This is a genomic window from Fibrella forsythiae, assembly GCF_017353175.1.
Lineage (GTDB): Bacteria > Bacteroidota > Bacteroidia > Cytophagales > Spirosomataceae > Fibrella > Fibrella forsythiae.
In genome coordinates this window covers 1-115,343 of the sequence record NZ_JAFMYW010000002.1, presented here as the reverse complement: position 1 = coordinate 115,343, position 115,343 = coordinate 1, and the positions used below count along the sequence as shown (strand labels likewise).

At 52.9% G+C, this 115,343-nt stretch carries 75 protein-coding genes and 2 tRNA genes (1 of these 77 running past the window's edge); 22 read left to right on the top strand and 55 right to left on the bottom strand.

The window, feature by feature from the left end; translation table 11 throughout:
• A protein-coding gene (locus J2I46_RS06600) for an ABC transporter permease (protein WP_207328230.1) crosses the window boundary here: on the bottom strand, positions 1 to 1,261 show its 5' portion. 1,202 nt of this gene lie to the left of the window's left edge; only the first 1,261 of its 2,463 coding nucleotides appear in the window; the start codon lies at positions 1,259 to 1,261; the stop codon falls past the left edge of the window.
• Positions 1,262 to 1,645: 384 nt separating this feature from the next.
• Here J2I46_RS06600 and J2I46_RS06595 point away from each other — a divergent pair, with 384 nt between their 5' ends.
• The gene (locus J2I46_RS06595) at positions 1,646 to 2,446 is read left to right on the top strand and encodes an OstA-like protein (RefSeq protein ID WP_207328227.1); all 801 of its coding nucleotides are present in this window, start codon (positions 1,646 to 1,648) and stop codon (positions 2,444 to 2,446) included.
• Positions 2,447 to 2,466: 20 nt separating this feature from the next.
• The gene (locus J2I46_RS06590; protein ID WP_207328225.1) at positions 2,467 to 3,867 is read left to right on the top strand and encodes a tetratricopeptide repeat protein; all 1,401 of its coding nucleotides are present in this window, start codon (positions 2,467 to 2,469) and stop codon (positions 3,865 to 3,867) included.
• A 139-nt stretch (positions 3,868 to 4,006) separates the two neighbouring features.
• Here J2I46_RS06590 and J2I46_RS06585 read toward each other — a convergent pair whose 3' ends face one another.
• The 10 genes from J2I46_RS06585 to J2I46_RS06540 all read right to left on the bottom strand — a co-directional run bounded on the left by J2I46_RS06585 (position 4,007) and on the right by J2I46_RS06540 (position 22,776).
• Positions 4,007 to 4,300: a hypothetical protein gene (locus tag J2I46_RS06585; protein ID WP_207328223.1), complete on the bottom strand. Its 294-nt coding sequence runs from the start codon at positions 4,298 to 4,300 to the stop codon at positions 4,007 to 4,009.
• A gap of 98 nt (positions 4,301 to 4,398) precedes the next feature.
• Complete coding sequence (locus J2I46_RS06580; RefSeq protein WP_229379638.1) at positions 4,399 to 4,977, bottom strand: hypothetical protein; 579 nt, start codon at positions 4,975 to 4,977, stop codon at positions 4,399 to 4,401.
• Positions 4,978 to 4,988: 11 nt separating this feature from the next.
• Positions 4,989 to 5,354: a hypothetical protein gene (locus J2I46_RS06575; protein ID WP_207328221.1), complete on the bottom strand. Its 366-nt coding sequence runs from the start codon at positions 5,352 to 5,354 to the stop codon at positions 4,989 to 4,991.
• 14 nt (positions 5,355 to 5,368) lie between these two features.
• On the bottom strand, positions 5,369 to 7,786 hold the full coding sequence (locus J2I46_RS06570; protein ID WP_207328219.1) for an ABC transporter permease: 2,418 nt from the start codon (positions 7,784 to 7,786) through the stop codon (positions 5,369 to 5,371).
• Between the two features lie 76 nt (positions 7,787 to 7,862).
• A complete protein-coding gene (locus J2I46_RS06565; RefSeq protein WP_207328217.1) occupies positions 7,863 to 10,226 on the bottom strand; it encodes an ABC transporter permease in 2,364 nt (787 codons plus the stop codon).
• A 160-nt stretch (positions 10,227 to 10,386) separates the two neighbouring features.
• Positions 10,387 to 12,771, bottom strand: a complete 2,385-nt coding sequence (locus J2I46_RS06560; protein ID WP_207328215.1) for an ABC transporter permease — start codon at positions 12,769 to 12,771, stop codon at positions 10,387 to 10,389.
• A 98-nt stretch (positions 12,772 to 12,869) separates the two neighbouring features.
• Positions 12,870 to 15,296: an ABC transporter permease gene (locus J2I46_RS06555; protein ID WP_207328213.1), complete on the bottom strand. Its 2,427-nt coding sequence runs from the start codon at positions 15,294 to 15,296 to the stop codon at positions 12,870 to 12,872.
• 113 nt (positions 15,297 to 15,409) lie between these two features.
• On the bottom strand, positions 15,410 to 17,812 hold the full coding sequence (locus J2I46_RS06550) for an ABC transporter permease (protein ID WP_207328211.1): 2,403 nt from the start codon (positions 17,810 to 17,812) through the stop codon (positions 15,410 to 15,412).
• A 72-nt stretch (positions 17,813 to 17,884) separates the two neighbouring features.
• On the bottom strand, positions 17,885 to 20,269 hold the full coding sequence (locus J2I46_RS06545; RefSeq protein ID WP_207328209.1) for an ABC transporter permease: 2,385 nt from the start codon (positions 20,267 to 20,269) through the stop codon (positions 17,885 to 17,887).
• A 77-nt stretch (positions 20,270 to 20,346) separates the two neighbouring features.
• A complete protein-coding gene (locus J2I46_RS06540; protein WP_207328208.1) occupies positions 20,347 to 22,776 on the bottom strand; it encodes an ABC transporter permease in 2,430 nt (809 codons plus the stop codon).
• Between the two features lie 317 nt (positions 22,777 to 23,093).
• Between J2I46_RS06540 and J2I46_RS06535 the strand changes: the two genes are divergently transcribed.
• Both J2I46_RS06535 and J2I46_RS06530 read left to right on the top strand, forming a co-directional pair.
• Positions 23,094 to 23,942: an alpha/beta hydrolase gene (locus J2I46_RS06535; RefSeq protein ID WP_207328207.1), complete on the top strand. Its 849-nt coding sequence runs from the start codon at positions 23,094 to 23,096 to the stop codon at positions 23,940 to 23,942.
• A 111-nt stretch (positions 23,943 to 24,053) separates the two neighbouring features.
• A complete protein-coding gene (locus tag J2I46_RS06530; protein ID WP_207328205.1) occupies positions 24,054 to 25,277 on the top strand; it encodes an ABC transporter permease in 1,224 nt (407 codons plus the stop codon).
• Positions 25,278 to 25,408: 131 nt separating this feature from the next.
• Here the strand turns inward: J2I46_RS06530 and J2I46_RS06525 are convergent, their stop codons facing one another.
• The 6 genes from J2I46_RS06525 to J2I46_RS06500 form a co-directional block, all read right to left on the bottom strand.
• Positions 25,409 to 25,549: a hypothetical protein gene (locus J2I46_RS06525; RefSeq protein WP_207328204.1), complete on the bottom strand. Its 141-nt coding sequence runs from the start codon at positions 25,547 to 25,549 to the stop codon at positions 25,409 to 25,411.
• Positions 25,550 to 25,593: 44 nt separating this feature from the next.
• On the bottom strand, positions 25,594 to 27,966 hold the full coding sequence (locus tag J2I46_RS06520) for an ABC transporter permease (RefSeq protein WP_207328203.1): 2,373 nt from the start codon (positions 27,964 to 27,966) through the stop codon (positions 25,594 to 25,596).
• 264 nt (positions 27,967 to 28,230) lie between these two features.
• Positions 28,231 to 30,639, bottom strand: coding sequence for an ABC transporter permease (locus J2I46_RS06515; protein ID WP_207328200.1), 2,409 nt, complete (start codon positions 30,637 to 30,639; stop codon positions 28,231 to 28,233).
• Positions 30,640 to 30,753: 114 nt separating this feature from the next.
• Complete coding sequence (locus J2I46_RS06510) at positions 30,754 to 33,138, bottom strand: ABC transporter permease (protein ID WP_207328196.1); 2,385 nt, start codon at positions 33,136 to 33,138, stop codon at positions 30,754 to 30,756.
• 92 nt (positions 33,139 to 33,230) lie between these two features.
• Positions 33,231 to 33,857, bottom strand: a complete 627-nt coding sequence (locus J2I46_RS06505) for a GIN domain-containing protein (RefSeq protein ID WP_207328194.1) — start codon at positions 33,855 to 33,857, stop codon at positions 33,231 to 33,233.
• Positions 33,858 to 33,909: 52 nt separating this feature from the next.
• Positions 33,910 to 36,324: an FtsX-like permease family protein gene (locus J2I46_RS06500; RefSeq protein WP_207328192.1), complete on the bottom strand. Its 2,415-nt coding sequence runs from the start codon at positions 36,322 to 36,324 to the stop codon at positions 33,910 to 33,912.
• 262 nt (positions 36,325 to 36,586) lie between these two features.
• On the opposite strand from J2I46_RS06500, the gene ypfJ reads away from it, so the two are divergent.
• A complete protein-coding gene (gene ypfJ / locus J2I46_RS06495; RefSeq protein WP_207328190.1) occupies positions 36,587 to 37,444 on the top strand; it encodes a KPN_02809 family neutral zinc metallopeptidase in 858 nt (285 codons plus the stop codon).
• A gap of 111 nt (positions 37,445 to 37,555) precedes the next feature.
• Here the strand turns inward: ypfJ and lpdA are convergent, their stop codons facing one another.
• From lpdA to J2I46_RS06470, 5 genes are all read right to left on the bottom strand, one after another.
• On the bottom strand, positions 37,556 to 38,959 hold the full coding sequence (lpdA, locus tag J2I46_RS06490; RefSeq protein ID WP_207328188.1) for a dihydrolipoyl dehydrogenase: 1,404 nt from the start codon (positions 38,957 to 38,959) through the stop codon (positions 37,556 to 37,558).
• A 129-nt stretch (positions 38,960 to 39,088) separates the two neighbouring features.
• Complete coding sequence (locus J2I46_RS06485) at positions 39,089 to 39,286, bottom strand: DUF4177 domain-containing protein (RefSeq protein WP_207328186.1); 198 nt, start codon at positions 39,284 to 39,286, stop codon at positions 39,089 to 39,091.
• Positions 39,279 to 39,509, bottom strand: coding sequence for a DUF4177 domain-containing protein (locus tag J2I46_RS06480; RefSeq protein WP_207328184.1), 231 nt, complete (start codon positions 39,507 to 39,509; stop codon positions 39,279 to 39,281). The genes J2I46_RS06485 and J2I46_RS06480 overlap by 8 nt, the downstream gene beginning before the upstream one ends.
• A 119-nt stretch (positions 39,510 to 39,628) precedes the next feature.
• The gene (odhB, locus tag J2I46_RS06475; protein WP_207328182.1) at positions 39,629 to 41,281 is read right to left on the bottom strand and encodes a 2-oxoglutarate dehydrogenase complex dihydrolipoyllysine-residue succinyltransferase; all 1,653 of its coding nucleotides are present in this window, start codon (positions 41,279 to 41,281) and stop codon (positions 39,629 to 39,631) included.
• 106 nt (positions 41,282 to 41,387) lie between these two features.
• Positions 41,388 to 44,165 carry a 2-oxoglutarate dehydrogenase E1 component gene (locus J2I46_RS06470; RefSeq protein WP_207328180.1) on the bottom strand — a complete coding sequence of 926 codons (2,778 nt, stop codon included), beginning with the start codon at positions 44,163 to 44,165 and terminating at the stop codon, positions 41,388 to 41,390.
• Positions 44,166 to 44,490: 325 nt separating this feature from the next.
• Here J2I46_RS06470 and J2I46_RS06465 point away from each other — a divergent pair, with 325 nt between their 5' ends.
• The 3 genes from J2I46_RS06465 (at position 44,491) to J2I46_RS06455 (ending at position 46,659) form a co-directional block, all read left to right on the top strand.
• On the top strand, positions 44,491 to 44,823 hold the full coding sequence (locus J2I46_RS06465; RefSeq protein WP_207328179.1) for a PKD domain-containing protein: 333 nt from the start codon (positions 44,491 to 44,493) through the stop codon (positions 44,821 to 44,823).
• Positions 44,824 to 44,933: 110 nt separating this feature from the next.
• Positions 44,934 to 45,773 (top strand): hypothetical protein, encoded by an 840-nt coding sequence (locus tag J2I46_RS06460; protein WP_207328178.1) that lies wholly within the window; start codon positions 44,934 to 44,936, stop codon positions 45,771 to 45,773.
• A 7-nt stretch (positions 45,774 to 45,780) separates the two neighbouring features.
• Positions 45,781 to 46,659 carry a LamG-like jellyroll fold domain-containing protein gene (locus tag J2I46_RS06455; protein ID WP_207328177.1) on the top strand — a complete coding sequence of 293 codons (879 nt, stop codon included), beginning with the start codon at positions 45,781 to 45,783 and terminating at the stop codon, positions 46,657 to 46,659.
• A gap of 9 nt (positions 46,660 to 46,668) precedes the next feature.
• On the opposite strand, the gene J2I46_RS06450 is transcribed toward J2I46_RS06455, so the two are convergent.
• The 10 genes from J2I46_RS06450 to J2I46_RS06405 all read right to left on the bottom strand — a co-directional run bounded on the left by J2I46_RS06450 (position 46,669) and on the right by J2I46_RS06405 (position 61,931).
• The gene (locus J2I46_RS06450) at positions 46,669 to 47,958 is read right to left on the bottom strand and encodes a WG repeat-containing protein (protein WP_207328176.1); all 1,290 of its coding nucleotides are present in this window, start codon (positions 47,956 to 47,958) and stop codon (positions 46,669 to 46,671) included.
• Positions 47,959 to 48,030: 72 nt separating this feature from the next.
• A complete protein-coding gene (locus J2I46_RS06445; RefSeq protein ID WP_207328175.1) occupies positions 48,031 to 49,119 on the bottom strand; it encodes a glycoside hydrolase family 130 protein in 1,089 nt (362 codons plus the stop codon).
• 201 nt (positions 49,120 to 49,320) lie between these two features.
• Positions 49,321 to 50,832 carry a hypothetical protein gene (locus J2I46_RS06440; RefSeq protein ID WP_207328174.1) on the bottom strand — a complete coding sequence of 504 codons (1,512 nt, stop codon included), beginning with the start codon at positions 50,830 to 50,832 and terminating at the stop codon, positions 49,321 to 49,323.
• Between the two features lie 42 nt (positions 50,833 to 50,874).
• Positions 50,875 to 54,594, bottom strand: coding sequence for a hypothetical protein (locus tag J2I46_RS06435; RefSeq protein WP_207328173.1), 3,720 nt, complete (start codon positions 54,592 to 54,594; stop codon positions 50,875 to 50,877).
• Positions 54,595 to 54,707: 113 nt separating this feature from the next.
• Positions 54,708 to 56,186, bottom strand: coding sequence for an FtsZ/tubulin family protein (locus J2I46_RS06430; RefSeq protein ID WP_207328172.1), 1,479 nt, complete (start codon positions 56,184 to 56,186; stop codon positions 54,708 to 54,710).
• A gap of 111 nt (positions 56,187 to 56,297) precedes the next feature.
• A complete protein-coding gene (locus J2I46_RS06425) occupies positions 56,298 to 56,672 on the bottom strand; it encodes a hypothetical protein (protein ID WP_207328171.1) in 375 nt (124 codons plus the stop codon).
• A 99-nt stretch (positions 56,673 to 56,771) separates the two neighbouring features.
• The gene (locus J2I46_RS06420; protein WP_207328170.1) at positions 56,772 to 58,046 is read right to left on the bottom strand and encodes a hypothetical protein; all 1,275 of its coding nucleotides are present in this window, start codon (positions 58,044 to 58,046) and stop codon (positions 56,772 to 56,774) included.
• Positions 58,047 to 58,149: 103 nt separating this feature from the next.
• Complete coding sequence (locus J2I46_RS06415) at positions 58,150 to 58,761, bottom strand: hypothetical protein (RefSeq protein ID WP_207328169.1); 612 nt, start codon at positions 58,759 to 58,761, stop codon at positions 58,150 to 58,152.
• A gap of 110 nt (positions 58,762 to 58,871) precedes the next feature.
• On the bottom strand, positions 58,872 to 60,266 hold the full coding sequence (locus J2I46_RS06410) for an efflux RND transporter periplasmic adaptor subunit (RefSeq protein ID WP_207328168.1): 1,395 nt from the start codon (positions 60,264 to 60,266) through the stop codon (positions 58,872 to 58,874).
• Positions 60,267 to 60,374: 108 nt separating this feature from the next.
• Complete coding sequence (locus J2I46_RS06405; protein WP_229379637.1) at positions 60,375 to 61,931, bottom strand: TolC family protein; 1,557 nt, start codon at positions 61,929 to 61,931, stop codon at positions 60,375 to 60,377.
• 77 nt (positions 61,932 to 62,008) lie between these two features.
• Here J2I46_RS06405 and J2I46_RS06400 point away from each other — a divergent pair, with 77 nt between their 5' ends.
• Entirely contained in the window at positions 62,009 to 62,812 is an 804-nt protein-coding gene (locus tag J2I46_RS06400) for an aminotransferase class IV (protein ID WP_207328167.1), read from the top strand.
• 25 nt (positions 62,813 to 62,837) lie between these two features.
• Here J2I46_RS06400 and J2I46_RS06395 read toward each other — a convergent pair whose 3' ends face one another.
• Entirely contained in the window at positions 62,838 to 63,518 is a 681-nt protein-coding gene (locus J2I46_RS06395; RefSeq protein WP_207328166.1) for an ABC transporter ATP-binding protein, read from the bottom strand.
• 36 nt (positions 63,519 to 63,554) lie between these two features.
• Between J2I46_RS06395 and J2I46_RS06390 the strand changes: the two genes are divergently transcribed.
• Positions 63,555 to 64,004 carry a hypothetical protein gene (locus J2I46_RS06390; RefSeq protein ID WP_207328165.1) on the top strand — a complete coding sequence of 150 codons (450 nt, stop codon included), beginning with the start codon at positions 63,555 to 63,557 and terminating at the stop codon, positions 64,002 to 64,004.
• A gap of 226 nt (positions 64,005 to 64,230) precedes the next feature.
• On the opposite strand, the gene J2I46_RS06385 is transcribed toward J2I46_RS06390, so the two are convergent.
• Positions 64,231 to 65,304, bottom strand: coding sequence for a DUF4097 family beta strand repeat-containing protein (locus J2I46_RS06385; RefSeq protein ID WP_229379636.1), 1,074 nt, complete (start codon positions 65,302 to 65,304; stop codon positions 64,231 to 64,233).
• 221 nt (positions 65,305 to 65,525) lie between these two features.
• Here J2I46_RS06385 and J2I46_RS06380 point away from each other — a divergent pair, with 221 nt between their 5' ends.
• The 6 genes from J2I46_RS06380 to J2I46_RS06355 all read left to right on the top strand — a co-directional run bounded on the left by J2I46_RS06380 (position 65,526) and on the right by J2I46_RS06355 (position 70,240).
• The gene (locus J2I46_RS06380; RefSeq protein WP_207328164.1) at positions 65,526 to 66,350 is read left to right on the top strand and encodes a hypothetical protein; all 825 of its coding nucleotides are present in this window, start codon (positions 65,526 to 65,528) and stop codon (positions 66,348 to 66,350) included.
• Positions 66,351 to 66,538: 188 nt separating this feature from the next.
• Positions 66,539 to 66,614, top strand: a tRNA-Gly gene (locus J2I46_RS06375).
• 38 nt (positions 66,615 to 66,652) lie between these two features.
• A tRNA-Leu gene (locus J2I46_RS06370) sits at positions 66,653 to 66,737 on the top strand.
• A gap of 184 nt (positions 66,738 to 66,921) precedes the next feature.
• Positions 66,922 to 67,209, top strand: a complete 288-nt coding sequence (locus J2I46_RS33475; RefSeq protein ID WP_207328163.1) for an Arm DNA-binding domain-containing protein — start codon at positions 66,922 to 66,924, stop codon at positions 67,207 to 67,209.
• The gene (locus tag J2I46_RS06360; protein WP_229379635.1) at positions 67,116 to 67,439 is read left to right on the top strand and encodes a phage integrase SAM-like domain-containing protein; all 324 of its coding nucleotides are present in this window, start codon (positions 67,116 to 67,118) and stop codon (positions 67,437 to 67,439) included. The genes J2I46_RS33475 and J2I46_RS06360 overlap by 94 nt, the downstream gene beginning before the upstream one ends.
• Before the next feature lie 896 nt (positions 67,440 to 68,335).
• Positions 68,336 to 70,240 carry an ATP-binding protein gene (locus J2I46_RS06355; protein ID WP_207328161.1) on the top strand — a complete coding sequence of 635 codons (1,905 nt, stop codon included), beginning with the start codon at positions 68,336 to 68,338 and terminating at the stop codon, positions 70,238 to 70,240.
• A 92-nt stretch (positions 70,241 to 70,332) separates the two neighbouring features.
• Here the strand turns inward: J2I46_RS06355 and J2I46_RS06350 are convergent, their stop codons facing one another.
• Positions 70,333 to 70,950, bottom strand: coding sequence for a response regulator (locus J2I46_RS06350; protein WP_207328160.1), 618 nt, complete (start codon positions 70,948 to 70,950; stop codon positions 70,333 to 70,335).
• 834 nt (positions 70,951 to 71,784) lie between these two features.
• Here J2I46_RS06350 and J2I46_RS06345 point away from each other — a divergent pair.
• Positions 71,785 to 72,564: a LytR/AlgR family response regulator transcription factor gene (locus J2I46_RS06345; RefSeq protein WP_207328159.1), complete on the top strand. Its 780-nt coding sequence runs from the start codon at positions 71,785 to 71,787 to the stop codon at positions 72,562 to 72,564.
• 80 nt (positions 72,565 to 72,644) lie between these two features.
• On the opposite strand, the gene J2I46_RS06340 is transcribed toward J2I46_RS06345, so the two are convergent.
• From J2I46_RS06340 to J2I46_RS06270, 14 genes are all read right to left on the bottom strand, one after another.
• Positions 72,645 to 73,196, bottom strand: coding sequence for a hypothetical protein (locus J2I46_RS06340; protein WP_207328158.1), 552 nt, complete (start codon positions 73,194 to 73,196; stop codon positions 72,645 to 72,647).
• Positions 73,197 to 73,491: 295 nt separating this feature from the next.
• The gene (locus J2I46_RS06335) at positions 73,492 to 73,857 is read right to left on the bottom strand and encodes an EF-hand domain-containing protein (protein ID WP_207328157.1); all 366 of its coding nucleotides are present in this window, start codon (positions 73,855 to 73,857) and stop codon (positions 73,492 to 73,494) included.
• 434 nt (positions 73,858 to 74,291) lie between these two features.
• The gene (locus J2I46_RS06330; protein ID WP_207328156.1) at positions 74,292 to 76,238 is read right to left on the bottom strand and encodes a cellulose binding domain-containing protein; all 1,947 of its coding nucleotides are present in this window, start codon (positions 76,236 to 76,238) and stop codon (positions 74,292 to 74,294) included.
• Positions 76,239 to 76,299: 61 nt separating this feature from the next.
• Positions 76,300 to 77,061: a DUF8696 domain-containing protein gene (locus J2I46_RS06325; protein WP_207328155.1), complete on the bottom strand. Its 762-nt coding sequence runs from the start codon at positions 77,059 to 77,061 to the stop codon at positions 76,300 to 76,302.
• 147 nt (positions 77,062 to 77,208) lie between these two features.
• Entirely contained in the window at positions 77,209 to 78,948 is a 1,740-nt protein-coding gene (locus J2I46_RS33320) for a phage tail-like protein (RefSeq protein ID WP_310588995.1), read from the bottom strand.
• 366 nt (positions 78,949 to 79,314) lie between these two features.
• On the bottom strand, positions 79,315 to 80,985 hold the full coding sequence (locus J2I46_RS06310; protein WP_207328154.1) for a sensor histidine kinase: 1,671 nt from the start codon (positions 80,983 to 80,985) through the stop codon (positions 79,315 to 79,317).
• 13 nt (positions 80,986 to 80,998) lie between these two features.
• Positions 80,999 to 81,463: a hypothetical protein gene (locus J2I46_RS06305; protein ID WP_207328153.1), complete on the bottom strand. Its 465-nt coding sequence runs from the start codon at positions 81,461 to 81,463 to the stop codon at positions 80,999 to 81,001.
• A 69-nt stretch (positions 81,464 to 81,532) separates the two neighbouring features.
• A complete protein-coding gene (locus J2I46_RS06300; RefSeq protein ID WP_207328152.1) occupies positions 81,533 to 81,853 on the bottom strand; it encodes a hypothetical protein in 321 nt (106 codons plus the stop codon).
• 169 nt (positions 81,854 to 82,022) lie between these two features.
• Positions 82,023 to 84,167, bottom strand: coding sequence for a fibronectin type III domain-containing protein (locus J2I46_RS06295; RefSeq protein WP_207328151.1), 2,145 nt, complete (start codon positions 84,165 to 84,167; stop codon positions 82,023 to 82,025).
• Between the two features lie 8 nt (positions 84,168 to 84,175).
• Positions 84,176 to 91,075 carry a fibronectin type III domain-containing protein gene (locus tag J2I46_RS06290; protein ID WP_207328150.1) on the bottom strand — a complete coding sequence of 2,300 codons (6,900 nt, stop codon included), beginning with the start codon at positions 91,073 to 91,075 and terminating at the stop codon, positions 84,176 to 84,178.
• A gap of 11 nt (positions 91,076 to 91,086) precedes the next feature.
• The gene (locus J2I46_RS06285) at positions 91,087 to 92,820 is read right to left on the bottom strand and encodes a hypothetical protein (RefSeq protein ID WP_207328149.1); all 1,734 of its coding nucleotides are present in this window, start codon (positions 92,818 to 92,820) and stop codon (positions 91,087 to 91,089) included.
• Positions 92,821 to 92,853: 33 nt separating this feature from the next.
• A complete protein-coding gene (locus tag J2I46_RS06280) occupies positions 92,854 to 101,646 on the bottom strand; it encodes an immunoglobulin domain-containing protein (RefSeq protein ID WP_207328148.1) in 8,793 nt (2,930 codons plus the stop codon).
• A 326-nt stretch (positions 101,647 to 101,972) separates the two neighbouring features.
• Positions 101,973 to 103,202: a helix-turn-helix transcriptional regulator gene (locus tag J2I46_RS06275; protein ID WP_207328147.1), complete on the bottom strand. Its 1,230-nt coding sequence runs from the start codon at positions 103,200 to 103,202 to the stop codon at positions 101,973 to 101,975.
• A gap of 772 nt (positions 103,203 to 103,974) precedes the next feature.
• Positions 103,975 to 104,757, bottom strand: coding sequence for a hypothetical protein (locus tag J2I46_RS06270; RefSeq protein ID WP_207328146.1), 783 nt, complete (start codon positions 104,755 to 104,757; stop codon positions 103,975 to 103,977).
• Between the two features lie 353 nt (positions 104,758 to 105,110).
• On the opposite strand from J2I46_RS06270, the gene J2I46_RS06265 reads away from it, so the two are divergent.
• The 3 genes from J2I46_RS06265 to J2I46_RS06255 all read left to right on the top strand — a co-directional run bounded on the left by J2I46_RS06265 (position 105,111) and on the right by J2I46_RS06255 (position 107,344).
• A complete protein-coding gene (locus J2I46_RS06265) occupies positions 105,111 to 106,238 on the top strand; it encodes a hypothetical protein (protein ID WP_207328145.1) in 1,128 nt (375 codons plus the stop codon).
• A gap of 105 nt (positions 106,239 to 106,343) precedes the next feature.
• The gene (locus tag J2I46_RS06260) at positions 106,344 to 106,874 is read left to right on the top strand and encodes a hypothetical protein (RefSeq protein ID WP_207328144.1); all 531 of its coding nucleotides are present in this window, start codon (positions 106,344 to 106,346) and stop codon (positions 106,872 to 106,874) included.
• Positions 106,875 to 106,975: 101 nt separating this feature from the next.
• A complete protein-coding gene (locus J2I46_RS06255; RefSeq protein WP_207328143.1) occupies positions 106,976 to 107,344 on the top strand; it encodes a hypothetical protein in 369 nt (122 codons plus the stop codon).
• Between the two features lie 1,211 nt (positions 107,345 to 108,555).
• On the opposite strand, the gene J2I46_RS06250 is transcribed toward J2I46_RS06255, so the two are convergent.
• Together J2I46_RS06250 and tpiA are read right to left on the bottom strand one after the other, a co-directional pair.
• Complete coding sequence (locus J2I46_RS06250) at positions 108,556 to 109,062, bottom strand: cupin domain-containing protein (RefSeq protein WP_207328142.1); 507 nt, start codon at positions 109,060 to 109,062, stop codon at positions 108,556 to 108,558.
• A gap of 105 nt (positions 109,063 to 109,167) precedes the next feature.
• Complete coding sequence (tpiA, locus tag J2I46_RS06245; protein ID WP_207328141.1) at positions 109,168 to 109,929, bottom strand: triose-phosphate isomerase; 762 nt, start codon at positions 109,927 to 109,929, stop codon at positions 109,168 to 109,170.
• A gap of 162 nt (positions 109,930 to 110,091) precedes the next feature.
• Between tpiA and J2I46_RS06240 the strand changes: the two genes are divergently transcribed.
• A complete protein-coding gene (locus J2I46_RS06240) occupies positions 110,092 to 111,354 on the top strand; it encodes an aspartyl protease family protein (RefSeq protein WP_207328140.1) in 1,263 nt (420 codons plus the stop codon).
• A gap of 66 nt (positions 111,355 to 111,420) precedes the next feature.
• On the opposite strand, the gene rpmB is transcribed toward J2I46_RS06240, so the two are convergent.
• Entirely contained in the window at positions 111,421 to 111,660 is a 240-nt protein-coding gene (gene rpmB / locus J2I46_RS06235; protein WP_085410917.1) for a 50S ribosomal protein L28, read from the bottom strand.
• A 61-nt stretch (positions 111,661 to 111,721) separates the two neighbouring features.
• Positions 111,722 to 111,892, bottom strand: coding sequence for a C1orf53 family protein (locus J2I46_RS06230; protein ID WP_207328139.1), 171 nt, complete (start codon positions 111,890 to 111,892; stop codon positions 111,722 to 111,724).
• 111 nt (positions 111,893 to 112,003) lie between these two features.
• Here J2I46_RS06230 and rocD point away from each other — a divergent pair, with 111 nt between their 5' ends.
• Complete coding sequence (gene rocD, locus J2I46_RS06225; protein WP_207328138.1) at positions 112,004 to 113,251, top strand: ornithine--oxo-acid transaminase; 1,248 nt, start codon at positions 112,004 to 112,006, stop codon at positions 113,249 to 113,251.
• Between the two features lie 85 nt (positions 113,252 to 113,336).
• On the opposite strand, the gene J2I46_RS06220 is transcribed toward rocD, so the two are convergent.
• Together J2I46_RS06220 and J2I46_RS06215 are read right to left on the bottom strand one after the other, a co-directional pair.
• The gene (locus tag J2I46_RS06220; RefSeq protein ID WP_207328137.1) at positions 113,337 to 114,347 is read right to left on the bottom strand and encodes a M48 family metalloprotease; all 1,011 of its coding nucleotides are present in this window, start codon (positions 114,345 to 114,347) and stop codon (positions 113,337 to 113,339) included.
• Positions 114,348 to 114,571: 224 nt separating this feature from the next.
• On the bottom strand, positions 114,572 to 115,343 hold a 772-nt coding region (locus J2I46_RS06215), incomplete at its 5' end, for a PA14 domain-containing protein (RefSeq protein ID WP_262898008.1).

Sequence of the window (115,343 nt, the reverse complement as noted above, 5' to 3'; positions counted from 1 at the left end):
TTGCAGCCTGTAGGCGGGTAATGAGCCAGGCAGGGTACAGACCCGCCAATGCACTGACAAGCAAGAGTAAGGCAAGCAGAAACAAAACCAGTTGCCCTACATTCAGGTAGTCAATGGTGCCCTCGGGAATCTGGTCGTGGAATGACTGCATAAATAGGCCCGACAGTGGCCAGGCCACAAGCAACGCCAGCGCGGTAACCAGGGTTGTCTCGCCCAGAAACTGTGACATCAACGCGGCTCGACTGCTACCAAGCGCCTTTCGCACGCCAATCTCGCGGGCTCGTTGCGGCACCTGCGCCGTACTCAGATTCACGTAGTTGACCACCGCCAGTGTAAGCACAAACAGCGCCAGTCCCATCAGACTCAGCAGCCGTTTTTTGTCAGCCCGACCCTCATAATCAGGGTTGAAATGAATGTCGGCTAAAGGTTGGAAGACCACTTTCTGATTCATATCGCTGACACCCCATTTCCGAAACAGCGGGGCCGCATTGGCCCGTGTCAGCCGGGTTACCTGTTCGTTGAGGCTTGCCACCTTGACGTTGGGCTGCAACAGCACATACAGCCAGTTGTCGGAGTTGATGCTACCCCATTCTTCAGGGTCTGAATAGGTCTTGTCGCCCACCAGAGCGATAAATTCTTTTCCATCGAAATCAGTTGGGTACGTCAGGTCAGCAATAACGCCCGCCACAACGGTGCGGGTAGTGTCGTTGAATCCGTAGTACGTAAGTTGCTGCCCGATAGCCTGCCGGGGCGTTAGCCGGGGAAAATACTGCTGTACCCGGCTTTGGGTCAGCACCACCCTCCCCGGTTCGGTGAGGGCATTGGCCGGATCGCCAGCCAGCCAGGTGTAGGGCACAAGCTTAAAATAATCAGTGGTTGTTCGACAGACGTGGCCAACGGCGTCGATACGAACTGGCTTTGCGGTCGGTACGGCAGCGGCCACGTCAACCGATGATTCATACAGTTTCTGGAACGGCACGGTCAGCTCAACGCCTGCAGCTTTCGTTTGTATGGCACCTGCCAGCGGTTTGGGTACGCCTACATGGCCTGTCTCCTTTCCGTCGATGTCGAGGCGACTCACCACCCGATAGAGCCTGTCGCCGTTGGGGTGGTTCCGGTCGAAACTGAACTCGAAGCTAACGAGCTGAAAAATCACCCAGCAGGCGCTGAGCCCGATAGCGAGACCCAACACATTGAGGCTCGTGTAAAGCCGGTTTCGCCACAACTGACGGATGGCAAGCGTGAGGTAAGAACGGAGCATAACAAGGGGGGTTTCCTTTACCTTCGTCAAGGGTCATGCCACGGCCAAAAAACTGCTTTTCCGGGCAGCAAACGCCGTTTTTCTACAGGTACGTTGTCCGAAACTGGACAGATCTCCGTCCGAATCAGTACGGCGGTCAACGGGCTTCTCGAGGTTGCGGTACCAGGTTATTTGCGAAGCAATCTATCATACATTTCCCCGATCACCCCGACATTACGCCCGGTCACCTAAACTTTTTAGTCAGGTAAATACATCTAAGTAGCTACCATCCGAGTATGTAAACGATCCATGCATTGGCAGCAAAAGCTACCAGCCAACGCATGGCTGACGTATCTACTACACACCCATTAACTGGCTTATGGTGCTTCTGAAGCACTACTTAACATGCGTAACCCGTCTCTTTTCTTTGTTCTGACGTACCTGCCCATTACCGCACTAGCGCAACACCAATTGCCTCCCCCACCCCGCGCCGACCTCATCATACTGGATATGCAACCCGGCAGGCAGGTCGACATATCATCGGCACCGGGCATTCGGCGATACAGGGGGAACGTCAGGCTACGCCAACAGACTATGGTGCTCTTTTGCGACCGGGCCATTCACCAGCTGGCAACAAATACAGTTAGCGCCGCCGGTCATGTACTGCTTGTACAGAATGACTCGCTTACGGTAAAAGGCGATTCACTATTTTACGATGCACCAACCCAACAGGCAGTGCTGACCGGACACGTTTTACTGCAGAATGGCCGGTCGGTGCTGACAGCGTCGCAGCTTTATTACAATCTGCTGACCGGCACCGCCCAGTATACAGGCAAAGGGCGTTTGGCCAATGGCCGCAGTATTCTGACAGTTACCGACGGTTTCTACGACCTCCACACGAAACAGTTGGCTGCTGCCATGACCAGCAGGGAATTGCCCCGCAGCCACGTACCTGACCAGCCAGTTCCTGTGCAGGGAATTAGTGCCCGGATAGCCCCACAACAACCGGAAGCAGAAAGGCCGGTTCGCCTGACGATGAGCCCACAACCGAACAACATCGTAACAAAGCCGGAATCCGTAGGTACGTATAAACGGCAGGTACGTGTGTCAGAACGGCCACTCGAAACGGCAACTGGTGCCCGCGAACCAGCCCCCGACGAAAGCGATCTGGAGCATATCCTCAACCGCAAAAAACGCGCTTTTTAGCTTTACCAACCCATATCAACATGAGACGTATCCTCTTCTCCCTCCTCTTTATCGGCTCTACGCTGACTAGCTTTGCCCAACAAGCAAAGTCGCTCACACAGGCTATCCAATATGTTAAACTGGCTATCACACTGCGTGAAGTAGACAAGTCCGACGAGTCGATTGCGTTGTTGAAACGCGCTATGCCCGCCACAAAGAACAGTTTGTACTGGCAGGCGATTGCCAACGAAGTGATGGGACTTTCCTACAACGACCTGAACGATCATACCACGGCACTGCGCTATCTGGAATTGGCACGTACCCAGTATGCGAAACTCAAATATGTAGCCAGTGCCTGGGGCGTCAATGAGATCATTCGGAACATTTCGGGTAAGAACCTGTACGCCGGCATTCAGATTGGGGCGTCGGATATTAAACTGGCGATTTTCAAGACACAGTATGAAAGTGATTTTTACGAAAAAGACATTCGCTCGATCATCGATATTCCTGACGTTACGCTGGTAGCCGACGCCTCAAATTCGCTTCAGAAAGGACGTGTTGCCCTGAAAGAATGCCTGGACTCGATCCGGCGGTATAACATTCCCAATGAGCGGGTATTCATCGTGTTCAGCAGCGATGTTCGGAATGGAAAACCAATCGACAGGAACCGCCTCTACGACCAGTTGGCCGCGATATTGCCCAACGGCACCAACCTGCGCATCGACACCACCATCAGCGCCTCCCGGGAAGCTGAATTATTTACTATCGGCGCTATTCCACGCAAAGTATGGCCCACGACCTCGGCACTCAACATTGGTGGCAGCGGCGTAATGGGTGGTTATTTCGATACCAACAAGAAGTTTCATTACGTCAACTTCCCAACGGGCGTCAACACCCTGGTTGACCAGATTGACCCGAAACGGTCGTTGAGCATTGATGCATTCAAACGGGACGCCCAGCGAGCCGCGTCCGGACTGGCCGACAAGAACCTGACGCCCGATCTGCCAGGCATTCAACAGCGCCGGACGGTGGGCGTGGGCGGGGCCATTGCGCAGGCGGTGGTAACGTACCTGCACCCCGAAAAGGCCATGACCACGGCGGTTCCGATTAGCCAGGCCGACATTGCGCAGTTTAAGAACCTGGTGATGACGGATTTTTCAGCCCTGACAAAACCGAACCTGAACGAGATAGCTGACCCCACGATCCGCGATAAAGCCGCTCGGGAGATTGGCCAGATTCAGAATCAGCTGAATCAGAAGCAGCTGATCGCGGGCATTTTATTGCTGGAAGCAACAATGAACGGCTACAACAGCAAAGGAGGTCAGAAGCGTTTTGTCTTCATTCGCGACGCCGACATTGGCTGGGTAACGGGCAAATTCCTGGAAACGATCAACTACGAATACGAGTCGACTATTGCCAAAGGGTCGTTATACACGCGATAGGCACCGGATTTAGGTTTGATTCTACACACCGAACCCACTACTGTGAATTCAGCCGGTAGCGGGTTCGGTATTGTTGGTATAAGCTGCTTTGCCGTACTGGTCGCTGACGCGTCATCAGCAAAACATCAGGCAGCGCCATCTATGCCAACTGTCGCAGGCGGCGCTGCTTGATCAGGTCTTCGCGACGGACAAAAGTGATCGGCACAAACTCGTCGGTTGGTGCGCCGATGTAGTAGAGCGCCCAATCCTGATCGTAGCTGGCCAGCAATTGCTGAATGCACTCAACGCGATCGAATGTAGGCACCACACAGTCGCTCCAGTAAAATAGCTCGACGCGATAATGCAGGGCCTGTTTCTGCCCGTTGATGGTTACGTCAATCTCGATGTCCTGCTTGCCAGGTACGTTCGGAATAGGGATAGCGATGTGCGCCATGGTCGTAGAAGTTTAGTCAGTATAAAAGGGATTTATAAGGTTGTTGAGGCCGTTTTTTGTCATCCCGACGGAAGGAGGGGTGACAAAAAAACGGCCGTTCATTTGACAGTGATCACATTCTTCTCGCCAGCCTTGACCGTGAACGGCGTTTGCGTCTGTAGCACACCATTCTGCCAGTATTTCAGCTTGTAATCGCCGGGTTCGAGCGGGAGGTCAATGGGGAAGATGGAGGTCTTTTCTTTATCCGAATGCTGCGAACGGGAATACGCATAGCCAGTGCCTGAAATCTCAAGCTTCATCCGGTCGGTGCAGGACGGGCAAACCAGGCGGACCGTTTCAACGCCGGGTGCCAAACCGGGTGGTGTCGGCGCTGTCATTGCACCCGCTGGTGGCGTGGGTGGCGTGAGCAGCGCCTGGGGCGGCGGTGTACTGCTAAGGCCGAGCGAGTCGAGCACATGGTTTTTCAAGGCATCTTTCTGCGCTTTGGTCAGGCCCGCTACGTTGAATGTTCGGCTATAGCGAAGCTGTTCACCATCCGCCCGGTCGGCCTGTATCTGAATAGACAATGCATCTTTCCCATTGTCGTTGATTGACGTGTTAACGTTCCGATAGCTTGTCTGTTGGGCCATTGCCAACGTACCTGACAACAGTGCTAAAAGCGTGAATATCGTTTTCATAGTCAGTTGATTTAAAACCCCTTAACTGCACTCATCTGAGCCGCCCGTTGTGTCTGGTAAACGATAATTAACAGCGTCATCAGCAGCGCAATGACGCCCAGTGACAGAATAAGTAACCACCGTATTTCGTGGATCGATACAGGGATGTGCTGCGCCCGAAACGCCTGAAAAGTTAGCCATTCTTTTTGCAGCTGATTCATGCCCGACACATCAAACGACTGGTCAACATGCACGGGTTGCCCGTTCTGAATGCCATCAATGCGAATAGACAGCGTTTTCTCGTCATCCGAAATCTGTTTCCGAATCGAATTCGGCGCGTGCTGAGCCCTGCATACTACACTGAGGCAGAGCAAAAAGCCAATGAGAACGTACTTCATGTGTGAGTTTAGTTTTATTCCGATCGTAACGACGTCACCGGATTCATCAACGCTGCTTTGATCGACTGAAAACTTACTGTCAGCAGCGCTACAACCAGGGTCGTCACGCCCGAAAGGACAAAAATCCACCAGGGGATATCGATGCGGTAGGCGAAGTCGGCCAGCCAGTTGCTCATTCCTACCCAGGCCAGGGGCGAGGCAATCAGGATCGCAATAACCACGAGTTTCAGGAAGTCTTTCGAGAGCAACGACACGATGCTTCCCACACTGGCTCCCAGTACTTTCCGAATACCAATTTCCTTGGTGCGTTGCTGAATCGAAATCAGTGCAATGGAGAACAGGCCCATACACGACAGCAGAATGGCAATTCCAGCCGCCGCCGAGAAAATGGTGGACAGCCGTCGTTCTTTCCTGTACCAGCGATCGGTGTTTTCGTCAAGAAACGAACCGATAAATTCCTGCTTTGGCGCAACCGTTTTCCAGGCACGCTTGATAGTTTCCATGGCACCGGTCAGGTTCTGGGGGTTCACCCGAACCAGAATATACTGAATCGGCGCGGCTGCCTGCATTTGCAGCGCAATAGGCTTGGCTTCCTGATGCAGTGAATACAGGTTGAAGTCATTGACGACACCGACGATCTGATAGGTTTTATTATCAGGCTTGATGAACTTACCAACCGGATTCGCTTCGCCCAGGGCTTTAGCCATGCTCTGCGTAATCAGTACCGACGAGCTCGAATCGGTGCTGTAGGCCGGGCTGAAGTCTCGCCCCTGAAGGAGCTTGATTCCCATTGTTTTCAGGTAGTCGGTGTCGATCCGGAGCCAGTCGCAGGTAATGTCCCGTTTGCCGTAGAGGAAGCCGAACATCATCCGCGACGAACTTCCGTCCAGCCCCGCACCGATGTTGACGCCCGAACCCGATACGGCGGCAATGGCTGGCTGACTGGCCAGCCGGTCGCGCATGGCTTTCAGCGCTGTACTACCGTTCAACTCGTTACCAACCGGAATACTGACTACCTGTTCCTTGTCTAGGCCCATTGGCTTCTGCTGCAGGTAATTGATCTGCTGCCGAACAATCATCGTACAGACAATCAGCAGGCATGCAATCGTAAACTGCGTTATAATAAGCGAGTTACGAAGTACACCCGGTTTGCTCATGGTCACGTTGCCTTTCAACACCTCCACTGCGTTGAAACGTGTCATAAACCAGGAAGGGTACCCACCGGCGATCAGCGTAATCAGCAGGAAGCTCAGGCTCGTGAACAGCAGGACCGTCGGTTTCAGGAAATCGTTCAACGCCAGATAACTTCTAAAGAGTTTATTGAACGTGGGTAAGGTTAGATACGCCAGCCCCAGCCCGATCAGTAGCGCACCCGCGCACAGCAATACCGTTTCGCCCCATATCTGGCCAAACAACTGGAGACGTTGCGCGCCAAGCGATTTCCGAACGCCCACCTCCCGCGCCCGGGTAAGCGACTGGGCAATAGTCAGGTTAATGAAATTGATACAGGCAATGGCCAGAATAAACAGGCCGACCAGCAGCAGAGTATACACATACGCCCGGCTAATACCACTACCGTGGGTTGTAACGGTGTCGAAATGCAGATCGCGGATAGGCGCCAGCAGCAGGCTCCGCTGAAAGCCCAGCTCATTTTTCGGATACCCCTGCTCCTGCCGGTCTTTGATGTCTTTCGCAAAGTATTTATCCATAAACGCCTGCGCCCGGCGTTGCAGCATTTGCGGGTCTGTCCCGGCTTTTACCTGCACAAACACGTCATGATTTCCGTGATCCCACCGTGTTTTAAATTCTTGGTAATCGGCGGCATTGTCGCTGCGAATGATCGCGTCGAACTCAATCGATGAGTTTTTAGGCGCATCGTTCAACACGCCCGTCACCGTAAACTCCTGCCAGCGGTCGTTCATACGAAGCTGGAGCGGTTTACCGATCGGGTCTTCCTTGCCGAAAACATCGGCAGCCATGTTGGCGCTGATCACGATATCACTCAGGCTATTCATCGCCGTTTTAGCGCTGCCTTTCTGAAGCGGGAATGTGAACATGGTCAGAAAGTCCGGATCGGCCATCCTGACATCTTTGTTGTATGTCTGATCGTTGTGCCGTACGCTCGCACTCCGGTCAAACCAGCGCGTAACGCCTTCTATCTCCGGGAAATCGGCCTTGAGCGCAGGCGAAATCGGGTACGGCATGGTACTTCCCCGATCAACAGTTCCATCGCGATTGGTCGACAGAAAGTTCAGATGAAAGATGCGATCAGCATTTGTATGAAAATTATCGTACGATAGCTCGAAGGTGGCCGTCAGAAACAACAGCACACAAGTGCCGAAGGCTACGGATAGACCGATCGTGTTGATCAGCGTATAGGTACGGTTCTTCCAGAGTGTTCGGAAGGCGATTTTGAGATAGTTTTTTAGCATAGGGCTGGGGGCGCGGGGCTGGGGTAGCTGACGCGAGAACATTACTCCACGCCCTGAGCCCCAAGCCTTACGCATTTCATTCTGATCGTAAAGACATTACTGGATTAGCTAACGCTGCACGGTAGGTACGTAATCCGATGGTGAGACTACCGAGCAGTAGCAACACACCGACGCAGAGGCCCAGCGTTTCAAAGCCGATGGATACGTGGTAGGCAAACGAGAACAGGAAAGCGTAACCACTCAGGTAGCCCAGCGGCAGCGCAATGGCGGCGGCGATGACCAGGAGCTTGACAAAATCGCGCGATAATAGCCAGACCAGCTGGCTTACTTCGGCCCCCATCACTTTCCGCACACCAATCTCTTTCACGCGGGTTTGGGTGGTGTAGGTCACCATGCCCAGCAGCCCCAGACAGCCGATGGAAAAGGCCAGCCCGATGAGTAAGCCCATAAAGTCGGCATCGTCGGCGTGGGTGTGCCGGGCTTCCAGAAAGTCGTCGTACCACTGCCCTTCGAAGGGGTCGAAGGGCCGGAGCCGTTTCCATACCTGCTTCACCTCGGCCATAACTTTTTCTTCCGCACCCGCCGCTACGCTCAGCGTCACGTACCGAAACTGACTGGGTACGTTGTGTAAAAGCAAGGGTTTTACGGCTATGGCAAACGTGGTGAATCGAAAATCTTTCACGACGCCCACCACCTGTACATCGGTGCTGTCGTTGAGCCAAAGCACCTGACCAACCGCGTCGCGGGACGTACCCAGCCTGAAAGCCTTTACTGCCTCTTCGTTGATCAATACCTGCCGGCCGGTGGTATCGGCCACCGCGGCCGCCATATTCTGCCCGGCTACCAACGTCAGGCCCATGTTCGGCACAAACTGCTCACTAACCGACCAGACAAAAGCCGGTGACGTGTTCTGCCCGGTACGTGTTCGTTTAATTGTCTGATAGTTACCGTGCGAACCGAATAGTTCAGACGTAGCCGAGACACGTTCTATCCCCGACAGTCGGTTCAACTCGTTCATCAGGCGGGGCGCAGGTACGTCGTTGATCGGCACGTTCAGCATGCGTTCGCGCCGGAATCCGTAATCGCCCGTGGCCATGTAGTCCATCTGGCGCACCATCGTCAGCAGGCCGATCATGGCAACCAGCGAAACGACGAATTGAACGACGATCAGTGATTTGCGAAGCGACAGCCCGCGAATGATGCGTAACCCCGAGTGGCTGCGAAGTACCTGCGCCGGTTCAAAGCCCGACAACACCCGCGCCGGTACGATACCAGCCAGCAGGCCAGCCACGATGCTGAACAGGGCGAAGATGGCCCAGATTGTCCAGTCCCAGCGAACGCCGCCAATAAGCCATTGTTGCACAAACGCCATCGGTTTCACCAGTTCCAGCATCAGAAAGGCCAGACTCAGCGCCAGTAGCGACAGCACCACCGATTCGGCCATAAATTGCCCCAATAACTGCCAGCGAACCGCGCCGGACACTTTCCGGATACCTACTTCACGGGCGCGGCTCAGTGAACGGGCCAGCGTGAGATTCACGTAGTTGAAGGCGGCCAGCAACAAGGTGATCAAACCGATGCCAAACTCTGCGAGCAAACCGGGAACCTGGGGCTCGTAGGTGCCATACATCATCTCGCCCCGCGCCGGAGACAGTCGACTCAGTTGTTGGGTACGGAAGCTGTAGCCTTTTATGTCGGCAAAGCGAAGCCCACGGGTGGCCCGGCTCACCACCGAAGGCAGTACGATATCGAGCGCTTCGGCCGGTGTGCCGGGTTTCAGCATCACGTAGGTGTAGCCCGTATGATACTGCTGCCACTCGGAGACAGCAGCCCGATTTTTGACCCCGTATGAGGTAGCGGAAAATAGCAGGTCGAACACCAGATGCGACTTGGTTGGCAACTCGGCCAGTACGCCCGTAACGGTGAAGTTTCCCAATTCCTGATGCTGCAACGTCTGCCCGATGGGGTTGGCTGTACCAAAGAACTTCCGGGCCATCGCCTGCGTCAGCACAACGGTATTTGGCTCTGTGGCCGGGCGCCCCTGGGCGAGGGGGAAACTGAAAATGCGGAAGAAGCCGGGGTCAACGGCGAAGCCCATCGTAGACAGTCGCTTATGATTACCCAGAAACTCGTCATACGACCTGACCACGTAGGAAGCTTCGTCAATAAACCCATATTGTTGTTTCAACGTAGCCCCAAGCGGCTTAGGTGTGGTGGCAAACGGCGCTTTGTCATTAGTCAGCGAAACCACATCGGAAATGATCCGGTAGGTACGTTCGCGGCTCTGGTGGAACGCGTCATAGTCGAACGCACCTTTGATGTGTGCGATGGCCAGCATGCAGACGGTCAGCCCCGACGCCAGTCCGAAGACGTTGATGAACGAGAAGAGCTTGTGTTTCCACAAGTTGCGCAGGGCGATTTTGATGTAGTTCGTGAGCATAAGATTGGGGGGAAGGAGGAAAGGGAGAATGGGGGAAGGGAGGAAAGGGAGAATGGAGGAAAGGGAGGAAAGGGAGGAGGGAATTGCTTACGCTAGCTTTTGCCTCCCCCTCCTCCCCCTCCTCCCTTTACTCCCTTTCCTCCCTTTCCTCCCCATCTTTTCATTCCGTTCGTAAACTCTTCACCGGATTGGCCATGGCGGCTTTAACTGCCTGGAATACAACCGACATTAAGGCGATCGTTACCGCCAGCAGACCTGCCAGCGCGATGTACCACCACTGAATAGCCGTGTGATAGGCGAAGTAATTCAGCATTTTCCCGCCCAGCCACCAGCCAATCGGTGAGGCGATCAGGATGGCTAGGGCAACCAATTTCAGGAAGTCAGACGAGAGTAGGGTCGTGATGCTCAGGATCGATGCACCCAGCACTTTCCGAACGCCAATCTCCTTGGTGCGCCGTTTGGCCACGAGCGAAATGAGTCCGAAAATACCGGCGCAGGCAATCAGAATAGCCACGAGCGTAACAAAGCCAATCATACGCCAGATGTTATCAATCGCCTGGTAGTTTTTGGCCAGTTCGTCGCTGATGTAGACATACGACAGACTCCGACGAGCCGGGATTTTTTTAAACGCTGTTTCCAGCTCGCGGATCAGAGCGGGGGCTTTGGCCTGATCGGTCAGACGAACCGTCAGGAACCGGCTTAGGTTTTGGCGGCCGGGGTACCACTGCACCAGCGGCTCTACCTTGTCTTTCAGGCTGAGGTAGTGGTAATCTTTCGTGACGCCGATGACGGTATACACCTGTGTATTATTCTGCTGCCGGAGCCGCTTGCCCACTGCCGTTTTCCAACCAAACGCCCGCATTGCCGATTCATTGATGACTACGGCGTTGGTGGCCGAATCAGCGGGTGTGGCATCGGAGAAGTTGCGACCTTCGATCAGGGGAATCCGGTAGGTTTCGGTGTAGCCAACCGCACCCGACACGTGGCGGATATGCACTTTTCGGACTTCTTCACCTTCGGGGTAATAGCTGTTGAAATCGTTCCGATACCCAACCGGCGTTACCTCCGAACTGGTGAACGAAACGACGTTTGGATTCTGACTCAGCTTATCCAGAATGAGTCGCCCCTGCGACAGAGCAGCGGCCTCGTTGCGGTAGGCCAGATCCGTCTTGAACACGATCAGATTGGCCGTATCGTAACCAAGATCAGCCTGTTTCATGTACTGAATCTGCTCGCGCATGCCGATGGTGCCGAGCATAAAAATGATCGCCAGCGTAAACTGAAGCACAATCAGGCCATTCTGCCGCAAGCGCCCTTTCTGCGGACTGGCCGAGATCTTCCCCTTCACGGAGTCGGTCACATTCAGCCCCATCAGATACAGGGCCGGGTACGTCCCGGCTACGAGCGCTACGGCCAGCGCCACGCCCAGCACCGTCAGGATGGTTGGATAATCGTCGGCCAGCGTGATGTCGAGTTGCATCCGTCCATCGCGCATCTGGTTGAAGCCGGGAATCAGGTAATAATTGGCAAACAGCCACGACAACACCAGCGATATCAGCACAACCAGCCCCGACTCAACCCAGAACTGGTTCAGCACCAGTTGGCGGGTAGCTCCCACCACCTGCCGAACGGCTACCTCTTTGGCGCGGGGCAACGCCGACGCGGTATTCAGGTTGACCATATTGATACCGATGATGAGCAGCAGAAAGGCCGCAATGATCAGCGCCCCGTTGATCAGGCCCGAAAAAGACGGATTTTCAACGTGAATAAAGTCTTTATAGGCACCAAGTGCCAGGCGTTGGTTCTGGGCATCGGCGCTGAAATGACGCTTGACCAGTTGCGGTAGTTTGGCCTCCAACCGGGCTTTGTCGGTGCCGGTTTTCAGAATGATGAATACCGACGCAAACGTATTATACCAGTCGGCCCCGGCCCGAAAGTCCGGGTTATCCATCAGATTGGCAGCGGGCAACAATACTTCGAACTGCTGCGACGAATTCGACGGAATCTTGTCGAGTACACCCGTAACGGTATATGGCGTTTTATCGTCCAGGATAACGGTTTTTCCAACGGGTTCAACGTCGCCAAACAGGTTCTGCGCCACGTTTTCGCTCAGTACGATAGACTGCTTACTGTGCAGCGCCGTAGCCGGATTACCCGATTTGAGCGCGAAAGTGAACACGTCGAAAAAGGTAGAATCGACGTAAGCCGTCCGGTGCTGAACGCTCTTATCGCCATACTGGATCCAGGGTTGATTCCAGCCCTGGATATGCGTCCCAGTCTCAATTTCGGGGTAATCGCGCAGGAGTTGATCCAGCATGGGATACACCGTCTGGTTATATGTCTGCCCGTCGGCGTTGGTTGTCTGGATGTAATAGAGCCGGTCCAGCTTGGTGTGGAACTGGTCCCAGGTCAGGCATTTCTGGGCAAAGAGTACCAGCACCACCACACAGGCCAGGCCCACCGACAGGCCCAGCACGTTGATACCCGACAGCAGCCGATTCTGCCACAAATTCCGAAGCGCGATTTTAATGTAGTTCGTTAGCATGGGATTGGGGGAGAAGAAGGGGAGAATGGAGGAAAGGGAAGAGGGGGAAGGAAGGAAATTGCTGACGTTAGCTTTTGCCTGTCCCTTTCCTCCTCCTTTTACTCGCTTCTCAATGAGTTTACCGGATTCATCAGGGCAGCTTTGATGCTTTGGAAACTGACCGTCAGCAGGGCAATAGCGATGGCCGACAGACCAACAATAACAAATACCCAAGGGCTAATGTCGATACGGTGCGAATAGTTGGCCAACCAGGTTTGCATACCAAACCACGCCAGCGGCACAGCAATGAGCAGGGCGATCAGCACCAGCTTTACGAAATCGCGGGAGAGCAGCAGGACGATGCCGGGAATGGTGGCGCCCATCACTTTCCGAATGCCAATTTCCTTCGTTCGCTGCTCGATCATCAGCAGGGCTATGGCAAACAAACCGATGCACGACAGCAAGATGGCCACGCCCGACGCCAGGCTCAACACCTGCGACAACTGGGCTTCGTTCTCGTACCACTCGTCCACATTTTTATCCAAAAACGACCCCATGAATTCCGCTTGTGGGGCTACCTCTGTCCACACTTTTTTCAGCCTTTCCATTGACCCCGCCAGGCTTTGCGGGGCCATCCTGACAAAGACGTAGCGGATCGTCTCGGTATTCGATATATGCATGGTGATCGGGTTCGCCTTGTCGGACAGGGAGTAGAGCCGGAAATCGGGCACAACGCCGATGATCTGCGCTTTGGTGCCTGTTGTATCGCCATCATCGCCCAACAACGTACCTACGGGGTTGGCTACGCCCATCATCTTCGCCATGCTCTGCGTAATAATGACCCGATTCGTGGAATCGCTGGCATAGGCCCGGTCGAAATCTCGGCCGGCAATTGGTTTGATTTTCAGGGTTTTCAGGTAATCGAAATCAACCAGCAGCAGGTCGCTCGTGATGTCCCGGCCCTTGAACGTATAGCCAACTGTACTTCTGGAACTAACCCGGTCTTTACCTTTGCCCAGGTTGACGTCTGTTCCCGTAATGGCCAGCACCGTCGGGTCATTCGCCAGTTTATTTCGCAAGCGCTGCAATACCTGACGGCCGTTTACCTGCGTTCCCACCGGAATGCTGATCACCTGCTCTTTATCGAAACCGAGTGGTCCCTGCCGCAGGTAGCCAACCTGCTGAAACGCAATGACGGTACAGCAAACCAGCAGACAGGATAAGGCAAACTGGGTTACAATAAGCGCATTGCGCAGCACGCCCGGTCGCTTCGTCGATACGCTTCCTTTCAGTACCTCGATCGTGTTGAATTTCGCCATTTGCCAGGCCGGATACCCACCCGCAATCAGCGTAACAAGCAACACAACGAACAGCACAAGGCCGATGAAGCCCGGCTGCAACAGGTAATCGACTTTCAGTTTAGCGCCAAACTGGGCGTTGAAAGCCGGCATCAGCAGATACATCAGCATGGCCCCGAAGAGGAAGCCAATGACGCAGATGAGGCCCGACTCGCTCCAGATCTGAACGAACAGGCTACTCTTCAGCGCTCCCAGCGATTTCCGCACGCCCACCTCACGTGCCCGGGTAAACGACCGGGCAATGCTCAGGTTAATGAAATTGATTGAGGCAATCGCCAGAATGAAGAACGCCATGCCCAGCAGCACATAAATGATGGCAACGGGCGTTCCCCGGCTATCGCTCATCTCCCGGTTGAAATGCACGTTGGCGAGTTTCTGCAACCGAAGGGCAAACACATCGCCACGCGCATCAGGCCGTGCCTTTTTCTCCTTCAGCCCATCAATCTGACTGTGAAAATATTTCCGGGTAAACGGCTTCAACCGGCTTTCAAACGCCATCTGATCGACCTGCGCCGGGAGCTTGATAAAGACGGAATGGGAGTTATCCGTCCAGTTGTCTTTACCCTGCTGGTACATCGACGAGTTCTCGATCCGCACCAGCGCGTCGAAGTGAATCGACGAGTTGTCAGGTACGTCCTTCATCACACCCACCACAACGTAGTCTTTCTGACTGCCAATGCTACCGATTTTGAGGCGTTTCCCAACCGCGTCGGCTGTTCCGAATAAGTCCGTCGCCATGTTTTCGCTGATGACCACGTTGCTCAGCTCGCGCAGGGCTGTTTCCCGATTGCCAGCCAGCAGTGGAAACGAGAAGATATTCAGAAAATCAGGATCGGTGAAGTTGATCAGCTTATCAAAATACTTCCCGTTTACCTCAACCAGGCTCATCCGACCGGCTACGATGCGAGCAGCCTGTACATCGGGGAAATCGGCTTTGAGCGCCGTGGTCAGTGGCAACGGCATCGACCCGCTCCTGGTTGGATTCTCGGGATCATTGGCAAACAGGTACGTCTGGAATATCCGGTCACCATCTTCATGAAAGGAATCATAGGTCAGGTGCAGATAGGCCGTCAGCAGCAGAAAGACGGTGATGCAAAAAGCCACGCCAAGACCCAGCACGTTGATGGCGGCGTAACCCCGGCTACGCCAGAGCGTCCGGAAGGCAATTTTGAGATAGTTCTTAAGCATAATTTTGAGGAGTAAAGGAGGAAGGGGAGAACGGAGAAAAGGGATGCAGAGGAAACAAAAGCTAGCGGTAGCAGTACCCTTTCCTCCGTTCTCCCCTTCCTCCTTTACTCCCCTTATTCCGTTCGTAACGCTTTTACCGGATTCATCAACGCCGCTTTGATGGCCTGGAAGCTGACAGTCAGTAAGGCAATTGCTACCGACAACGTACCTGCGAGCGCGAACACCCACCACGCTACGTCGACCTTATAGACAAAGTCGTTCAACCAGGTGTTCATGGCCCACCAGGCCAGCGGCGAGGCAATGACAATAGCGATCAGTACCAGCTTGATGAAGTCACGGGAAAGCAAGGAAACGATACTGTATACACTGGCACCCAGCACTTTACGAACGCCAATCTCTTTCGTGCGCTGCGCCGTAGTGTAGGCCGACAGACCAAAAAGACCCAGACAACCCAGGAAAATAGAGAGAAAGGCAAAGACGCTGAACACCCGCCCCGTCCGCATTTCGCTGGCATACAGGTTGTCGAACTGCTCGTCCATAAACTGATACTCGAACGGCTGGTCGGGCAGCAGCGATTTCCAGGTACGTTCCAAAGAGGTTAGGCTATTGGCCATATCGCCGCCACCCAGCTTCACCAGCAACACGTTGCCACCACCTTCAGGAAACAGGACCATCGGCCCGATCTGCTGTTTCAGCGACGAGAAATGAAAATCGCCTACAACGGCCTTTACCTTCCCGGCCCGACCATTTACGTTCATTGCCTTGCCAATAGCCTGTTGCGGTGTCCAGCCCAACTCCTTCGCGCCCGATTCATTGAGCAGGAACCGGTAGCGATCCAGACTGTCGACACTGGCCTGAGCGGTGCGCTCTACATCGGCGATTGTTAGGTCTTCACCCGCTACGATGCGCAGGCCAGTGGCTTTCACAAATTCCTCATCGATGGGAAGACCCGTCACCATTTTCTGCTGTTTCTCGGTCATATCGGGCCGCCCCATACTGTAACCGCCACCCACAAACACCGGCGACTCGTAGGCCATCGATACCTGCTGCACGTCGCCGCTGCGCTTGAATTCGCTTTTCAGCGTCCGTAGTTTGTCGGCTACCTGCTGATTGGCGGGCAGCATAACCACTCGGTCGCGGTTGTAGCCAAGCTTTTTATGCTGAATGAAATCGAGCTGATTCCGAACCACCAGCGTGCTCACAATCAGGAAAGCGGTGATGGCGAACTGGCCCACGATCAACCCCCGTCGAAGGCTGCCACCGCCCGCCATCATCCGCCCCTGAAGCGCCCGCATCGGCTGGAAACGGGCCAGTATCCAGGCCGGATACCCGCCCGCCACCAGGGCCACCAGCAGACCAATCACCAATACGCCCGCCATCCAGGCCGGTGTAAGCCAATCGGCGGCGGTGAAATGCCGGTCAGACAATTGGTTGAACAGCGGTAACAGGAGCCACGCCAATGCAATACCCAACAGCAAGGCCGCGCCCGTCACGAGTACCGACTCACCCATGAACTGCCCGAAGAGTTGACTCCGTTCGGCACCCAGCACCTTCCGCACGCCCACTTCCTGCGCCCGTTCTACTGCCCGCGCCGTAGCCAGATTGATGTAGTTGACGCAGGCAATGAGCAGGATCAGCACCGAAATGATACCGAAAATATACACATAGGTCAGGTCGCCGTTTGGTTCAAACATACCTTCAACCGACGATCGGAGATGAACCTGCCGGATGGGCTCGAGTTTGTAGGTCAGGTAATCGCCCCCCGTCATACCCGTTTCGCCCGACTGCGATTTCATGAATGCCGGAATCTTCGCCTGCAACGCGGCAATGGCCTCGGGCGAGCGCAGCAGCAGGTACGTGCCGTAATTAGCCGACCACCACTCTTCCGTTTTCGACGCCCGCAACGTGGTGAAGGACGCAATCAAATCGTACTTGATCTGCGAATTAGCCGGGCTGTTGGCTACCACGCCTGTCACGGTCAGGTACTTGTCGGCAGGGCCACCCGTTTTCACTTGCAGCACCTTACCGATCGGATTGGCCGTGCCGAAATATTTGGCCGCCGTCGCTTCTGACAACACCACGAGGTTAGGCCCCGCCAGCGCCGTTTGCGGATTTCCTTTCACCAACGGAAACGAGAACATAGCAAACAGCGCCGAATCAGCGTATAGCAGGCGCTTTTCGTTGAATACTTGATCGCCTAGCCGGATTACACCCTGCCCGTTGATGAGCCGCACGCCGGCTTCGATTTCCGAGAACCGACGACCCAGTTCAGGTGCCACTTTGGTACCTGTTTGGGCCGCCGTGCCTACCTTTCCCTGGCTGCTATATTCCATCGTCACGCGCACGAGCCGGTCGGCGTTGGCGTGAAAGGCATCGTAGCTCAGTTCGTTGCGCAGATACGTAAACAGCAGCAGGCAGGAAGCCAGCCCAATAGCCAGCCCCAGCACATTGATGAGCGTATTGACCCGATTCCGAGCCAGATTCCGAAGGGCGATTTTGATGTAGTTGCGTAGCATAGTTTTGAGGAGGGAAGAGAAAAGGGAGGAGGGATAGCTAGAAGCGGGCATTGATGATGCCCGCTTCTCCTTTTACTCCGCTCTTAACGATTTCACTGGGTTCATCAACGCGGCTTTAATGCTTTGGTAGCTTACCGTGAGTAGTGTGATTGCAAGCGCCCCCGCACCTGAAGCCACGAAAATCCACCACGATATGTCGGTATGGTAGTCGTATTTGAGAAGCCAACGGCTAAGCGAGTAATGAGCAATAGGCGTGGCAATGGCAAACGCGACGAACACCAGCAACAGGAAATCTTTTGAAAGCAACCCCCATAGATTTAGCACGGTAGCACCAAGCACCTTGCGAACACCAATTTCTTTCGTGCGCTGTTCGGCTACAAACGAAGCTAGGCCAAACAGCCCCAGGCAGGAAATGAAAATGGCCAGCATCGCGAAGACCGTAGCCAGCTTGCCAATGCGTTCTTCGTCGCCAAACTTTTGGTTGTATTCCTGATCGACAAAGCGGTAATTAAACGGGGCCGAAGGCGCGTACTTCCTGAAAACAGCCTCAATTTTAGGTAAGGCTACCGACGGACTGGCCGAAGGAGCAATGCGGATCGTAAACAGATTGGCCCACGTATAATCAAGCATAAACACTGTGCGCATAGCCGGGTTATAGGGCGAATCCATCACCATATCGTTGATCACGCCAATCACTTTATATGGCTTGCCATCGGCTTTAACAACAGTGCCAACAGGGTCTTTCAGGCCCATAAACGTAGCGGCGGCCGCGTTGAGCACCATACCCAACGTGTCGGTGGCGAACTGCCGCGAAAAATCACGACCGGCTTTAAACTGCCAGCCCACCGTCTTTCCAAAGTCGTGCGAAACGGCTATGGTCCCGAAATTCCCCTGCACACTGGCGTCTTTCCCCGGCCATTCGTAGCCATTATTGATCACCCATACGCCGGTAGTCGGGCTCGACGATTGCGAAGCCTCCGCTACGGTCCCCGTTGCCAGCAATTCGGCCCGAACGGCCTCGTAGTGCCCCGCCAGTTCGCCCGTGGTGGTAGGTACGGTTATGAGGCCATTCTGGTTGTAGCCGAGTGGCCTGTTTTTAGCGTATTGAATTTGCCGAAACACGATCAGGGTGCCGATGATGAGCGTGACTGATACCGTGAACTGAACCACTACCAGCACCTTGCGCGGTAGGGCGGCAAACCGCCCCACCCGAAATGTACCCTTTAACACCTTGATCGGCTGAAACGACGACAGATAAAACGCCGGATAACTCCCCGCAACACCGCCTGTTAACAGACTGAACCCAAGGCCACACAGCCAGAACAAAGGCGATGCCCAGAGAATGCTCAGCTGTTTATCAGCAATCTGGTTGAAGGCGGGCAACATCAGTTGCACCAGCAGTACCGAGAGCACAAAGGCAATGGCAACCACCAACAGCGACTCACTGAAGAACTGGTTGATCAACTGCCCGCGCATGGAGCCCACCGCCTTACGAATGCCTACCTCGCGCGCCCGTTTTTCAGACCGTGCCGTACTCAGGTTCATAAAATTGATGCAGGCCAGCAGCAGCACAAACACACTGATAATGCCAAACAACCAAACGTAGTCGATCCGTCCGCCCGTGTTAACACCGTTTTTCCAACCGCTGTATAAATGCCATTTACGCATAGGGTGCAGAAAAACGGCGGGCTTGAATACCGCTTCTTCTTTGTGCACGTTTCGTAGCTTAACATCTCTAATTTTGGCCGATAGCTGCTCCATATCCACATTATCGGCAACTTGAGCGTAGGCCACATACATGTTGGCCCGCCACGGATTAGTTATTTTTTCAGGCCAGTTTTCGTCGTTGAAATACAGGTCCCAGGGCGCAATGAAATTCAGCTCCTTGAAGCTGGAATTGAACGGCAGATCGGTGTATACGCCCGTCACCTTCACATCGAACTTATTGTCGATTCTCATTACCTTCCCAATCGGGTCCGTCGCGCCGAAATAAGCCGTAGCCGCCGACTCCGACAGCATGATTGAGTTCGGGTCGGTAAGGCCCGAGCGGGTTCCTTTCTTCATGGTCAGCGTAAGCAGTTCCGACGCCTGCGGTTCCATATAGGCCCCATTTTTCGAGAACTTGTTGTCACCAGCCGATAGAATATGCCCATTGATCCAGGTGCCCATAACAACGTACCTAAAATCAGAGCCGTACGATTTTCGAAGCTCAGCACCTATCGGAAACGGGAGGGCGCCCTGCGTGCCTACCTCGCCATTGAAGGTTTGATGCTGCATCACCTGCGCAATGCGATCGTAGTTGGCAAACCCTTTGTTGAACGACAGTTCGTCCCACATCCATAGACCAATCAGCATGGCCACAGCCATACCAACCGCCAGCCCGCCGATGTTGATGAACGAGTAGACCTTGTTATTGACGATATTCCGCCAGGCAATTTTAAAATAGTTCTTGAGCATTGTTGTAGCACCGGAGCTCCAGCTCCGGTAGTTAGAAATATTCAACAACTACCGAAGCTGGAGCTTCGGCGCTACAGCTACTCCGATCGTAAACTCTTTACCGGGTCCATCAACGCGGCTTTTACACTTTGAAAACTCACCGTCAGCAGGGCCACGGCAACCGCTAACGTACCGGCGAGGGCGAAGACCCACCACTGAATATCGATCTTGTAGGCGAAGTCGGCCAGCCAATTGTTCATGGCCCACCAGGCAATGGGGCTGGCGAAGGCAATGGCAACCAGCACGGGTTTTAACACATCTTTCGAGAGTAGCCCAACCACGCTGGCGACGGTGGCGCCCAGCACTTTCCGCACGCCAATCTCCTTGCGGCGTTGCTCGGCGGTGAACATTGCTAGGCCAAACAGACCCAGACAGGCCACGAAGATGGTTAGCCCGGAAAACAGACCAAGAACGCGCCCCGTTTTTTGTTCGGCCAGGTACGTTTGCATCAGGCTCTCGTCCAGAAACGTGTAGCTGAACGGCACTTCAGGTTTGAACGCGTTCCATTGATTAGTCAGGCTGGCCAGTAACCCACTCACGTCTTTTGTTTTGGCCTTGATGATGATCGACCCTTCGCCTTTTCCGAGCACCATCAGCAACGGCGAAATGCGCTCATGAAACGACTTAAAATGAAAATCTTTCACCACGCCGATGACCCGGTACGTCATGCGGCTACCGTCATTCTCGGCATGCGTGATCGTATGACCCAAGGCATTACCTGCCCAACCATAGGCGCGGGCAGCGGTTTCGTTCAGGATCACACCCATCGAATCGGTTGGGAACTGCGGTGAGAAATTGCGACCAGCTACCATCTCCATGCCCATCGTCGGAATGTACCGGCTGTCGATATCATAGCGAAGGGTGGTGATCAATTGCGACGAGTTATTATCTGCGTATGAAATAAAATTATTGTTATTGGTTGGTCCAGCCGGTAAATAACCCGACACGCTCACATTGGCCACCCGCGAATCCTGCTCCACTTGCTGGCGGAAAACCGCTTCGTTTTTACCCAGCCGCCACGCGTCGCGCAGCACCAGCACCTGGTCTTTATCGTAGCCTAGTTTAGTGTTTTGAATGAAGTTGAGTTGCTGGTAAACTACCGTGGTGCCCACCATGAGCAGCGTAGCGATGAAGAATTGCAAGACAACCAGCCCGGACCGAACACCAATCCCCGACTTGCCCGACCAGCTAAGCGACGTACCTCCCTTCAAGACTGCGATGGGCTTGAACGACGACAGGAAAAACGCTGGATAACTACCCGCCAACAGCCCTACCAACGTACCCAGCAGTAGAATAGCCGGTACCAGCCAGGGCATTTTCAGCAGGTCCAGGCTCAGTTTTTTCCCGGTCAACCCATCGAAGAAGGGCAGGGCTGCGGCTACCAGGCCAAATGCCAACACCAGCGCAATGGCCGTCAACAGCAGTGATTCGGTCAGGAACTGACCCGTCAGGCTGGAACGGAGTGAACCCAATACTTTCCGAACACCAACCTCTTTTCCACGTTTCGACGCTCCGGCTGTGGATAAGTTCATAAAGTTGATGCAGGCGATCAGCAGCATAAACACGGCAATGGCACCGAAGATGTAGACATACTGACTATTTCCCCCCGGTTCCAGATCCTGCGTTGAATCTGAGTGAAGGTGTATGCTGGTTAGAGGGTTTAGGAATAGACCAATCTGATTGCCTTTTTGCAGGAATTCACTGAAACTCATGCTGAACGCTTTCTGTAACTGTGGGCCCATGTAGGTTGCCACCACCTTCGGTAGTTTCGCTTCCAGCTGCGTGTAGTCGTATCCCTTCGGCAACACCAGGTACGTATGGTATTCCGAGGTCATCATCGACGTGGAATTGGCATCGGGAACGCCAACCAGCGACGCAAAAAAGTCGCCGTGAAAATGCGAGTTCGTAGGCACGTCCTGCATTACACCCATCACAGTAAAAGTCGCGTTCCAGCTTTTCACCGTCAGCACCTTCCCGATTGGGTTTTCAGTACCGAAATATTTTTCCGCCGCCGACTGTGAGATAATCAGGGTGTTTGGCTCCGCCAGTGCCGTCTTGGCATTACCGGCAATGAGCGGTAGCGTAAAGACCTGGAAGAAATTCGGGTCGACATAGGCAAAGCGTTCGTTCGGAAATGATTTTTCGCCGTAGCTGATGAGCGACGGCCAGGCCGCACGCAAGCGAGTGGCAGCTTCCACTTCGGGGTAGTTTGCCTTCAGAATCTGCGCTACAGGCGGCATCACGTGTGCCTCGCGAATTTTCTGCCCATTGATCGACGCCCGGAACACTACCCGAACCATGCGGTCGGCCTTCTCATTGTAACGGTCGTAACTCAGTTCATCGAGAATAAACAGGCCAATGAGCAGACACGTACTCAACCCGATGGCCAGCCCAACGATGTTGATCGCCGAGAAGGCTTTATTACGGATCAGGTTCCGCCAGGCGATTTTAAGATGGTTCTGGAACATAGGATGCAGGCGCGTGCCATTAATTCACTAAGGCTTATCCAAATCCGATACCGCAATTTTAAACATTTGATAATCAGTTAATTAAAATCGATATTCTTTTTACACCTGTCCGCATTCGGACGTTTTGATTTATAAACGGACAGCAGCGCAGGTGCTGCGTCAGGCTGATTTATGGGTCAACCGGCAGGGCAGTTCTTGGGTACGTGGCAGCAAGGCGGAATTAATAATCCTTAAAAAGTGGTCGGTCATTAGAACGGTAGCGGCTCGTCGTTACTCACTGACTTATCCCGTTCAACACTTTACTTCTCTTGTCACGCATGATCGCACAACTCACCAAATTATCAGGCGTTTGCAGCCTGCTCTTCTTTATCGGATGTCAGTCGAATACGACCAACAAAGCGGCCTCTACCGCTAAACACGACAGCTTCGTTATTTTTTCTCCCGAGGTAAAAGACTCCTTTTCCATCCAGACGCAACTCCCTGTCGACTACAAAGACAACACGACCAAACGATATCCGGTCGTTGTTCTGCTGGATGCCAACTTTCATTTTCCGATGCTGGCGGCTAGTGTGCGGCAGTATGAAAAGGCGGGACTGTTACCGCCGCTTATTCTGGTAGGCGTTGGCTACAGATCACTCAACGACATGGATTCGCTTCGCACCAGAGATTACCTCTACCCGGCAGCTCTGCCATCGGATGAACTGACGACGACCGGCGGCGGCAAACAGTTCAGGCATTTCATAATCAGTACCTTATTACCAACTATCGATTCAACATTCCGAACCACTAAACAGAATCGGTCGCTGCTTGGTCACTCATTTGGTGGGTATTTTACGTTGTATTCGCTACTGGCTCAGACGACGGCTAGAACGGGAGCATTCAAAAACTTCATCGCAGCCAGCCCTTCTCTGTGGTATCACGATTTCTATTTAAATCAACTACTAGCAAAGCTAGCGTCGCCCGGTCGAATTGATTCGACACGCATTTTTATCTCAGTGGGTGGCGCTGAAGACTCGGTTTGGAGTATCAAACCAGTAAACGACCTGACCAAGAAGTTGAAAGCGAATAACGTACTGGTCGTAAAAGGGGGCGTATACAACCAGCTTGAGCACATGGATACGGGACAGTTAAGTTTTCTGAAAGGGCTTCAGGCATTTTATCGCTGAGTACACGTCGAAATCAGAAGTCACTCAGCCGCTTATCACATAGCCGTTGGCCATACGCCCAGTACGCTGCTATTTCGTGAAGCCTGCACGAAGCGTGGGCGCCATGCTCCCATGAAGAAGGTCCTTGTTTCGTTTGCCACCGCCCTGCAAAACATCCGCACTCGGTTTTTCCATACGGTGCTGTCGATTCTCGGTATTGTCATCGGCGTGGCAGCGCTGGTCGCCATTCTATCGCTGATCGATGGCATGGAACAGTACGCGCAGGAGCAGATTGCAAAAACGACATCGCTAAAAGCGATCATTGTGCAGTCGAACCCCTACAAAACAGTGAACGATGTGCAGGTACGTAAGGCCGATTATGCGCATTTCAACTACGGGTCGTTTCAGAAGATGCGGTCGTCGCTGACCAAACCCGCCACGGCATATCTGTATTGTCGACAGAATGGTGAGCTGACGCTGCAGGCATCAAACCGGAAAACGGGTTCCATTGTCACCGGGTTAAGTTTGCCCCTTCACCGCGATTTAACGCTCATCCATGGTCAGGCATTTACCGAAGCAGATCTGAACGCACTACGCCCGGTAGCCTTTATCAATCAGAAGCTGGCGAAGCAGTTGGTGGGTAAGCAACCCGAAAAAACGGCGATTGGCCAGCAGGTGACCTACAATGGGAAGCAACTAACGATCATTGGTATTTCGGCCGATAAAGACGCCAAAGTAGGGCAACTCCTGATGCCCATTACGCTACTCTCAGACAGCACGCTGAATGCCACGCCGCCCACGTGTGTGGTCGAAGCGGGTAGCGTGGAGGACGTACCTGCGTTAAAGAAGGAACTGGAAGGCTGGCTGAAAGCAAACACGAACGGCCAGGAGACAGATTTCACGATCATCACCAACGAACAGCGCGTCGATCAGGCCGCAAAAGGTTTTCTGCTATTCCGGCTCGTCATGGGCCTGATCGTCGGCATCTCGGTGCTGGTGGGTGGCATCGGTGTCATGAACGTGCTGCTCATTTCGGTCACCGAGCGTACGGTCGAAATTGGCGTTCGGAAAGCGCTGGGAGCCAAACGCCGCGATATTCTCTGGCAGTTCCTTTCCGAATCGATCACCATTTCTACGCTGGGTAGTTTACTGGGCCTAACGCTGGGCATTCTGAGTACGCTGGCGTTCATCCCCATTATCAAAGCCATCACTGATGTCCCCTTCCAGGCCGCCTACACATGGAATACGTTCGGCCTCATCATCGCCATCGCTATGCTGATTGGCATCCTCTTCGGCACATACCCAGCCATGCGCGCCGCCCGCCTCGACCCCGTCGAAGCCATCCGGCGCGAGTGAGAGGGAAAGGAGGAACGGAGGAGGGAGGAAAGCAGGAAGGGGAGTTGACGCGTTGGGATTGTTCTGTTGTCGGAGGGTTCTTATGCGAAGCTGTACCTCAAGCCCACTACCCTACTCCATTCGCAGGCTTTTCAGCGGGTTAGCCATCTCGGCTTCGGGTTCTGGAAACTGACCGTGCGCATAGCAACACCAATGGCGAACGTACCTGAGCGCGCAAACACCCACCCGTCGAGGTCAACTGTATAGGCGAAATCGCGTAACCAACCGGTCATGGCGTTACCCGTTGCTAGTCGGGGCCTGAAAGCGGGCGTATTGCTCACTCCACGTTTTTCAGCGACTCGGCCAGCCGGATTGTGGCGATTTTCCAACTTTGCCAGCCGACCGACATCACCGCAGTGAACAGCACCAGCGCGTTGGCCACCAGAAACGGCCCCGCCTCGATCCGCAACGCACTCGTAAACTGCTCAGTGGCTCGCAGCAACGCCGCAAAACCCGCCACGCAGAACGCATTGGCCAGCCCACTCGCCAGTAACAGCAGCAGCATAAATTCGCGGTTCACCAGCAACAGTACCTGCGCCACCGTAGCTCCCAGCACCTTCCTGACGCTCACCTCCTTCACACGCTGCACGAAATGCTGCGTGGCCAGTCCGTAAAGGCCCATGCAGGCGATGAGCAGGGCCAGCCCCGACAGGTAGCCGAAGCTTACGGCCATCGTTTCCACCGTTGAATTGAAGGAATCGAACACGTCTTTCTGGTAAAAATGCGATAGCGGTATGTGCGGAAATTTGGCTTTCCAGGTACGTTCCAGCGCCGCCACGACACGCGGGCCACTACCCGGCACAAACCGCACGAGCATATACTGATACCGCGCTGCTTCGGCCACCCGAAACAGGGCCGGGCGCATCGCTCCTGACCCCATCAGCTTCACATCGGCGAGCACACCCGCCACCGTTACAAGCTGACTATCAACCCGAATGGCCCGGCCAATGATCGGCTCTTTCAGGCCAAACGTGCGCACAAACGTTTCGTTGATAAGCACCGACTGCTTGTTTTCGGCGGGGCGTTGCGGGCTGAAAAACTGTCCTCTCGCCAGTTCCAGCCCCAGCGTTTGTACGTATTCGGGGCTGACATCGTATCGCATTGCCCACTTCTCGACGCCGCCCAGGGTTAGCTGCTGCGAATTCAGCGACTCGCCGACGTGGAATTCGGCGGCGGCCACCCCCTCAATAGCGGCATTCTGGAGGAGTTCATTTTTCAGGATTGTATACTGCGTGCTATCGGTGAGGCGCAGCACGAGCGAGGGCGAGGGGTCGTAACCCCAGTGGAGTCGCTGCCACTGCCTCCCCGCGTTAGACAGCACCACACCGATGATAACGGCTACGAACGCCAGCGCAAACTGCCCCACGAGCAAGGCCCGCCCCAATTTACGCTTGCTGCTAAACGTCAGCCTCCCGGCAAAGATCACGATGGGCCGAAACGACGACACGTATAGCGCCGGATAGCCCCCCGATGCCAGGGCCGTAAACAGCAGAATACCAACCAAAAACACCCAAATTGACTTATTTTGGTCGAAATTCATTGCAATGTCGAGCACCATAATCCGGTTGAAGAGGGGTACCAGAAACACCTGCGTGATGAGCAGCCCAAACCCCAGGGCGATGGCGCAGAGCAAGAGGTTTTCGGCCATAAACTGCCCAATGAGCTGTCTACGCGTGCCGCCCAGCACCTTCCGCATACCAATTTCCTTCAGCCGCCGCGACACGCTGCCCAGCGCAATATTGACGTAGTTGGCGCAAGACACAGCCATCATTACGAAGGCAATAGCCACAAACACTGCCGACGCATAGGGGTCGTTGGCTTCGGCGGGGCGACGGCGCACCTCGTAGGCGTTGGGCGCGGGGTGGCGCAGGTTGTCGAGCGTAAGCGACCGGATGGGGTTTTCTCGGTTTTTGGCATTGTAACGCGCTACATACCGGCTCATCTGTTTTGTAAGCGCGGCGACGTCGGTGGGTTGGTTCAGTTCTACAAACACGGCCTGGATGTGCGTGCTCCAGTCCTGGTTTTTCAGGGCGGTGTGGCTTGGGTGATAGCCCGTCAGGAAGTTGAAGCGGAAGCCGGTGTTGGTAGGGAACGCCTCGGCCACGCCCTGAATGGTAAATTGTTTGGCCTCGCGTGTACTTGTCACGAGGGTGAAAGGTTGCCCCACCGGCAGTTGGCCGGGAAAGTATTTTTCGGCCATTTCTGCACTGATGATGAGTGCACTGGGATCGCGCAACAGGACCGGAGTACCGTAGCGCAGGGGAAACGTGAAGGCGTCGAAGAAGTTGGTATCGGCGTAGGTAAGCTGCTCATCGACAATGGTCTCTTTATTGAACACCTGCACGCCCTCCCGCTCGACCCGCACGGTCTGTTTCACCTGCGGGCAGTCGGTTTTCAGGGCACTGGCCAGCAGCGCGGGTGCATCGCCGTAGGTACGTAGTTCGCCGTTCTCTTCGGTCGTGTATTCAACCATAAACAGGCGGTCGCCTTTGGCATGGAAATCATCGAGGGTGGAGAAGTTTTTGAGTATGAGGAAGGTTGTAATCGCGCAGGCCACCGCCACCGATAAACCCACCATGTTAATCGTCGAGGTTATTTTGTTGGCAAGTAAGTGCCGCCAGGCTAATAGAGCGTATGTTTTCAGCATCATAAAGTCGACGTACCTACTATAAGTCGTCGGTAGTATGTTATACAAGGTACGTACCAAAACATAAAAAGGTCGCTTCTAATACAGAAATGGCCTTTAGTTTCAGGTAGTTTGTCCAGTTTCGGACAGATGGTTGTCCGGTTTGATGGGCAGAGGCCGGTCTCTATTCAGTTCGTAAACTCTTCACCGGATTTGCCACGGAGGAAAGGGATTGCTTACGCGTCAACTCCGTTCTTCCCTTTCCTCCCCTTACTCCCTTTCCTCCCCTTACTCCGTTCTTAGTGCGTTTACCGGATTCATCAGGGCGGCTTTGATGCTCTGAAAGCTGACAGTGAGCATGGCGATGCCAATGGCTAACGTACCTGAGAGCGCGAACATCCACCAGTCGAGGTCAACTTTATAGGCGAAATCACGCAGCCAGTTGGTCATGGCGTACCAGGCAATGGGGCTGGCAATGACGATCGCAACCAGTACTGGCTTCAGGAAATCTTTCGATAACAACATCACAATGCTGCTTATGCTGGCACCCAGCACTTTGCGCACACCAATTTCTTTGGTGCGTGCTTCGGCCGTGAAGGTGGTGAGCCCAAACAGCCCCAGGCAGGAAACGAAGATCGAGAGGATGGAGAAGTATAGGATAATACGCCCCATGCGTTGTTCGGCCCGATACTGCGCATCCAGTTCCTGATCAACGAAACCGTAACTGATCGGAGTAGCTGGCTCTAGTTTTTTATACAGTGTCGTTATGCCCGCGATCGTCTGTGGTACAGCACCGGGCTTCGTTTTCACCAACAGATTAAAATACGGATTGTCGGGCCGAAACCGGAAGATGAACGGCTCTATCGCTACGCGCAGGGGCCTGAAATGAAAATCCTTCAGCACGCCCACCACAACACCCGACGGTCCCCAGAATTTCAGGCGTTTGCCAATAGCCTGCTCCGGCGTCCAGCCCATGCGTTTAGCGGCGGTTTCGTTCAGCATAAAGGCGCCCATTGTCCCTGAAGTGTCGGACGGAATACGCCATGAGAAATTCCGGCCCGCTGCCAGTTTCATACCCGTAGTAGCCACAAAATCAGGGTCTACATTCATGTTCGTGATCAGAAACTTATCATTTGGCTGCTGCCCTTCCCATTCAATATCGCCCTGATTGTTCATGTCGACCAGCGCGCCGGTTGTTGGCGTTGCGATGCTTACGCCAGGCAATTGCTGAACCGCCTGTTTAAAGGGCATGACCTTGTTGCTCAGTTCCCCTTTCAGGCGGACATACATCAGCTGCGACTGATCAAACCCAAGTTTCTTGTTTTGAACGAAGGCGAGTTGGCGGTAAATGACCACGCTGCCAATAACCAGCCCAACGGCCAGCGCAAACTGCCCCACCACCAGCGACTGCCGGAACACCCGACCCGACTGCACCGACAATGCCTGAGCGGCACCCGTACCTTTCAGTATCTGCGCCGGCCGGAACGACGACAGGTAGAAAGCAGGATATAGTCCTGTCAGCAGGCTAACCACGAGTGTAAGTCCAGCCAGTGCCAGCCAGAAATACGGTTCATCGAAAGGCAGTGCCAGCGTTTTGGCGGCCAGTTCGTTGAACAAGGGTAACAGCGTCTGCACCAGCAGCAGCGACATGGCCACCGCCAGGCAGGTCATCAGTAAGGCCTCGCCCAGAAACTGCATCACCAGCCAGGTACGTTGCGCGCCAATCGTTTTGCGAACACCCACTTCCCGTGCCCGTTGCGATGCTCGCGCCGTAGCCAGGTTGATGAAGTTGACTACGGCTATCAGAAGCAAAATCAGCCCGACCGCCAGAAAAATGCGGATATACAGCATGTCACTCCGCTGCCCCCAATCAGTATCAAAATCGAATTTTGATCTCAGATAACTATCACGCATTGGTTGTAGATAGAGCTTATCTTCAGTTGGTGTATAGCGATTCAGTTGCCCACCAAGCTTTTCCGAAAAACCGGCCAGATTCGACAGTTCGGCGGCTTCAGGCTTCAGTAACACGTAGGTGTGGTAGTTGTTGCTATTCCACTTCTGGCTCCATTTGTCCGTTTTCTCCAGCCATTTGTAAGGTAGCAACACATCAAACTGGATGCTGGAATGCGTTGGTGGCGTCTTGGCTACGCCACCAATGACAAACGGAGTTTCGTTATTGAACACCAGCGGTTGGCCCAAAACACCCTGCTTCGACCAGTTTTCGCCGAAAAGCCGCAACGCCATTGCTTCACTGATCACGACGTCATTCGGGGTTGTCAACGCTTTTTTTGCATTACCCGCCACCAGTGGAAAATCAAATAGCTTAAAGAATGACGTCTCTGTAATCAGCATCGATTCAGCCTCGACCGTTTGGGTGCCTCGACTCAACGTACCCCGCCACCGCCCGATTCGGGTTGCCTCTTCTACTTCCGGAAAATCAGCAGTCAGTGTTGGCGCCAGCGGACCAGGCGTTACGGCCACGTTGTATACGCCGTCGGCCTGTTTTTGGTGCGACACAACCCGATAGATCCGGGCGAGCTTACTATGAAACTTGTCGTAGTGAAGCTCGTCAATAATGTAAAGGCCAATGGCGATGCAACAGGCAAGCCCCAGGGCTAACCCAATGATGTTGGTCCCTGAATAGACCTTGCTCTTCCACAAGTTGCGAAAGGCAATTTTGATGTAGTTCTGAAGCATGATCGTGATGTAGCACCGAACCGGTCTGCCGCTACGGCTTCAGCTTCGGTAGTTAGGCATTATCAACAACTACCGAAGCTGGAGCCGCAGCGGCGGACCATTCCGGTACTGCCGTCACTCTGTTCGCAAACTCTTCACCGGGTTCATCAACGCGGCTTTGATGCTCTGGAAACTCACCGTTACCAGGGCGACCGTCAAGGCTAACGTACCTGACAGCACGAAGCCCCACCATTCAATAGCAGTCTTATAGGCAAAGCCCGCCAGCCATTGAGTCATGGCATACCAGGCCAGTGGCGTGGCAATGACAATGGCAATCAGGACCAGTTTCAGGAAGTCTTTCGAAAGCAATGTGACAATACTGGTTACGCTGGCGCCCAGCACTTTGCGCACACCAATCTCTTTCGTGCGCACATCGGCAGCGTAGGCAGCCAATCCGAACAGGCCAAGGCAGGAGATCAGAATAGCCAGGACCGTTAACGTCAGCAGTATCTGCCCCTGCTTCTGTTCGGCTTTGTACTGTTGCGAGAAATTCTCGTCCAGAAAATGGAAGCTTACTTCGGCGCTGGGATCAAATTTCCGGTATACCGATTTGATGTATGCCAAAGCCTCGGCCGTTTTGGCGGGTTGAATCCTGACATACAGGTTATCTTGTTCCGACGGGGCAGGCATCTGCAATACCAGCGGCTCAATCTTATGCTGGAGCGAATACGTATGAAAATCCTTCACGACGCCCACAACCTGCGCTTCAACGGTTTGGTCTTTCCCCAGAAAATACCAGACACGCTTACCGATCGGCCGCTGCCAGCCCATCTTTTTCACCAGTGATTCGTTTACCAGCACTGCTCCCATCCGGTCACTGACAGCGTCGGTAAAGTGGCGGCCTTTGAGCAATTTGGCCTGTAACGTACCCAGGTAATCGGCATCCACTGAAAAGGTTTGCACCACCTGCGTACTGGTTGGCTTCACACCGTTCTGTTCGAAGAACATGGCGTTGGTACCGATATTATTATTGCCAATCGGGTTGCTGGCAGCGGCAACCTGTTCAATCAGCGGACTTTTGGTCAACTCTGCTTTCAGCGCCCGAATCTGGGTACGTACCGCATCGCCATCCAGGTGAAACGTTAGCACCTGATCTTTGTTGAAGCCCAGGTTCTTGTGCGCCACGAAGTTCATCTGCCGATAAATCACCCACGAGCAACTGATCAGCGCTACGGCCGCTACAAACTGGAAGACAACCAGTGCCTGCTGGAATTGGCCATTGGTTGAGTGGGGCGCCAGCCGCCCTTTCAGCGCCGTCACCGGCCGAAAGCCAGATAAAAGCAGGGCGGGATACAAACCGCTTGCCAGCCCAAGCAACACCGTAAAGGCGATCAGCGCCGCAGCCGTCGTGAGCAGCCCGTATTCACCAATAAACAGAGTTTTACCTGCCAATTCGTTAAACAGTGGCAGGAAAAGATTGGCCAGCAGTATGCCCATGCCACCAGCCAGAAAAGCCATGATCATCGATTCGGTCAGAAATTGGCTGATGAGCTGCCCACGGCGTGATCCAACGGCTTTTCTGACGCCCACCTCCCGCGTACGGGCAATGGCCCGAACAGTGTACAGATTAACGTAATTGATGCCCGCAATCAGCAGAATCAGGAAGGCAACAACGGCGAAGGTGTAGATGGTGCTGAGTGTCCCGTTCGGACTGATTTCATAGTCGAGATGCGACTGCAAGTGAATAGACGTCAGCGGTTGAAGCTCCATCCGGTAGGTCACCTGGCCCATTTCTTTTCTGATGTATTTCTCGAAAAAGCCGGGGAGTTTGGCCTCAAGCGATTTTGGGTCCGTGCTCTTGGTCAACAGCAGGTACGTATACAGCTCGAAGTTCTGCCAGCCATTGGTGTAATTAGCTGGCAGCGACCGAAGCGCGCTGAATTGCAGATGAGAGGTAGCAGGTACGTTGTCAATAACGCCCGTAACCCGGTTGGGAAAGTGATTTGAGAACTCGACCGTTTGTCCAACGGCTTTATCCACGCTGCCAAACAGCTTTTCGGCCAGGCTTTTCGTAATAACGATGCACTGAGGCTGCGCCAACGCCGTTGCCGGATCACCGTACAGAAACGGAAACGAGAACACGTCGAACATCGACTGATCGGCGAACATGATGTCGCCAATGTTCATTTTCTTGTCTTTGTAGGTGATCTGTCCCCCACCCTCGGGCTGAATCCTGACCACGTTTTCAACTTCCGGGTAGTCGTTCTTCAGTGCTGCCGCGTACGGGGCCGAGGTAGGCGCCAACTGGAGGCTACCACCCGGCCAGTTGGCATAATGGACTACGCGCACGATCCGGTCGGCATTGGTATGAAACCGGTCGTAGCTAAGCTCATGGATGATGTACAGGCTCATGAGCCCAACAGCCGCTATGCCGACACCCATGCCGACTATGTTCAGCGCACTAAACCGGCGATGTTTCCACAAGTTTCGGAGCGCGATTTTAATATAGTTCTGTAGCATGGCTGTAGCGCCGAAATTGGAGCTTCGGCAGTTAGGAACTTCTCTTTACTACCGAAGCTGGAGCCGCAGCGGCGGACCATTTCGGCGATACATTAATTCGCAATGTTGATTACGGTGGCATTGGCTTTTCTTACCTCGTTCACATCGTTGGCGTTGACCCGAATAGTAGCGTTGGCATGGGTCATCACATTGGCAGTCTTTGTTAGCAGGCCTTCGGCGTCAACATGTCCATTGGCTACGCTGGCCAGCTCCAAGGTTCTAACCCGACCCTGTAGCTGTACATTGCCGTTACCTCCATTGACGAACGCAAACGACTCGCCACGCAGGCCATGAACAGCTACGTCGCTATTTGACCCGTGCCTGAATCGTTTTAGTTCGGGTGTTCGTATCACGACGTCGATGCTGGATTTACTGACCCAGAACGGCTTGTCGTTCAGGTCTTTGAAAGCTAGCCTGAGCGTACCATTTTTCTCCTCGATCTGCAACAACGGCCGTAAATTTTCATCGATACTGATTGTTATCGACGATTCAGTTGCGCCAGCTTCCACAACAACCCTGGCCGGAAACTGCTCGATCTCGATTCCGTCGAATGGTCGTACGGTTTTCGTCTCCCGAATGAGGCGGCCGTTACCCCGTAGTTCCTTGGAAGCAGCATACTTATCCTGCGCGTAACTGCCGAGCGGCAACAGCATCACCAGGGTGATCAATATCGTTTTCATAATTTTTCCTGAAGTAGGAGCCTGGGGCGGCATATTTGCCCCAACCCCTCTGCTATTCACTTCGTAAACTCTTCACCGGATTCACCAGCGCGGCTTTGATGCTCTGGTAGCTCACCGTCAGTACGGCCACAACGACCGTTGCCAGCAGGGCAATCACAAAAATGGCTGGTCCGAAATTGATGCGGTATTGAAAGGATTCAAGCCACTGGTTCATCACCCACCAGGCGGCCGGGGCAGCCAGCAGGAAAGCGAACGCGATGAGCCGGACAAATTCCTGATTGAACAGCCACAGAATACTGGCCACACTGGCTCCCAGCACTTTACGAACGCCAATCTCTTTCGTGCGTTGCGATACCATAAACAGCACCAGTCCGTATAGACCCATACAGCCAATCAGCAGGGCCACGGCGGCAAAGAAATTGACCAGTCGCCCCATGGTCTGCTCTTCCTGGTACCGTTCTTCGATCTGATCGTCCACAAACTGATGATCAAAATAACTCTCCGGATACACCCGATTATACGCCGTCTCCAGCTGACTGATCACACGCTGGTAATTGCCTGTTTGCAGTTGCAGGTTGGCCCCGTGATAGTTCTTCGCCGACGTGCTGAAAAACGACGGACCGATGGCACTTTTCAAATCACTCTGGTTGAAGTCTTTCAGTACGCCCACAATCGGCATAGAAGGGCTTCCCCCTTTATGAATATACTTACCCAACACCTGCTCTGGTTTGCTAAAACCCAGTTTGCGTACCATCGCTTCATTCACCAGGGCCTCGCGCATCGTGTCGGATGGGTTCAGGTTACGGCCAGCCACCAGTTTCAGACCGAATAGAGGCACGTATTTATCATCAATCCAGGCTTGCTGGGGCCCAAATTTTTCTTCTTCAGCCCGCGTATCGAACCGAATAGTGGTCTGACTCACCCAACCCGACTGAGGCGGGCCACTCATGGAATAGCTGAACCCAGTCACGTCGGGCATAGCCGTTGCCAGATTACGGAACGTGGCCATTTTGCTCAGGTCCTGTTCAGGCGTAGACGGTAGCCTGATCGTTAGCATGGCATTCTGTTTAAAGCCGAGGTCTTTATTCTGTACGTAGTTCAACTGACTCGCTACCACAACCAACCCGATGACGAGCATCTGCGAGATGGCGAACTGCGTTACCACCAGCCCACGGCGTACGGTGAAGCCGCCTGCCTGCCGGGTTGTGATCTTGCCCGCCAGCGCCACGACCGGCCGGAACCCCGCCAGCACCAACGCCGGATACAGGCCTGCCAGCAGAATAACCCCTCCCATCAGCAAGGCCACCCAGCCTAGTACCGACGGAGTGAAATAGAACGTAAACCGAAAGGCGCCGTGCAGGTACGTTTGCGCCAGTGACAGTCCGTAGCTAAAAACCCCAATGGCTACCATCATCGCCAGCAGAACGATCAGTGCCGTTTCGCCCATAAACTGGCCAAGCAATTGGTTACGCGTGCTACCCATTACCTTCCGCACACCCACTTCCCGCGCCCTATTCATGGCCTGCGCCGTGGCCAGGTTCACGAAGTTGATGCACGCCGTGATGACCAGAAACAGCCCAATGACAAACAGGGATAAAATCAGATTTTTGCTAACTCCATAAAAGTCGGTATCAAAGTGTAGCTCACTTAGGGGCGTAAGCGGGTAACGGGTATTTTTGACGTTATTTGGGTTATGCTTTTTCAGAAATGCGGGTAAATCGCGGTTCCAGTTGGCGGGGGTGTACGTATCATTAAGCGTCACGAAGCAGTGCGTGCTACTGTTTGTATTGGTAAAACTCTCATTGAACGGACGGCCGAAAAAGTCTTTGAGCGAGGCACGCGACCCAATCAGTTCATACGGGTAATCGGTATTGTCTGCGTAGTCGGTAAAAACCCCGACCACCCGCGCTGAGGTGCGACCATCCAGTTTCAGTATGCGGCCTAAGGCGTTTGTAGTGCCGAAATACTTGATGGCTGATTTTGCACTAAGCACCAACGTACCTGGCTGGCTTAGATCGGCTGGTCCCCCGGCAACCCAGTTATAATCGAAAATCTGAAAATAAGCTGGCTCTGTGAAGGCACCCTTTGCCTCGGCCTCCTTGAATTTTTTATCCAGAGTAGACGTACCTGCAGTCGTAGCGGCCGGTACAATGACCATAGGGCCCTCCCACTCTTCAATCATAGCCAGGTGCTCAATCTCGGGGTGGTCTGTTTTCAGGGCCTGCCCAAACGTCTCGGGTACACCGGGCGTAACGAAATCACCATCGGGCGTTTTAAACGCTGAGGTAAGCTGATAAATCCGGTCGTACTTTGTGTGATGGGTATCGGTGCGAAAGTGGTAACGTACCAGCGCGAAGAGCAACAGCGCACAACCGATTCCCAGGCCAAGACCCGTTACGTTGATCAGGGCATACAGGCGGTTGCGACGAAGTGTCCGGAAGGCGATGGTGAAGTAAGACTGGAGCATAAAAGATATCGAGCGTCAGGTATAAGTAGCATTCAGCAGCTATGATCAGCCAATAAGTCAACAGCCGTGCCACACCGCAAAAAAGGCTGTCTGAAGGCATATATGGCCTTTTTACAGATGATCTATGTCCGATAATGGACAGATATCTGTCCGGTGTCACGACAACTTTTCGAAACCAGATTAAACATTTTACCCGTAGAAAAGGTAAGCTTGCAGTGTTAAACAGAAATGAACACACTACCCTATTTCAAAACTTGATACTATGCGCTGGTTAGGTGGACGCGAAAGCGATAACGTAGAAGACCGCCGGGGTGGCGGCGGAGGAGGCATGGTCGTTGGCGGTGGCATTGGCACCGTCGTGATCGCACTGGTGATTTATCTCCTTGGTGGCGACCCATCACAAATCCTTAACAGCGGCGGCGACGGGCAGGCGGTTTCGCAGCAGGCACCATCAGGCCCTCAGCCCGACGATGCAGCTGCCCTGTTTTCACGCCGTGTATTGACGTACACAGAAAACATCTGGACTGAAGTGATGGCTAAGGAAGGGCAACAATACCGTAAGCCGGTGCTTGTTCTTTTCCGCGGCCAGACGCAATCGGGTTGTGGGATGGCATCAGCAGCGTCCGGCCCTTTCTATTGCCCTGGCGATAAAAAGCTGTATATCGATTTGTCGTTCTACGACGAATTAAAACAGCGGTTCGATGCCCCCGGCGATTTTGCAATGGCCTATGTTATTGCCCACGAAATTGGGCATAGCATTCAGGATCAATGGGGCATTCTTTCCAAGGTGCATCAGGCGCAGGAACGAATGAGCGAAGCAGATGCCAATCGTTTGTCTGTACGCCTCGAACTTCAGGCTGATTTTCTGGCCGGTGTGTGGGCACACTATGCTCAGCAAATGAAGGTGCTGGAACCAGGCGACGTGGAAGAAGCACTGAAAGCCGCTAGTGCCATCGGCGACGACAACATTCAGAAAGCCACGCAGGGGTACGTTACCCCCGAAGGCTTCACCCACGGAACAGCCGCCCAACGGGCCTACTGGTTCAAAAAAGGGTTTGAAACCGGCGATATCAACCAGGGCGACACCTTCAACAGCCGCGAAGACGCGAGGTTGCAATAGAGGAGGAAAGGGAAGAGAGGGAAGAAAGGGATTGCTTACGCCGATGTATTTGCGCTGGCGTAAGCAATCCCTCTCTTCCCTTTCCTCCCTTTATTCCCTTTCCTCCTTCTCTTACATATTTATCGCCCGGTTGTCCGTTGCGGCGAGGCAGGCTTCTTTGAAAGCTTCCGTGTAGGTTGGGTGTGCATGCGACATCCGGCTAACGTCTTCGGCCGAGGCGCGGAATTCCATGGCAACAACAGCTTCGCCAACGATATCAGCGGCGCGTGGACCAATGATGTGTACGCCCAGAATTTCGTCAGTCTCTTTGTGAGCCAGTACCTTCACCAGGCCATCAACGTCCATCGACGCACGGGCACGGCCCAGCGCTTTAAACGGGAACGTACCCAGCTTATACGGAATACCTTTCTCTTTCACTTCTTCTTCCGTGTACCCAACGGCGGCTACTTCCGGCCAGGTGTATACCACGTTCGGAATGAGGCGGTAGTGAATGTGCGGCTTCTGACCGGCAACGGTTTCAGCAATGAACACACCTTCCTCTTCTGCCTTGTGCGCCAGCATAGCGCCCCGGATCACATCACCGAGTGCATAGATATGCGGCACCTTTGTGCGCAGGTGTTCGTCTACCTCGATCTTACCCCGCTGATCAGCAGATAAGCCGGCTGCTTCCAGATTCAGGCCATCGGTGTAGGGCCTGCGGCCTACCGATACCAGGCAATAATCGCCGGTCAGAGTCATCTGCTCACCCTTTGGCGTATCGATGCTGACCACAACCTCATCACCCGTGTTTTCTACCTTGGTCACTTTATGCTTGAAGTAAAAATCGGCACCAAGCTTCTTCACCGACTTCTGCAGTTCCTTACCCATCGTTTTATCCATGGTCGGGATCATCGAATCGGCAAACTCGATGAACGATACTTTAGCACCCAGCCGCGCATACACTGATCCCAACTCAGCCCCAATGACACCCGCGCCGATAATGATCAGGTGCTTTGGAATCTCAGGTAGTTTTAACGCTTCTGTGCTGGTAATAACCCGCTTTTTGTCAAGGGGCATTGATGGGAACGACATGGGTTTTGAGCCCGTTGCGATCACGATGTTTTTACCCGTGATCGTTTCGTCGGCGCTACCATCTGTCTTGGCAACCTTTACCGTATTGGCATCTACAAACGAACCAACACCATAAAATGTGTCGATCTTGTTCTTCTTCATCAGATACACGATGCCCTTGGTGGTCTGATCAACCACGTCCTGTTTACGGGCAATCATCTGCGGCAGGTCTACGGCCAGGTGATCCAGCTTGATACCGTGCTCAGCGAAGGTATGGCTGGCGTTGAAATAATGCTCCGACGAGTCGAGCAGCGCTTTTGATGGAATACAGCCAACGTTGAGGCAGGTTCCGCCCAACGTAGCGTATTTTTCGATGATGGCCGTTTTCAGCCCTAATTGTGCGCACCGAATAGCGCCCGTATAGCCGCCCGGCCCAGAGCCGATGACGATTACGTCGTATTGCATAGTATAGGTTTTATTAACTCGTCAACAGGTATCGTGAGCAGATAAACTGGTTCTGCTCTGTTAGTACATAACAGTAAGGAGTAACTTTTAGTGGCATCTACCCATCCGGCAAACTATTGTTGCTATCACCTACTCCTTCGGCCGTTTGAACACGACTACGATAATGGATGTGGCGGCTCCGCTGTCGAAAAGGCCGATACTCTTCGATTCGATCGACTCCATACCGACCAATTCCCAGCCCAACTCACCGAACTCGTTTAATTGCTGATGGAAGTCATTCAGTGCGCTGATACGCAAATCGAAGGAAAGGTATTCCCACTTAGTCATTGCTGTAAAATCGTTTGAAGAAGTAGAGCAGTTCAATTCCTACCGAACTGTTGCCAAGCTGTACACAGTTGACCAGTTCCCAGTCCTGTTCGCCCTGTTCGTTCAGAATATCTTCCACCACTTCGGAAGGAATCATTGGACTTTCGGCAGCATCGTCGTTGCGAAACATCGACTGTGACTGCGCCATCACCTTCGTTTTGAGTGTTTTATATTCCCAGGGCATGATGTGAAAAAAGTTTCAGGTTTCAAGTTTCAGGTTTCAAGTGGCGCTGCTAGTCTACCATCTAGTTGATAAGCAGCGTCACTTGAAACCTGAAACTTGAAACCTGAAACTCCCTTTGTTTAAACTTCCAGTAAAATTCGTGTTGGGTCTTCGAGGAGCTGCTTCACGCGCACCAGGAAACTGACCGATTCTTTGCCATCGATGATGCGGTGGTCGTAGCTGAGAGCCACGTACATGATCGGACGGATAACAATTTCGCCGTTTACCACTACCGGCCGCTCAACGATGTTGTGCATGCCCAGGATAGCCGATTGCGGCGCATTGATAATAGGTGTCGACAGCATAGAGCCGAACGTACCGCCGTTGGTGATCGTGAACGTACCACCCTGCATCTGCTCAATGGTCAGTTTGTTATCACGAGCCAAACCGGCCAGTCGAACGATTTCTTTCTCGATCTGCGAGAAGCTCATCTGCTCGGCATTCCGGATAACGGGCACTACCAGACCGCGATCCGATGAAACGGCGATTGAAATATCGCAGTAATCGTTAAACAGGATTTGGTCACCGTCAATCATGGCATTCACTGCCGGGAATTCACGCAGGGCCATGCAAATAGCTTTGGTGAAAAACGACATGAAACCGAGACCAACCGCGTGCTTGTCTTTGAATTTGTCTTTGTATTTACCACGCAGGTCCATGATTGGCTTCATGTCCACCTCGTTGAAGGTGGTCAGCATAGCCGTTTCATTTTTCACAGCCACCAACCGACGGGCAATCGTTTTCCGCAGCGACGTCATTTTTTCACGACGTTGCGTACGTGCGCCGGGAGCTGGGGCCTGGGGCGCGGGGCTTGGAGCCGCCGCTGGCTTCGCTGCTGCAGGAACTGGTGCAGGCGCAGCAGGAGCTTGTGGTGCAGGGGCTGGCGCTGGGCTGGCCTTCATCGCATCTTCTTTCGTGATCCGTCCTTCTACGCCCGAACCCTGAACCTGTGATGCCTCAACACCTTTTTCGGCCAGAATTTTGGCCGCCGCTGGCGATGGGAAATTAGCCGCGTAGCTAGCCGATCCGTTGGCGCTTCCGTTCTGAGCAGCAGCAGGCTGGGCGGCTGGAGCTGGTGAAGCCGGCGCCGCCGTTGATGCTCCAGCACCTACCTCGATGCGGGCGATGGTAGCACCGATAGCCAGCGTATCACCGGCCTGGGCTACAATGCGTAATGTACCTGCCACTTCGGCGGGTAATTCAAATGTGGCTTTGTCAGACTCAAGTTCGCAAAGCGTTTCGTCCATGGCGACTGTATCACCATCCTGTTTATTCCAGGCGGCAATGGTCACTTCGGTGATCGACTCGCCAACCGACGGAATTTTCACCTCAACGGTGCTAGCCGACGCCGGGGCCGAAGGAGCAGCGGCTGGCTCAGCACGGTCCGACGTCTCGGCGGCCAGTACGGCGGGCGTTGGCTCAGGAGCTGGTGTTTCAGCTTTGGGTGCTTCAGCAGGTTGTTGCGCCGGGGCCGCCGGAGCCGCACCGCCCGATGCACCAGCAGCTTCGATCGTGCAGATGGTTGCCCCGATGGGAAGCACATCACCGGCCTGTGCCATTATGTGTAGGGTTCCTTCCGCTTCAGCAGGCAATTCAAATGATGCTTTGTCGGAATCGAGCGTGCACAGCACTTCATCGAGTTTCACTACATCGCCTTCTTTTTTCAACCATTCTCCCACCGTGACTTCGGTGATGGATTCACCCACAGCGGGGACTTTTACTTCGATAGCCATTTTTTCAGTTTCAAGTTTCAGGTTTCAAGTTTCAAGTCTGGCTCACAAGCAACTCCTGCCACTGGCAGAGCCACTTGAAACCTGATACCTGAAACTTGAAACTCCTTTATTCAAATGCTTTCTGAACCAGTGCAGCTTGTTCCTGCGTATGAAGCTTGGCGAAGCCGGTAGCGGGCGACGATGCCGACTCACGACCAACGTACCTGAGCGCCTGCGCCCCGGTGAACTTCTCCCGGAACCGACGAAGCATGAACGAGAAACAACCCATATTCTCGGGTTCCTCCTGCACCCACACAATCTCTGGCTTCTTGTATTTCGCCAGTTCAGCGTCAAGCTGTTTCATTGGCAACGGATACAATTGTTCCATCCGAACAATAGCAACATCGTCGCGCTTGTCAGCTTGCTGCTTCTCCAGCAAATCGTAATACACCTTGCCCGTGCAAAGTAATACACGCTTCACCTTTTTCGGGTCGGCAAACGAATCGCCAATTACTTCGCGGAACGTACCTGTAGCCAGTTCGTCGAGCGGCGAGATTGCCTGCGGGTGACGCAGCAACGACTTCGGCGACATGATGATCAATGGCTTGCGGAACTCCCAGGCCAACTGCCGACGCAACGCGTGGAAGATATTGGCTGGCGTGGTGATGTTGGCCACCACAATGTTGTTCTCGGCACATAGTTGCAGGTAGCGCTCTGGCCGGGCATTTGAGTGTTCAGGTCCCTGCCCTTCGTAGCCGTGTGGCAGTTGCATTACCAGGCTATTCTGAATTCCCCATTTCGATTCGCCCGCCGTTACAAACTGGTCAATGATAACCTGCGCGCCGTTGGCAAAATCGCCAAACTGAGCTTCCCAGATTACCAGCGCATGCGGAGCAGCCATCGCGTAGCCATACTCAAAGCCCAGTACACCAAACTCAGACAACAACGAGTTGTAGATCTGAATCGGCATCTGCCCTTCCTGAACGTGGTTTACCGGCGTGTATAGCTGGTTGTTTGTCGAGTCGTGCAGAACGGCGTGGCGGTGCGAGAACGTACCCCGCTGCACATCCTGACCGCTCAGGCGAACGACCTTATTCTCAAGCAGGATTGAGCCATAAGCCATCTGTTCAGCTACTGACCAGTTCACCGTTTTGGTATCGAAAACCATCTTCTGGCGATCGGCCAGCAGTTTATCGATCTGCTTCAGGGGTTTGAACCCTTCGGGAACCGTAGCCAGCGCTTTGCCAATTTTCTCCAACGTTTCCATCGGCACACCCGTCTGGGGGGACTGATCGAAATCGGCGGGTTCGGCGTAGCGCAGTTCGGCCCATTGCTGATCCAGACGAAGCGGCTTGTAGGGCAGGCCCGGCTTTTGCTTCACCTGATCGAGACGGTCCTGCAGAATCTTCTTAAACTCGGCGTCCATGCTTGCCGCCAGCGCAGCATCCACATCACCGCGCTCGATCAACAGTTTGCTGTAAATCTCGCGGGGGTTATTGTGTTTTTCAATCAACGAGTACATCGTTGGCTGCGTAAACTTCGGCTCGTCTGATTCATTATGGCCATACCGACGGTAGCAGACCATGTCGATAAACACATCACGCTTAAACATCTCGCGGAATTCCACGGCCAGTTTTGCGCAGAAGATCACCGCCTCCGGATCATCACCGTTGACGTGGAAAATCGGTGCGTCGATAATCTTGGCTACGTCTGAACAGTAGATCGACGAACGGGCATCGTCGAAGTCGGTGGTGAAACCGACCTGATTGTTGATCACAAAGTGCAGTGTACCGCCGGTTTGGTAACCGGGCAGTTTTGCCATTTGCGTTACTTCATACACTACACCCTGACCAGCCACGGCGGCGTCGCCATGAATCAGGATCGGCATGATTTTGGCAAAATCGCCTTTATACTCCTCATCGGCCTGAGCCCGCACGAAGCCTTCCACCACGGGATTCACCGCTTCAAGGTGCGACGGGTTCGGCGCTAGTTTCACGCTGATTTCTTTACCGTTCGGCGTTTTGGTCAGGCTGGTATAGCCGAGGTGATATTTAACGTCACCGTCGCCATGGACCTGCGTAGGTACGCTACCCTCAAAACCGTCGAAGATCGATTCGTATGATTTACCCAGAATGTTGGTCAGCACATTCAACCGTCCGCGGTGGGCCATCCCAATCATTACTTCCTCAACGCCCATGTCGGCCGCGCGGCTGATGATAGCATCGAGCGCAGCAATGGTCGTTTCACCACCTTCCAGCGAAAAACGCTTCTGACCGAGGTATTTGGTATGCAGGAAGTTCTCGAAGATCGATGCTTCGTTGAGCTTCTCCAGAATCCGCTTTTTCTCGTCGGGAGTTGGGCTGAAAGTCAGCGCCTCTTTCTCGATTTTATTTCGCAGCCAGTTTTTTACATCGATTTCGCGGATGTACATATACTCGAAGCCAATACGGCCCGCGTAGATGGTTTCCAGCGATTCCATGATCTTGCGAAGGGTGGCCGCACCAATGCCCAGCAGGTTGCCCGACTCGAACACGGTGTCGAGATCGGCATCCGTCAGCGCGTAGTCGGCCAGGCTAAGGCGGGGGTTCCGATCTTTCCGGGGACCAATCGGGTTTGTTTTCGATAACAGGTGCCCTCTCGACCGGTAGGCCTTGATCAGGCTGGCTACCGATACCTCTTTCTCACTGTGTTTGGCATCAACGGGGGCTTGCTGCGTAGCGCCAGTAGCGGTGGCTCCGTTTCCGTTAGCTGAATTTCCATTTTCGCCATAGGCAAGCGAAAAGTCAAATCCTTTAAAAAACTGCTGCCAACTGGTATCTACCGACGCGGGGTCTTGCTTATACGACTGATAAAGCTGGTCGATATAAGCCGCGTCAGAGTTGGCTACATATGAATACTGATCCATGATTGGTTTCAACGCACTGTTTGGCCGACAAAGGTAAGGTAAACCCTACGAACGGGGGTGAAAACTTCCTGATTTTATCCTATTTAGCGATCAAATGACCGACTATCGCACTAACTGACTTTCAGGTTACCTGATCGCCGACAATAATCCCGCCACTAAAGATCGGATAAGGAGCAAAATCTTATTTTCTAACACAATAATCATGGCGTAATAGTTGTGGGAAATACAGTATATGGTGCCAACCTGCACGCTCCACCGGAAGTTTACGTACTGACCAGGTATATTCTTTCGTTATTGATGTACTTTGCTGCGCATCCAAATCTGTATGAAAATCGTCTTTATGCTCCTGCTCTCGGTCTTACTCGGTGGCTGCGAGCCGTTTACTCTTGATCGCATAGACTTCAGTAATTGCGTAAAACCAACAGCCACCGTGGGAGCCACCATTACAAAATTGCAGGCGACCCTTTTTGTTGATAAATCAACCGGCGATGTAAATACTGTGACCTGGACTTTTGGCGACGGGCGCGGGCTGCCCCAAACAGGGAATCGGGTATCCTACACCTACGATCGAGCCGGTAGTTACACCGTTACAATGGCCCTGACCAACCGTTGCAATCAGACATACACCGCCACCCGAACGATCACGGTAGCCAACTAAATCTGTCAATTGCACCAATTTGGGAGTTGCTGACCTTTCGTTTTCAGTTGTGGCACAGGCCAGGTAACGGCAACGCAGCAGATAACTACCTACGCTATTATCCTTCAGGTATGACCTTTTCTCTACACTCTATTTATCTTATCCTGCTATTACTAAGCGCTTCACTTACCGGAAAGGCGCAGGGACGGGTCAGTAATGTTCGTATGCGGGCAATTGACCAGCAATCGATCGAGGTATTTTATGATCTGCGCAACAGCGTGCCAACCGATTCAATTTATGTGCGGCTCCAACGCCGGGATGGCAAGCTGGTTGCTCCTGATCTGGGCAGTGTTAGCGGTGATCTGGGCACAAATCGGATCGACGGGCGCGACCAGCGGATTGTCTGGAATCTTCGCCGGAATGGCTTATTGCTTCGGGAGGAAGTTCGGGCGGTGGTCTTGTTGAAACAAGGCGGGTTACTCACACAAACAGCCCAGAACCCAACGGAAATAGCCCCACCCCTGCCCGACTCAGCGGCGTTGGTGCCCGAAAAACCGTATCGGGGGCCAGCCTGGGCGCTTCTTTCCCTGCTGGCTCCGGGCGTAGGGAATATATTCGTGCAAACCCCTGAGCCGCGGGTTGGGCTACGGCCATTGGTAACGGTTGCCGCCTACGGACTACTTATCTATGGTGCCGGCCAACAGGGCGAAGCCAATCAGGCCTACACTGATTATGTAAGTGCAGGCAATGAAGCGGCAGCCGAACCGTTTTACCAAAAAGCTAATTCGGCCAACCAGCGCTACTACATAGCAACCCGCGCCGCCGCTGCCATCTGGGTTACCGATATCACACTCACTCTTCTGCGGGGCCTACGAAATCAGCGCGACGAAAAACGAGCTGTTCAGCCTCTTTCTTATCACCTGAATCTACAAGCCAATACGCCTGTTGCTGTATTCAGGTATACATTCTAACTGACCCATGCGTTATTTACTCCTATATAGCTTTCTGCTACTGCCCGCTTTTGTCATTGGTCAAACCCAGAAAGCACCCGTTACGTCGTCGGCCAGTGACTGGGTAACGCTGACGATCACAGGAACAGACACCGTGGCTACTTCTACGGCAAAAACGAAGTCGGCGAAACCAACGCGGTCTAAACCAGCCGTTAGCACGGCAACAGATAGCAAAACCAGTTTGGCAGCAGCAGGCGCAAAAACACCCGCCAAAAAATCTGCCGCAACAGCCACCCCAACCCGATCAGCCACTGCATTGGCGACCAATAAATCTGCCGCCTCACGCGCGTTTCTGGAAACGTTTGCCGACAATCATAACGGATGGCTAACGGGTAAGCGAAACGGCTTTGATCTGGAAATTGCGAAAGACAGCTACTACATCCGAAAACAGAAAACGGACAGTAACCGCCCCGGCCGAAGCTACATTAAACTTCCGGACGACCTGAACCTCAATAAGTCGGATACGTTTACGGTAAGTGTTGAAATGGTTATCCCTCCCAACGTTGAGCCAGACGGCGGCCTGCTTATCGGCGTAAAAGATACCAGTAATTATTGCCAGTTCCGGGTGATAGGCACGTCGAAAGTAGCGCTCTACACACGTGTAAATGGCACTGCACAAGCCAATTACATGGTGGGTAAGCCTACTGCGGCCAAGGTAACTATCTCGCCTACGCGAAATACACTGACGGTTCGCCGCACGGGCAACGAACTGCACTTTTACATCAACGGCAGGGAGGTTGAAGACAGCCCCCACCCTTACCGACCCTTTAAAGGAAACGGCGTTGGCTTCATCAGTTTCGCCGAAGCCGTCAAATACCAGTACCTGACGGTTCAGTTGGGTAAGTAAAGGCAGTGATCATTGCCTGATGCGATCGCCCTGCCGGTCAAGATCGTAACTGTTACCGTTGATCGTAACACGGGCCCGGCCGTTTTTATACACCTCGATTGCGTCGTAAACGGGCAGAATCATCCATTTACCTTTGCGCCATAGTCCCCACTGGCCGTCTTTTCGGGCGGGGCGCTCGCCATACTGACCAACGTCGTCAAGGAGTTCGTCATACGGCTCGTTTCGGGGTGAAACAGGTTTTTGCGATGAGGCTTCAGAATCGGCAGCCCGATCAATCGAGGGTTTGCTTTTCAGCTTTCGCTTGCGCCTCGGCTGAGTACGTTCCCGCGTCTGATCGTCAGTCTGTTCAGTATTCACCTGTTCCGTTTTTGGCTGATTTGCATCTTCGTCGGGTGCGGCCCCGTTGCTCTTCACCAATATGATAACGAAGCCAATCAGGCCACCGGCAATAAGCAATGCCACCAGAAAATCGCGCCAGCCTGATGAGGGTTTAGGCGTAAGGGGCGCCTGGGGCAAAGGGGGCAGCGGGGCGGTTGTTGGAGCAGACCGGGCGGGTTCAGGTACGTTGACCGGTTGAGCTGGTCGATTCCACCAGACAAGGTGGCGCCAGTCAGTTGACGTGAGTTTTTCGCGAAGTGTACTGCCTCGCGGATCTTTTTCGGAGGCATAAAAATTTTCGGTGAGATAGGCCAGAACGGCATCAGCCAGTGCTTTCTCATCGTAATTGATCGCCCGAAACAGCGCCCGAATGGCCGGGGCTGGTATATGCTCTTTGTAATCATCGAGAATATCGCGGACCTTCTGCTTCATCGTATCCGCCGTTTCAACCAACGTACCTGGCTGCCCACCGTCTGGAACAGGCAACAGAGACGTACCTGCGCCCATCACGTCAGACATGGTAGCTACAGACGACGTACCTGCACCAGACGCAGGCGTCACGTCTTCTTCCATGATATCGGGAATCTGGGCCATCAGGCGGGGTACCCATTGATCAATCACGAAAGTGCGCGACAGGCCCAGCCGTTCAGCATCCAGCGCAAAGCCGCCAATCTGCACATCAGATAACCGTTTCTGATTATCAACGGCTACTTTCCGAATGAGCGCCTGCAGATCGAGAATCTTCCCGAACTGAGAATTCAATGACCGGGTAACGTCATCGACCAGCCGCAGAAAGTCTGGAATACCCAGTTCGGTGGCTTCAGCAGGTAGGCCTGTACGGGTCCACTGCCAGTCGGCTACGTTACCCTCGTGGAGTACTAATTCATTCTTGATCCGTTCACGGAGTTCGTCGAGAGACATGGAAACAAAGACAGACTGGGTCGATTTTGGATGTGAATGTACAAGAAGGAACTGCTGAAAAAACAGATGTGGTTATTGAGGGGCTGTAGCCACCCCGATTTTAGAGTCGGCGGTACCGTAGTACAAAAACCAGCGCCCTTTGAACGACACCATACCTTCCAGAAACACAACCTGATTCACCTGCCCCTGCGTTTCATAAGGCTGGTCTGGTTTGATAAAATAGGATGCTGTTCGGTCGAGTAATTTCGCCGGGTCATGTTTATCAAACAGGAGCTGACCACCCGTATACGCATGTTCAGGCAAAGATGGATCGCCCTGCTTGTTGTTCATCCCATTGTAAATGAGCACAATGCCGGCGGACGTCAGTAAGGCAAACGGGCCGGGCTCTATCAGGCGGGCATCGTGTTTCCCCAGTCTCGACTGAGCCACGGCCCGGAAGCCACCCGGAGCAGCACCTCCCAGTGGTGTCCAGTGCAGCAAGTCGGGCGAGGTAGCAATACGCAGGTCAGGCTGATCACCCCAGTACATCCAGTATAACCCGTTTATTTTCTGAGCGACCATCCTGCTTCCTCGCTGGCGGCATACGATCGCGCCTGATTTCGACCAGCCATTCCGATACATTTCCTGCCCAAACGCCAGCCCTTGCTTTTGCCAGGTGAGCAGGTCTTTCGACGTAGCTACGCATAACCGCGCTTTGTCGCCGTCGTAGGTCGTGTACGTCATTACATATACGCCGTTTGAGCTTTCTACTATACGCGGGTCTTCGCAACCACCCTCCCATTCATATAGCTTCATGGCATCGTTTTCGGGATAGAAAACGGGCGTTGGCCTACGGGTGAAATGAATACCATCAGCGCTGACCGCCAAGCCAAGCCGCGATGTGCCATTGAACTTCCCCACGGTATCTTCAGCACGATACAGCATGTATACGTTCCCGTTTCGAACCACCGCCGCCGGGTTAAATACGTCCTTCTCTTCCCACCGCACCGTATCCTGACGAACCGGACAAAAGAACGTCGTTCCCGCTTGAGCGTCCAGAATCGGGTTCGCGGCATTCTGCTTCCGGAAGGGCCCAATCATCCACGGCTTTTCCAGTGTCGACTGGGCCAATACCCCAAACGGCACGATAAACAGCAGTAAAAAAGAAATGTATCGTTTCATGAAAACAGTTAGCAGTGGCAAAGATTTTAAAGCCGGGAGCACAGGTCACAGAGGCGACACACCCGGTGATCATAAGTTTCCCAGTTTGAACAGCAAACGGCGATTATTAATACGGCAACGAAATGAAGGCCCGAAGTTGCAGGAAGGTTTGTTACCCTCAACGCCTTCGAGCCTTCAGACTGGTTGACTTCTTAAAAGAGTTTATACAAATCCGATGCGCGCCTTTTCCGTGATCTGCCATTTGTCACCCTGCAGCGTTAGTTGGCCAGGTGCAACCGTTTGGATACGGCTGTTGGGACCGCCGGGCTGATTTTCGTACAGACAGGCATCGCTCAGATACGAGTAAGGATCGCTCATGGCCAGTTGCTGCGATTCGGGCGATTGGCTAACGCGGAACGTGGCGGTAACGGGGTTGGTCAGATCAATTTCATACACTGTACCTCGTTCAGCGATTTCCAGCAAACCGGCCACACTAAATCCATTGCCAAGGTCGGCTGTGCGGGCAAATAATTTTGTGGGCGGAGCAGATGGCGCGGGCGCAGGCGGTACAGCAGGCGATCCGGCATTTCCGGTATCTACCACGCCCGGCTGCTGCGATGATACCGGGAACGTACCTGAACCGCCCAACTGAGAGGGCGGTGGTGGAACAACGGGCGTAGTACGAAGCCCCCCCCCTTGCGACTGACCAGGGAACGTACCTGAACCGCTCGCCTGAGCAGGCTGCGCAGGAACAGATGGCTGTGTTGGAATTACCGGGTTAGCCGGATTACCATAACCAGTACGGGGCTGATTCCCTCCTTGCACAGGCATAGGGCCACGATCGGCAGGCGCGTCTGGACGACGCGGCGGTTCGGTCTGCGGCATCATGCCCCGATCAGCCGGGCCGCGATCGACTATAGGCTGAGTAGGCGACGGCCCTCGTTCAACAGGGCGGTTGGCCGGGCCAGCGGGTGCCGAGCCAACCAGTCTCTTTTCGGCGATCGTCAGGCGGTTGGCCAGTTCAGCCACCGTGTTACTGAGGCGGGTATTTTCGTCCTGTAAGCCAGCCAAGCGGGCATCTTCTTTATCTGAAGCAGTAGTGCCAGGGCCCCGCTGCCGCATCAATAGCAGGTAGCCCAGACCCAGCAGATTAAGCAGCGATAGCCAGAATGCCCACGTACCCAGCGACATTCCTGATGAAGCGGTGGTCTGTTCAGCCGATTCAGCAGTCGTTTCGCCTTCCTGCGACGCAGCGGCCTGTTCACTTACTGCTTTGTCGGGATCGGCCCCGCCCGCCAGCGCGGTCATTTTTGTCTGATACGCGGCAAATGAAGCCAGCTGAGTTCGGTGAACACGTTCGGTACCATTTGTTACACGCTTTAGCACGTAGCGACGCAGGCTGTCGAGTACGGCTCCTTCGCTGCTGAACGCATCGGCGGCAAACTCGTCATTCAGCATCATGCTATGCTTCTTGATGTCGTTAACCAGGCCATCTGCCTTTTTCAGATTATTAGCCTTAATAAAATCAGCCAGGTCACCGTAGGTCGTACAACCATCGCAAGCTGGCTTTTTAACGGTTCCGAATGTTTTCTGGTCTGTTGCCAGAAACTCAAGCGTAGCCTTGGCCATGCCAAACGTGCTGGTTTCGATACCCGTTGGCTCAGCGGCCGGTGCCGTTTGCGCCTTGGCCACAACAGAAAGTACCAGGAATAGAGCGATTGATGGGATTTTCATAGAGGTTAAGGGATTTTATCCCCCCTGCAGGGGGGATAAAGCTCAGGAGGCAATTTGCTTCGACAATTCGTACAAGGCATGCTTGAGTGGCAGGAAAAAGTACGTTTCCGATACGGCCTGATTAGGCTCCTGCTCCAGGCCGGTGCGAGCCAGCATGTAGCTATCGTATAACGCGCCACTCCGGGTTACGTCTGGACCAACCAAAAATGACAGGTACTGCTCGGGCGTTTGAATGTTGTGTTCGCTGAGGAAATACGCCACGTCCCGATCGGTAAGTGTCTTTTCCAGGAATGTTTTCACGTTAGTCAGTACCGAGTCGTGGAAAGCCCGGTCGCCGCTCACCTCACCAATTTTCGTCCGGCGATATTCGAACGGTGCGTTGATCACGTTCGAGGTAGCGGGCGGAGGAGTTGACCCATAACCAGACTGACTTTGCATCGGCGATCCCGGGTACGTTCCCCAGGTTGAAACAGGGGCTCCGAAACCAGTTGATTCCTGCGTAGGTGCCGCCTCGGCCGGCGATGGTAACGACTTCTGCTCAACAGGCGCATTACCCCAGTAGCAGGTTGTCTGCCGGCTGTTGTACTTGTCTTTTTCCATTGAGCTGGCGTTTTCGAAGAGCACTGCTCCGTTGGCCGTTGTCTCTTTCGGGTTTTCGCTCAGCACCACCTCAAAATCGGGCGGAACGGGTAGCGTGGTATAAGCCCGGAAAAGCATCTTCGTGAACTCGATCAGTCGCCGCGATGAGCCCAGCATTTTCAGATACTGGCTTCCCCGGCCCGTGAAGGTCAGGTAACGCGGCAAGCCCATCTGGTTCGCCTCGATCAGCTGCACCAGATGGTACACAATGGCCGAATAATGCAGGAACAGCACGATCCGCAACGCAGGTCGACCATCCACAATTGACTGCGTAAACTTGTAATGCGCATCATTACGGAACAGCAGGCTGACGATATCTTCGGCGCTCAGGTCATTATTGGCCAGGAACGTATCCAGAATCTGATCTTCCGGAGCCGGGGCCTGCGTCAGCGTCCGACGGTATTGCAGGTAGTTCAGGATGAAGCCGTTATCCTTCATGTGTGATGGATGCCCCTGCTGATTCAGGCCGCCGCCCCAGATATCGTACCCCGCAAACCGGAACGATGTATTCAGGTACTTATTCTGCTGCTTCATAAACAGCATGATATCAGCCGTACCACCACCAATATCTACGTTCACTGCGTCAGCAAAGGACTTTACGCCTTTTGTCACCAGGAAGAAGTGCGGCGCCAGCGATTCGGGAATCGGGTTTGGCCGGAAAAACTGTGTGGTTTTGAACACCCGACGGAACGCATTTTCCCACTCGGCAACCAGTTTATCCTCCGTATCGGCCTGCATACTGGTTGGGGCGAGCCACGTGATCTTAGTGTCGGTCAGATTACCCTGATTGAGCAGAATCTTGTTTCGCATCATCAACAGCAGTGTTTCGAAGAACGCCCGAACACGCGGCCGGTTCATCGGATCGCCGGGTTGGTTCTCGAATAGCCATTTCAGGTTCGTTACGTACCGGTTAACGCCCGTACTGCCATCTTCGAGGTCAATGTTGAACCCTAAATTGATCTTACTGAACAGGTTATCGCCGCTATCCGACGATCCGGTTTTCTCATACACCGTTGTCCGCAGGGGAAACGAGAAGGGCGAACCGTACTGACTTCCTACAATAGCCGGCATGAACTCGCGACGAATAAACCGCTCCATTTCGGGCAGGCTGCCATAGCTAACTGGTAAGCGATACCGGGCGTATGGCGTTTGAGCCTCATACCCATCATACGGCTTATTGAGCGTTACCATCTGTAGCTCATCGGCGTCGAGATTTACTTTATCGTCACTGATCGTCAGCGTTTTCGGGTCAGCATTACCGAGGTTCGTGTCTACGTAAGCTACGTGCGTGTTCGACGTACCGAAGTCGATGGCAAACGTAAACGGCTTGTAGCCCCGCTCGCTGATGATCGTGAATGTAGGCAACACCAGGCCGCGATAGGGTACGCCGTTGCGCTGTAGCTGTACTTCCATCAGGTCAAATGCCTGTGGTACTTTGTAATAATACGAAGCAGCCTGCGTCGGCCCCGATTTTGGCGTACGATGGTCGGGCGCTGGTACTACCAGCGGCTGATTATTTACCACCTGCGCAAACTGGAAGAACCGCACCGACCGACCAGCGTGGAAATTCGCGTCGTCTTTGCTGGCATCCAGCAGCATCACGTTATACTCATTCAACGCCTGCAATTGCGCGTCGGGCACGGTGATTTTATAGAACGGGAAACAGGCCAGGCCCGCCCGGAACTCGATCATAGTGTCGGGGTTGCCCAGATTGTACTCCTTACGGAACATCACCGTTCGGTTATTCTTCACCGGAATACTCAGCGACGCAATGATAACGCGCTCCATGCCCCGGTCTTCGGTCCGAAGGGTAAGCTGCTTGGCCAGATCCTCCATACGGAAGAAGCTAAAATACTCTTTCCGAACCGGTAACAGAAACTCCATATCGCCGGGTGTACCGGTGAAGAACCGTCCACTGTTGAGCTTATACGGCATCCTGATCAGAAAATCCTCCAGGAAATCGTCGGTCGTGACGAACGGGTATTTTACGTTATCAACACCCGGCAGGAAGCGCTCCGACAGCAGGAAACCACCGCCCAGATCGCGTTGCCGCATGATCACCGTATTGCTGTTCCAGTTCGTATTCTTCACGTACCGGCCGGCCACGTCCATACGCGAGGCCAGAGCCAGCGGTTTGCGTACGCCGGTAGCGGCACCATTGCTGGTTTCGCGGGTGTAGTAGTCTACCGTTGGCACCATCAGGAAATCGGAGCTCTCTTCGATGTCGTTCAACACATCGTCTTCGCGAACGCGATACAGCGGCATCCCCGGCAGTACCTGAAGCACCGACGTACTTTCGCCACGTACCTGAATTGGTTCGAAGTTGCTCAGCGTGACGCCCGCCGTCACGGGTGGCACCACGGCACTATCGAAGAATACACGGTAGAGATATTCCTTGAAACCGCCCGGCGGCATCAGGTTGTTGTACTGCTCATACCAGCGGCGCAGGTACGTAGTAAACCCTTCATCACGGGCACTCAGCGGCACATAATCGTTCTGGAACAGGGTCCGGCCCGTGCTGCTTTTTGGCGGATCGATAAATTTATTCTGGCGCTCCTGTTCCCAGTTGGGCGTAGTAAACACCAGCGTCAGCGGCGATGTACCGCCCAGCAACGCCCCTTTGTAATAAATCAGCGTTGTGGTCTGAACAGAGGCCAATTCATTCCGAAAATCGAGTTCCAGCGCTTTGGCCAGCACCTGATGCGGATGCCGCGCCAGGCCCATAGCACCGCCGCCCCCCGTTGCCGACGCCAGCTTACCCAGCCGTTCGCTCCGGTTCCAGAGTTTGTAGGTCAGATCATCGGAGTTACCTGCCTGAAACAACAGTTCGAGCAGGTCGAGCGTATGGGACACCAGCACATGGTACATGCTCAACTCAGCGGGCTGGAGGTTGTTCTTCACCATCCGGAACGCCGTATCGAACAGGTACAATCGGGCAAACGGCGACGGGATAGACGTACCTGCCTTGGCCGCCGATCCCGCAGCGCCACCAGCGGCAGCAGTCAGCGTATCGGGAATATGTTCAATGCGGTTGCCCGTCAGGCCCGCCGGACTGCCCGTCCAGCCGTTATGATTCTGCTGGCTAACATTCGGGTCGGTATCTATGCGAAGGATGTGAGGCATCTTTTTCAGTTTACTGTTTGCCGTTTACTGTTTTCAGTTGCTCCGTTATCACCCGAAACGTGCATGATGCAACGCAACAGAAAACGGCAAACTGCAAACAGTAAACTGTGTTTTTACGCGTCGGCCAGCTGACGATTCAGCGGGCCTAGTTTTTCAATACTCTTATCGGCAATCTCCATCAGAAGTTGCATGAAGCGGGCTTCATTGGTAGGGTAAGCGGCCTTCAGGCTGTTTTGCGCTTTACCTGCCGCTTCCTGCAGAAAGCCTTCACTAATGCCTTTGCTGAAGAAACTTGTCTCAATTCGTTTCGACCGGATCAGGCCATTAAAATCGCTATCCAGATCAAACGGGGCAAAGCTGCGGTCATTCACGGCCAATTCGCGAAGCCACGTTTTGTAGGCATTGATGAAGTTATCAAGCGAGGTATAGAACGTACCTGAACGCAGCGTTTGCGGCAGGCTCAATTCTTTGGAAAAGGCTTCGCCGAGGTTATTCGGCACAAAATCGGTATAGAATTTAGCCGCGTAGGTAAACCGAACCAGTGGCTCTAACAGATTCTGATAGGTTACATCGCCAAAGTGCGCCAGATCAAGGCTACGGTCATTGCGGCGCAGGCCATATTCGAGGTAGCGTTTATCACTGCTGAACTCACCAGGGCCACGACGGGCAAAATCGAGCACAGCTTCGGCAGCCAGCATCTCTACCACATGAGCGTTGTTGGCCTGCTTGGCCCCACCCTCCACGTTCGGATATAGTTTGGCACCGGGGCGGTCGCCAATGTAATACAGCGCGTCGAGGTCGATCTGACTCTGATAGTACGACAAGGCCGCTTTCGTTTTCGACAGGAAACGGTTTTGATCAATAGCGCTCTGGCTATTTTCTTCCAGCGCAAAATAGGGCATCACCGTAACGGCACCTTTTTTGGCGTTGCGAATCGGCATTTTCTGACTAGGGTGTTGCAACAGCTTCACCAGTTGTGGAAAACCTGCCGAACCCGTTCCGCCGAAGATAGAGCTGATCACGAAGATCCGGTCGGTCTGGTCATTGAATGCGCTGATGAAGTACTTGTACACCGGCGAATCTTCTAGCGCATTGAATACCACACTACCGATGTTCGGATTACCTTTAAAGCCAACCGAGAGGTTCAGCTTTAGCTCTGCGTTGGTTGGTTTCGCGGAATTATCGTACAGCAGTTTCAGGAATTCACGGTCAATTTCCTCCATACTGCTCACGTTCAGAAATTCTTCGAACGTACCCTGATGGTCGGTCAGTTTGGGCAGCACTGAATCACCGATCTGTTGCTGGGCATTCTCGGCCTGCAACGTACCCAGCGGCTGTAGTGATGTGCCGAAAAATGGCCGTTTCCCATTACGATCCTGCGGCCCATTCGGGTAGCCGACCGTTCGTAGGCTGCGGTACAGTTCTACCAGCCGTAGTGCGCGTTCGGTGTCGCCGTTCTGCATATCCATATCCAGCAGAATCGGGATAATCGTCAGATCATTGGGTACGTTGGCACCCGAAGCCAGCAACATCGTTAGTGACCGCAACACACGGGCACCCGTACCACCAATACCAAAAAGGAAGAGTTTCATAAAAATATGTTGGTCTGTCCTCTGTCTTCCGTCTTCTGTTTCCCTGCTAATGAAACTGGTCGTTACTCGGCAGAGCAACAGAAGACGGAAGACAGGAGACAGACCAACTGTTTAGAATGGCGTTCTCTTGGCGAAGATGGATGCGTTCTTCAACGCCAGGGAAAACAGAAAAAACAAGACAGCCGCCAGCAACACATTGACCCCGCCGAAGCCAGTCATGTACGAATCGGCATCATCGGCACCAGTGCGGTCTTTAGCATACCAGACAGCATAGGCATAGGCAAAGATTAACGTACCTACAAGGGCAATGGCCCAGTGAAGTATACGATGAAACACGGGTTTCCAACGCCCAAGCGCCACATAAAAGACTACAGCTACGCCAAGAACCACAAGCAGGGTCATGGTACCAACCGGCGTAAAGATTTCGTCAACGTAGATCGGGTCGTTATTCTGACCAAGGAAGAGTTCGTAGATGGATGTGAACATGGAAAGGAATTAAGAGTGAAGAGTGAAGAATTAAGAGTTGCTCCGCTTAAGTAGCCTCTCGCCTGCCAGCAAAGCAACTCTTAATTCTTCACTCTTCACTTATTTAGACAGTTTAATACTCATTGAGGCGAATTCGTTGCCGTTTGTCTGATACGCTTCACGGACGCCGGTCATCAGGTGTTCGAGCGCGAAGGTTTTATTTCGTCTTCCCTCAGCCGACCGATCATCCATCGTAGACCAGTCAATGTACCAGGAATCAAACCGAACGGGGAGTTTCAGGGTCATCGTGGCTTCGTCGGCAAACAAAGTAGAAACGCGGAAGGTAAGCACGTGCGTATTCTGGCTTAGTAGTTTTTGTTCCCGATCGCTCATACGGCCCGTTTCAACGGCGGCTTTACGCTGCACTTTCACCAATTTGATTTCGCCATTATCCACGGCTGTAGCCAGGTTTTTTTGCAGGTATGCCTCGGCTTGTGCATAGTCGGGCAGACCAGCCAGATTCAGGCCAATGGCAAATTCGATGGGCTTGGCTTTTCGGCCCATCTCAATGTTGATCAGGTTGTTACGCTCGGCCCGCCACTCGCCACTTTTGTTCAGGCCAAAGAACAGGTCATACTGTTTTAACGCACCCGCCGCACCGAAGTCAAGCCGCTTGGCCGGCGTGGTCGACAGGCTTTCCAGCAATTGCTGCGTGAATGGCCCGATCAGGCTTTGTTTGCCGATGATCCAAACGTAGAACGGTCTGGCTTCGCCCTTCAACGCCTGTTTCTGATTCTGATAGGTATAGTATGTGCCATTAAACGGCGACGTATAGGCCAGTACGGTAGCGCCAATACCCTGCTTATTGAAGGTGGCAAACTGGTCATAAATGCTGTTCTTCAACGTGCTTGATGCATCGTTGCGGTTTACCTCCGGATTGCGCTTGATGTCGGCATCGGGAAACGACAGAATACAATCTGAGACAAAGACAGCTACGTTGTTGCCCTTTGCCTTCTCGCCTACCTGTTTGAAAATTTGGTGCAATTCTGAGCTTTTGCCCGTTGCCAGCGGCGTGGTCGCCATCTGCGCAACAAAGGTGTTTATATCACCGCTAACCGGCTCTGGTTTGCCCGAAATCGTGTAGAGCGAGACCGGCTTAATCTGATTGGCCTTCGTGACTACATCGGCTACTACGTCTTTGAAAGTGGTGCCGCCTTTCAGATAACCACCCATACTGGCCGATGTTTCCAGAAAAAAATGGATGTTGCCAATCGACTCTGCTTTTGTCGGTGCCGTTACCTCATCTTTAGTTGCCCGCTTCTTCCCGCCGCCGCAAGACGTAACAGTTAGAGCAATCAGCAAAAAAAACAGAGAATTTCGTGTGTGTAAGGTCATGGGTACGTATTTATGGTCAACAGGTCAGTAGTCAACGTTGGGTTGGCTACGCATATTCTTTACAGATAGCACAACGTTGACGACCGACCCTTGCAGGTTGAACTCATTTAGAGCGATAAGGTAAGATGTAAACGGCAAAACCTAGTGTTAGCAGCGCGTAGGCATACCAACCGGTCGCATCATCAGCCTCGAAACCATCGAATGTTTGGCCAACGTAGGCGAACAGAGAAGACCAGACGACGAGCCAGAAGGTCCAGCGAATTCGGCGGCGGCTTCCGGCTGAACTCATGAAGAAAACGGCTTCGAGTACCAGCAATATCGAGGCAGTCATACCAAATATTGATTCGAGCAGGCGGGGGTTTGGGCTGGCATACCCGCTCTGTTCACCACCCGACAACATCAACAGGATCAATGCGCCGATGGCCAGTACGGCCCCGATCCAGCCAATGTTCCGTCCTGAACGTACCTGAGTGGCTACCGGCGCGCTGGCAGGCTGCATAGTGGGTCGCTGTGGCGGGCGTATCGGCAGGCTGGCATCCTGTTGGCTACCGCCGGTATCAACCAGCACGCCGTTTCGTAGAGCCACAGGCTGACCGGCGGCAACGCGTCCCTGACTAACCACTTCATCGAGCCGGAAATACTGCACTTGCCCTGCCTCGGTCCTGAGTAAACCACATTGAGTGAGAGGGTCGTAATGAATAATGGTACCGTGCATAAAAAAAGTTTACGGTTTGCCGTTTACAGTTTTTTGTTACGCTGCCTCGGCACATCTCGCTAAATTAGCAACGCAACAGAAGACTGTAAACGGCAAACAGTAAACTGCTTTTATTCGTCCTCCTTCTTCGCTTTTTGCTTATTCGGATCGCGCTTAGTGACTAGATCGCCCGGTTTTAACTTTTTGGAAACCGCCAGAAAAGGACCCGAAATTACCTGATCACCGGGTTTCAGGCCAGACACAATCTCAATATTCTCGAAATCACTGATGCCCGTTTTCACTTCACGTTGAGCAGCCTTCCCGTTTTCTGAAACGAAGACAATTTCTTTGATTGCCGCTTTCTTGGCCGTGGCTTTGGTATCGTTGGCGGCATTATTGTCTGATGGCTTCACATCCACAATCTTTGTGCTGTCGGCACGGGTGGTCACAGCGGCGATGGGCACCGCCAACACGCCTGATTTACGGTCGGTAATGACTTCGACGGAAGCCGTCATCCCCGGCTTGAACGGAAACCCTTTGCTACCCAGTTTCTGCGACAGATCAGTGTACGAACTGTTCAGAATCTTGATTTTAACTTCGAACTCGGTCACGGCATCGGTTGATATAGCCGATGAAGCGCCCGAACTGCCAGCCAGCCCGTTGGCCGTGTTAGCTACTTCTGTAACAATACCCTTGAATTTCTTTCCCGCCGTTGTGTATGAGTCTACCTCAATATCGGCAGTATCGCCCAGCGTTACGCGGACGATATCGTTTTCATTCACGTTGACACGTACCTCCATGTTGTTGAGGTTGGCCAGACGCATAATTTCTGTACCGGCCATCTGCGACGTACCTACTACGCGTTCCCCCTGTTCAACGTTCAGCTTCGAAACCGTACCATTAACAGGCGAATAAATGGTGGTTTTTCGCAGGTTCTCTTTAGCATCGCGCAGGCTGGCCTGGGCACTCTGAATGCTGAACTGCGCCGCCCGAACGTTGGCTTTCTGCGCTTCGATATCCTGTCTGGCCACGTTATAGTTAGCCTCTGACGTTTCGAAGTCAGCTTGAGAGATTACTTTATCGGCCAGCAATTTCCGGCTCCGTTCATAATCCGCTTTGGTGCGAATCAGCCGGGCTTCGGCCTGCAGCACGCCCGCTTTCGATTGTTCCAGTTGCGCTTTGCTCTGATTCACGGTAGCTTCAGCGCGAGCCGAAAACGATTCATAGTTATCAGGGCGAATACGGCACAAGAGCTGCCCCGCTTTGACGGGATCGCCTTCTTTCACATACATGGCAATGATTTCTCCCGACACGTCCGGGCTGATTTTTACCTCAATTTCAGGCTGCACCCGGCCCGACGCGCTCACCCGTTCGATGATGTCGGTTCGTTGCGCAGTGGCAAAATCAACGTCGGTAGTGGCTGGCTTCCCGATAATTCCGGCTTGTTTGGCGGCTACCAGACCACCCACTAACAAAACGGCTGCGATGCCCAGTATCCACCAGAGGCGGTTCGATTTATTTTTCATGTGAAGGAAGGGTCGTAAGTGCCCGGTCGGAAAAAGTCGTAAGTCGCGTTGCTCTTGAACCGACACTGCGCATCTGCAGCACGGCTTATGACCCGGCACTTACAACTTTTAGTCAAAAGTGAGTGGCTTGTTCTGGTAAAAGTCTAAGATCTTGGTGCGGAAAACGTAATCGTATTTAGCCTGCACCAGACTGGCGCGGGCCCGGTCGAGGTTGCCTTTTGCCACGTTGTAATCCGTTGAGTTCAGCGCACCGGCATTGAACCGGCTTTCTGACGCCTGGAAAGCACGAGCCAGTTGCGCCACCTGTGCTGCCGTGGCCCGGTACCGGTTCGACGACGCTTTCAGGTTAGTGTATGCCGTTTCGATAGTCTGCCGGAGTTGCAACCGTGTATTCGCTGCCGCAACCTCTGAATTCTGCTGTTGCAACGAGGCGCTCAGAATACGTGTGCGGGCTTGAGAGCGGTTGAAGATCGGAATTTGCAACTGTAAGTTTACCGACCGGTTCAGGTTGTTGCCCAGTTGCTCGCCAAAGGTGTAATTCTCGCCGCGGTAGTTGGGATTCACGATGGTTATCGTCTGCGGGATGCCATTAAACAGAATGGTTTGATCTACCTGCGTTGTCCCATCAGCAATCAGTTTCTGCCGACCTACGTTCGAGTAAAGCGTATTCACGTTCCCATTCAATGTCAGGCTAGGCAGCAGGTTAGCACGAGCTACCTGTACACCAACAGCATCGCTACGTACCCGGAGGTCGGCCGCTTTAATGTCGGGCACAAACTCCTGAGCGATGTCATATACCTGCTGCGTCGTTGCGTTGTAAGGGTCGAGTGTTGGGTCGGGAACGGTGATCGGCTGCACATCGAACCCGTTGGTAGTTGGCCCGCCCGCAGGTACGTTCATGGCCTGCAACAAAGCCAGTTTAGCCAGGTCAATATTATTCTGAGCGTTCACGATGGCCAGTTCATCATTGGCAATCTGCGCCCGGATGTCGAACAGGTTGGCCTCTGGCAATGATCCGGCGTTGACGAGTCGTTGCGTACGATCCAGTTGTGCCTGCGATACCTCTACCTGGCGTTGTGCCACCACCAGTTGCTCCTGGCCCGTCAGCACGTTCAGGTAATTCTGCACGACGGTCAGCGTCACGTTGTTTTCCGTGGCCTTCACCGACGCTTCGTTCGACTGGCGAAGTAAATCATTCTGCCGAATCGTATTCTGCAACAGACCGCCATTATAGACCGTCACCTGAGCCGTTGCCTGAAAGTTATTCGAGAGCACTCCCTGATCAACGAAAGCGTTGGTAGCCGGGTTGATGTTCCGGCCTGAGTTGTACCCCTGGCTCAGAAAAGCGCCCACGTTGGGTAGTCGGTTCAGCCGCGCCTGCCGGAGCTGCGCTTCAGAATTTTGCAGTTGTAACTGGCTTTGGCGAATTGTCAGGTTATTAGCCAGCGCGATATCAATGCATTGTTGCAGCCCCAGCCGTTGCGGAACAGCCTGCCCTGTACCGGGAGCAACGGTTGGTTGAGTTGGCGCGGGCGTTGTTGCAGCGGGCGGTCCTCCTACTGTTGTCTGGGCCAAACCTGTTGTTGACAGGCCAACTGACAGAAGACAAGCGGCCAATCCGCCAGACAGGCCCATGCGTATGACGGGCAATCGAAACATAATCATGAGCAGTTAGATAGGTCAATGTTACACGCTTACTTTTGGCACGACCACCGATTTGGGATAAACGGTGGAAAATCGCCATGAATCTGGTTTATAACTCGGATATACTTCCAGAGGCTACATTTAGCCTCCCCCCCACCGACCGGGCTTTTCAGTACGGCGATGGCCTGTTTGAGACAATTCGGTATGAAGCTGGTAAGGTCTTGTTCTGGCCCGACCATTATGAGCGGCTCAGGCACGGAATGGAAGCGCTCTATCTGAACGTACCTGACGGTTTCAGCACCCAGCGACTCCACGACCTCATTCTCGCACTGATTCAGCAAAACGAGCTGAATCGCGGGCCGGTCCGCATCAAGCTACAGGTATGGCGGCAACCTGGTGGTCTGTACACGCCAGCTACCCATGCTGCCAACTGGCTATTGACCACGAAACCGGGTCAGCCATTTTCGCTTACGGATAAGCCTCGGCTGGGCATCTTTCGCGATATTCGTCTCTCGCCTTCGCGTCTGTCAGTGTTTAAAACGCTTAATGCGCTGCCCTACGTGATGGCAGGTCTGTACCGACAGCAGCACGATTTCGACGACGTTATACTGCTGGATACGAATGGGCATCTGGCCGAGTGTATAGCGTCGAACCTGTTCTGGCTGAAAGGTCATCAGTTATATACGCCATCGCTCGAATCGGGTTGCATCAACGGCATTATCCGGCGTCAGTTACTACGTACCTGGCCCGTACAGGAAGGCTTATTTCAGCCTGACGTACTGGAATCGGCCGACGTAGTTTTCTGCACCAACGTGAGCGGCATACAAACCTTGCTGGGTACGTTGCCTGAGCACCTGACAGCAACTTTACGCAGATTAGCTGATGGTACGCAGAATCTTTAACCAATACGCGTACCATCAAGCCTACTCAAACTGATGCGGGTTCTGCTTCCAGCCAGCCATCTTTCAGGCGAAGCACGCGGGTACCGTATTCAGCATTTGCTTCTGAGTGCGTTACCTGCACAATCGTGACTCCGTCTTTCTGGTTAAGTTCCCGGAACAATTCCATGATCTCAGCGGCCTGCGCTGAATGGAGGTTACCCGTTGGTTCGTCGGCGAAGATCACTTTTGGTTGCGCTACAATGGCCCGCGCAATACCGACCAGTTGCTGCTGCCCGCCTGATAGCTGACTGGGGAACAAATCTTTTTTCGCCACAATGTTGAAGCGGTCCAGCACATCGGCTACGCGGCTTTTTCGTTCGTTACTCGGTACGCCTTTGTACAGCAATGGCGTTTCAATGTTTTCGTAAACGGTCAGTTCATCAATGAGGTGGTAGGCCTGGAAGACAAAGCCAATGTGACTGCGGTGCAGTTCAGTGCGTCGCTTCTCCGACAATTTCTGAACGGGCTCATCCAGAAAACGGTATTCCCCCTCCGAAGGCTCTTCCAGCATACCCAGAATATGGAGCAGGGTACTCTTACCCGAACCGCTCGGCCCCATAATCGAAACAAACTCGCCTGCTTCGATAGTCAGGTTGATAGTACGGAGTACGTAGGTACGTCCGAACCCCGCCGGATAGTACTTTGACACGTTCGAGAGCTGAATCATAATTGGTTATATTTGACAAGGTTAAACGCTAAGATTATGTATTATCCAAAGTTCGATGGTCCGCTCTTTTTGAATGATGACATGGGTACCTACGCCCCCCGGGTGCATCAGCGTATCCTCTCTAAGCTTGACTCAGGTTTAAGATGGCTTTTCGAGAAAGAGAAAAAGATCAATTTGGAGCCATTACCAGAAACAATGGTTAACGAAGACGAAACCAGCCCTACACCTGATCTTGTCCTTGTTGATCCGGACACAGAACTTATTCGTGTCGTGATCGAGATTTGCCACACAGTAGGACTGAAAGGCGATATACGAAAGGTTGTGAATTTGTTAGACAACAATTTATATGATATTCAGGAAGGATTCATTTATGATTACAAGACCGGCAAATGGTATCGTTACAAAGCCAACACCGGCGGACTGGTCGAAGAATCATCCTGGTCTGACGTACTAGTGTTAGACCTAAACGCATTTCTCCTTCCCTAACATACCCCTCAACACGAGGTCAATCGCCGTGCCATTGCACAGAAAAGGCCCAAATCGCTCGATTTGGGCCTTTTCTACTTTCTCTATCGTCCGCAATCGGACAGCAGGCGGACAGAAAAAAGATTTTGGATTGAGGATCTCAGATTTCGAATTGGTTGCTTACGCACGGGTTTGCCTTAGCGTAAGCAACCAATCCGAAATCCGAGATCCCCAATCCAAAATCCCATTAGTTTTGATTCACGTAGACGCTGCCTGAGTTGGCGGTAAGGCGAACGGGAATACCTCCGCCATTCATTTTACCAACGATCCGGTCTTTTTCAGCTGATCCGTTGAAGTTGGTCAGCGGTGCGCTCACCCGATTCCCACTCAGGTCAAGGTCCATCCCTTTGTTCATTGGCATGTTTACCCGCACGCTACCGGCCGATGTTTCCAGCTTCACGAATTTGTCAACGCGGCTCATGGCTACTTCTACGCTACCAGCGCTAGTCTCGGCGTCGATGCTGCCAGCCATGCTCCGGATTCGAATGCTACCGCCCGACGTACTGGTGACCAACTCACCGTCGATACCATCGCCGTTGATGCTACCGCCCGATGTTTTCGCTTTGATCACTCCATTCAGGCCAGTAAGCCGGATACTACCGCCCGACGTATTCAGATTGATCGTGCCATCTGAATTAGCGGCGTCAATACTACCGCCTGACGTTTCCAGATCGATCTGGTTATGGCAATCGGTTAGTTTGATACTCCCCCCCGATGTATTGCCTTCGATATCACCTTTCAGATCAGCCAGCTGAATGCTACCTCCCGAGGTATTGAACCGTTGCTGACCAGCCAGATGGCTCATTTTAATGCTACCGCCCGACGTGCTGATATTGGTTGTTATGGTGCGGGGTGTATAAAATTTAAAGCTGATACTCAGCCCTTTCTTCCAGTTCCAGTTGCCATTTTTCTGCTTGGCCGTCGCTACTAGCGTGTTCCCCTCCTGCCGGATCACGATATCGTAATTGGCCAGGCGTTCTTCGATCTCATCCTTACTGAGTTCGTCTTTACCGTTCCAGTTGTTTGAGTGCACATACATTTCTACGCGCGCCTCAGATCCACTGCCACCTTCAACCAGCAAACTTCCGCCCGATGTTTGCGACCGTAAAGCACTGATTCCTTTGAAGGTCTGCGTTTTATAAGGTGTTTCATCCAAACTATTGATCTGGATAGTTGCCTTCTCAGTCGAGAATGCTGTCATCGTTAACATGGCGGTAACAACCAGCGCCGAAGCGAGCAGGGTAGCAGATGCAGTTTTCATAAAGTAGTACCGGTTATAACTGAGTTTCACAAGAGATGCATATTAAGCTACCGACGTTGCACAGGTACGTTCAGCAGCATAGTTCTTCCTGCAAGCATTATTATGCCAAACTAATATACTCTTAACTATCAACATGTTAAGCATAAAGCTAAAGTCCGAAAACGGACAATTACTTTTCACACCGGACAACGTCTATAGGGTTCAAAACTTCGCCATACACTATGAGCTATTCGATCAGCAAAACCTTTCGCCACAGAGCATTCTGTTTCTTCGGGCTGCTTTCACTTGCCACAACCCCACTATTTGCGCAGAAAAGCGATACAGTGGCCATACGTACATCAGTTAACCAGAGAGGTCTGGTTATTGGTCTGAACGCTGGCCTTAATCAGTTATATGGGGATTTGTCGAGTGCCAATGTTCGTCCCACCGTTGGACTTCTGATAGCGTATCCGCTTGGCCATGTTGTGAGCCTGAACCTCCTGGGCGATCTGGGTACGTTAAGTGCTCAGCAAGCGTCGTTCTATAATTCAATTGCCAAAGTATGGTATGCGCAGGCTGCTTTTGGAGGTTCTGTAAACCTCACAAACCTATTTCGGTCAAAAAGCCAGCGTACAACTTCATCAGCGCAAAATAGCCTTTCCGTCTATCTGGCGGCGGGGCTTATCTCGTTCAATGCCACAGCCTACTCACTGACTACTGACCAGGTGCAGCGGTACACAAATGGCGCGGGCAGTCACAGAACCAAATCAGACAACATAACGGCAGTCGGCAGCGCAGGAGTTACCACTACACACGAGATAGTGATCCCTATTGGCCTTCGATATAACCGACAGTTGAGCAAAGCTGTAACCCTATACGGCGACTTACGGTACAATTTCTTCAGCACCGACAAACTCGATGCAACGGTTGACAATGACAACACAACCCTGAGTACGCCTAACGGAGGCTATATATATGGTAAACTCAACGATAACAACAGCCGAGATTCGTGGGCATCACTATCAGTCGGGCTAGCTTATCAAGTTGGCAGGAACCGCAGGCAGTAGCTACCGCCTACCCGGAAGGGATTAATATCTGTCATTTTTTATGGCGGTTAACTACTTCACAATGAATTGCTTCACCGTCTGTATAATTTTTTTGCCTTATTTTTTTCGGCCATACCCTTGACAGCATGCCCTCAATAGACTACTTTTGCATCATCAAATCACAGATAGCTATCTGGATCAGATAAAACGCGAAAGTAGCTCAGCTGGTAGAGCGCGACCTTGCCAAGGTCGAGGTCGCGGGTTCGAACCCCGTCTTTCGCTCCACGAAAAAAGCACCTTTAAACGGTGCTTTTTTCGTAAACGCCGGGATGGTGGAATCGGTAGACACGCCGGACTTAAAATCCTGTGGGCCTCAAGCCCGTGCGGGTTCGACTCCCGCTCCTGGTACAAGATCCTCTAACAAGGGTTAACAAAACACTAACAAAAGCGCTGATATTCAGCGCTTTTGTTGTTTTAGCCCATTTCTACTTTCCCTTACTTGGATGTTGGTTTGCGTTATTTTGTTACTCTATCTATTCTATCGTCTGTATATCCACAAATGGAATACAAAGGCAAGTCAGGGCAATAGGATATGACGATCAAGCTCAAAAAGAAACCATTGTCGACAGGTAAGCTTAGCCTTTACCTCGACAGTTGGGATGGTGAGCAGAGACAGTATGAGTTTCTAAAACTCTACCTATATCCGCGCCCTAAAGATCCTTTAGAGAAAGAGCATAATAGCTCACGCTCAAGACCGCAGAGAACATTCGGGCTAAGCGTGAGCTATTGGCCGCCTCCGATGACAACGGCATTACCCCCGCTTTTAAAAATAAGGGTAACTTCTATGAGTATTTTGAAACTTACATCAAAGGATACTTGAAGAAAGACGTACGTATGTTCGGGGACTCTCTTAAATACCTAAAAGAGTACGCCCAAACAGATTATCTGGCCACTAAAGCCGTTACCGAGCAGTTTTGTAAAGGTTTCAGGGAGTTCATGGATAATCACCCTAACCTCAATGGGGAAACGCCTTATGACTTCTCCGCCAAATTCAAGAAGGTAATCGAACAGGCAGTTCGCGATAAGTTATTCATCGTTAGCCCTGCTTAGGACGTTCAGAACAAGCGTGTAGATAAAGTAGTAGCTAAAGATATCTTGACCATTGAAGAGCTTCAACTACTTGCAAAAACGCATTGTGGCAATGATACCGTAAAGCGGGCCTTTCTCTTTGCCTGTAATACGGGCTTACGGTGGTGCGATATGAAGGTGTTGCAATGGCGGCACGTTCACGGTGGGGCTATACAGTTGACACAACAGAAGACAGGTAAGCCGGTAATTATCAACCTCAACCCAACAGCTCTGCGGCTTATAGGGATGCCTGGTAAAGGTGAAGAACTCATTTTTTACAAGCCCATTTACGACCTATTACGGTTTGTATGTCAGTGTATGTCAAACTACTTTTCAGGCCATACAAGCAGCGAAATCGCTCTTTCTCTGCTGAACCTACGAACTTATTGTTGATCGATCTGTCGAGGTGAAAACAGTGGCTAACGCCAACATTTGGTGTAAAACTCCAGATTTAGGTACGAACTCTTAGTAGCCAGACATACATTAGTAGCCCCTCTTTGAGTCATTGCAAAACACTAAATTACTATCAGTCAATTGATTAGCCATTTTGACAATTTATGCGCTATGATTGGCCTCTCTGGAGGACATATTACTATCCAATTTCTAAATGATATAAGATGAAATACAATGTATGTCAAACGCCTCAAATCGACTTGTATTCGCTTGCCGACGCTTAGGCAATTTCCATCTCTAGGTAGGAATTAACACACCCCCGAGCGGCTGGGACTATTGCCCGCCGCCCCTCCTTATCTCCCCGGGGGGTGTTTTCAGGGTAGGCTTATATGAAGTTTTATAATGAGGACTTAAGAACCTCTTTCTTCATGCTAATCGTCCTACTTTAATCAACTATTATTGTAAGTATTATAGTATCCGTATCTATGCCCAAGTTTAGTTTGACGTTAGGCCTTAGCCTGTATGGAATTGGACTGGTTGTGTTAACGCTGCTGGACGTTTTTTCCGCTTCACCGCTAATTAACCCAAATGGATTTGGTTACCGCCTAACTGATACGTTTAGGGAGACATCGCTCAACAACCGCGTGTCGTTTGCTCTGGCGTTTCATCTGATACCCGGCGAATCGCTTCCACGTTTGACGGGTCGTATCAGGCAATCGTTTACACCGAACAGGAACGTACATGCTATTTCTTACGGGCATTCGTCCGTCGTGCCCGAAGGCTGGGTCTACCTCAGACTCGAAAACTCATCAAACACGTCGAAGGAAGTCGTTTTGTCAATGCCGCAGCATCGTTGCTCGCGGGCAACGCTATTTCTGGAACGGAATAACCGGCTCGATTCGATCGCTACCCTGCTCAATGACACCCCGCTCGCCGATCGGTTTTTTCTCAGTTATCGGCATGCCTTTCCCCTTACGCTTGTACCGGGGCAGCCGGTGGGCGTACTGCTCCGAACAAACGCTTACGTAGGCTTCCATGAGTTTGATCTGAAACTAAGCAGTCGGCGCGTTTTTCTGGAGGATACGCTCGGCGACATAGTCCGGGAGTGGCTGGTGATGATTTTCTGCCTGATCATCGGGATTATCTCGCTAATCATTGGCTTTACTACACCCAGCCAACTCATGAGTACGTTCGGCTTCATGATGGTCATGATTACACTACAGGTCGCCTTTTTCTATGGTTACCTGGGTCCATTACCCTATCCCAAATGGACTTCCTTTAGCAGTATTACAATCGGGACGAACATCAAACTATTGCTAGACAGTGCTGTTCAACTGTTTGTCTATCAGGCGATCAAGCCCGCCATCCGGGAAATCCGCTGGTACAAACCAGTTATGAGAACTTTAATTGGAATATGGCTGGCCTGCATCCTGCTGCATATGCTCCCCCCCCAATTCTACCCCCTTTTTAACGTTCCTGTGAACCGAATCATGACCAGTGCGAGCCTGATTAATCTGATCTGGATTGGCTATTTCAGCCTGGTCGCCTACCGGCGGGCGGGCATTGTGTATATCGGTCTGTTTTTCTTAATGCTCATTGGCGACGTAGTGGTAAAGCAATTGAGTGAACTGATTCAGGGAAATCAACTATTACTGCTGAAGTATCCAGCTCAACACCCGCTGCTGCTGATTGCTATGCTTACGTACCTGATCGCATCTCAGTTTCGACGAGAACTGGTGACCAAACAACGCCTGCAGAAACAGGTGTCTACCACCCAGCAGAACATGGATACCCTGCGGCGGGAAGAGATCGAGCGGATTGGCCGCGATCTGCACGATCAGGTTGGCAACACGCTAGCTTCGGCATTGGGTTATATTACAGGCAAACAGACCGATTCGGACAAACCACGCGAACTCATCCGCCACGCCATTACAGAACTGCGTTTCCTGAGCCATAACCTCGTAAAAGACGACGCCCGGCCCCTGACCGAAAAGGTGGATACGCTGGTAAACCGGTTCAATGATTTCTCGCCCGTCCAGTTCGTTTTTCAGGATTATACCGAAAAAAAAGCCAACTGTTTGCCCCAGCTTCAGCAACAAAGCGTCTACAGTATTCTGCAGGAACTGCTTACCAACACGGTCCGGCATTCGGGTGCCAGCGTAGCCTATGTGCAGTTTTTCTGCGACGAGCAAACCATTGACATATCTGTGGAAGACGATGGTGTTGGCTTTGATTTAGCCACTGCCCAAAACACTGGCATTGGTCTCCAAAATATGTATAAACGGGCTGAACTTGCCCAGATTAACCTCCGTTTCGACCCGGTGACCTCAGGCACGAGCGTTTTCCTGGGCATTCCTCGTGATGTATACGCAACCAACATTCACGATTGATAGTCAGCATTGTTGGCGCACGATGCCTTCTTCTGAGTAACTCGCCCCATTTATAGGTGAGTAGATAGGTAGTTGACAGCCGAGACTACCTGCTAAAGCGTTTCCAGAAAATCGTAGTATTCCTTTTTGGTTGTAAATGGTAGCTTATGCGTGATATTCTTCCGGTGTGTCTGAACGGTGTAGTAGCTCAGACTCAAATCGGCCGCAATCTGTTCGGAGGTTAGCCCCCGCTTTACCAGTTTCAGAATTTCCACCTCCCGCTTTGTCAGGCCGTAAATGAACCGGACCGTGTCTTTGGCAGGCGGGGCTAAACTGGGGGCAGAATCTGTTTCAATTACCATTTGTCCCTCCATCACCCGCCGCAGCAATAGGAGTAAACGTTCGGCAGCGACGGTCTTGGCTATGTAACCGTTGATTTTCAACGCATTGAAGAGAACAATCTCCTTCTTTTCAGCATACATGCTGATAATCACGATTTTGCAGGCAGTGGGTAGCTGCTTTAACTGCTCAACCACCGCACGCCCGTCGTAATGAGGCATGTTAACATCAACCAGTACTAAGTCAGGGGCCAGACGTAAGCAGGCATCAAGGGCAAGGCGACTGTCATAAACCTGCTCAACCACCACAAAGTCCATTGAGTCGCGCAGGACCAGACTCAGACCGTCGTTGAAGAGCCGGTGATCGTCAATCAGAATGGTTCGGGTTGGCATAGCTGAGTGTGAGTGATAAAGTATTTTTCCGCAACGTACCTATCAGCGTGAGGTGGACACCTATTCGTGGTTGGCAGTAGTGGCCCTGGCTCACCGTATCAGGGTGCGGGCTAAGCACAGCACGTTGCAGTATCGAGAACAACACGTATCTGAATTGGTTGGCATTACGCCATATCTCAAGGTATGCCTTCCATAAAGGTACATGGACCAAATGTCTACATAGTATGGCATCTGAGTACGAGTTGCTCGTCAGCGCTACCACCAAGTCAATATTCGACGTTATATACAGGAAAAGTATATTGATATATACATATTTACTCATAATTTATTACAAACGTCAATTCGTCTCAATGAGAAATCTCGTAAGTATACTCAAGTTTGAGAAAGCAGTATTGCTATGTGTAACCCCTAACTCGTAAACAGAACTACATTTACAATTCTCGAAAAAAGTACCAAACAAGTTAAAAGATACCTTGCACGAGGTATTTCTTTTATGTCTACGGAAGATGTGCTTTGCAGGATGACAACTGACCCAGAAGCGCCCCACCTCCAGCTGCTCTATCTGATGAGGCTAACGCTGATTAGCAACCTGCTGCTAGTCAACTCTAGACCCACCAACTGTGTCGCCCCCATGTGATCATTCATCTGTTGGAGCACAAACAGTCCATCAGCGATACGTATTCGTACAACTCCCTGTGTAAGAAGTGACTGATTCTGCATAACACCTGATAATCCCCTGCCAACTAATAGTAGCATGAGCATCATTCCGCGGCTGCGGAACTAACGTTGGTCACCTGTTTAAACCACTTTCCATCACTGCCCCTTTGCCGGATCATGGTTGAGAAATTAACACTATTCATCGTCGAAGACGAAGTATTGATCGCTGAGAATTTAAAATTTACGCTCGAAGATCTAGGATTCGCCGTTAATGGAATGGCCTGCAATGTCGAGCAGGCAGCGGATTTCCTTACTAATCATCGACCCGATTTAGTATTACTCGACATTAATTTAGGCACTAAATCAACCGTCAACAATGGGTTGGCGCTGGCTCAGCGATTAAGTCAGGACCAAATTCCATTTATCTTCCTGACGGCATATGCCGACCGTGATACGATCATGCAGGCCACTCAGTTGCGGCCCAGCGGCTATCTGATTAAACCGGTTAACGCCTCCACACTATTTGCTGCCATCCAGACAGCTATCCAAAACCAAGCCCCCGCCAGTAAGGCAGGGGCCGATAAGCTGCCAGGTATGGAGGAGCCCGATTACTTTTTCGTCAAAGTAGGAAAACGCAACCTGAAGTTATACTGGCAAGATGTGTACTGTCTTGAAGCCACCAAAAATTATGTGCAGATCCATGTCGTCGGCACTCCCGTCACGTATACTGTACGCGGCACGTTGCAGTCTGTGATGCAACAAGTAATACCCATGGCTCTTCAGCCCGCTTTTCAGCAGTTTAACCGCAGTACGGCCGTGAACGTGCAACACATAACTCGCTACGACAGTGAGGCTATCTATTGCCAGCACGTTCGTATCAGTAACACGCGCCTATCTCCCAAAGAGCTTCAGGTAATGATGGCCGGTATAAGACCCCAGGCGCCACCTGCCAGTTGAACATATCGCCAAGTTGACGTCAACAAAAAAAGCATTGCCGTCCCACTAAATGGGCCTGTCTGGGGCAACGTACCTGCTATTTAGCAAATCACCTTTTCGGGCTGGTTTTCGGGGCGCGACGGCTTAAAGGTTTTGGTCAGCCAATAGTTCAGCATGATGCATTTCAGGGCCAGCCGGTTTATGTCATCGCGGGCGGGGTCGTCGGCGGGTAGGGCCTGGGCCACTTCGGCTACTGTATCGCGTAGGCTAATGAAATCAGCAGGAGCGCCCTGACCGAAGATCTGCCGATAAAGCTGATAAATGTTGGCACGCAGTTGTACCATATCGCGCACCGTTTGCACCGCCTGCGATGGCAGCATGGTCTGAGCCTCTACGTTTCGCAATAGCTGACAGCGGAAGCTAGAGCAGATATGCAGTCTGGGCTGGTCGTATATGGTACAGCACCCGGCGAAGTAGGCGCATGGCTGTTTGAAATAATCGCCGGTATCATACTGAACGTAGTGCTGTTCAAGTTTGGGCGGCAGGTTGACCCGCTCGCCCGGCTGTAGGGTAGCGTGACTAAACAGGGTGCCGTCGCAGCAGAAACCACACTGCACACAAATTTCTTGCTCCTGTTTCGGGCTCTCCTGCATGGTATACTAATGGGGGGAATTGTTTACGTGAAAGGAGCAGATGGGTTCGCTGGCCGGGTCTACCAATAAGTCAACTCAGACACAGAGAGTCATTTTTCCTACAATCGCCGGATCACCATACGAGGAACAACGGCGCATGGTGATCCGATAGCAGGCTATACATTATTTCATATGTTTTAGCGCTTCTTCGATGAGCCTCTCAAACTCATTAAACTCCATCAAACCGCTACTATTGGCGTCAAACATCTTAATCAACTGTCCTGCTTGCTCTTCAGTGACCATTATCTTGTACTCTTTATCGATATCTTTCGCTAGTTTTTTTAGCGTCTATCTCTAGAGCTTTGATGCCTCCTTTGCTTAACACTTGCAGTATCTCAGTAGCTGCTATTTGCCCACTCTTATCCACATCAAAGACATCGAATGCGCTCTTTATCTGGGCAGCAGAAGGTTTTACTGAACGCGCCTGTGCATTGTTGAAACTGCTGTTGATACCGATATTGTCCGGTGTTGCTAAATAGTTGACAACCGTGCTTACTAACTCATCCGAATTTGCATCGGTATCGGTGACAGTCACCGCAGGCTCTACCTTGTCAGTAGTCTGACAGGCCGTAAAGGTTAATGCCATTGCCGCAGCAACAACGGGGAGTACATTCTTTTTCATGGAACTTGATCGGTTAACCTGTTAGTGAGTACTCTTTTGAGTACCCTGATTGGTAGCTCTAACCCAGATCAAAAACGGAACGAGTCACACACCCCATTTCTGACTGCGGTATGATCAAAACTATCTATTTCGTTTTGATCCTTAATACGTCATCCAGCATGTTGAGTGCGAACCGTAAGTTTTTTGAGTGCGAACGCCGTTTTGGGAGCTGACACGTGCGCTTGTGCGGTGGGCAACGGCCAGCGAAAGCGCGTATCCCTGATCCAATTCCACGTCATAAACAGCTTCAGGGCTTTCATACACAGCCGGGTGTTTGCTACTAACGGTAGACACCCGGCTGTGTATGAAAACCCTGATGACCAACAGATTAAATAGTACCAACCAGTTTCCGACCGTGTTAAACGGCTCAGGCTGTCGGGTCGTTGTGTACGTACCTACCTAGCCTTCAGGACTTTCACCACTCGGCTCTGAGTGGGCGTACTAACCTGGAGCAACAGGATACCCGCATCCGAGCGACTCACGTCCAGCCCCTGGCGCTCCTCGACTCCGGCTGCCGCTACCTGCCGCTCGCAGATCAGCCGCCCATTCAGGTCACTCACCATCAGACGCAGGGGTTGACCCCCGGCGCCTGATATGTCGACCAATACCTGATTGTCAGTAATAGGATTGCCCAGTAGCCGTACCTTGAATTCGGGGCCCGGCTCTACGCTGGCTTCGCTAAGGGCTATCCGACTCTTTGAAGTCGACGCTGGTTCTGTGCCCCACACCCGATCGCCAGCCACAAAGACGACGACCTGCCGGTTGGAGCTCGACTCCGAGGGAAACTCCTGGTAGGAATAATCATTGGCCTGGTTGAAGCGGCTATAATCGGCTTTGCTGATGCGGTAGCGGATCTGACCCGTACTGGCTCCGGGCGCTAACTGACCTGCATTCACAAAACTTAGCTCCAGGTACGTGTCGGCATTGGCCAGCGGTGGGTTGATGCGCACGATCCGGGTACGTACGTTGGCTTGTCCCACCTGAGCGTAGTCCAGTTCCACGTTCAGCGGGGCACTGCCCTCGGCCGTGAAATAATAGCGAACCGTCAGGTCGCGGTAATTGACGGGCACCGTGCCCTCGTTTCGAACCTCCAGGTACGTGCTGACCTGATTGGCGGAGGCCCCATTCTTGCTTTCGGTCAAGGCCCGTAAAGCGCGCAGCTGAGTGGTCGATCCGGGTTCTACCCCCGCAATAAGCGCCCCGTTGTAGTAGGCCGTAATGCGCGGATTGCCCACCAGCTGGTCGCGCACGAGGGCGTACGAATAGTCATCCCGCTCGTTGAGACCTGAGTAGTCGCTCTTGGCGAAATAGCTCTGGATCGCTCCCGAACTGGCCCCGGGAGCCAGATTGCCTGCCGCCGGGGTGAAGCTGTATTCCACATACCCGCTGGCTCCCTGTTGGGCTGGTATCAACGGCACGTAGCGTAGGCGTACGTTCTGGTTACCCAGTTGCGCGTAGTTGATCGACAGGTTGCTCAGGGCAGCGGCTCCCTCCACGGTGAGGTAATAGCGCAGGGTCAGATTCGCCAGCGGTAAGGCCGTAGATCCCTGATTTTGCAGGACGATCAGGGGCTGGATCGCGTTGTTATCGACGTAATTATCTACATCCCGATGCAGCACCGTCAGCCCGTAGGTATCCATGGACACCAGTACGTTCACCTCCTGTGCGGGCGTCACCTGACTGTAGGCACTGTTGGTGGTGGTGAGCAGGCAGCGGTAAAAGATACGTGCGTCTACGTAAGCCGTGTAGGTGGCCATGGTAGCGCCCGCCACGTTACTCCACTGGGTATTGTCGGTCGACATCTGCCACTGGTAACGCATCGAACTACCCGATACGTTGGTCGACAGGGTGGTGTTGAAGGGGGCGTTACCGGTTGTAGCCGTAGCCCTGGTCACCAAGCCCTGCACCGTGCCGGTCAGGATGCCATTATTGACCAGGTTGGCGGCCGGAAACTGGTCGGTGCGCAGATACAACTGCCCGTTGGCGTTCAGAGCAGCGTTGGCCAACAGCGTAGCCTGATTGGTCACCGAGAGCAGGCTGTTGAGCGTACTGCTGCCTACGCTGTGGCCAAAGCGGATGTTAGCGACGGTGGCCGTACCCCCACCGCCGTAGGTCGTGGGGCCGGTGGCCGATAGCTGACCGGCGACAAGGCTCAGCGAGCCGTTGTTGGTCAGGGCACCGCCCCCGTACACGAGCTGGGCAGTTCCGGTACCAACCACACGGGCGTTGGCCCCGATGCGCAGCGTGGGCTGGGCCAGTGCGTTGCTAAAGGCCAGCAAAAGCAGAGCGGCCAGGACCGGGTACCGCTGACAGACTATCGATGGGAAAGATTGATGGAACATATGAGATTGAGACTAACGAGAGACGTTGACAAGATGGATGACTGGTAGGCGTAGAAACGAACTACCGCACTCTGACGGCCGTGATCTGAAGACACGCACAGACCGTGGAAGGCCCGGTATAGGCTAGAAACACCCCCGGACTGGGCTGGTCATAGCTGCTGTTGGCGGTTGTCAGCCGGGCGCGGTAATAAACCGGCGCGGCTACGCTGGCCGTATAGGTGGCGGCGGTGGCTCCGGCTACATCGGCCCAGGTATTGTTATCGGGCGACGACTGCCATTGATACTGCATCACCCCGCCGCTGACGTTGGCCGACAATTGGCTGCTATACGCCGTGCTGCCGGTTTGCACACTGGCGTTCGTTACCAATCCCTGCACAGTGCCGGTCAGCACACCGTCGTTGACCAGATTGGCCCCGGCAAACTGGTCGGTGCGCAGATACAACTGGCCGTTAGCGTTGAGGGCGGTGTTGGCCGCAAGCGTGGCCTGATTGGTCACCGAGAGAAGGCTGTTGAGCGTGCTGCTGCCGGTGGCGTGGCTAAACAACACGTTGCCCACGGTAGCCGTACCCGCTCCGCTGTAGGTAGTGGGACCGTTGAATTGCAGCGGCCCCACGGCCATGCTCAGCGAGCCGTTATTGGTCAGCGCCCCGCCCCCGTACACGAGTTGGGCGGCCCCTGTGCCGACCACGTGGGTGTTAGCCCCGATGTTTAGGATAGACTGGGCCAGTGCGCTGCCGACTGTGGCCAGTAACAGTACCGACAGCGCAACGGCCCGGCTGCGCATAGACTGGCCGGAAGCCGGTGGAAGTAGATGATTGTTCATACTTACACTTGGGAGATGAGCGAAAAATGGCCTGGGGTTGGCTCAGGTACGTTGCCGGGACTGGTTGAGTAGTCTAACAGCAACGTACCTGAGCCGAAAAGCATGGGCAAACCCACGCCCCCCTTACCGTTTGATGCGACGAGTCAGTTAATTCAGCTTCACTAACCGGAAATAGCACGAGGCATCGCCGTTTAGGTCCGCTCCTACAACAGTGGACGTAGCTGCCGCCCGCACGGTAAGCGTATTGCCTGCACTGAGCACAATCGTGCGCTGCAACGTACCCCTTCCTTTACGTGGGGATTGTAATACTGGGCTATTGACTACTCCTATCCCATACAAATTATTGGCACTGGTCGCTCCTCCCCCGTTTACTTCAATCATAGGATAGGTGCCAACAATATTACTGGTCAATTGCACATCTACTAAGTACAAACCGGCTCCGTTGGCCCCCACCGTGTAGGTAGCCGTTGAACTGTTCCAACTGCCGGTGTTGGATGGAGGCGAAACCACTGTGTTCTCGAAGGGAACGGTACTAGGGGCGGTAATGCTATCCGATAGGGGCTGAGTTGTCGCCGCGTTCTTTTGCACATGAAGGACCAACGATGCGCCACCGCCACTGCTGGGCGTTGTCCACTGCGTGTTGTAGTTGGTGCCGTCCACTTTGGTCAGGACTTGCCCGACGGTGCCGCCCGTAGGTACGCCCTGTCCGGCGGGGCCTTGCGGGCCGGTTGCACCGGTGGGTCCCTGTTGGCCTTGTAAGCCTTGCGCCCCTGCCGGGCCAGTAGCTCCAGCTGGACCTGTAGCTCCCGTTGGGCCAGCTGGCCCGGTTAGTCCAATGGGTCCTGTTGCTCCGGCAGGGCCTGTTGCTCCTGTTAAGCCGGTATCCCCTTTATCGCCCTTTGTACCCTGTGCTCCAGTTGGGCCAATGGGGCCCGTCGCTCCTGCGGGGCCAGCAGCCCCCGTTGCACCAGTAGGACCAGCTGGGCCAGTCAAACCGATGGGGCCAGTAGCACCGGCCGGGCCACTGGCTCCGGTTAAACCCGTATCGCCTTTATCCCCTTTGGGTCCAATAGCTCCTGTCGCACCAGCTGCTCCGGCCGGGCCAGTGGGTCCGCTTGCGCCAGTTAAACCCACGTCCCCTTTCTCACCTTTTGCACCTGCCGGGCCAGTCGCTCCGGTTAAGCCAGTATCACCCTTATCGCCTTTAATTCCCTGCGCGCCGGTTGGTCCCGTTGCGCCAGCATCGCCTTTTGGTCCGGCTGTCCCGGTGGGCCCAGCCGGCCCGGTTAAACCTATCGGGCCGGTCGCGCCAGCAGGTCCGGTCGCACCGGTGTCCCCCTTATCGCCTTTGTCTCCTTTTGCAGCCGCAGTCCCCGCAGGACCCTGCGGGCCTATGGGACCGGTCGCTCCGACATCACCTTTGTCACCTTTGGGTCCCGACGCTCCAGTGGGGCCAGCAAGACCTTGGGGGCCAATGGGTCCGGTTGCTCCGGCAATCCCGGCATCGCCTTTTGGTCCTGATGCGCCGGCCGGGCCGGTAGCGCCCACGTCGCCTTTATCGCCTTTCGGCCCCTGTGGGCCAGTTGTTCCCGCCGCACTCAGTGAGGTCCAGGCAGTACCGTTGTAGAAATAGAAACCGGCCGTGCCGTCAGTCTGATACACGAGCAAGCCCGTGGCGGGGCTACCAATGAGGCCCCGTTGTTGGGCCGTCATGCGGGGTACGAGTACCCCCTGAGTCGTGCTTTTAACGTCGAGCAGGGCCGAGCCGTCAGCCGTTGACCCATCGGTGTTGATACCTACCGAACCGGTCTGGGCCTGAGCGGTGGTGAGCGCCAGTAGCAGGGCAGCACTGGTATACAGAGACGTGAGTAGAGATTTAATACGCATACAATAGGTTGATAAAATGACAATATGTTGAACCATTGATATATCAAAAGTGAGTCCATCAGCCAGCATTGCCAATTACCACGGGGGATTTTGAGTGCGAATCGGGGGCTTTTTGAGTGCGAACGCACCTTTTGACTCAGCGTAACGAGCCTTTGCCAGATAAATCAGGGAAAACAGCAACCGGAAACGGCATGCCAAACCTGCTCTAGTCCATAGCCTATAGCTGAAACCAGGCCCCGACGCAGCGGACCAGGTGTCAGCTATAGGCTAGGTACCCAGGGCGTTAGCGACAGAATACCCATGCTCACACGTTCGGTCACGTAGATGCAATCAAGGCTGGCCGGTAGTAGATCGTACTACAATAATTCAGGCTATACCCGGTAGCAGCAACCGGTAATGGTAGGGGCTTTGTGTTGGGTACGTCAGGGTGCCGTTTAGCTGACGGCACAACAGCCTGACAATGTCCATACCCAGATTAGGCTGAGGCACATTCGCTGTTTTACCACCCGTGTCGGTGTATTCGATACATGTCCCACTCACCTGCCGATACAACGATATTCGGATATGCAGCACGTTATCTACCGGTAACGCGTACTTCATGGAATTGGTGATCCACTCGGTCAGGATCAGGGCCAGTGGCAGGTATTGAATCCTATCCAGAGCAACCAGGTCAACGTCGAGTTGCGTCACCACCGGCTTCTCGTAGCAGTGCACTACCGTCTCAACCATCGTAGCAATGTACCGATTCAGGTCCAGAGGAGCGTCTTCCTGCGAAAGCTGGCTGTTCAGGGCTGCAATGGCTTCTACCCGGAGCCGCGCCTGCCGAAGCTGGGCCACCACTTCGGGTTGCCTACTTTTCCGCTCCTGCATCTGAAGCAGACTGTAGATCATGTGTAGGTTGTTCTTGACCCGGTGCTGAATCTCTTTATTCAGCAGATGAACCTGCTCAATACGGTCGTCGAGTTGCCGATTTGCTGCCCCTAACGCAATAGACTGCACCCGGTACGCCTGATTGCGATGGTAGAGGTACCCACTCAGCCCTGAAATGACCGTCAGAAGCCCAGCCAGGATCCAGAGCAACCGCTCCCGATTCCGTTTGAGTACCGCCTCGTAAACAAGCTTGTTTTTTTCTCTAGCTACTTCGCTATTCACCAGGGCGCGCTGCATCTGGCTGACACTTTCGTTCTGGTTTAACCGCTTGTCGAGTTGCCGCTCGATCTGGCTGTACCGGTAGGCATCTTCATAGCGGCCTTGTGCCCCTGTCAGGCTAGCCAGATTAGCCCCATAGTACAAGCTATCCATCAGGTTCTTGCTTCGGTTGAACACCTGCTCCAGCGAGTCAACGTAGGGAGAGTTGAGCCGCTTTTGACCAAACACATCAATTCGGCTGCGGGTGAGGTAGTAGTGGTCTGTATAATTGTACGTATCCGGGTCGTTCCGGATCCAGGTACGTCGGGTAAGTTGGCTCAGAATCTGCTCGGCAAGTGAGTAAGCCCGCACCTCCGTGGCAATCAGGGCCATTTCGGGAATAAAATTGAAGCTATGAAGGTGGGCCGTGTCTTCATGCTTCAGTTCGTTCAGTATGTCGGTCAGCACCGCCGTTGCACGGGTACTGTCACGTACCTTGTCGTAGGCATGGGCCAGCAGTTGCTTGTAATAGAAATACTGATATCGTTTTTCGGTCAATGGCTTGTAGAGAGCCACTGACTGCTGAAAATAGTGAATGGTCTGTTGGGGATCTTTATTCCAGGCATCGTACACCCTGGCCCGCGCCGACACAGCCCGGGCCTGCATCAGCCGATCGCCCCAGCGGTTGGCAATCAGCTGGGCACTATCCACATAAGGTATACTAGCCGAAAAAGAGGCATAGCCCTGCTTTATCGCGTACACCGAGTCGCCGGCTCTAATAATCCGAACCTGAAGCAGGCTATCAGCCCGGTAGAGGGTCTGCCTGGTCTGACCTGACTTTGGTTGAGACTGGCAACTCAGCAAGCTGCCTAACAAAAACAAACCAGCAATCCACCGGTAATTAGTCATGCGTGTGGGTTGCCTAATGGAGCTCTTTCGTTAATCGGCCTTCGAAGAGCACCTTTCCCTTCGCATTGGCCAACGTGTATATGCTTTTCCAGTGATAAAGCGTGAGCGTGTCCAGTATCCAGCTACCGACGTTTTCTCCATGCATCTCAGGCAGCAGCCGACCAACCCCGTCGCCAGGTAGAAAGACCTCCGCCCTGCCATCTTTGCCAGACGTGGCAAAGAGCACATAAGCAGCCGTGTTTGGGGCACTCCCCTGCGATTCCATGCGGATCCCGGTTTCAGCTAGGCGAACACACTTTTTCTGTACTGCCGACCAAAAATAGCCCGCTGAGCCTTTACACCCCCGCTGGTCTGCGCCTGAACCAACCTTCGTCAGCAGGCTGGCCTTGCTGGGCATACCCTTGGTTGTATCTGTGTCGGAAGAGCAAGCTCCGGCAATGTAAATTAGCAGAACAAGTACTTGACTGAATCTCGGCATGGTGGTAGAAGTTAACTAACAATTCTCTTGGGCAATCGGGCATGAGGTATATTAACCCAACCGGTTGGGTTAGTTCTCCGCTACCTGTTGTTCACAGTAGGCAATCAGCGAATGAAGTGGTGCACTGAATAAGTGCGCGTCCGCATCGTCGCAGGTTAATAGCATCTTTTTGACTACCTGATCTGAGTAAACGCCCGTGAGCATAGCCAGGCTGACTGGCTCACCTCGCTCCCAGCGTGTTCGTAATTCGACCAGATAATTCAACACCGTTTTGAGGTGAGCTGTAGAGTCATCTCCTGCAAGTAGATCGCCGGGTAGGTTACTGGTATTAGGGGTATTCCCGGAGCATGCGTTGATGATGCCCCCTTGCCCCCACGAACGATTTCTCATGACGGGTAAGTGTTAAACGGTTTGTTGAACGATTGGGTGAACTAAAAAATGCCTCGTACAGAGCTACCTCGCTCGTCAGAGTTGGATAGTGGTTGTCGCTGATGAAGGCGAGATGCCACTTGTATTCAGGATCAACCAGACAGGCCGCTATCTATTGGCCAAATATCGCTTACCTGACAGCCTCGCGGTAGATAGACCGAGTGGTTCGTATCGCCGATTCTTGCCGATTTGTGCTAAGGGCCTGTACGGCATACACGTACGTTTTACCCGGCTTGGCGCTTCGATCGTCAAACTCAAAAACGCCATTACTAACAGTACCGACGGCGATGAAGGCAGTCATTGCCGGTTCCCGGCGCATCACTCGATAGCTCGCAATACCCGTCGGTTCAACGGCAGGCCACGACACCCGAACGCTGCCAGACATGTTTTTTACCGTCAGATCATCGATCGAAGCCAAGGCACCGGATACTGGTCGGCCATATACGCTCGCTGGCATCGAAAAAGTGCCCCGTTCACCCGTTAGTCCCACCGAGGTAACCCTGTACACGTAGGTTACGCCAAGCGAAAACGTCGTATCAGTAAAGTTGGGTTGATTGAGCGTGCCTGCGTGAAGTGACTTAAAACTCGTATCAGGGTCATTTTCGCGTTTGCGCTGCAGTTCGTACCCCCGGATATAGTCGTCGTTCAACCGCAGATCGGTCCAGCTTAGAAATGCGTCGCTGTTGATAATCTCGCTGCTGATGAGTTTGGGCGACGAAAAATCGACCTTCGCGTAACGCGCCGTGGGGCGGTAGTTCACATACTCAGATAGCGCACTGGTGTCTTGCTTGAGGTTGATAGTCTGCACGGCGTAGGAATACATAACGCGGGGCGACAGGTAATTAGCGGAGTCGATATACTGATTGTTTTTTACAGGCAGACCAATAGGGTTCATATCCGACGGCGACTGCCCGCGATACACAATAAACGCAAAGCGCGATTTGTCATCGGCAGCATCCCAGCTTAGTACGGGTAAGCGCCCGGTGGTATCTACGCGCAGGTTGAACGGGGGCGTTGGCCGACGGAACTGGGTACACGATTGGGCGGTGGTGGCGGGCATCTCCTGCCGCAGGTCCTGAAAAGGCACAAACAGAGGCCGTATGGCGTAGGTGAATATTTCTCCCGCGGGGTACACGTCAGGGTCAGTAAAGTCAATTGCATCAACGGGCAAAATACCCAGCACTTTCGGAGCAGTATTGGCCGAAGACCGCGATAGTTCGATACCTGAGTAGTACGGTTTTCTGGACAGCTTTTTCCACCACAGATAAATCGCGTTGGTGGTATCGCGGCTATTGAGTCCGTAAATGTATTCGACCTGACTGTTGGTTACGGCCACACCCCGCGCCGTGATGGTATCACCTAGGTTACCGGCATAATCTTCGGCAATGAGCCGGGTTTCAACTACATCTTCCGGCTTGCAGGCCACCCTGGCGGTCGTGTAAAACTGTCCGCTGCTGTCGGCCGACGCCGTGTAGCGTTCCAGAAAGCGCCAGCGGGCATCGTCGTTGAGACGGTAATACACGGCGAAACGGGTGTTGAGCGCGCCTGAGGGAAAGGCCGTGAACACATCGAGGCGTTGAGGAGCTAAGTCCCTTGCTTCGGCAAACGAACTAACATTGATCGATGATTGATCGACGGGTATAAACTGCTGCGGATACACCACATTCCACGTGAACCGTACGGCACTGTCGGTGGCAGAAACGCGAGTCAGTGCGGGTTTCACCTTGCCAATCTCGGGATTGGGCCGGTACAGCACGCCCCGACGATCTACCTCAGATTCGGCACCGGCTTTGTTGACCCGGATGATCTGGTAGCCGTAGAAACCACCCAGTTTCACATCGGTGTCGAGCAGGGTTTCGCCTAGTGCACGGGAGAAGTCGATATCGGTGGCCGATAGCAACTGCCGAACCGAAGCGTGTGCACGGTCGGTCAGAAACGTATCGACCTGGGCGCGAGCCACAAAACCAAACGTGCGCAAAAACTGACGGTACTTGTCCGGGCCAAGTGCAGCTTCGAACTGCACCGCCGACCGTACGGGCCGCAACGTGCCGATGAGCCGTCCCTTGTCATTATCAGCGCCTTTTTCGGTCCGCCGAACCTGGAATGCATTGGCCTGGGCATACAGGTCATTGGTATCGGCCGACGTGATCTGCACATGAACGCCACCGGGTCCGGGGTAGGTCATCAGATGGTAAACTGGCTCCGGTTTCGATTGCGCCCGCAAACCCGTTGTCAGCAGCAGCAATACAAAGCACTTGATTATCCTGTTTGTCATGATTTTACTTATTTGAGCAGTCTCCAGCCATTGTTTTCGCCTCTGGCCCGATAAGCCCCACCAAATGAACCGCTTACGCACACTTTCACCCGCGTGGTTAATTTATCGAGCCGCCACCAGCCGTATTGCTTCCAGACCCGTCTGGTTTCTTTACAGAAGCCCCAACTTCGCCTGACGCATTCTTCATCTTCATACCATTCGCGTTCTACCTTGTAGTCATTACATTGTATATGCGCGCTGTTGTCACGCCAAATCTGTAATTCGCCCCGTGCCTGAGCCGCAAGGTTCCAGCCGATGTCGTTTCGGTAACCCCCGTCGAGCATCAGACCCAGCCCCAGCTTGCCGTTGAGGGCAAACGACATCACCGATACCCGGCCTTCTGCCTCGAACATAGCCCGGCCCAGGATTTGGAAATTGCCAGACCGAAAGTTGACGCCCATATCGACTCCGCTCCGCAATACCGCTTCAACATTGGCCTCCACAAGGTTCAGTCCCAAAACTGATACCCGGTCCGACCATTTGAACTCACGCGCCAGGTCCATCTTCAGAAATAACCCCGTGGCCGTCGTATTGTCGTACCCGATCAGATAGGCAGGTATTTTACTAACGTACCCAGCAAGTTCGATAGGCATACCATCGGCTACGCTGGCCGTGGTCTTGAATAAAATGGGCAAGCCAAACAACCCATTGGCAATGCCGCCCAGGGCGTCAACCCGTACGTTGGCCCCCACAAAAATCCCGAGCGACTTATCGGCAATGACCAACGCGTTAACCTCGGCCTTCGCATCTTTCGACACCTCGATCTCGCAGTTCAGCTTGGCTATCAGCCGGGTCCGGCAAAAGTCCAGTTCCACCTGCACCGCGCATTGCTTATCGCCGTTGATCCATTGCTCAGCAGAGCCTTTGATTACCGGCAACGCACCACAGGTATTACCGTTGAACTCCACAAGCACCCTGATATCTTTATAGGTACAGAGTTTAGGTTCGGCTACGGTCAGCGTGGGCGTGGCCGAACCGACGAAGAACACCTTGTATTTATTATCCTGAGTATTGAGGTCGAAGCCCCCTCCCATCGAAATCCAGGTGATGGGCCCCATTGGCACAGTGGTCGACACCTGAAGCCCCGCTCCTAGTTCCAGCTGATTATTGGGCAGGCTGTAGTACTTGAAGTTAGCGGCAAAGCGTTTAGAGACGGTCTCCATATCTACGGCCCCTTCAAAGCCATACTTTTTGGGATCGGTCGCCACCTTTACCTTACCATACAGCTTAAACGCCGGGGCTTCGAGCCTGAGCATGATTTCGTTCATGCTGAGTTCCCAGCCTTTCCCGAAATCACCGATCAGTAACGACACATCAGAGTCGAACGTCAACCCTTTGGCATCACTGCTGGCCAATTCAATACCACCAGCAAAGCCAAAGGCGATAGACGCATTGGCATCTTCCTTAAGGATTTTGTCAGCCAGTTCTTTCACCGTCAGCTTGTCGGCCGAGGTGTTGCCGCGGGCTTCCTGCTCGTTCTTGCCGAATACCCCGGTGCGAACGCGCTTGCCATCTTTATCGAGCACATCATTGCCTACCGAATCTTTCTTGATCTGGGTGTTGGCATTATTGAACTTGCTGGTTTCGTTGGCTTTGCTCACCTCCCCTTCGCTCATAGCGAGCAGGTCGTTGAGTTCCGATTTTTTGACAGCATCGGGACTTCCGTTGGGGTTTTTACCGGCGCGGGTAAACACCAGCCGACGAACGTTGATCTTAACGAAGCCCTCACCAAGTTCGATAGGTTTGGGCTTGGCCGACACCAGCCATTTGCCGGTGGTAGACCAGACAAACTTTTGCAGATCAAAGGGGAAGACCTTTTTCATCAGCCCACCCGATTCGGCATCGGCTGTATTTGAGGCTGCGGTGGTGGCACTTTTTGACTGTGCCGTTTGGGCAACTTTGTCAGCAGCAGCTTTTGCTACCTCTTCCGCTTTTTTGTCAGCAATGGCTTTTTCTTCCCGAGCAACTTTTCTTTCGGCTTCGCTTAGCAGGCGGCCGTACTGATTGGTGCTGTCAGTGCGGGCTGTCTGAAAGGCGGAGTCATCGTACTCGACTTTGAGTGAGGCTTCCAGTTCGTAGCTTTTGTCTTTGAGGTTCGGTTTCAGCGCGAGCGCCTTTTTGCCGGAGGCCACAAACTTGATGTTTTTGACCCGAAACCCTTTCTCGGGCAGAGACAGCTCCATCGACGGGTAGAACCGGCCATCAACCACTGTCAGCGCCAACGAGTTTACATCAACGTAATTGTCTTTATCGGTAGAGATGCGCCCCCCAATGCCGTAGCCCTTGAAGTTGTTGAGAATCTGTACTGATTTCCATTCCATCAGGAACGCGTACGAGGCATTACCACCAACGGCCAGTTCGTGGATGTTTTTCTTTTCATTACGGACGAAGGTGGCCTGTTTCAGCAGAAAATCTTTGCCCACGTCGATCTTGTCTATTTCCAGCTTGAAATTGTCGGCATTCATGAACGGAATCTGGGGCAGCGTAAGCGCGCCCTTCATGCTCATTCCTGATTTTTTGAGGACTGCGCTCGTTCGTTCAATATTGATGTACAGCCCCGATAGCGTACCTACCGACGATTTACCCGCCACCGGCGCATTGCCCAACGGAAACTTCACGTAGTTAGAATCAAGCTCGACCTTCGAGGCATCTTTGGCCGCCGCGTCGGCCTGGGCGCGGGCTGTGGAAGCTGTAGACTCGGCTCTGGCCGCGGTATTCAGCGCACTCATCAGGCCCGCTTGCTTCACCGTCCGCGTAAGCGACGATTTGGTGTTGGCCATGTCGGCAACGGCAGCATTAGACGCCGTTTTGGCAGTCGAGGCAGCCGTTTCAGCAGTGGTGGCCTTTGTGTTGGCGGCCGTTGCACTGGCAGCGGCATTACGGCTTTGTCGTTTCGAATCGCCGTTTATAAACTCGATCTCATACTCATCATCCACCTTCATATCCTCCAGGTTCTGGGTGGCGAAGGCCAGCAGATAGGGTTCCTTGTCGGGGGCTTTAGCTTTATCGTCGTTCTTTTTCGTGGCTTTACCGTCTTTCTTGCCTTTGTTTTTCTTGGCTTCCTCAACATCTACCGCGTCGGTGGTGTTGAACTTGCCAAAGGCTGCTTTTTTCTCGGCTGCTTTCCGGGTCAGTTCCATCTTACCGAAGTCGAAACCAAAAAGCTGGTTTTGTGTAAGCTGGAAAGTAGATCCGCCAATTTTACCCTGGCCGGGTTTGCCCACAATGTGTTGCAACCGAATAAACGGTTCGCCGGCCGGGTTTCCTTCCACCTTTACCGGCGCAAAGCCAAAGAGCAATGCATCGAACTCCGTATCGACCAGGTTGACCTGACTCAGCACCGGTACCGCGTTGGTTTTGTCTTTCAGGTCAGAATTGACCACAATATCTTTAAAGTTCAGGGTCAGCTCTTTATCCTTGGTAACCTCGAACAGTTTGCTACCCTCTTTGTTGCTTTTGAGCCAGTCGTGCATCAGCAATTGGCCGGAGATTTTATACGTGTTGCCCCCGGCTCCGCTGTTACGGATGGCTTTCTCAATTTTGACGTTGAAGCCCAGCAGCTTAGTGAAGTTGGGAACGGCCCGCTCGCGCCGCAACATAAAGCCTCGCTTAAACGCCAGCCGGTCGGGGGTGCCTGCGGTGGCTTTTCGGAGAGCTGTGGAGTCGGGAGAGTTGAATGCTTCGATGTCTTTGGTACTCACACTCACCTGGGCGTCGTTGTAAGCCAGCACCAGCGTGTCCTTCGCCGGTTTGCCGTTTTTCTGGATAGTCCGGTAGCTGGTCTGCACCGGGCGTGAGAACTTAAGCGTATTTTCTGTTTCCGATTCTACCAGGATACGGAAGAAGCCGTTGGCGTTAGTTTCGGCTTCGCCCACGCCTTCGTTCTCTACTTTTACGCCGCCGATGGGCCTCAGCCTGCTGAGGGTGGCTTCGGCAGGTTTGAGCAGACTGTCGGCCTCCGTATGCAGGCCCTCTACAAACAGCGTGCTGTCGAGCACTACCCCGGCAATGTACTGCGCGGGTTTGAGCCGTACCCGGAACGTGTAGACGGTATCGCGGTTATGAGGCTTCTCCGGCAGTTTCACCGTCACGGTTTTTTCCGTGTATAATTCCTTCGCGCCTGGTGGGTTGGCAAAGGCGATGGTCAGCTCGGTTTTGTTTGTTTTACCCCGGTAGCCAGGTTCTTTATTCGATTGTACCTCCTGGCCGTTGACAGTAATGGGTACGTCGAAGTACGTAATTCCCGATAACGAGTCGCTCAGGTTGCGCATACCCAGTGCGTTGCGCTTGTCCTGTCCTTTGAAAACAAGTACCCGAAATTGTTTTATCGCCCCGTCGAGCTTGATATTCAGCCGTTCATAGCGCTCCGGGTCTTTGGTTTTCAAAGCAAATGAGTCAATTGGCATCTTCACCGTGACATAGTCATCGGCGCGGATCGAGACGGTGCCTTTGTCTTTTTTAAGGTTTTTCAGGGCACCTTCGCTGAGGCTAAATGTAAACGAACCATCGGCGCTGGTTTTGGTACTGAGGCTCCCCAGCGTCACGACTGCTGCCTCGATTGGCTTTTGCGTGTTGTTTATCACGCTGCCTGTCACCTTCACCTCACGTAGCGTCAGCAGGAAGTTTTGCTCCAGACTGTACCCTTCGTAGGTAGGACGTTCCCGCACGCTTACTGTATGGTCGAGTGGGTCAATGGCGGCCACATAAAACGACTCCCGCACAGGGACCGAGGCTGGGATAATGGCCTCATACACCCCGTTTTTGTCTGTTTTATAGGGTTGGTTAAGCACCTCCACCGTCACATTAGCAACAGGATTCTGCGCTGTACCCCGAGCCACCACACCCCGGATACGTCGTTGGGCGGCAGCGTACCTAAACTGGTCGGCTACCGTCATGGTCTGTCCGGCTTCCACGGCTTCTACCCCCGTGATGGGAAAAAACTGTGTATCCCCCCCCCGCTCTTTCACCCCCATCACCAATTGATCGTTGTATAGGTGGTTGGTAAAGAGGCGCGGCTGCACCTTGTTGGGGCCAAAGGTGGCTACTTCCAGGTATGTGTCGTTGTTGTAACGCACCTCGCGGCGGTTGGCTGCGTTGCCTTCTTCGCGTAGGTAGGGGTTGGCTTCCACGACCGACCTGAGCCGGTACAGGGCCACCTCCTCAACAAATGGGAGGGGTATATTTGGCTGCACAATCAGCGTAGGCGCGTACCGGAACGTGTTGGCAATCAGCACCATATCTGTAGCCTTTATCGTCCCTACCAGACTGGCAGGCAGGCGCAACGGCGCGAAAGCTTCACCGAAGGCGTTATTTTTGAACCGGGCGTGGAGGTACAGATTCCGGGCGTTGCGCAGCAGTTTAATGTTGGCGCCCTTAAACTCGTACTCGCCCTGCGCGTTGGTCGACACCGTTTCAATCAGTTGGTACTGACCTCGTTTTTGCCCGAAGGTAGCCGCGTCAACCACGGCGTCGCCCGTGTTGTAAAGGCTGATGACGGCATCTTTTAAGGTAAACTGCCGACTACCGGCGCGTGGGTCCGTTAAGGGTTGCCGGGTGAGTCGCCTGGAGGCCGGGAGATTGCCGGCGCTAATCAGGTTTCCGGGCTGAGTGAACGCTTCTTCGCTAGCGGCATACGCCCAGGTCAGCGTCCCTTTCACCGAAAAATCAGTTTGTTTGGTCGCCACCGCCGATACGGCAAGCGGTACCACCACCGATGTAGTCCGCTGCCCGTCGCCCCCCGCTGCCGATACCCGTGCTTCATAGGCTTTGGTCGGGTCGAGGCCGTTGAAGGCAAAGCTGTTGTAGAGCCCCGTTGCCTGCGGATTAATCGTGGTACTACGCCATGGCCCATTTTGACCTTTTTCCCGAATCTCGACCACAAACGACTGGTGATTTGCTTCTCCTTTCCAGTTCAGATTGGCTTCATTGGGATTACCATCATTCCACGCTAGCCGTAGATTGGAGGGGGGAAGCAGCGGAGTACCATAGCTGAAGTGCTGAATTTCAGAGAACCCGTTGTTCCGAAATACGCCTACGTCTTCGCGGCCGCGTTTGGCAATAGCCTCTACCCGGTAGGCATAGGTACGTCCGGGAACCAGGGGCGGCATGGTGGGGTCGTAGACCAGCGTGGTGGCGCGGGTACGGGTTTTGTAGTAGGCCGGCTGGGCCAGAAAGAGGTTCTGCACGTTCCCGGCAAACCCGCCGTTGATCATCAGATCGGTGATGGTGAATTCATACTCCACGTCGCTCACGTTCGTATGGCGCGGCGACCACTGGAAAACGATGTTCTGCGGCAGGGTCGGCACCATCGTGACGGCGTTCTGCGGCATGACCCAGACGGGAGGCTCGTTGATGGTGATCCAGACAGGATTGGCCCACTGCACACCCGAAATAGGCCGATTGGTGGCAAAATCAATAATTTCAACGCCAAACCGGAATGCCCCTTCGCTAAAGGGTCGGGCATACTGCGCGGCGCTGACTTTCAGGTTGTACTGCTTGAAATAATTGGCTACCTGCTCGGCGGGGAGGTTGTACACCTGCCCGAAACTAAGCGTCAGCGGGGGTTCACCCTGCACCAGATCGGTACTCTGAATCTGAAACCCCTGCCCTTCGATGTAGATGCGAATACGGAAGGGCCGTGTGGCGATAGACCGGTCGTTTTGCTGCACCTGAATAGACAGGTTAGTCTGCGACGGGTTGCTGAAATCGGCCAGATAAACCGGATAGGGCGGCAATTGGGTAAATCGGGCTACCACCGGGTAAAACTCCTGCGCCTGCGCGGGAACGTACCCAAGCAGCAACAGCAACGTACCCAGCCCGGTCAGTACCCACTGACGTAGTTGACAAGAAAAAGTATGTAAAGTTGGCATAGGGCGGGTCATTAAAACGAGAAGTTATAGCCAACGTTACCGCTGACGTAGGTAGCAGGCTGGGTGCTGACCACTGCTGTGATGAAATTGAAGGCATGGTGCTGTCCCACCCGCATATTAGCCAGCAGCTGGGCGTTGATGGCCAGTGAATTACCTGATCCTTCAGGGGTTACCAGGCTGGTATTCACGTTCAGCGCCGACAGGTTCAGCGTCGTGTTGAGGGTTTCCAGAAAAGTTTTCTGCAGGCCAAAAGTGGGGCCAATACCCTGGATGGTTCCGGTAGGCAACGCATTGCGGAAATACGACAGCGAGGCATTCAACGAGGCTTTCTGTGGCATAAAACCCATTGAGTACGTCAGGCTGGCGTTCAGAATCCGGGTTTTGCTGTCTGCGTCGGTGATGTTGGCCCGCGCACTTTGCGACCCTACGTAGGTGGCCACGAAGCTGAGCTGCGATGAGCGGGTGTCGGTTTTCGTCAGCACTTTGTTGGCATTATAACCAATGGTCTGCGACACCAGCGAGTAAGCCAGCGTGTCGATGATCTGTCCCGGCACCCGCACCAGCCGCGAGTAGGTGTCGTTCAGGAAGCGGTACGATTGAAAATTGGAGTAATTGATGCCCATCGTAAAGCCTTCCTGCAACTGGGCACTGGCTACCAGCGACCCTACGAACCGCCGCTGTTTGTTTGCTTTTTGCTTCTTGATGTCGTCTTCCTGCAAGCCCACGTTACCGCTCAGTTGCAATTTACCGCCGCGCAATGTCTGGCTGACATTGAGTGTGTAGTTGGCCAGATCATTGACAAAATAATAGCCGCCCAGCGTGGTGTAGTTGGGGTCGATGCGCTCGTAACCCGCGCCCACGATGGTCTTCGTTTTGGCGATGTTGTAATTGGCTCCCACCTTAAGTGCGTTGTATGACTCGGAAGTAGCGTTACCCCGCACAAACACGCCCGCCAGCGACCGCATCGGAACCCGTTCGTAATTGGGCGACTGGTCTTTGGTAACCACACTGTTGGCGTATTCGGCGTTGATTTGCAGGGCGTGGAAAAGCGTGGTACCGAAGTTCAGGCTAACCACCATGTTGTCTTTGGGCGTCACTACCTGGTTCATGAACCGGCGTTGGGTATCCGGAATCGTGGTAGGGTCATCCTTGGCGTTGAACAACGTCAGGCCCACCAGGTAGTTGCCGGGGTTATACCCTACTTTCAGGCCGTAGCCCATCCGGCGAAAGGTGGGGCCGGTGGTGGTAGTGTCAGTAAACTGGGCCTGCAAGAGCCGCCCGGCCATAGCCTGCACGTTCCACTTACCGGGCGTTGCTTCTACCCCCGCGCCTACAAACTGATGGCCGTTGAGGGTATACGGCGAAAACGTCATGTAATTGGTACCAATGTGCGCCGTCACCCATTTGTAGGTCGGGTGAAGACTGAGCTGATTGAACGAATATCCCTGCGAGAGCGCCAGCCGCCGGTTCGAATAGTTGAACGTGAGCGGCACGTTGATGGTCCCGAAGAAATTCAGATTCAGGTTTCCTGATAGAAAATAATTGAGAGGCCCCTCAGCGTTGGGCAGGCCCGCGTTGAAGATAGTGTTGGCCCCCAGCCCCCCGGATACCACCAGGGGTTTGGCTTTACCGATGGAACCGAGGTCTACCGATTGCGCCAGCACCGACTGACCCATCGGGCAGTTACTCAGTACCAGGCCGAGCAGCAGGCCCAGCCCATTGCGAAAATGACGTAGTTGTTGCATTAAACGAACCGATTAAATGAGCGTGATGGGCGATTATCGGGTAACCAGAATTTGTTTGGTGATGCGGACGGTAGCGGTCTGCACCGTCAGGATGTAAAGTCCGTCGGTGACCGTACCAGGCAAGCTGATCGTCAGCAGATTAGAACCATGCTTACTGTATTCCTGGCCGAAGACGCGCTGATGGCCGGTAATGGGTTGCACGGTCACCGAAAAATCCTCGTCGGCCGGGTTAGCAATGGCCAGTTGCAGGGTAGTGCCTACAGTTGGATTGCTCATCACCGTCACCTCGATCGGCGCTACATTCATCGGACGAGGAAAGCCGTTATCGTCGAGGTTAGCTTTAATGTCGATGGCCTTAGTCAGGCGATAGTCGCAATTATCGACCGTGGCTATTTCGGTGACGCTGAACGTACCTACCTGCGCAAAACTGAACTTGGCCTGATAGGTATCCTGACTGACGATGGTGCCCCCCGGTACTTCCCAGCGAATACTGGTCGGAGCAGGGCTGGTCAGGTCAATCGCCACGACTGATTTTCCGGCCACCGCCTCACTGGGCATCGTGAAGAGCTGATTGACCGTAGAGAACTGCCTGACGAGTATTGTTCCCTGCCCACCGCAACTATTTTCGTCGAGCACCGTGATCTGATACGTACCTACGCCACTGGCCTGAATGGTTGCTCCGGTCTGAGTGGTGCTGTTGGGCAGTGTCCAGACGAAGGTTTTGCCCCAGGTTAGCGAAGCCGCGCTCAACTCGAACGGTTTCGACGGGCACACCTCCTGAGTAGCCGGCAGGCCCAGTACGCGGGGTGCGGGGGCTGTCAGTGACACAACGGCTGAGGTGATAATGCACCCTTTGGCATCCTGAATGGTCAGGGCCGTTTCGCCAGTGCCGCACACGCTGAAGGCCGTTGGCGTGGTAGCCGACAGGTTCCGCCAGCTATACTGGTAGGGTGCATTACCGCCCTGCACCGTCGAGATCAACGTACCGTCGCAGCGGCCAAAGCAGGTTGGCGCAGTGTAAGCGATGCTGGTATTGAACGCCGTTGCGTTGTCGGGCACGATGGCTTCGGTGGTGGCTACGCATCCCGACGCATCCGTCACGGTGAATGTTTGCCGCCCGCCTGGTAATTTGGTCACCGTGTTGCCAGGGATCGCGTTGCCGTTCCAGGTGATGCGGTAAGGTGCTCGTCCGCCTTCGGTTTGCAGCGTCACCTCGCCCAGCGGCAGGTTGGTGCAGTAATTGGGCAGTATCTGGCTGACGGTCGTTTTCAGCAGGGCAGGCTCGGTCAATGACACGGTTGCGGAGGTCGAAATGCCGTTTGCATCGGTTATGATGGCCTCATACGTACCTGGAGCCAGGCTCGAGACGGTGAGTCCTCCGCCAATGGTCGTGGTCGTACCCTGTCTGCGCCAGCCGATTCGGTAAGCTGGGGTTGTGGTAAACGTTACCCCGCCTGTTACCGATACCGTCGCGGTTCCGTCGTTACGGCCAAAGCACGAGATCGGTGTTGTGGTGATCGTTGCCACCAGTCGAGGGGGAGCCACCAGGGTTTGAGTCTGTGCTTGTTCACATCCGTTTTTGTCTCTGACTACGGCCCGGTAAACGCCACCACCCACGGGCGACAAGCGACTGATGAGGCTCGTAGCGGTGACCGTTGTCTGTACTGGCGTGGTCAACTCGGCTCCACTGGCATCGTACCAGCGCACCGTGTATGGCCCCGTCCCACCCAATGCATTTATCTCGACGCTACCGTCTTTCGAATCAGCCGAGAGAGGTTGCTTCACCAGACTAGTCAGCACCGTCAGGGCCGTAGGTTGGTTGATTGTTACCGCTGTAGCCGCCAGCACCTCGCAATTGCGGGCATCGGTAATCCGAATGGTATACGTACCCTGATCCAGGTTGGTCAGCGTTTGGGTAGCTCCGGCAGAGAAAGCGACGGGAGTACCACCGTTCACGCTGTAGATATATCCCCCGTAGTCACTGCGGGCGTTCAAGACCAATCGGCCATCTTTTCGCCCGTTACAGGTTACGTCGGTGGCGACAACACTGCCAGAAGGCTGAGTAGGTTGCGTGATCCCCTGACTACCAGCGACCGTACATCCGATCCGGTCGGTAATGGTAAAGGCATACGTGCCCGCCGTCAAATTTCCAATCGTTGAACTGGTCAAACCGGCCGGATTAGTCCAGCGCACGACGTAAGGCGCTCCTGCGGCACCAGCGGGGTTTATTGTCACTGCCCCGTTGTTGCCCGCAAAACACGTCACGTTCTGCACGGCCGCTGTAAAGGCGACGGGCGATAATTGAATGACCTGAACGGCGTTGCTCCGTGGTTGAAGGGCACACCCCTGATTGGCGCAGGAAGCGGTATACGTACCTGTCTCTCCGGTAGTTAATGTATTTCCTGACCCGACAGCATTGCCATCACGGAACCAGGTGACTGTGCCGGTGCAACCATTCGCCGTCAGGGTGGTCTGCTGGCCAACGCACATTCCATCAGGTTTGTTGGAGGTGATCGTCGGCGTCTCAATCCGAATAATGGCCAGCGTTGCTTCGGTAGAAGTAACCGTGCCGCATGGACCGATCAGCTCGACCCGATAGGTATCATTCTGGTTGGCCAGCGTGGCTGTCAGCGTGTAGGTTGGATCGGTAGTGTTCAGCAACTGCCCATTCCGGTACCAGCGGTAGCCCGTAATGGTACCGGTTGCCGAAGGGGTAAACGTGACGGGGCTACCCTCACAGATCGTTTGCGAAACAAGTGGTGTTGTGACCTGGATAGGTACGTTAACCACCAGCATAGCCCCGGCACTGGTAAGACGTTCATTTCCGCAAGTGGCTGCTCCCGTCAATGCTACCTGATACGTTCCTGCATCGCCCGGCTGAATGGCTGCTATGGTATAAGTAGCGGCCGTGGCCCCGGCAATATCGACGCCGTTGCGTTGCCATTGGTAGCTGGTGATGGCACCGCTGGCCGTTACCGAGAATATATAGGCCTCACCTACGCATCTGGCGGCTCCAACGGGCTGGGCGGTGAACACCGGTTTGGCGTTAACCGTCAGTTCCACGCCAATGCTGGTCACCGTACCACAGGCGCCCTGCACGTCTACCCTGTATTGCTCATTATTATTGGCGCTACTGACGGTCAGCTGGTAACTAGCTGAGGTTGCGCCTGAAATAGCGGTTCCGTTACGATACCACTGATACCCCGTAATGGAGCCGTTGGCCTGCACAGCGAACGTTGCACTACTTCCTTCACAAACCGTAGTTGCCTGAGGTTGGGCACTGATCGTTACCGGCGTATTAACCACCAGAACGACCTCACTACTGACCAGTGATTCGTTATTACAGGTCGCGGCTCCGCCAACCCGTACCCGATACACACCGGCGTTGGCTGTCTGTAAATTGGTCAGCACCAGGTTAGCCGAAGTCGCTCCGGCAATATCTACACCATCGCGTTGCCACTGATATGTGCCGATGGACGTACCTGTGACAGTAAAGGTATACCCCTCACCTAAGCATTTGATTGACCCAACGGGCTGAGCCGTAATGACAGGCTTTGCATTGACACCCAAACCCACTTCACTGCTGATCGCTGTGCCACAACTACCGATCACATCGACCTTGAATTTGTCGTTGTTATTAGCGGTGCTGGTCAGCAACTGGTAGCTGGATGAAGTTGCCCCTGAAATAGCCGTACCGTTGCGGTACCATTGATACCCCGTAATGGTGCCAGTGGCTTGTACGCTAAACGTAGCATTGCTGCCTTCGCAAACTGTAGTTGCCTGAGGTTGGGCACTGATCGTTACCGGCGTGTTGACCACTAGAACAGCTTCGTTACTGACCAGTAATTCGTTGTTACAGGTTGCGGCTCCTGTGATGCGTACCCGATACGTACCTGCATTTGCGATCTGTATCGCACCTATCACCAGATTGGCTGAGGTCGCTCCGGCAATATCTACACCGTCTTTTTGCCATTGATATGTACCGATGGAAGTACCTGTGACGACGAAGGTATATCCCTCACCCACACACTTGACAGACCCCACCGGCTGAGCCGTGATAACTGGCTTGGCATTAATGCCCAAAGCGATTTCATTACTAATGATGGTACCACAGCTTCCAATTACGTCGACCTTAAATTTATCGTCGTTGTTAGCTGGGCTGGTTAGCAATTGGTAGCTGGCTGAGGTCGCTCCGTTGATGGCAGAGCCGTTACGGTACCACTGGTAACCAGTGATGGTCCCAGACGCCTGAACTGTAAACGTAGCATTACTGCCTTCGCAAACTGTAGTTCCTTGAGGTTGAGCACTGATTGTTACCGGCGTGTTGATGACCAGGGTGACTTCGTTACTGACCAGTGATGCAGCATTACAAGTCGCGGCTCCGCTAACCCGTACCCGATACGTACCGGCGTTGGCTGTCTGTAAATTGGTCAACACCAGATTGGCCGAGGTAGCTCCGACAATATCAGCGCCGTCTTTCTGCCATTGATACGCCCCGGGGTCGCCTGCTGTAACGGCAAACGTATACGCCTCACCCACACACTTGATCGCCCCTACTGGTTGGGCCGTGATGGTGGGCTTCCTGTTCACTCTCAGGCTCACTTCAGTACTGGTGACCGTTCCGCATGGGCCCTGCACATCGACCTTGTACGTATTGTTATCGTCAGTTACGGCGGTAGTCAACTGATAGCTAGCCGACGTAGCCCCGTTTATAGCCGCACCATTACGGTACCACTGATAGCCCGTGATTGTACCGCTAGCTTGAATTGAGAACGTTGCCAGGCTGCCTTCGCAACCTGCGGTAGCAACAGGCTGGCTACTGATGGTAACAGGAGTGTTCATCTGCAATACCACCTGATTGCTCAAAAGAGACTTCCCGGCACAGGTGGCGGCTCCGCTCAAACGCACCCGGTAGCTGCCTGCGCTGGCTAGAGAAAGGGGGTTAAGTAGCAGCTCGGCCGAGGTAGCCCCCACAATGTCATTCCCATCTTTTTGCCACTGGTACGAACCCACGTTTGTTCCTGAAACAGAAAGGGTGTACCCCTCTCCCACGCACTTAGTGGCTCCAGTAGGCTGAGCCGTGATCAGGGGCTTGGCATTCACGCTCAGCGTCACTTCAGTGCTGGTCAGGTTGCCGCAAGCCCCCTGCACCTCCACCTTATACTTGTCGTTATGGTTGATGAGGCTACTAGTCAATGGATAGCTGGCGCTGGTAGCCCCCGCGATGGCTGTGCCGTTGCGATACCACTGATAGCCATTAATAGTCCCGATAGCCTGCACCGTAAACGTAGCATCACCTCCCTCGCAGACTGTAACAGCCTGAGGTTGAGCAGTGATGGCAACCGGTGTATTGACCACCAGTACCGCCGCATTGGTGTGTAGCTGGGTGGCATTACAACTGCCCGATCCGGTCACAACCAGAACATAACTACCCGGATCGCAGGTGGCGCACAGATCGGTCAGCGTTAGCCGAGCGGTTGTCGCCCCGCTAATGTTACCCGCTTCATCGGCCAGAACAGTTCCATCTTTCTGCCATTGGTAGGTAGCGTCGCCAGTAACGGTTGCCGTAAAGCTGTAATTGTCACCTACGCACCGGGTGGCCCCCACAGGCTGGAGCGCGATGACAGGTTTGGCGCTGACAGTCAGTGTCACCTGATTGCTGGTAAGAGTGCCACAGGGGCCAATTATGTCTACTTTGTATTGTTCGTCGTTATTGGCGATGCTGGTCGTCAGTTGGTAGCTGGCGCTAGTGGCTCCATTAATGGCTGTGCCATTACGGTACCATTGGTAGCCTGTAATGCTGCCCGTAGCCTGTACGGAGAACGTAGCGTTACTCCCTTCGCAAACCTGCTGGACGGTGGGTTGTGTGGTAATTGTTACCGGGGTGTTGATCGTCAGCGTAACGGCATTGCTGACAGCCAATTCACTGTTACAAGTCGCAGCTCCGGTAACCCGCACCCGATACGTACCCGCGTTACTAGTCTGTAAATTGGTCAGCACCAGATTGGCTGAAGTCACCCCGGCAATATCAACGCCGTCTTTCTGCCATTGATATGATCCGATAGACGTACCTGCAACGGTGAAGGTATAGGCCTCGCCCACGCACTTGGTAGCCCCCACCGGTTGAGCCGTAATGACGGGCTTGGCGTTGACGCCCAGGGCCACTTCATTGCTGGTCACCGTGCCACAGCTACCGACCACGTCGACCTTAAATCTGTCATTGTTATTGGCGTTACTGGTTGTCAGTTGGTAGCTGGCAGCCGTTGCCCCTGAAATAGCCGTGCCATTCCGGTACCACTGGTAGCTATTGATGATCCCAGAAGCCTGAACTGTAAACGTTGCCGTACTCCCCTCGCAAACAGTAGTTCCCTTAGGTTGAGCACTGATCGTTACCAGTGTGTTGATGACGAGAACAGCCTCGCTACTGACGAGCGATTCAGTACTACAAGCCGCGGCTCCGGTGATGCGCACCCGATACGTACCGACATTGTTGGTCTGCAAGTTGATCAGTACAAGATTGGCTGAGGTCGCCCCGGCAATATCGATACTGCCTTTCTGCCACTGGAAGGAACCGGCATTGCTGGCCGTGATGGACAACGTATATGCCTCACCCACGCATTTTGTAGCACCCATAGGCTGGGCCGTAATGACGGGCTTAGCGTTGACGCCCAGAGTTACTTCCTCACTAGTCACCGTGCCACAGCTACCAATCACGTCGACCTTAAATTTGTCGTTATCAATGCTGAGACTGGTAGTGAGTTGATAGTTGGCTGAGGTTGCCCCTGAAATAGCCGTGCCGTTGCGATACCACTGATAACCTGTGATAGTACCATTGGCTTGTACACTAAATGTAGCGTTGCTTCCCTCGCAAATAGTAGTCGCCTGAGGCTGGGCACTAATGGTTACCGGCGTATTGACCACTAGCACAACCTCACTGCTAACCAGTGATTCATTATTACAGGTAGCGGCCCCGGTGATGCGCACCCGATACGTACCTGCGTTGCCAGTCTGTAAATTGGTCAGCACCAGATTGGCCGAAGTCGCCCCGGCAATATCAACGCCGTCTTTCTGCCATTGATATGATCCGATAGACGTACCTGCAACGGTGAAGGTATAGGCCTCGCCCACGCACTTGGTAGCCCCCACCGGTTGAGCCGTAATGACGGGCTTGGCGTTGACGCCCAGAGCCACTTCATTGCTGGTCACCGTGCCACAGCTACCGACCACGTCGACCTTAAATCTGTCATTGTTATTGGCGTTACTGGTTGTCAGTTGGTAGCTGGCAGCCGTTGCCCCATTGATAGCCGCGCCATTCCGGTACCACTGATAAGTCGTAATGGTGCCGTTGGCTTGTATACTAAATGTCGCATTGCTTCCCTCACAAACAGTAGTGGCTTGAGGCTGGGCCCTGATGGCAACCGGCGTATTGACCACTAATACAGCCGCGTTAGTGCGTAGCTGGGTGGCGTTGCAACTTCCCGTTCCAGTCACGACCAGTACGTAATTACCCGGATCACAGGTGGCACACAAGTCGGTCAAAGTCAGCCGGGCGGTTGTTGCCCCGCTAATGTTACCAGCTTCATCAATCAGATCAACGCCATCTTTCTGCCACTGGTAGGTAGCGTCGCCGGTGACGGTGGCCGTAAAACTGTAATTGTCCCCTACACACCGGGTGGCCCCCACGGGCTGAAGCGTGATAACAGGCTCGGCACTGACCGTCAGGACTACTTCATTGCTTGTCACTGTGCCGCAGGGGCCCTGCACCTCTACTTTGTACCTCTCATTGTTGTTGGCCGCATTGGTAGTGAGTTGATAGCTGGCCGACGTAGCCCCATTGATAGCCGCGCCATTACGGTACCATTGGTAGCCTGTAACCGTCCCGTCTACCTGTATTGCGAAGGTTGCTGTGCTGCCTTCGCACACTTGCTGGGCGGCGGGCTGTGTATTGATCGTTACCGGGGTGTTCACCAGCAATACCGCTGCACTTGTCGAAATCACTGTTGCAGCACAGGCATCTACGCCTTCAACGTCGAGCACGTAACTGCCCGGATCACAGGTAGCGCACAAGTTCGTTAAGGTCAACTTGTTTGTTGTCGACCCACTGATATTACCTGCCTCGTCGATCAGGTCAACCCCATCTTTCAACCACTGATAGCCTCCGGCATTTGTCGCCGTGACGGTGAATGTATAATTGTCACCTACACACTTGGTCGCCCCTACCGGCTGAAGCGTCACAGTTGGTTTGGCCGTCACTTCCAGCGTTACTTCATCGCTGGTAACAGTGCCGCAGGAACTCGTTATCGCTACTTTGTATTTATTGCCGTTGAGCGTGTTGTTGACTCTCACCAGGTAGTCTCTGCTGGTTGCCCCGTTAATGAGTACTCCGTTGCTAAACCATTGGTAACTGCTGACAATGCCACTTGTCTGCACCGTGAACGTAGCAATACTGTTTTCGCACACCTGCTGATTGGTGGGTTGGGTAGTAATGGCAACCGGCGAGTTTACGATCAGCCTGGCCGCATTGCTTCTCACAGTCTGCCCCTGACAAGCACCCGTGCCCGTTACGACCAACACATACTCGCCCGGATCACAGGTGGCGCACAAGTCGGTTAACGTTAGTTCAGCGGTGGTTGCGCCGCTAATATTACCCACCTCATCAATCAGGTCGACGCCGTCTTTCTGCCACTGGTAGGTCCCCAAACCAGTATTGGTCACCGAGAATGAATAGGTATCACCAACACATCTGGTGGCTCCAACGGGCTGTTTGGTGATTGCCAACACGCATTGGGCCACCCCCTGCTGCATCCAGATAAAACAGAACAGCATGACTAGGAGTAAGCGTATGACGTAACCCGCCCCTCGATTATGTGTAGGTAACGAACGTAAATCAGCAGGCGAATCCTGACTGATTTGGCAGTGAACAAGTAGAGGAGGAATCATAATTGACGTAGCTAGTTGATCAGATGAAGCGATCTGATTTAACTACGCCAAACCTATTGACTCACTACCGACAGCCCCCTATTCGAACGGGTAGTTTTGCGGCCAAATTCAAAGACTACCCGAACGGGTAGGGCTATTCCATCGCAAAAACAGAGTATTTATACACAATAACAATTACAAATTCAGTTTATAGAGCTGCCCTTAAATGATTATCAATCTCGTAACCGTGCCAGTAATTCTGCCCGATTCTTCACATCTAGTTCATCGTAAATATTTTTTATATGATATTTCACTGTATTCTCTGATATGCACATGGCATCAGCTATTTCACGATTGGAGCGTCCTTTCAACAAATAGGCTACAACCAGTTGTTGCCGCTCCGACAAGGCACTGGTATTTTTCTGTGCTATGCTAACAGGCGTTACGGGATCGTTAATTACTGCCAGATCTACCGGAAGCTGAAGCTGGTCTTGTTCACTGGCTAGCCGACGTTGTTGTTTTCGAAACATGAGCAAGCCAATCAGCAGCAGCACTACCAGACCTGAAAGGCTTCCTACTCCGGTCAGCCAATTCAGCCGTCGTTGATCGTCTAGTTGCCGGGCAAAGGCCTGCTGCTTAATTGTCTCCTTCTGGTTATGCAAATCAGCTATCTTTTCACTTCGGGAATACACCTCGTTGAGCGAATCCAGCACCTGGTTTACGGCAGCGAAACCAGCCATGTCTTTTCGCCGTTTATAAATGAGGCTTAACTCATCATAGGCGTATATCCGGTACTTTATAATACCACATGAATCAGCACACCGATTCGATGTCTTGAACGCTTTTAAAGCGAGATTCATACGGTTCATGGCCGCATAGAGTTGCATTTTCTTCACTAAAATCATTGGCAGATCGCAGCCGGAAGCTACTCGTAAATCCGCTAAAGCCCGGTCGTAGGTTGCTTCGGCTGCTGGATACCGCTTATCCAGAAAGAGTAAATAACCCTGCTGATGAATCAGTTTCGCCCTATCTTCCTGACTGATGTACCGAAAATTCGTTTTGGCCAAACGCCCCATCAGGTTCTCTGATTTAGCGTAAGCGTGCGTGTCAAAATAGACAAAAGCCTTCTGGGCCAGAACATTGGCTGTGTTGACGGCCGGGGTATTTGTCCTAGAGGCTAGTTGCTCCGCTTCACCCAGAAATTGAAGCGTTGTTGTGTAATCGAGCAACCGCTTGTAGGTATACGATAGCAAAATAGCCGCCTGATAATGATCGTCAGCACTGTAGCTGGAGTTACTTAAGATGGGCAACAGTAAGGCCTGTGACTTTTCATACTGCAAGGCATTATTATACGCATAAACGCGCTCCTCAATTTGCTGAAAAGGCGTAGACTGACCCCAAGCTGTGCTGTGGCAAAAACCCATCAGGAGCACGTAGAACCAGCACATAAAACAGGAAGGCATAAACGATTTTTGATTGCGGTTTAGCTGAAATAATACGAAGTATACAAACGCGACAATCAGTAAAGCCGTTAGTGCAATTACTTGAACACATAAGTAAGCCATCCGTTGTTCTGTCTGAACTAATCTCAACAGCTGCTAATTTGGAACTTACTTATGGACTAATCTATACCTATCACGAGGTATATTAGTCATTTTGTGAAGTTAACAATTCGTAATCAACTCTAGCTAATGAAGTTACTTGTGGCTGGATGTCTGGAGGCAGGCAACGAGTATGTATAGATTCGAGTAAGTGGGGGTTTAGCACTTCATACAGTGCTGGATATACTGAATTTTGTGTAGCATCAATTAACTTCCTCAATGCCCAACCTGAATTTAATCAATCCAATCGCTGCGCCGCGTTCAGCATCAGCCACATACGTAGCATAACGGTAAGCAGTAGTCTGCTAATGGGCTCGTCTCAATAATCCGTGCCTACTACCTGACAATGTCAACTTATTATCGGGCGCGTCACAGCCAACTAGACTTGGCTGTGCAACAAAATTCATTTCGTACTCCTGTCGGTCGAGTCAAGGGATATTGTACGATGGGTGGCTGTAATGAACTATCAGGCATAGTAGCTCATCTCCCATACCAGCTTAGCGACTGACTTATCTCCTCTGAGTTAACTGGCTGTTCAGACAGCTAATGCGTTTTTTTACTCAGCATTCCCGGCAAAGGCTGTGGATGTATCTATACGAACTATTTCTACATAGCGCACTACTATAATTACGGTCTATTGAGATCGCCTGTACCGGATAGTCTTGCCGGTAGCTCCCTGCGTGACTTCCAAGTTGGTTGCAGAAATAGCAACTATTGACTGGCAATCAATGTCGAATTCGCCGGCTGTTGTAAAGCAGCCGTACTTACTTTTCTGACCATTACAGGCATTCCCCCCGCAGTCGGCCACATACGCAAACGTGTTAGTCACTCGCTTCTGGCCCTTGTCATAAGTAGTCAGGGATGTACCATTGACGGTAAAAGCAGCTTTCGGATCATCCACTGATTGCCACTTACCCTGAAGCAGGGTCACCACATCAGGGACAGCATCTGCCGGGGCCACTGTAGCGGCACCAACTTCAAGATGACCTTGGTACAGGTCTGCATCACCAGGCCCACTTAGCGTGTACATGCCTTTCCACTGGGTGAGTGTCAGGGTATCGAATGTCCAGGTACCTGCATCATCACCGGTCTTTTTTGTCAGTAACCGGCTGCTCCGGTCACCGGGTAGAAACACCTCCGCCGTTGCGTCATCATCCGGAGATGCAAACAGCAGATAGGCTACGGTACCCTGCTGCGCCCGTACCGGGGTCAGCTCGATACCGGTTTCAAACAGCCGAACGCATTTTTTCTGTACCGCTGACCACTGATAGCCCGCCGACCCTTTACAGCCGTGTTGGTCCTCGTCGGCCCCCACAACTAAATCGCTTTTTCCTTCATTCTCCGACGTTTCTTTTTTGGTTGAACAGGCCATGGTCAGGCCGAACAGAAGGACAAGCAGGTACTTGATTTTCAACATGATAGGACGTATTTAATGAAATTGATATGGGTTATACGTGTGAAATGATTCTAATTAACCTACTAATCTAGTACTATCTCAAGAGTAGATCTTGCAGATTAGTCGCCAAGACAACTGGTGATTTATACGGCACGTTTCATCGCCATCGGTATCTTGATAGCTGGGGCTGAAATAAGGCCGGTACAAATTTAGGGTACTGAGCAGCGTCATATGCGCCACCGCGCACGCGTTCGCACTCAAAAAAGTAGGTATTCGCACTCAAACCCTGGCTATATACTGGCACTCGCTAGGGATTGATACTACTTTAGACGCCTAACTAACAGACTCACCAATTTTCGCCCAACGCACCCATCATGTACAAGTATCTAATAAGTTTCGTCCTGCTTCTCAGCGGTGTAGCCAGTGCTCAGGTAAAAGACTGGCAAGCCGGGGTCAAGATGGATAACATGCTGTTCCCGTCTTACATTCTGGCCCACGCAGGCTGGGACGATAACGAAAATGACACAGTCCAGATAGACGGTCAGCCATTTTATATCATCACCGAAGACGGGACCTCACAGATTGCCGTTGAACTGGACCTGACCAGCCGGGCCGACGTCAAGATTGAGTTGTTACCCTCCGAGATTAACACGTATAGCGTTTATCAAGGGAAACTAGATAAAGGCAGCTACGGCGTTTACCCCAAGATCAACTACAAATACGATTTCATGCGGAACCGAACCCAACCAGGTCCGGTCAATCTGGTCTTTGTTCTGTCGATCAATGGCCGGAAGGTTGGCCAGAAAACCCAGACAGTCAGCCTGCGGTCTATTTCGGAGTGCCCATTCTATATGGCCGACGAAGAGAACGAGACGGAAGAAGATCTGGGCTATATGTTCGCGGCCTACGTGAATGAAGATGACCCGCGCATCGACGCGTTTTTGAAAGAGGCGCTCAAAACTGGTATCGTCAGCAGTTTTGCCGGCTATCAGGGTACCGAGGCTGAAGTAATTCGTCAGATAGCCGCCATCTGGGCCGCCATGGGCCACCGCGGTATTCAGTACAGCAGCATCACAAACACCAGTAGCAGCAGCCAGTCGGTGTTCTCGCAGCGGGTACGTAGCCTGGGTGATGTGCTCAAGAACAATCAGGCCAACTGCGTAGACGGCTCCGTGTTTATGTGTTCTGTACTGAAGGCAATTGACCTGCACTCCTTTCTGGTAAAAGTACCCGGCCACTGTTACATGGGCGTTTACCTCGACGACGCGAAAAAGAAGCCGTATTACATTGAAACCACCACCATCAGCAATGCAGGTTTGGTGGGCCTGAAAATAGGGTCAGAGCAGGCCAAAAAGCAGGCGATAGCCAGCTTGGGCGAATCGGCGGCCGTCGCCAAAAAGGATTATACGGCCCACGCCAAAGCGTTTAACAAAGACGATTCGGAGTATATCAAGATTGATATCGACGAGGCCCGCGAGATCGTGAAGCCCATTGGCCAGTAGGTCATTAGCCTGGAGGATTGGAAAATTCTATTTCTGTCCAGACCATGCGACCCACTGCGTACTTTTTAATTCAAGTCAATTTTCAAACAAACATTCTCCTTGCTTATGAATAAGCAAACACGCTTTCTAACACTTCTAGGTTTTCTGCTATTGGGCGGAGCCGTACATGTTCACGCGCAGATGGGCGGCCATGTACCTCAAACTAGTGGGGGATCAAGGCCAGCCACAAATAATGGCGACGTCAACCCGGCAGGAGCTCAACCCGATCTTGATATTATGGATTCACATGCACCCGCACCTACAGTTGTAATGGCGGGCATACCTGAAAAATTGACAGACTTTTCAACGGAATCGGGCAAACCTTCGTCAGCCAAAAAATTCACACTTTCGGGTAATGTAGCCAATGCCGGATTAACAGCTCCGCAGGGTTTTGAAATAAGTCTACAGGAATCAATTGGCTATTCATCATCGCTAAAGGTAGGGCATCCTCCTGTAACCATTTGGGTACGATTGACCGGAAGTAAACCCAACGGAATGAACACTGCTGTTAGTGGCGACATAAACGTAAGTGGCTCCAACGGGCAGATACCCAATAGCAGCACGGCCAGGGTGCATGTGGAAGGTGTGGTTAGGTAGATAGATGGATCATCCTGATTTAATCACTCTATTTTAAAACGTCTGGTAGCCCAATAACAGAAGGCAGAACCAAACTAACGCTAAAAAATAATGAAACAGCCTTGGAAACGTTGACCACGGAAATACTTATTGACAATCCTCAAACGACTGCCAAGCAGGTATGGTCAGTACCGTTCTCAGGTTCTGCTAAAGAACTGATTTCCCAGTCACATGGAAATCTAGTTGTGCGTGGCACAAACGATAAAGTGTTTTGGGCATCAAATGTCTCCGCACCCTACGGTAGATTGTTTATGCTGAATCCTAGTGGTAAAATACAGATTTTGATGGCACACAGAGGTTACTTCATAGGAAATGAAGTACGTAAACGTGTAACTGACCTTTTCTCCAGGCGTATTGATTTGGTAAGACAAGAATTGAACAACATCGGCTTTCTCGTAAGCACACTCAAAGTCTCACTTCCAGAAGAATAAGAATTAAGACTAAGCTGATGAAGTTCTTCGATCTTGCTGAATCGGCTCAAAGTCTCACTTCCAGCAGAACAAGGATTAAGACTGCTTGATCAGTTAAGCACTGTTTCCACTGACGCACTCTCCGAATCTCACTTCCAACAGAACAAGGATTAAGACAGTAGGTTATTGCTAACTATATCGATTGTATAGGCTTAGTTTCTCCATATATGGGATGAAACGCTCAATATTTATCGTCATAAGTATCGGTATTCGTATTACCTGTATAAAATGTTTCCTATTTGTTACTCGGCAATTATAAATTTTTAATAATCAGCTAGTTATAGATGTATTTTATACCTGCTCCTGGTACAAAGAACCGCTGCAATCAGCGGTTCTTTTGTTTTATAACTACCCCAACTTCTGTACGTTTAAGTTTCTAACTAGCAGAGCCTTGAAACAAACGGCCGTTAGCCGAAGGCACTTTGCGAAGCACATATAGCAGAGACAACCTTAGATGATTGTAAAGCCGCCTTTACCAATCAGACAATCGGCTCATTTAGGCCCATTCGCTGGGCCTCTGACAATCCCACTGAGCTGATTTACTTTATTACCTCCATCAGTAAGCTAATCAAGGACGGACACTCAAATAATGATTGGGCACGATTATCTAATTGCTTTGTCAAATCAGACGGGAGCCAGTTCAACAGGAACAGCTTTAAAACTTTGTATCAACAGCTAGACAGTGGCTTCAGCCCGCAAACGCGCTCTACTATTGATGGATTACTGCAGCCATTTAAGTAGGTTCTACCCTATACTTCTTAACCTTTACCTTAACGACAAACTAAAGTTGATGAGGTTGTCTTCTCTTACTCTCCAACTTTGTCAACGGTTAGCAAATAGTTAGCCGGGTTTGCGCAAACCCATTTTTCCCAACCAGTTAATCGTGTTGAAAAATGGGAACAACCAAAGTGAACGAGGCTGATCTCAGCCAGTATGTACAACGGCAGGGTGAACAATCAACCCTTGCCAAACGGCTATTAGCCGTTCAACAACGTATGCTTTCGTTACGGCAGGCAGCGATGTATGCTGGAATTAGCAAGAGTCGCCTGACCAGATTTGCTCTGGCAGAAGCGATACCTTATTGCAGGCAGGAGGATGAAACAATTTACTTCGTGGTGGAGTGGCTCAAGCGCAACCGAAGGAGAATCGTTGGCAAACGGCACACAACCGCCCTACGTCAACATGTCGATAACGCCTACATGTTGTGGGAACAGCGCCAGCATCGAAGCTTTATCGCCGAGTTCAAATTCGGCGAAGTCGAAGGCGGGGGCTACTGTGCAGCCAACCAGAGCAAAGGGCAGATCGCTGGGCAGTCCAACGGGTTTCGCGCCAAACCAGTATCCTGCCGGTACAACCGCCTGAAACACTTCGCCCCGATTGGGGTTCGTACCCAACCGAATTGTAGACAACGTACCTGACTCGGGATCGATCATGTATACGTTGAGCGGCCCGCCAGCATAGAAATGCCACACCTCATCGCTCTGAATCCGGTGCAGGGCCGAACGCTGGTGGTTTTCCAGCAGAAAGTAAATGGCTGTGCTATACGGCCGGTCGCCGCAAAAGCGCTTAGGTAAGACGGCATGTGGAATGAGCTCCGTTGCCTGATAGGTCTGCACATAATGCCCGCCCTCAGGATGCGATTCCATGCCAAACACAGCTATATAGTCAGATGCGGTCATATACAGGTTCAGTGAGCAGGTATTCAGTGAACGATTATCAGGTTGATCTGACAACGTACCCGGATACGGAGGTGTGATAACTGATACCTGCCCACCGATAACTGATTACTGTCTTGCTTTCACAATCGTGACAAAATCGCGCGATTTCAGAGACGCGCCACCAATCAGGCCACCGTCTACGTCGGGTTGCGCGAAGATCTCTTCGGCGTTCTGTGCATTGCAGCTACCACCATACAGAATGCTCGTGTCCTGTGCTACTTCGTCGCCATACTTACTGGCCAGGTGCTGGCGCAGTTCATAATGCATATCCTGCGCCTGGCCAGCCGATGCTGTCAGGCCCGTACCAATGGCCCAGATAGGTTCGTAGGCGATAACGATGTTCGCCATTTGCTCAGCAGACAGGTGAAAGAGGCTTTCGGTCAGCTGATTCTTCACGAAACCTACATAATCACCATTCTCCCGAAGATCCTGCGACTCGCCACAACAGAAGATAGGCGTCAGGCCATTTTCCAGTGCGATGTTTACTTTCTCGGCTAGTTGGGCATTCGTTTCATCGAAGTACTGACGACGCTCGCTATGCCCCAGAATCACGTATTGAACGCCCACTGATTTCAGCATGGCGGCTGAAATCTCACCGGTGTAAGCACCAGAGGCTTTTTCGTGGCAATTCTGGGCACCAAGTGCCAGCTTATCGCCTGTCAGGTATGATTTGTAAGTGGTCAGATAAAGAGCCGGGGGGCACAGTACCGCCGTTACATCGCCGGTTACTTCGGCGTTAATCATGTTTGTTACCTCCGAAACAAGGGCCAGGCCCTCATCGGCGGTTTTATTCATTTTCCAGTTACCAGCAACGATCTTTTTGCGCATGCGTCTTTTAACTTAGTAAGTAATTAAGGCTCAGAAAGCGGACGAAATTACGGGTTTTAGACCGAATGCTGGAAACCTTTGTAAATCAGTCGCCTTAGCCTCAACTTTTTATAGATTTATGGAGTTTTTATAGTAATTTTCTGGTAATACACATCTACAGTCATGAAAGCGCTGAGCCTGATAGTTGGGTTACTGTACGGCAGCCTGTCGGCGTTTGCAACCGATAGCCCCAAAACGCCGGACAAGGACCGGTTTGGCTATTTTCTGAAAGGCAATCGCACGTCTACGCGTATCCCTTTTGAACTACACTCCAATCTGATTGTCGTCAAGATCCGGATCAATAATTCAGACACGCTCAACTTCATCCTGGATACCGGCGTCAGTAATACAATTGTAACAGATCCGCTGGCCCTGAAACTGCAGCCCCTGAAGCTCACCCGTAAAATGCAGTTGAGTGGCGCTGGTGAGGGTGGTAGTTTGTCGGCTATCATAGCCATCGACAATGAACTCTCGATGGGTGCCATGCAGGCTACGCACCAGAACCTGGTTGTTCTTGAAGACGATATTCTACGCCTTTCTGAATATGTAGGCATCCCGATTCACGGTATTTTCGGCTACGACCTCTTCAACAGCTTTGTGGTAGGCATTGACTTCCGCAATCGCGAACTGACCCTCACTCAACCCAAGCGATACAAATATCGATCGCGTTTTGGCGACCGGTATCCGATTGTGATTCAGAATGCAAAACCCTACTTGGATGTAACAGCCCTGCTTTCCGGTGAACGGACAGTGCCACTTCGTGTTGTTCTGGATACAGGAGCTGGTCATGCGCTCATGCTCGACGGACAGTCGACTGTATGTGCGCTGCCCCGACCCGACAAACTGCTGCGGGCACAATTAGGACGCGGGCTGAATGGGGTTATCAACGGCAGCCTGGGCCGTATCGAAGGACTTCGACTGGGGCGGCATCAGCTACAAAACGTAATTGCTTCCTTTCCCGATAGCTCGTCATTCGGTATGCGGTTCGTAAATACAACAGACCGGCAGGGCAATGTGGGCTGCGAACTACTGCGCCGGTTCAATGTTACGTTTAATTACCCTGAGCAATACATCGTGTTGAAACCCGTTCGCCGACTGGTGCACGAACAGTTCGAGCACGACATGAGCGGCCTTGAACTAAAAGCCAGGGGTGAACGCTACAGAACGTACTATATCGAGAAGATCATGGATGATTCACCTGCCGATGTAGCTGGTATTCAGGAAGGTGATGAACTGATATTCGTGAATAACGAACTAGCCAGCGGGTTGAGCATCAGCGACATCCATAAATCGCTTCAACGCGGCGAAGGCAAAGAAGTTACGCTGGTTGTCAGGCGTAATGGCCAGCTTATGGTCATCAACTTCGCGCTGAAACGGATGATATAAAAAAAGCCTCCTTCCGCTCGGGAAGGAGGCTAATACGGACGTTCACGCAGTTTGTGCAACGGTCGATTACACCGACAAAGTGCCTTTTTTATAGGCATCGAGAAGGGTCGCTTCCAGACCTTTTTTATTGATCGTCTTGATGGCCGACGTCGAAACTTTCAACGTAATCCATTCTCCCGTCGATTCTACGAAGAACCGCTTCTTTTGAAGGTTTGGGAAGAATTTACGCTTCGTTCTATTGTTGGCGTGCGATACGTTGTTACCAACCTGCGTCCGCTTTCCTGTAATTTGACAAACTCTGGCCATGACTTGTACTCGTTTTCCGTATGAGGGTGCAAAATTGGCGAAATCCCTGTGAATGTGCAAATTATTTTTCCTTTCTGTACCCATATGGGCAGTGCCTGCACCCACTTTTACAGCAATACCCCCGCTTCAGGTGGTAACTGGCCGTGAATACCACAAATCCTTCTTTGGTAAAGTAGTAATCCTCATCGGCTAAACCGGAGATTTTGCGTTTCTTCAGTTGCTCTTCAGTCATGGTGACCAGTACGTTATATTTACGGTAGATTCCACAAAGCAACAGGCTGTTTATGCTAATGGTTTTGACGTATAGCCCAGCACCGATATTAAAAAAAGATTAAAACCAATTATGACAACAGCTACCCCACCTACCCCTTCGCTACAGGCCATTCAACTCGAGGACCAATACGGTGCCCACAACTACCATCCACTGCCAGTTGTCTTAACAAAAGGTGAAGGGGTCTATGTCTGGGACTTAGATCACAAACGGTATTACGATTTCTTATCGGCCTACAGTGCCGTAAGTCAGGGCCATTGCCATCCGCGCATTATCGGCGCCCTTACAGAACAGGCACAGCGATTAACACTGACATCACGGGCGTTTCATAATGATCAGCTTGGCCGGTGCGAAAAGTACCTGTGCGACTACTTTGGCTACGACAAAGTGCTGATGATGAATTCTGGTGTAGAAGCCGGCGAAACAGCGCTGAAACTGACCCGCAAATGGGCCTACAAGGTCAAAGGTATTCCGCAGAACCAGGCCAAAACGGTTTTTGCCGAAGGTAATTTCTGGGGACGTACACTCGCCGCCATTTCATCATCAACCGACCCCAGCAGTACCAATGATTATGGCCCGTTGCTGCCCGGGTACGTACTGGTTCCCTACAATGATCTGGCTGCGCTCGAAGCCGTTTTCGCTGCCGACCCCAACATTGCCGGGTTCATGGTTGAACCGATTCAGGGCGAAGCCGGTGTGTTGGTTCCCGACGAAGGCTACCTGCGCGGGGTACGTGCCCTCTGCACCAAGTACAATGTGCTGTTCATTGCCGATGAGGTACAGACAGGCATTGGCAGAACAGGCCGCCGGATAGCCTGCGACCACGAAAACGTGCTGCCCGACATACTGGTACTGGGTAAAGCCCTTTCGGGTGGTGTCATGCCCGTATCGGCCGTACTGGCATCTGACGAGATCATGCTGACAATCCGCCCTGGTGAGCATGGCAGCACGTTCGGCGGTAATCCGTTAGGCTGCGCCGTAGCCATGGCCGCCCTGGATGTAGTAAAGGACGAACAATTAGCCAAAAATGCCGAAGTGATGGGACAATTGTTCCGGGATCGAATGAGTACGCTCTGTGCTGAAACGGATCTTGTTCAGCTGGTACGTGGTAAAGGCCTGCTCAACGCCATTGTCATTCAGGAACGGCCCGAGTTTGGCGAAGAAACGGCCTGGGAGTTATGCCTCCGCCTGCGCGACAATGGCCTGCTCTGCAAGCCAACTCATGGCGATAAAATCCGTTTCGCTCCACCCCTTGTCATTACCGAAGCCCAGATGAACGAAGCTTGCGACATCATCGAGCAAACGGTGAGGGAATTTTAAAGTTGAGAGTTAACAACTAAGAGTTGCTCCGCTTAGCACGGAATGCCTGACTTGGCAGAGCAACTCTTAATTGTTAACTCTTAACTCACCTCAGCACATCATTTACGTAATTGCCTTCCTCCTCAACGTCGCCCTCCAGGTTGAACAACGTACCCGGACCGCTTCGTTTGCCGTTTCGGAACGTACCTACGAACGTGTCGCCATCAGCAAAGTGGTAGGTGCCTTTACCGTGTGGCTGATCGTAGGCAAATTGACCAACATACCGGTCGCCATTCGGATAATAGTACGTGCCTTGCCCTGTGCGAAGATTCATCAGCACACCACCCTGGTATTTTAACCGGCCATTAGTGTAGTACTGCGTAATCATAGCAGGTACCACCGTGCCCGACGAAGCAGGAACGGGTCTATCAACTCTTGGCGCAGCCACATACGGTTTATTTGATGCAATGGCTGGCGAAGCTGGTCGGCTGGGGGTAACAGACTTAGTGCGGGGGTAAATGCCGTCGGCTTCTGTCCAGCCTTTACGAATAGCATCAAGCCGTGCCATGCGGCCAGGGTGCGATGCGGAAGCAGACATGCTTCCGATGGTTTTGATCGCAATCAGCGACTCATCGAGCGTAGCCCCAAGCTGGTGGAGCACAAAGCCTGAAAAACGATCGGCCTCCAGTTCTTTCTGATGCGAACTTCCGCCCGACGCCAGCGTATGCCCCTGCAGATGATGCCCAATCTCATGCGCCATGATACTTGTAGCTGACCAGTCGGTTTCGGTGGCATCTTCGAGTTGTTGCATGAAAGCCCCATCGTAAATAATAAATCGCTGCCCATTCATGACGGCCGCAAAACAGTTGCGCGTCTCGGGGCATTCCATAACCTTGAAATTCTGCATCAACCCAATGGGCTTCAGAATCCGGTCAATGACGCGGGTGGCATGGCTGCTCGTAGCCTGGCCTTTATACGTACAGGGAGCAGTAGGGGTGTTGCCACCTGTATAGTTGCAAATAAACGACGGGGTAGTAGCGCCTGGAGCCTGGGCAAACAATGTACCCGTTAATAGAGCGCCGGCGAGCGTAGTGGTGAGTGAAATAGCGTTGTTCATCAGTGATCGTATGGGTAAACGTCAATCACTAAAACGATGAAGACCAAGCCTACATTATCTGGCGCCACCAGCCGACAACATTTAATTTAGCAGTTGCGGTCAACGCCATACTTCCTTACCTTTTCAGGTAGGTTGTTATGCCGGGGAGGCCGGTTTCGGTAAGCAGAATGCTTGCCCGAAACCGGCCTCCCCGGCATAATAAACAGATCCTCCAGCAATGTTCTCTAATCAGCCAGCAGTACCCGTCTGGTGATACGTTGCGCCCCTTGAGTCAGGCTAAGAACGTACATTCCCCGGGTGTATTCGCGCACCGGAATCTTGATTATGTTCTCTCCCTGCACGATCGGCGTGCTCTGCTGCATAACCGGATACGCACCAACGCTGGTTAGTTGAAGAACGGCTTCACCAGCAGTTTCGGCATAATAACGTACCTGAACCTCATCACGAGCCGGAACGGGATAAACCTGTACGCTCATTTCAGGACTATAGTCATTGTTATTTTCTGTAACGGCTGCCATTCTCGACGATCCGGCCGGCATATACAGGTAGGTCTTGGGCACAATCTGCGTGTCTTGACCCGGATACGACCATTGCAGTTTGGCCACAGCACCGATGATGTTGTCGAAGTACTCCATCCGGATGTCGTACATCTGGCCGGCAACGAGCGCAAGCGTTGCCCCTGTGTTTGTTTTGGTGGCGCGGCCGTTCCAATCGTCAACGAGTAATTTGCCATTCACCCACAGACGAACACCATCGTCAGTCGATGTGCTGAATGTATAATTTCCGGTTACTGGCGCTTTTACAAATCCAGTCCAGCGGACCGAGAAGTAATCTGTGTTGATCGAGGAAGCGGGTGAACCATTGCCCCAATCGAAATCAACAGTAGCATCTATTCGGGTCAGCACAACGGGAGCCGCTACGTTTGCATTGTTGAAATACTCCCCCTTCAGTCCCACACCGTCAGCAACCACTACTGTGGGCGGCGTATTGGTTGTT

Coding starts and splice junctions, on each gene's coding strand:
- J2I46_RS06595 (WP_207328227.1), top strand. CDS start 1,646: ATGCGTAACCCGTCTCTTTTCTTTGTTCTGACGTACCTGCCCATTACC.
- J2I46_RS06590 (WP_207328225.1), top strand. CDS start 2,467: ATGAGACGTATCCTCTTCTCCCTCCTCTTTATCGGCTCTACGCTGACT.
- J2I46_RS06585 (WP_207328223.1), bottom strand. CDS start 4,300: ATGGCGCACATCGCTATCCCTATTCCGAACGTACCTGGCAAGCAGGAC.
- J2I46_RS06580 (WP_229379638.1), bottom strand. CDS start 4,977: ATGAAAACGATATTCACGCTTTTAGCACTGTTGTCAGGTACGTTGGCA.
- J2I46_RS06575 (WP_207328221.1), bottom strand. CDS start 5,354: ATGAAGTACGTTCTCATTGGCTTTTTGCTCTGCCTCAGTGTAGTATGC.
- J2I46_RS06570 (WP_207328219.1), bottom strand. CDS start 7,786: ATGCTAAAAAACTATCTCAAAATCGCCTTCCGAACACTCTGGAAGAAC.
- J2I46_RS06565 (WP_207328217.1), bottom strand. CDS start 10,226: ATGCTCACGAACTACATCAAAATCGCCCTGCGCAACTTGTGGAAACAC.
- J2I46_RS06560 (WP_207328215.1), bottom strand. CDS start 12,771: ATGCTAACGAACTACATTAAAATCGCGCTTCGGAATTTGTGGCAGAAT.
- J2I46_RS06555 (WP_207328213.1), bottom strand. CDS start 15,296: ATGCTTAAGAACTATCTCAAAATTGCCTTCCGGACGCTCTGGCGTAGC.
- J2I46_RS06550 (WP_207328211.1), bottom strand. CDS start 17,812: ATGCTACGCAACTACATCAAAATCGCCCTTCGGAATCTGGCTCGGAAT.
- J2I46_RS06545 (WP_207328209.1), bottom strand. CDS start 20,269: ATGCTCAAGAACTATTTTAAAATTGCCTGGCGGAATATCGTCAATAAC.
- J2I46_RS06540 (WP_207328208.1), bottom strand. CDS start 22,776: ATGTTCCAGAACCATCTTAAAATCGCCTGGCGGAACCTGATCCGTAAT.
- J2I46_RS06535 (WP_207328207.1), top strand. CDS start 23,094: ATGATCGCACAACTCACCAAATTATCAGGCGTTTGCAGCCTGCTCTTC.
- J2I46_RS06530 (WP_207328205.1), top strand. CDS start 24,054: ATGAAGAAGGTCCTTGTTTCGTTTGCCACCGCCCTGCAAAACATCCGC.
- J2I46_RS06525 (WP_207328204.1), bottom strand. CDS start 25,549: ATGACCGGTTGGTTACGCGATTTCGCCTATACAGTTGACCTCGACGGG.
- J2I46_RS06520 (WP_207328203.1), bottom strand. CDS start 27,966: ATGATGCTGAAAACATACGCTCTATTAGCCTGGCGGCACTTACTTGCC.
- J2I46_RS06515 (WP_207328200.1), bottom strand. CDS start 30,639: ATGCTTCAGAACTACATCAAAATTGCCTTTCGCAACTTGTGGAAGAGC.
- J2I46_RS06510 (WP_207328196.1), bottom strand. CDS start 33,138: ATGCTACAGAACTATATTAAAATCGCGCTCCGAAACTTGTGGAAACAT.
- J2I46_RS06505 (WP_207328194.1), bottom strand. CDS start 33,857: ATGAAAACGATATTGATCACCCTGGTGATGCTGTTGCCGCTCGGCAGT.
- J2I46_RS06500 (WP_207328192.1), bottom strand. CDS start 36,324: ATGCTCCAGTCTTACTTCACCATCGCCTTCCGGACACTTCGTCGCAAC.
- ypfJ (WP_207328190.1), top strand. CDS start 36,587: ATGCGCTGGTTAGGTGGACGCGAAAGCGATAACGTAGAAGACCGCCGG.
- lpdA (WP_207328188.1), bottom strand. CDS start 38,959: ATGCAATACGACGTAATCGTCATCGGCTCTGGGCCGGGCGGCTATACG.
- J2I46_RS06485 (WP_207328186.1), bottom strand. CDS start 39,286: ATGACTAAGTGGGAATACCTTTCCTTCGATTTGCGTATCAGCGCACTG.
- J2I46_RS06480 (WP_207328184.1), bottom strand. CDS start 39,509: ATGCCCTGGGAATATAAAACACTCAAAACGAAGGTGATGGCGCAGTCA.
- odhB (WP_207328182.1), bottom strand. CDS start 41,281: ATGGCTATCGAAGTAAAAGTCCCCGCTGTGGGTGAATCCATCACCGAA.
- J2I46_RS06470 (WP_207328180.1), bottom strand. CDS start 44,165: ATGGATCAGTATTCATATGTAGCCAACTCTGACGCGGCTTATATCGAC.
- J2I46_RS06465 (WP_207328179.1), top strand. CDS start 44,491: ATGAAAATCGTCTTTATGCTCCTGCTCTCGGTCTTACTCGGTGGCTGC.
- J2I46_RS06460 (WP_207328178.1), top strand. CDS start 44,934: ATGACCTTTTCTCTACACTCTATTTATCTTATCCTGCTATTACTAAGC.
- J2I46_RS06455 (WP_207328177.1), top strand. CDS start 45,781: ATGCGTTATTTACTCCTATATAGCTTTCTGCTACTGCCCGCTTTTGTC.
- J2I46_RS06450 (WP_207328176.1), bottom strand. CDS start 47,958: ATGTCTCTCGACGAACTCCGTGAACGGATCAAGAATGAATTAGTACTC.
- J2I46_RS06445 (WP_207328175.1), bottom strand. CDS start 49,119: ATGAAACGATACATTTCTTTTTTACTGCTGTTTATCGTGCCGTTTGGG.
- J2I46_RS06440 (WP_207328174.1), bottom strand. CDS start 50,832: ATGAAAATCCCATCAATCGCTCTATTCCTGGTACTTTCTGTTGTGGCC.
- J2I46_RS06435 (WP_207328173.1), bottom strand. CDS start 54,594: ATGCCTCACATCCTTCGCATAGATACCGACCCGAATGTTAGCCAGCAG.
- J2I46_RS06430 (WP_207328172.1), bottom strand. CDS start 56,186: ATGAAACTCTTCCTTTTTGGTATTGGTGGTACGGGTGCCCGTGTGTTG.
- J2I46_RS06425 (WP_207328171.1), bottom strand. CDS start 56,672: ATGTTCACATCCATCTACGAACTCTTCCTTGGTCAGAATAACGACCCG.
- J2I46_RS06420 (WP_207328170.1), bottom strand. CDS start 58,046: ATGACCTTACACACACGAAATTCTCTGTTTTTTTTGCTGATTGCTCTA.
- J2I46_RS06415 (WP_207328169.1), bottom strand. CDS start 58,761: ATGCACGGTACCATTATTCATTACGACCCTCTCACTCAATGTGGTTTA.
- J2I46_RS06410 (WP_207328168.1), bottom strand. CDS start 60,266: ATGAAAAATAAATCGAACCGCCTCTGGTGGATACTGGGCATCGCAGCC.
- J2I46_RS06405 (WP_229379637.1), bottom strand. CDS start 61,931: ATGATTATGTTTCGATTGCCCGTCATACGCATGGGCCTGTCTGGCGGA.
- J2I46_RS06400 (WP_207328167.1), top strand. CDS start 62,009: ATGAATCTGGTTTATAACTCGGATATACTTCCAGAGGCTACATTTAGC.
- J2I46_RS06395 (WP_207328166.1), bottom strand. CDS start 63,518: ATGATTCAGCTCTCGAACGTGTCAAAGTACTATCCGGCGGGGTTCGGA.
- J2I46_RS06390 (WP_207328165.1), top strand. CDS start 63,555: ATGTATTATCCAAAGTTCGATGGTCCGCTCTTTTTGAATGATGACATG.
- J2I46_RS06385 (WP_229379636.1), bottom strand. CDS start 65,304: ATGAAAACTGCATCTGCTACCCTGCTCGCTTCGGCGCTGGTTGTTACC.
- J2I46_RS06380 (WP_207328164.1), top strand. CDS start 65,526: ATGAGCTATTCGATCAGCAAAACCTTTCGCCACAGAGCATTCTGTTTC.
- J2I46_RS33475 (WP_207328163.1), top strand. CDS start 66,922: ATGACGATCAAGCTCAAAAAGAAACCATTGTCGACAGGTAAGCTTAGC.
- J2I46_RS06355 (WP_207328161.1), top strand. CDS start 68,336: ATGCCCAAGTTTAGTTTGACGTTAGGCCTTAGCCTGTATGGAATTGGA.
- J2I46_RS06350 (WP_207328160.1), bottom strand. CDS start 70,950: ATGCCAACCCGAACCATTCTGATTGACGATCACCGGCTCTTCAACGAC.
- J2I46_RS06345 (WP_207328159.1), top strand. CDS start 71,785: ATGGTTGAGAAATTAACACTATTCATCGTCGAAGACGAAGTATTGATC.
- J2I46_RS06340 (WP_207328158.1), bottom strand. CDS start 73,196: ATGCAGGAGAGCCCGAAACAGGAGCAAGAAATTTGTGTGCAGTGTGGT.
- J2I46_RS06335 (WP_207328157.1), bottom strand. CDS start 73,857: ATGAAAAAGAATGTACTCCCCGTTGTTGCTGCGGCAATGGCATTAACC.
- J2I46_RS06330 (WP_207328156.1), bottom strand. CDS start 76,238: ATGTTCCATCAATCTTTCCCATCGATAGTCTGTCAGCGGTACCCGGTC.
- J2I46_RS06325 (WP_207328155.1), bottom strand. CDS start 77,061: ATGAACAATCATCTACTTCCACCGGCTTCCGGCCAGTCTATGCGCAGC.
- J2I46_RS33320 (WP_310588995.1), bottom strand. CDS start 78,948: ATGCGTATTAAATCTCTACTCACGTCTCTGTATACCAGTGCTGCCCTG.
- J2I46_RS06310 (WP_207328154.1), bottom strand. CDS start 80,985: ATGACTAATTACCGGTGGATTGCTGGTTTGTTTTTGTTAGGCAGCTTG.
- J2I46_RS06305 (WP_207328153.1), bottom strand. CDS start 81,463: ATGCCGAGATTCAGTCAAGTACTTGTTCTGCTAATTTACATTGCCGGA.
- J2I46_RS06300 (WP_207328152.1), bottom strand. CDS start 81,853: ATGAGAAATCGTTCGTGGGGGCAAGGGGGCATCATCAACGCATGCTCC.
- J2I46_RS06295 (WP_207328151.1), bottom strand. CDS start 84,167: ATGACAAACAGGATAATCAAGTGCTTTGTATTGCTGCTGCTGACAACG.
- J2I46_RS06290 (WP_207328150.1), bottom strand. CDS start 91,075: ATGCCAACTTTACATACTTTTTCTTGTCAACTACGTCAGTGGGTACTG.
- J2I46_RS06285 (WP_207328149.1), bottom strand. CDS start 92,820: ATGCAACAACTACGTCATTTTCGCAATGGGCTGGGCCTGCTGCTCGGC.
- J2I46_RS06280 (WP_207328148.1), bottom strand. CDS start 101,646: ATGCTGTTCTGTTTTATCTGGATGCAGCAGGGGGTGGCCCAATGCGTG.
- J2I46_RS06275 (WP_207328147.1), bottom strand. CDS start 103,202: ATGCCTTCCTGTTTTATGTGCTGGTTCTACGTGCTCCTGATGGGTTTT.
- J2I46_RS06270 (WP_207328146.1), bottom strand. CDS start 104,757: ATGTTGAAAATCAAGTACCTGCTTGTCCTTCTGTTCGGCCTGACCATG.
- J2I46_RS06265 (WP_207328145.1), top strand. CDS start 105,111: ATGTACAAGTATCTAATAAGTTTCGTCCTGCTTCTCAGCGGTGTAGCC.
- J2I46_RS06260 (WP_207328144.1), top strand. CDS start 106,344: ATGAATAAGCAAACACGCTTTCTAACACTTCTAGGTTTTCTGCTATTG.
- J2I46_RS06250 (WP_207328142.1), bottom strand. CDS start 109,062: ATGACCGCATCTGACTATATAGCTGTGTTTGGCATGGAATCGCATCCT.
- tpiA (WP_207328141.1), bottom strand. CDS start 109,929: ATGCGCAAAAAGATCGTTGCTGGTAACTGGAAAATGAATAAAACCGCC.
- J2I46_RS06240 (WP_207328140.1), top strand. CDS start 110,092: ATGAAAGCGCTGAGCCTGATAGTTGGGTTACTGTACGGCAGCCTGTCG.
- rpmB (WP_085410917.1), bottom strand. CDS start 111,660: ATGGCCAGAGTTTGTCAAATTACAGGAAAGCGGACGCAGGTTGGTAAC.
- J2I46_RS06230 (WP_207328139.1), bottom strand. CDS start 111,892: ATGACTGAAGAGCAACTGAAGAAACGCAAAATCTCCGGTTTAGCCGAT.
- rocD (WP_207328138.1), top strand. CDS start 112,004: ATGACAACAGCTACCCCACCTACCCCTTCGCTACAGGCCATTCAACTC.
- J2I46_RS06220 (WP_207328137.1), bottom strand. CDS start 114,347: ATGAACAACGCTATTTCACTCACCACTACGCTCGCCGGCGCTCTATTA.